Annotated in this window: 103 protein-coding genes (2 of these 103 cut by a window edge); 62 read left to right on the top strand and 41 right to left on the bottom strand. The window is 71.6% G+C overall.

What is annotated here, in order from left to right; genetic code table 11:
* On the bottom strand, positions 1-836 hold the 5' portion of the coding sequence (locus ACFQ9V_RS05090) for a LacI family DNA-binding transcriptional regulator (protein ID WP_382458079.1). Its footprint begins 202 nt before the window's first position; the window shows 836 of its 1,038 coding nt (coding positions 1-836); the start codon lies at positions 834-836; its stop codon lies off the left edge, out of view.
* A gap of 281 nt (positions 837-1,117) precedes the next feature.
* Here ACFQ9V_RS05090 and ACFQ9V_RS05085 point away from each other — a divergent pair, with 281 nt between their 5' ends.
* Genes ACFQ9V_RS05085 through ACFQ9V_RS05065 form a run of 5 tightly spaced genes read left to right on the top strand, consistent with a single transcriptional unit; the run spans position 1,118 to position 7,254 of the window.
* Positions 1,118-2,371: an extracellular solute-binding protein gene (locus ACFQ9V_RS05085; protein WP_382458078.1), complete on the top strand. Its 1,254-nt coding sequence runs from the start codon at positions 1,118-1,120 to the stop codon at positions 2,369-2,371.
* Between the two features lie 14 nt (positions 2,372-2,385).
* Positions 2,386-3,519 carry a carbohydrate ABC transporter permease gene (locus tag ACFQ9V_RS05080; RefSeq protein WP_382458077.1) on the top strand — a complete coding sequence of 378 codons (1,134 nt, stop codon included), beginning with the start codon at positions 2,386-2,388 and terminating at the stop codon, positions 3,517-3,519.
* Entirely contained in the window at positions 3,516-4,433 is a 918-nt protein-coding gene (locus ACFQ9V_RS05075; RefSeq protein WP_382458076.1) for a carbohydrate ABC transporter permease, read from the top strand. Before ACFQ9V_RS05080 ends, ACFQ9V_RS05075 begins: the two co-directional genes overlap by 4 nt.
* The gene (locus ACFQ9V_RS05070) at positions 4,430-5,263 is read left to right on the top strand and encodes a Type 1 glutamine amidotransferase-like domain-containing protein (protein WP_382458075.1); all 834 of its coding nucleotides are present in this window, start codon (positions 4,430-4,432) and stop codon (positions 5,261-5,263) included. The genes ACFQ9V_RS05075 and ACFQ9V_RS05070 overlap by 4 nt, the downstream gene beginning before the upstream one ends.
* Positions 5,260-7,254, top strand: a complete 1,995-nt coding sequence (locus ACFQ9V_RS05065) for a glycogen debranching N-terminal domain-containing protein (protein WP_382458074.1) — start codon at positions 5,260-5,262, stop codon at positions 7,252-7,254. Before ACFQ9V_RS05070 ends, ACFQ9V_RS05065 begins: the two co-directional genes overlap by 4 nt.
* A 69-nt stretch (positions 7,255-7,323) precedes the next feature.
* On the opposite strand, the gene ACFQ9V_RS05060 is transcribed toward ACFQ9V_RS05065, so the two are convergent.
* Positions 7,324-8,385, bottom strand: coding sequence for an NAD(P)-binding domain-containing protein (locus ACFQ9V_RS05060; RefSeq protein WP_382458073.1), 1,062 nt, complete (start codon positions 8,383-8,385; stop codon positions 7,324-7,326).
* Positions 8,386-8,535: 150 nt separating this feature from the next.
* On the opposite strand from ACFQ9V_RS05060, the gene ACFQ9V_RS05055 reads away from it, so the two are divergent.
* Positions 8,536-8,781: a DUF3073 domain-containing protein gene (locus ACFQ9V_RS05055; RefSeq protein ID WP_382458072.1), complete on the top strand. Its 246-nt coding sequence runs from the start codon at positions 8,536-8,538 to the stop codon at positions 8,779-8,781.
* Positions 8,782-8,860: 79 nt separating this feature from the next.
* Here ACFQ9V_RS05055 and ACFQ9V_RS05050 read toward each other — a convergent pair whose 3' ends face one another.
* The 9 genes from ACFQ9V_RS05050 to ACFQ9V_RS05010 form a co-directional block, all read right to left on the bottom strand.
* Positions 8,861-9,469 (bottom strand): response regulator, encoded by a 609-nt coding sequence (locus ACFQ9V_RS05050; RefSeq protein WP_382458071.1) that lies wholly within the window; start codon positions 9,467-9,469, stop codon positions 8,861-8,863.
* Positions 9,466-10,611 carry a sensor histidine kinase gene (locus ACFQ9V_RS05045; RefSeq protein ID WP_382458070.1) on the bottom strand — a complete coding sequence of 382 codons (1,146 nt, stop codon included), beginning with the start codon at positions 10,609-10,611 and terminating at the stop codon, positions 9,466-9,468. The genes ACFQ9V_RS05050 and ACFQ9V_RS05045 overlap by 4 nt, the downstream gene beginning before the upstream one ends.
* Before the next feature lie 39 nt (positions 10,612-10,650).
* Positions 10,651-11,394 (bottom strand): ABC transporter permease, encoded by a 744-nt coding sequence (locus ACFQ9V_RS05040; RefSeq protein WP_370054998.1) that lies wholly within the window; start codon positions 11,392-11,394, stop codon positions 10,651-10,653.
* Entirely contained in the window at positions 11,391-12,344 is a 954-nt protein-coding gene (locus ACFQ9V_RS05035; RefSeq protein WP_382458069.1) for an ABC transporter ATP-binding protein, read from the bottom strand. Before ACFQ9V_RS05035 ends, ACFQ9V_RS05040 begins: the two co-directional genes overlap by 4 nt.
* A gap of 86 nt (positions 12,345-12,430) precedes the next feature.
* A complete protein-coding gene (locus ACFQ9V_RS05030; RefSeq protein ID WP_382458068.1) occupies positions 12,431-13,687 on the bottom strand; it encodes a Calx-beta domain-containing protein in 1,257 nt (418 codons plus the stop codon).
* Positions 13,688-13,876: 189 nt separating this feature from the next.
* Entirely contained in the window at positions 13,877-14,998 is a 1,122-nt protein-coding gene (gene purM / locus ACFQ9V_RS05025) for a phosphoribosylformylglycinamidine cyclo-ligase (RefSeq protein ID WP_382458067.1), read from the bottom strand.
* 38 nt (positions 14,999-15,036) lie between these two features.
* Positions 15,037-16,623, bottom strand: a complete 1,587-nt coding sequence (gene purF, locus ACFQ9V_RS05020; protein ID WP_382458066.1) for an amidophosphoribosyltransferase — start codon at positions 16,621-16,623, stop codon at positions 15,037-15,039.
* A 32-nt stretch (positions 16,624-16,655) separates the two neighbouring features.
* The gene (locus ACFQ9V_RS05015; RefSeq protein WP_382458065.1) at positions 16,656-17,165 is read right to left on the bottom strand and encodes a hypothetical protein; all 510 of its coding nucleotides are present in this window, start codon (positions 17,163-17,165) and stop codon (positions 16,656-16,658) included.
* Positions 17,166-17,239: 74 nt separating this feature from the next.
* A complete protein-coding gene (locus ACFQ9V_RS05010) occupies positions 17,240-17,596 on the bottom strand; it encodes a sterol carrier family protein (RefSeq protein WP_382458064.1) in 357 nt (118 codons plus the stop codon).
* 115 nt (positions 17,597-17,711) lie between these two features.
* Between ACFQ9V_RS05010 and purD the strand changes: the two genes are divergently transcribed.
* Entirely contained in the window at positions 17,712-18,974 is a 1,263-nt protein-coding gene (gene purD, locus ACFQ9V_RS05005) for a phosphoribosylamine--glycine ligase (RefSeq protein ID WP_382458063.1), read from the top strand.
* Positions 18,975-19,063: 89 nt separating this feature from the next.
* Here the strand turns inward: purD and ACFQ9V_RS05000 are convergent, their stop codons facing one another.
* The gene (locus tag ACFQ9V_RS05000) at positions 19,064-20,308 is read right to left on the bottom strand and encodes an FAD-binding protein (protein ID WP_382458062.1); all 1,245 of its coding nucleotides are present in this window, start codon (positions 20,306-20,308) and stop codon (positions 19,064-19,066) included.
* Positions 20,309-20,476: 168 nt separating this feature from the next.
* On the opposite strand from ACFQ9V_RS05000, the gene ACFQ9V_RS04995 reads away from it, so the two are divergent.
* Entirely contained in the window at positions 20,477-20,944 is a 468-nt protein-coding gene (locus ACFQ9V_RS04995; protein ID WP_382458061.1) for a DUF6325 family protein, read from the top strand.
* 18 nt (positions 20,945-20,962) lie between these two features.
* Positions 20,963-21,301, top strand: a complete 339-nt coding sequence (locus ACFQ9V_RS04990; protein ID WP_382458060.1) for an SHOCT domain-containing protein — start codon at positions 20,963-20,965, stop codon at positions 21,299-21,301.
* A 120-nt stretch (positions 21,302-21,421) separates the two neighbouring features.
* On the opposite strand, the gene ACFQ9V_RS04985 is transcribed toward ACFQ9V_RS04990, so the two are convergent.
* Positions 21,422-21,901 (bottom strand): MarR family winged helix-turn-helix transcriptional regulator, encoded by a 480-nt coding sequence (locus ACFQ9V_RS04985; RefSeq protein WP_382458059.1) that lies wholly within the window; start codon positions 21,899-21,901, stop codon positions 21,422-21,424.
* Positions 21,902-21,955: 54 nt separating this feature from the next.
* Here ACFQ9V_RS04985 and ACFQ9V_RS04980 point away from each other — a divergent pair, with 54 nt between their 5' ends.
* Genes ACFQ9V_RS04980 through ACFQ9V_RS04970 form a run of 3 tightly spaced genes read left to right on the top strand, consistent with a single transcriptional unit; the run spans position 21,956 to position 24,375 of the window.
* Positions 21,956-22,681: a hypothetical protein gene (locus ACFQ9V_RS04980; RefSeq protein WP_382458058.1), complete on the top strand. Its 726-nt coding sequence runs from the start codon at positions 21,956-21,958 to the stop codon at positions 22,679-22,681.
* The gene (locus ACFQ9V_RS04975; RefSeq protein ID WP_382458057.1) at positions 22,678-23,445 is read left to right on the top strand and encodes an SDR family NAD(P)-dependent oxidoreductase; all 768 of its coding nucleotides are present in this window, start codon (positions 22,678-22,680) and stop codon (positions 23,443-23,445) included. The genes ACFQ9V_RS04980 and ACFQ9V_RS04975 overlap by 4 nt, the downstream gene beginning before the upstream one ends.
* 27 nt (positions 23,446-23,472) lie before the next feature.
* Positions 23,473-24,375: a phosphoribosylaminoimidazolesuccinocarboxamide synthase gene (locus ACFQ9V_RS04970; RefSeq protein WP_382458056.1), complete on the top strand. Its 903-nt coding sequence runs from the start codon at positions 23,473-23,475 to the stop codon at positions 24,373-24,375.
* A gap of 14 nt (positions 24,376-24,389) precedes the next feature.
* Here ACFQ9V_RS04970 and ACFQ9V_RS04965 read toward each other — a convergent pair whose 3' ends face one another.
* Complete coding sequence (locus ACFQ9V_RS04965) at positions 24,390-26,288, bottom strand: heavy metal translocating P-type ATPase (RefSeq protein WP_382458055.1); 1,899 nt, start codon at positions 26,286-26,288, stop codon at positions 24,390-24,392.
* A gap of 143 nt (positions 26,289-26,431) precedes the next feature.
* Here ACFQ9V_RS04965 and ACFQ9V_RS04960 point away from each other — a divergent pair, with 143 nt between their 5' ends.
* Both ACFQ9V_RS04960 and ACFQ9V_RS04955 read left to right on the top strand, forming a co-directional pair.
* Positions 26,432-27,130: an RraA family protein gene (locus ACFQ9V_RS04960; protein WP_382458054.1), complete on the top strand. Its 699-nt coding sequence runs from the start codon at positions 26,432-26,434 to the stop codon at positions 27,128-27,130.
* Positions 27,131-27,163: 33 nt separating this feature from the next.
* Positions 27,164-28,078 carry a VOC family protein gene (locus tag ACFQ9V_RS04955; RefSeq protein ID WP_382458053.1) on the top strand — a complete coding sequence of 305 codons (915 nt, stop codon included), beginning with the start codon at positions 27,164-27,166 and terminating at the stop codon, positions 28,076-28,078.
* A 107-nt stretch (positions 28,079-28,185) separates the two neighbouring features.
* Here the strand turns inward: ACFQ9V_RS04955 and ACFQ9V_RS04950 are convergent, their stop codons facing one another.
* Together ACFQ9V_RS04950 and ACFQ9V_RS04945 are read right to left on the bottom strand one after the other, a co-directional pair.
* Positions 28,186-29,901: a DHA2 family efflux MFS transporter permease subunit gene (locus ACFQ9V_RS04950; protein WP_382458052.1), complete on the bottom strand. Its 1,716-nt coding sequence runs from the start codon at positions 29,899-29,901 to the stop codon at positions 28,186-28,188.
* A gap of 13 nt (positions 29,902-29,914) precedes the next feature.
* Entirely contained in the window at positions 29,915-30,496 is a 582-nt protein-coding gene (locus tag ACFQ9V_RS04945; protein WP_382458051.1) for a PadR family transcriptional regulator, read from the bottom strand.
* 301 nt (positions 30,497-30,797) lie between these two features.
* On the opposite strand from ACFQ9V_RS04945, the gene ACFQ9V_RS04940 reads away from it, so the two are divergent.
* Positions 30,798-31,106, top strand: a complete 309-nt coding sequence (locus tag ACFQ9V_RS04940) for a hypothetical protein (protein ID WP_382458050.1) — start codon at positions 30,798-30,800, stop codon at positions 31,104-31,106.
* A gap of 37 nt (positions 31,107-31,143) precedes the next feature.
* Positions 31,144-31,677 (top strand): MarR family winged helix-turn-helix transcriptional regulator, encoded by a 534-nt coding sequence (locus tag ACFQ9V_RS04935; RefSeq protein ID WP_382458049.1) that lies wholly within the window; start codon positions 31,144-31,146, stop codon positions 31,675-31,677.
* Between the two features lie 15 nt (positions 31,678-31,692).
* Here the strand turns inward: ACFQ9V_RS04935 and ACFQ9V_RS04930 are convergent, their stop codons facing one another.
* The 3 genes from ACFQ9V_RS04930 to ACFQ9V_RS04920 form a co-directional block, all read right to left on the bottom strand.
* Positions 31,693-32,304 carry a uracil-DNA glycosylase gene (locus ACFQ9V_RS04930; RefSeq protein ID WP_382458048.1) on the bottom strand — a complete coding sequence of 204 codons (612 nt, stop codon included), beginning with the start codon at positions 32,302-32,304 and terminating at the stop codon, positions 31,693-31,695.
* 37 nt (positions 32,305-32,341) lie between these two features.
* Complete coding sequence (locus ACFQ9V_RS04925) at positions 32,342-32,983, bottom strand: TIGR00645 family protein (RefSeq protein WP_382458047.1); 642 nt, start codon at positions 32,981-32,983, stop codon at positions 32,342-32,344.
* Between the two features lie 1,431 nt (positions 32,984-34,414).
* A complete protein-coding gene (locus ACFQ9V_RS04920; protein WP_382458046.1) occupies positions 34,415-35,104 on the bottom strand; it encodes an FAD-dependent oxidoreductase in 690 nt (229 codons plus the stop codon).
* Between the two features lie 269 nt (positions 35,105-35,373).
* Here ACFQ9V_RS04920 and ACFQ9V_RS04915 point away from each other — a divergent pair, with 269 nt between their 5' ends.
* The 7 genes from ACFQ9V_RS04915 (at position 35,374) to purQ (ending at position 42,780) form a co-directional block, all read left to right on the top strand.
* The gene (locus ACFQ9V_RS04915) at positions 35,374-37,581 is read left to right on the top strand and encodes a cell wall-binding repeat-containing protein (protein WP_382458045.1); all 2,208 of its coding nucleotides are present in this window, start codon (positions 35,374-35,376) and stop codon (positions 37,579-37,581) included.
* An 88-nt stretch (positions 37,582-37,669) separates the two neighbouring features.
* Positions 37,670-38,530, top strand: coding sequence for a tryptophan 2,3-dioxygenase (kynA, locus tag ACFQ9V_RS04910; RefSeq protein WP_382458044.1), 861 nt, complete (start codon positions 37,670-37,672; stop codon positions 38,528-38,530).
* Positions 38,527-39,582, top strand: a complete 1,056-nt coding sequence (locus ACFQ9V_RS04905; protein ID WP_382458043.1) for a hypothetical protein — start codon at positions 38,527-38,529, stop codon at positions 39,580-39,582. The genes kynA and ACFQ9V_RS04905 overlap by 4 nt, the downstream gene beginning before the upstream one ends.
* The gene (locus tag ACFQ9V_RS04900) at positions 39,579-40,913 is read left to right on the top strand and encodes a kynureninase (RefSeq protein ID WP_382458042.1); all 1,335 of its coding nucleotides are present in this window, start codon (positions 39,579-39,581) and stop codon (positions 40,911-40,913) included. Before ACFQ9V_RS04905 ends, ACFQ9V_RS04900 begins: the two co-directional genes overlap by 4 nt.
* The gene (locus ACFQ9V_RS04895) at positions 40,910-41,782 is read left to right on the top strand and encodes a PaaX family transcriptional regulator C-terminal domain-containing protein (protein WP_382458041.1); all 873 of its coding nucleotides are present in this window, start codon (positions 40,910-40,912) and stop codon (positions 41,780-41,782) included. Before ACFQ9V_RS04900 ends, ACFQ9V_RS04895 begins: the two co-directional genes overlap by 4 nt.
* Positions 41,783-41,824: 42 nt before the next feature.
* Complete coding sequence (purS, locus tag ACFQ9V_RS04890) at positions 41,825-42,082, top strand: phosphoribosylformylglycinamidine synthase subunit PurS (RefSeq protein ID WP_382458040.1); 258 nt, start codon at positions 41,825-41,827, stop codon at positions 42,080-42,082.
* Entirely contained in the window at positions 42,082-42,780 is a 699-nt protein-coding gene (gene purQ, locus ACFQ9V_RS04885; RefSeq protein WP_382458039.1) for a phosphoribosylformylglycinamidine synthase subunit PurQ, read from the top strand. The genes purS and purQ overlap by 1 nt, the downstream gene beginning before the upstream one ends.
* An 80-nt stretch (positions 42,781-42,860) precedes the next feature.
* On the opposite strand, the gene ACFQ9V_RS04880 is transcribed toward purQ, so the two are convergent.
* Entirely contained in the window at positions 42,861-43,664 is an 804-nt protein-coding gene (locus tag ACFQ9V_RS04880; protein WP_382458182.1) for a helix-turn-helix transcriptional regulator, read from the bottom strand.
* 68 nt (positions 43,665-43,732) lie between these two features.
* Between ACFQ9V_RS04880 and ilvD the strand changes: the two genes are divergently transcribed.
* A complete protein-coding gene (gene ilvD / locus ACFQ9V_RS04875) occupies positions 43,733-45,598 on the top strand; it encodes a dihydroxy-acid dehydratase (RefSeq protein ID WP_382458038.1) in 1,866 nt (621 codons plus the stop codon).
* Positions 45,599-45,675: 77 nt separating this feature from the next.
* On the opposite strand, the gene ACFQ9V_RS04870 is transcribed toward ilvD, so the two are convergent.
* Positions 45,676-46,062, bottom strand: coding sequence for a TfoX/Sxy family protein (locus ACFQ9V_RS04870; RefSeq protein ID WP_382458037.1), 387 nt, complete (start codon positions 46,060-46,062; stop codon positions 45,676-45,678).
* A gap of 139 nt (positions 46,063-46,201) precedes the next feature.
* Here ACFQ9V_RS04870 and purL point away from each other — a divergent pair, with 139 nt between their 5' ends.
* Positions 46,202-48,520: a phosphoribosylformylglycinamidine synthase subunit PurL gene (gene purL, locus ACFQ9V_RS04865; RefSeq protein WP_382458036.1), complete on the top strand. Its 2,319-nt coding sequence runs from the start codon at positions 46,202-46,204 to the stop codon at positions 48,518-48,520.
* Positions 48,521-48,589: 69 nt separating this feature from the next.
* Here purL and ACFQ9V_RS04860 read toward each other — a convergent pair whose 3' ends face one another.
* Together ACFQ9V_RS04860 and ACFQ9V_RS04855 are read right to left on the bottom strand one after the other, a co-directional pair.
* Positions 48,590-49,495, bottom strand: a complete 906-nt coding sequence (locus tag ACFQ9V_RS04860; protein ID WP_382458035.1) for a DMT family transporter — start codon at positions 49,493-49,495, stop codon at positions 48,590-48,592.
* A gap of 56 nt (positions 49,496-49,551) precedes the next feature.
* Positions 49,552-51,672, bottom strand: coding sequence for a transglycosylase domain-containing protein (locus ACFQ9V_RS04855; protein ID WP_382458034.1), 2,121 nt, complete (start codon positions 51,670-51,672; stop codon positions 49,552-49,554).
* A gap of 190 nt (positions 51,673-51,862) precedes the next feature.
* Between ACFQ9V_RS04855 and ACFQ9V_RS04850 the strand changes: the two genes are divergently transcribed.
* From ACFQ9V_RS04850 to ACFQ9V_RS04835, 4 genes are all read left to right on the top strand, one after another.
* On the top strand, positions 51,863-53,050 hold the full coding sequence (locus ACFQ9V_RS04850; protein WP_382458033.1) for an LLM class flavin-dependent oxidoreductase: 1,188 nt from the start codon (positions 51,863-51,865) through the stop codon (positions 53,048-53,050).
* 34 nt (positions 53,051-53,084) lie between these two features.
* Positions 53,085-53,780 carry a CE1759 family FMN reductase gene (locus tag ACFQ9V_RS04845; RefSeq protein ID WP_382458032.1) on the top strand — a complete coding sequence of 232 codons (696 nt, stop codon included), beginning with the start codon at positions 53,085-53,087 and terminating at the stop codon, positions 53,778-53,780.
* A 65-nt stretch (positions 53,781-53,845) separates the two neighbouring features.
* A complete protein-coding gene (locus tag ACFQ9V_RS04840) occupies positions 53,846-55,261 on the top strand; it encodes a DUF2252 domain-containing protein (protein ID WP_382458031.1) in 1,416 nt (471 codons plus the stop codon).
* A 76-nt stretch (positions 55,262-55,337) separates the two neighbouring features.
* A complete protein-coding gene (locus ACFQ9V_RS04835) occupies positions 55,338-56,816 on the top strand; it encodes a glycosyltransferase (RefSeq protein ID WP_382458181.1) in 1,479 nt (492 codons plus the stop codon).
* 24 nt (positions 56,817-56,840) lie between these two features.
* Here ACFQ9V_RS04835 and ACFQ9V_RS04830 read toward each other — a convergent pair whose 3' ends face one another.
* On the bottom strand, positions 56,841-57,260 hold the full coding sequence (locus ACFQ9V_RS04830) for an organic hydroperoxide resistance protein (RefSeq protein ID WP_382458030.1): 420 nt from the start codon (positions 57,258-57,260) through the stop codon (positions 56,841-56,843).
* Positions 57,261-57,346: 86 nt separating this feature from the next.
* Between ACFQ9V_RS04830 and ACFQ9V_RS04825 the strand changes: the two genes are divergently transcribed.
* Positions 57,347-57,640: a hypothetical protein gene (locus tag ACFQ9V_RS04825; protein WP_382458029.1), complete on the top strand. Its 294-nt coding sequence runs from the start codon at positions 57,347-57,349 to the stop codon at positions 57,638-57,640.
* Between the two features lie 19 nt (positions 57,641-57,659).
* Here the strand turns inward: ACFQ9V_RS04825 and ACFQ9V_RS04820 are convergent, their stop codons facing one another.
* Both ACFQ9V_RS04820 and ACFQ9V_RS04815 read right to left on the bottom strand, forming a co-directional pair.
* Positions 57,660-58,583, bottom strand: a complete 924-nt coding sequence (locus ACFQ9V_RS04820; RefSeq protein WP_382458028.1) for an SDR family NAD(P)-dependent oxidoreductase — start codon at positions 58,581-58,583, stop codon at positions 57,660-57,662.
* A gap of 4 nt (positions 58,584-58,587) precedes the next feature.
* Complete coding sequence (locus ACFQ9V_RS04815) at positions 58,588-58,902, bottom strand: chorismate mutase (protein WP_370055044.1); 315 nt, start codon at positions 58,900-58,902, stop codon at positions 58,588-58,590.
* 81 nt (positions 58,903-58,983) lie between these two features.
* On the opposite strand from ACFQ9V_RS04815, the gene ACFQ9V_RS04810 reads away from it, so the two are divergent.
* Entirely contained in the window at positions 58,984-60,267 is a 1,284-nt protein-coding gene (locus ACFQ9V_RS04810) for a GNAT family N-acetyltransferase (protein WP_382458027.1), read from the top strand.
* 131 nt (positions 60,268-60,398) lie between these two features.
* Entirely contained in the window at positions 60,399-61,634 is a 1,236-nt protein-coding gene (locus ACFQ9V_RS04805; RefSeq protein ID WP_382458026.1) for a Fic family protein, read from the top strand.
* 13 nt (positions 61,635-61,647) lie between these two features.
* Here the strand turns inward: ACFQ9V_RS04805 and ACFQ9V_RS04800 are convergent, their stop codons facing one another.
* Positions 61,648-62,934: an adenylosuccinate synthase gene (locus ACFQ9V_RS04800; protein WP_382458025.1), complete on the bottom strand. Its 1,287-nt coding sequence runs from the start codon at positions 62,932-62,934 to the stop codon at positions 61,648-61,650.
* Positions 62,935-63,283: 349 nt separating this feature from the next.
* Between ACFQ9V_RS04800 and ACFQ9V_RS04795 the strand changes: the two genes are divergently transcribed.
* Genes ACFQ9V_RS04795 through ACFQ9V_RS04765 form a run of 7 tightly spaced genes read left to right on the top strand, consistent with a single transcriptional unit; the run spans position 63,284 to position 72,861 of the window.
* On the top strand, positions 63,284-66,244 hold the full coding sequence (locus tag ACFQ9V_RS04795; protein ID WP_382458024.1) for an MMPL family transporter: 2,961 nt from the start codon (positions 63,284-63,286) through the stop codon (positions 66,242-66,244).
* A 12-nt stretch (positions 66,245-66,256) separates the two neighbouring features.
* Positions 66,257-68,173: a YhgE/Pip domain-containing protein gene (locus tag ACFQ9V_RS04790; protein ID WP_382458023.1), complete on the top strand. Its 1,917-nt coding sequence runs from the start codon at positions 66,257-66,259 to the stop codon at positions 68,171-68,173.
* 45 nt (positions 68,174-68,218) lie between these two features.
* Complete coding sequence (locus ACFQ9V_RS04785) at positions 68,219-68,911, top strand: TetR/AcrR family transcriptional regulator (RefSeq protein ID WP_382458022.1); 693 nt, start codon at positions 68,219-68,221, stop codon at positions 68,909-68,911.
* On the top strand, positions 68,908-69,645 hold the full coding sequence (locus ACFQ9V_RS04780; protein WP_382458021.1) for a hypothetical protein: 738 nt from the start codon (positions 68,908-68,910) through the stop codon (positions 69,643-69,645). Before ACFQ9V_RS04785 ends, ACFQ9V_RS04780 begins: the two co-directional genes overlap by 4 nt.
* A 2-nt stretch (positions 69,646-69,647) precedes the next feature.
* Positions 69,648-71,543: a YhgE/Pip family protein gene (locus tag ACFQ9V_RS04775; RefSeq protein ID WP_382458180.1), complete on the top strand. Its 1,896-nt coding sequence runs from the start codon at positions 69,648-69,650 to the stop codon at positions 71,541-71,543.
* 59 nt (positions 71,544-71,602) lie between these two features.
* On the top strand, positions 71,603-72,448 hold the full coding sequence (locus ACFQ9V_RS04770; RefSeq protein WP_382458020.1) for a metallophosphoesterase family protein: 846 nt from the start codon (positions 71,603-71,605) through the stop codon (positions 72,446-72,448).
* On the top strand, positions 72,445-72,861 hold the full coding sequence (locus tag ACFQ9V_RS04765; RefSeq protein ID WP_382458019.1) for a DUF3052 family protein: 417 nt from the start codon (positions 72,445-72,447) through the stop codon (positions 72,859-72,861). Before ACFQ9V_RS04770 ends, ACFQ9V_RS04765 begins: the two co-directional genes overlap by 4 nt.
* Before the next feature lie 76 nt (positions 72,862-72,937).
* Here the strand turns inward: ACFQ9V_RS04765 and ACFQ9V_RS04760 are convergent, their stop codons facing one another.
* Positions 72,938-73,579 carry a TrmH family RNA methyltransferase gene (locus tag ACFQ9V_RS04760; RefSeq protein ID WP_382458179.1) on the bottom strand — a complete coding sequence of 214 codons (642 nt, stop codon included), beginning with the start codon at positions 73,577-73,579 and terminating at the stop codon, positions 72,938-72,940.
* A 125-nt stretch (positions 73,580-73,704) separates the two neighbouring features.
* On the opposite strand from ACFQ9V_RS04760, the gene ACFQ9V_RS04755 reads away from it, so the two are divergent.
* The gene (locus ACFQ9V_RS04755; RefSeq protein ID WP_382458018.1) at positions 73,705-74,505 is read left to right on the top strand and encodes an HAD-IIA family hydrolase; all 801 of its coding nucleotides are present in this window, start codon (positions 73,705-73,707) and stop codon (positions 74,503-74,505) included.
* Between the two features lie 13 nt (positions 74,506-74,518).
* Here ACFQ9V_RS04755 and ACFQ9V_RS04750 read toward each other — a convergent pair whose 3' ends face one another.
* Both ACFQ9V_RS04750 and pyrE read right to left on the bottom strand, forming a co-directional pair.
* Positions 74,519-77,455 (bottom strand): hypothetical protein, encoded by a 2,937-nt coding sequence (locus ACFQ9V_RS04750; RefSeq protein WP_382458017.1) that lies wholly within the window; start codon positions 77,453-77,455, stop codon positions 74,519-74,521.
* A gap of 344 nt (positions 77,456-77,799) precedes the next feature.
* Positions 77,800-78,348 (bottom strand): orotate phosphoribosyltransferase, encoded by a 549-nt coding sequence (gene pyrE, locus ACFQ9V_RS04745; RefSeq protein ID WP_370055060.1) that lies wholly within the window; start codon positions 78,346-78,348, stop codon positions 77,800-77,802.
* A 64-nt stretch (positions 78,349-78,412) separates the two neighbouring features.
* On the opposite strand from pyrE, the gene ACFQ9V_RS04740 reads away from it, so the two are divergent.
* Positions 78,413-79,258, top strand: a complete 846-nt coding sequence (locus tag ACFQ9V_RS04740; RefSeq protein ID WP_382458016.1) for an exodeoxyribonuclease III — start codon at positions 78,413-78,415, stop codon at positions 79,256-79,258.
* Positions 79,259-79,307: 49 nt separating this feature from the next.
* On the top strand, positions 79,308-79,769 hold the full coding sequence (locus ACFQ9V_RS04735) for a hypothetical protein (protein WP_382458015.1): 462 nt from the start codon (positions 79,308-79,310) through the stop codon (positions 79,767-79,769).
* Between the two features lie 42 nt (positions 79,770-79,811).
* Here the strand turns inward: ACFQ9V_RS04735 and ACFQ9V_RS04730 are convergent, their stop codons facing one another.
* On the bottom strand, positions 79,812-80,291 hold the full coding sequence (locus ACFQ9V_RS04730; RefSeq protein WP_382458014.1) for a hypothetical protein: 480 nt from the start codon (positions 80,289-80,291) through the stop codon (positions 79,812-79,814).
* 153 nt (positions 80,292-80,444) lie between these two features.
* On the opposite strand from ACFQ9V_RS04730, the gene ACFQ9V_RS04725 reads away from it, so the two are divergent.
* From ACFQ9V_RS04725 to ACFQ9V_RS04705, 5 genes are all read left to right on the top strand, one after another.
* Positions 80,445-81,299, top strand: a complete 855-nt coding sequence (locus tag ACFQ9V_RS04725; protein ID WP_382458013.1) for an ABC transporter ATP-binding protein — start codon at positions 80,445-80,447, stop codon at positions 81,297-81,299.
* Positions 81,300-81,400: 101 nt separating this feature from the next.
* Entirely contained in the window at positions 81,401-82,432 is a 1,032-nt protein-coding gene (locus ACFQ9V_RS04720) for an aliphatic sulfonate ABC transporter substrate-binding protein (protein WP_382458012.1), read from the top strand.
* Between the two features lie 7 nt (positions 82,433-82,439).
* Positions 82,440-83,360: an ABC transporter permease gene (locus ACFQ9V_RS04715; protein ID WP_382458011.1), complete on the top strand. Its 921-nt coding sequence runs from the start codon at positions 82,440-82,442 to the stop codon at positions 83,358-83,360.
* A 140-nt stretch (positions 83,361-83,500) separates the two neighbouring features.
* Positions 83,501-83,968: an SRPBCC family protein gene (locus tag ACFQ9V_RS04710; protein WP_382458010.1), complete on the top strand. Its 468-nt coding sequence runs from the start codon at positions 83,501-83,503 to the stop codon at positions 83,966-83,968.
* Positions 83,969-84,063: 95 nt separating this feature from the next.
* Entirely contained in the window at positions 84,064-85,074 is a 1,011-nt protein-coding gene (locus ACFQ9V_RS04705; protein ID WP_382458009.1) for a helix-turn-helix domain-containing protein, read from the top strand.
* Between the two features lie 3 nt (positions 85,075-85,077).
* On the opposite strand, the gene ACFQ9V_RS04700 is transcribed toward ACFQ9V_RS04705, so the two are convergent.
* The 3 genes from ACFQ9V_RS04700 to ACFQ9V_RS04690 all read right to left on the bottom strand — a co-directional run bounded on the left by ACFQ9V_RS04700 (position 85,078) and on the right by ACFQ9V_RS04690 (position 88,569).
* Positions 85,078-86,769 (bottom strand): DUF11 domain-containing protein, encoded by a 1,692-nt coding sequence (locus ACFQ9V_RS04700; RefSeq protein ID WP_382458008.1) that lies wholly within the window; start codon positions 86,767-86,769, stop codon positions 85,078-85,080.
* 131 nt (positions 86,770-86,900) lie between these two features.
* Positions 86,901-87,797, bottom strand: a complete 897-nt coding sequence (locus tag ACFQ9V_RS04695) for an SDR family NAD(P)-dependent oxidoreductase (RefSeq protein WP_382458007.1) — start codon at positions 87,795-87,797, stop codon at positions 86,901-86,903.
* A gap of 22 nt (positions 87,798-87,819) precedes the next feature.
* Positions 87,820-88,569 carry a DNA alkylation repair protein gene (locus ACFQ9V_RS04690; RefSeq protein ID WP_382458006.1) on the bottom strand — a complete coding sequence of 250 codons (750 nt, stop codon included), beginning with the start codon at positions 88,567-88,569 and terminating at the stop codon, positions 87,820-87,822.
* Positions 88,570-88,844: 275 nt separating this feature from the next.
* Here ACFQ9V_RS04690 and ACFQ9V_RS04685 point away from each other — a divergent pair, with 275 nt between their 5' ends.
* The 5 genes from ACFQ9V_RS04685 (at position 88,845) to ACFQ9V_RS04665 (ending at position 96,519) form a co-directional block, all read left to right on the top strand.
* Positions 88,845-90,290 carry a sigma-70 family RNA polymerase sigma factor gene (locus tag ACFQ9V_RS04685; protein WP_382458005.1) on the top strand — a complete coding sequence of 482 codons (1,446 nt, stop codon included), beginning with the start codon at positions 88,845-88,847 and terminating at the stop codon, positions 90,288-90,290.
* A gap of 79 nt (positions 90,291-90,369) precedes the next feature.
* Positions 90,370-93,453: an isopeptide-forming domain-containing fimbrial protein gene (locus tag ACFQ9V_RS04680; protein ID WP_382458004.1), complete on the top strand. Its 3,084-nt coding sequence runs from the start codon at positions 90,370-90,372 to the stop codon at positions 93,451-93,453.
* Positions 93,454-93,495: 42 nt separating this feature from the next.
* Complete coding sequence (locus ACFQ9V_RS04675) at positions 93,496-94,971, top strand: SpaH/EbpB family LPXTG-anchored major pilin (protein WP_382458003.1); 1,476 nt, start codon at positions 93,496-93,498, stop codon at positions 94,969-94,971.
* Positions 94,971-95,861 (top strand): class C sortase, encoded by an 891-nt coding sequence (locus ACFQ9V_RS04670; RefSeq protein WP_382458002.1) that lies wholly within the window; start codon positions 94,971-94,973, stop codon positions 95,859-95,861. Before ACFQ9V_RS04675 ends, ACFQ9V_RS04670 begins: the two co-directional genes overlap by 1 nt.
* A gap of 49 nt (positions 95,862-95,910) precedes the next feature.
* Positions 95,911-96,519, top strand: a complete 609-nt coding sequence (locus ACFQ9V_RS04665) for a class F sortase (protein WP_382458001.1) — start codon at positions 95,911-95,913, stop codon at positions 96,517-96,519.
* Here the strand turns inward: ACFQ9V_RS04665 and ACFQ9V_RS04660 are convergent.
* The gene (locus ACFQ9V_RS04660; protein ID WP_382458000.1) at positions 96,506-96,670 is read right to left on the bottom strand and encodes a hypothetical protein; all 165 of its coding nucleotides are present in this window, start codon (positions 96,668-96,670) and stop codon (positions 96,506-96,508) included. The genes ACFQ9V_RS04665 and ACFQ9V_RS04660 overlap by 14 nt on opposite strands.
* Before the next feature lie 194 nt (positions 96,671-96,864).
* On the opposite strand from ACFQ9V_RS04660, the gene ACFQ9V_RS04655 reads away from it, so the two are divergent.
* From ACFQ9V_RS04655 to ACFQ9V_RS04645, 3 genes are all read left to right on the top strand, one after another.
* Positions 96,865-98,310, top strand: a complete 1,446-nt coding sequence (locus ACFQ9V_RS04655; protein ID WP_382457999.1) for a DUF6421 family protein — start codon at positions 96,865-96,867, stop codon at positions 98,308-98,310.
* Positions 98,311-98,396: 86 nt separating this feature from the next.
* Complete coding sequence (locus ACFQ9V_RS04650; protein ID WP_382458178.1) at positions 98,397-99,032, top strand: SDR family NAD(P)-dependent oxidoreductase; 636 nt, start codon at positions 98,397-98,399, stop codon at positions 99,030-99,032.
* A 70-nt stretch (positions 99,033-99,102) separates the two neighbouring features.
* Positions 99,103-100,173, top strand: a complete 1,071-nt coding sequence (locus ACFQ9V_RS04645) for a threonine aldolase family protein (protein ID WP_382457998.1) — start codon at positions 99,103-99,105, stop codon at positions 100,171-100,173.
* Positions 100,174-100,389: 216 nt separating this feature from the next.
* Here ACFQ9V_RS04645 and ACFQ9V_RS04640 read toward each other — a convergent pair whose 3' ends face one another.
* The 4 genes from ACFQ9V_RS04640 to ACFQ9V_RS04625 are packed head-to-tail and all read right to left on the bottom strand — an operon-like array spanning position 100,390 to position 104,588.
* Positions 100,390-101,370 carry a glycoside hydrolase family 43 protein gene (locus ACFQ9V_RS04640; RefSeq protein ID WP_382457997.1) on the bottom strand — a complete coding sequence of 327 codons (981 nt, stop codon included), beginning with the start codon at positions 101,368-101,370 and terminating at the stop codon, positions 100,390-100,392.
* Positions 101,367-102,275 carry a carbohydrate ABC transporter permease gene (locus ACFQ9V_RS04635; RefSeq protein WP_382457996.1) on the bottom strand — a complete coding sequence of 303 codons (909 nt, stop codon included), beginning with the start codon at positions 102,273-102,275 and terminating at the stop codon, positions 101,367-101,369. The genes ACFQ9V_RS04640 and ACFQ9V_RS04635 overlap by 4 nt, the downstream gene beginning before the upstream one ends.
* Complete coding sequence (locus tag ACFQ9V_RS04630; protein ID WP_382457995.1) at positions 102,272-103,285, bottom strand: carbohydrate ABC transporter permease; 1,014 nt, start codon at positions 103,283-103,285, stop codon at positions 102,272-102,274. The genes ACFQ9V_RS04635 and ACFQ9V_RS04630 overlap by 4 nt, the downstream gene beginning before the upstream one ends.
* The gene (locus tag ACFQ9V_RS04625; protein WP_382457994.1) at positions 103,275-104,588 is read right to left on the bottom strand and encodes an ABC transporter substrate-binding protein; all 1,314 of its coding nucleotides are present in this window, start codon (positions 104,586-104,588) and stop codon (positions 103,275-103,277) included. The genes ACFQ9V_RS04630 and ACFQ9V_RS04625 overlap by 11 nt, the downstream gene beginning before the upstream one ends.
* 172 nt (positions 104,589-104,760) lie before the next feature.
* Here ACFQ9V_RS04625 and ACFQ9V_RS04620 point away from each other — a divergent pair, with 172 nt between their 5' ends.
* Genes ACFQ9V_RS04620 through ACFQ9V_RS04610 form a run of 3 tightly spaced genes read left to right on the top strand, consistent with a single transcriptional unit; the run spans position 104,761 to position 109,521 of the window.
* On the top strand, positions 104,761-105,771 hold the full coding sequence (locus ACFQ9V_RS04620; protein WP_382457993.1) for a LacI family DNA-binding transcriptional regulator: 1,011 nt from the start codon (positions 104,761-104,763) through the stop codon (positions 105,769-105,771).
* Positions 105,772-105,807: 36 nt separating this feature from the next.
* On the top strand, positions 105,808-107,625 hold the full coding sequence (locus tag ACFQ9V_RS04615; protein ID WP_382457992.1) for a glycoside hydrolase family 2 protein: 1,818 nt from the start codon (positions 105,808-105,810) through the stop codon (positions 107,623-107,625).
* A gap of 30 nt (positions 107,626-107,655) precedes the next feature.
* The gene (locus ACFQ9V_RS04610) at positions 107,656-109,521 is read left to right on the top strand and encodes a family 43 glycosylhydrolase (protein ID WP_382457991.1); all 1,866 of its coding nucleotides are present in this window, start codon (positions 107,656-107,658) and stop codon (positions 109,519-109,521) included.
* Between the two features lie 7 nt (positions 109,522-109,528).
* On the opposite strand, the gene ACFQ9V_RS04605 is transcribed toward ACFQ9V_RS04610, so the two are convergent.
* Entirely contained in the window at positions 109,529-110,284 is a 756-nt protein-coding gene (locus tag ACFQ9V_RS04605; RefSeq protein WP_382457990.1) for a GNAT family N-acetyltransferase, read from the bottom strand.
* A 54-nt stretch (positions 110,285-110,338) separates the two neighbouring features.
* On the opposite strand from ACFQ9V_RS04605, the gene ACFQ9V_RS04600 reads away from it, so the two are divergent.
* From ACFQ9V_RS04600 to ACFQ9V_RS04585, 4 genes are all read left to right on the top strand, one after another.
* Positions 110,339-110,665: a hypothetical protein gene (locus ACFQ9V_RS04600; RefSeq protein WP_382457989.1), complete on the top strand. Its 327-nt coding sequence runs from the start codon at positions 110,339-110,341 to the stop codon at positions 110,663-110,665.
* A gap of 65 nt (positions 110,666-110,730) precedes the next feature.
* On the top strand, positions 110,731-111,243 hold the full coding sequence (locus ACFQ9V_RS04595) for a hypothetical protein (protein ID WP_382457988.1): 513 nt from the start codon (positions 110,731-110,733) through the stop codon (positions 111,241-111,243).
* Positions 111,244-111,378: 135 nt separating this feature from the next.
* On the top strand, positions 111,379-112,371 hold the full coding sequence (locus ACFQ9V_RS04590) for a CorA family divalent cation transporter (RefSeq protein WP_382457987.1): 993 nt from the start codon (positions 111,379-111,381) through the stop codon (positions 112,369-112,371).
* Positions 112,372-112,500: 129 nt separating this feature from the next.
* A complete protein-coding gene (locus tag ACFQ9V_RS04585) occupies positions 112,501-113,091 on the top strand; it encodes a nitroreductase family protein (RefSeq protein ID WP_382457986.1) in 591 nt (196 codons plus the stop codon).
* A 74-nt stretch (positions 113,092-113,165) separates the two neighbouring features.
* Here the strand turns inward: ACFQ9V_RS04585 and ACFQ9V_RS04580 are convergent, their stop codons facing one another.
* A protein-coding gene (locus ACFQ9V_RS04580; protein ID WP_370055083.1) for a zinc-dependent alcohol dehydrogenase family protein crosses the window boundary here: on the bottom strand, positions 113,166-113,449 show its final stretch. It continues 766 nt past the right edge of the window; only the last 284 of its 1,050 coding nucleotides appear in the window; its start codon lies off the right edge, out of view — the gene reads right to left on this strand; the stop codon is at positions 113,166-113,168.

Below are 113,449 nucleotides of genomic sequence, written 5' to 3'. Positions count from 1 at the left end.
CCGATCACGGGGATGCTGCCACCTGTCGCGGTCAGGGCGCCGAGGGCGAGCGAGTCGGAGGCGCAGACGACGGCCTCCACGTCGGCACGGGCGGCGAGCGTCCGCATGGCCTCCGCGCCGAAGGTCACGCCGTCCTCGGAGGCCTCCTCCAGCGTCGCGAGCGTCGCGTCGTCGACGACCTGCGCCTCGCGCATCGCCTCCAGCCAGCCCGCCCGGCGGTCGTCGCCGGTGCCGGAGCCGGCCGGCCAGCCGAGGTAGCCGATCCGGCGGAGGCCTCGGGCGAGGAAGTGGTCCGTCGCCTCCCGCAGACCCGACCGGCCGTCCACGTCCACCCAGAGGTGCAGCGGGTCGGTCATGTCGTCGATGCCCCACGGGCGGCCGAACGTGACGAAGGACTGGCCGTGCTCGATCAGCCACTCAGTGCGCGGGTCGCCGTGGAACGTGGAGGTCAGCACGAACGCGTCCACGTCCGCGCCGTCAGAGAGCCGGCGGAACTGCTCGATCTCGTCCTCCGGGCCGTCCGCGGTGAACAGCAGGACGCGCAGGCCCTTGCGGTCGGCCTGCTCGGTGAGGGCGTGCAGGAAGCGGTCGAGCACGCTGCCCGAGATGCCGTCGCGGGTCATCGGGTCGAGCCGGATGCCGATGGTGGAGCTCTTCTGGGTGCGCAGCCGTCGGGCGGAGGCGTGCGGCCGGTAGCCGAGCGAGCGGATGGCCTCCTCGACGCGCTCGCGGGTCTCCGGGCGGACGATCGCCGGGGTGTTCAGCACGTTGGAGACGGTCTGCCGCGAGACGCCCGCGGCGTCGGCGACGTCGCTGACCGTCGGCTGTGCGCCCATGCTGCTCCTTCTCCGGCGCGCTCCCGGCAGGTCGGAGACGCCGTCTCAGACCTTACCGCTGCGCGTTCGCGCTGGCCCGCTGCCCCGCTTGACACGTCCCGAAGGCCGTGACTATGGTGACAGCGTCCCCGTTTGATCGTTCAAAATGCACTGTAGCATCATCGAATTTGATCGATCAAAGAGGAGCCCCCGGAACCGAGACCACAGCCATCCACCACTTCGGCGACCCCCACCGCGTGAGCCCGGCCGTTCGGGCACACTCACACCAAGGAGAGAAACACATGCGAAGAATCACATCCCGCTGGCTCGCGGGCGGCGCCGTCGCCGCCGCGGCCGCACTCGCCCTCACCGCCTGCGGCTCCGGCTTCGGCGGCAGCGGCAGCGGCAGCAGCGACACCGGCAAGCTGACCTCGTCGAACAAGGCGCTGACGGTCATGATCGGCTCGTCCGGCGACGCCGAGACGGCCGCGGTCAAGTCCGCCGTCGGCGACTGGACGAAGAGCTCGGGCACCAAGGCCAGCGTCGTGGCCGCGAGCGACCTCAACCAGCAGCTCTCGCAGGGCTTCGCGGCGAAGAAGCCGGCGGATGTGTTCTACCTCTCGACCGACGCGCTCGCCGGCTACGCCTCCAACGGCTCGCTGCTCGCATACGGCGACCAGCTCGCCAACAAGAGCGACTTCTACCCGAGCCTGGTCAAGTCCTTCACCTACAACGGCAAGTTCTACTGCGCGCCGAAGGACTTCTCCACGCTCCAGCTCGTCATCAACAAGGACATGTGGAGCGCCGCCGGCCTCACGGACAGCGACATCCCCAAGACCTGGGACCAGCTCCAGGCCGTCTCCAAGAAGCTCACCGGCAACGGCCACGTCGGCCTCGGCATCTCGGGTGAGTACGCTCGCATCGGCTCCTTCATGGTGCAGGCGGGCGGCAACCTGATGAACGACGACAGCACCAAGGCGACCGCGAACAGCGACGCCAACGTCAAGGCGCTCGACTTCGTCAAGACGATGCTCAACGCGGGCGACCTCAAGTACGCCAAGGACCTCGGCGCGGGCTGGGGCGGCGAGGCGTTCGGCAAGGGCCTGGCCGCGATGACCATCGAGGGCAACTGGATCACCGGCGCCATGAAGACCGACTACCCCAACATCAAGTACCAGGTCGCCGAGCTCCCGGCCGGCCCCGCCGGCAAGGGCACCCTCCAGTTCACCAACTGCTGGGGCATCGCCGCCGACAGCCCCAACCAGGCCGCAGCGCTCAAGCTCGTCGAGAAGCTGACCAGCAAGGGCGACCAGCTCGCCTTCTCCCAGGCGTTCGGCCCGATGCCGTCGATCAAGTCCGCCGCGAGCGAGTGGAAGTCGGCCAACCCCGACCTGGTGCCGTTCCTCAACGCCGCCGACTACGCCAAGGGCGTTCCGACCGCCAAGGGCGCGGCCGACGTCGTGACCGACCTCAACAGCAAGCTGGAGACGCTGGCCACGAGCGACCCGAAGACGATCCTCGACGCCACGCAGAAGAACCTCGAAGCGCTGAAGTAAGGATCCCAGACACCATGTCGCAAGCCACGAGTCGGTCTCGCCGTTCCGGAATCCGGCGCGGCGAGGCCGCCTCGGGGTGGTTGTTCACCGCCCCGGTCATCCTGCTGCTCGGCGTGTTCCTCGTCATCCCGGTGCTCATGGCGCTGTGGGTCAGCTTCTCCGACTGGGGAGGGCGCGGCAGCCCCTTCTCGTCCGACGTGAACTTCGTCGGGCTCAAGAACTACTCGACGCTGCTCGCCGGCGGCGGCCTCGCCGAGTCGGACTTCGGAACGGCGCTGAAGAACAACGCCTGGTACGTCGTCCTGGTCGTCCCGATCCAGACGGCCGTCGCCCTCTTCCTCGCGGTGCTCGTCAACCGCGCCATCCTCCGTGGGCGCGGCTTCTTCCGCACCGCCTTCTACTTCCCGTCGGTGACCAGCTCGGTCGCCATCACCGTGCTGTGGCTGTTCCTGTTCAGCACGTCGGGAGCGGTGAACAAGGTGCTCTCCTGGTTCGGCATCAACGGACCGAACTGGTTCAACGACCCGAGCGGCATCATCCACAACTTCCTCGGCCTCTTCGGCGTCACCACCGGCCCCGCCGCCCTCACCCAGAACACGCTGCTCGGCGTCTCCTGGTGGGACTGGCTGGGCGGGCCGTCCGTCGCGATGACGGCCTACATGATCATGGCCGTGTTCACCACGAGCGGCACCTTCATGCTGCTCTTCATCGCCGCACTGCAGAACCTCGGCGGCGACATCACCGAGGCCGCCATGATGGACGGCGCCAACGGCTGGCAGCGGTTCTGGCGCATCACGCTCCCGCAACTGCGCCCCACGCTCTTCACCGTCCTGACCCTCGGCCTGATCGGCTGCTGGCAGGTCTTCGACCAGATCTACACCGGCAGCAAGGGCGCGCCGAGCAAGACCACGCTGACCCCGGCGTACCTCTCGTACCAGACCTCGTTCACCAATCAGGAGTGGGGTCAGGGCGCCGCGATCGCGTTCATCCTGTTCATCATCATCGTGCTGTTCACGATCTTCCAGCGCTGGGTGCTGCGAGAGCGCCCGGTGTCCAAGCGGCGCATGAGGCCGTACGACGCGATGGTCATCGCGGCGACCGCGCCGAGCAACTCGTCCGGCTCCGGCCTGAAGGGAGGCCAGGCATGACCGCCACCACGTCCACCGTCTCACCCGCCACCACGACATCGCCTGGCGCCTCGGCTCCGCGCCCGGTGCGCCGGCGCCGCCGCACGACCGGCAGCATCGCCGCCACGTCCGTCAGCTACGCGATCCTCGCCGTGCTCGCAGTCGTGTACATCATGCCGTTCCTCATCCAGCTCGCGACCTCGTTCAAGACCGACGCGGACGCGTCGGCCAACCCGGTCTCCCTCATCCCTCAGGTGTGGACGACGGCGGCGTACACCAAACTGTTCCTCAACTCGGACTTCCCGCTCTGGTTCATGAACTCGGCGATCGTGACCGTCGTCGTGACCCTCGGCCGCGTGTTCTTCAACTCGCTCGCCGGCTACGCCCTCGCGCGGCTGCACTTCCGGGGCCGCGGATTCGTGTTCGCCGGGCTGGTCGCGGTCATGTCGGTCCCGATGGTCGTGCTGCTCATCCCGAAGTTCCTGGTGATCAACCAGCTCGGCATGTACGACTCGTACACCGGCATGATCCTGCCGCTGCTCACCGATGCGGCCGGCGTCTTCATCATGAAGGGCTTCTTCGAGTCGATCCCCGCGAGCGTCGAGGAGCAGGCGCGTATCGACGGCGCAGGCACCTTCCGGGTGTTCTGGTCGATCGTGCTGCCGATGGCGCGGCCCGCGCTCATCACGATCATCATCCTGTCCTTCCAGGGGTCGTGGAACGAGCTCGCGCACTTCATCGTCTCGACGCAGGACCCGGCCCTCACCACCCTGACCAAGGGCGTCGCGGGGCTCGCGAGCGGACAGCTCAGCCAGGGCAGCCAGTACCCGCTCAAGCTCGCCGCCGCGGCGATCATGACCATCCCGGTCGCCGTGCTGTTCTTCATCTTCCAGCGCCGCATCATGAACTCCAGCGACGGAGCGGTGAAGGAGTGACGGCCATCGCACCGACCATCCTGGCCACCTGCGGAGGTCTGGTCGCCGGAGACTGGACGGACTCCCGCTACGGTCCGCTCCTCCAGCACGCGATCGAGCTGGCGCAGGTCGTCGGACGCCGGCCGAGAGTCGCCCACATCAACACGGCGGGCGGCGACCAGCGGCACGTCGAGGGCGCCGAGCTGGAGGCCGCGCGACTCGCGGGCGTCGAGGCCAGCCACGTCCGGTTCTTCCCGCACCCGAACACCCCGGACCTGCGCGAGCACATCCTCGCCCAGGACGTCGTGTGGGTCAGCGGAGGGAGTCTGCTCAACCTGCTGGCCGTCTGGCGCGCGCACGGGCTCGACGAGATCCTGACCGAGGCCTGGCAGCGCGGCGTCGTGCTCGCCGGCGGCTCGGCAGGCGGGCTGTGCTGGCACGAGGGCGGAACGACGGCCTCCCGCGGCCCGGACATCTCCGCGCTGGCGGATGGGCTCGGACTGGTGCCGGGGTCGCTCGCGGTGCACTACGACTCCGACCCGCGCCGCCGGCCGGCGCATCAGGCGGCGGTCGCCTCCGGCGAACTGCCCGGCGGGTACGCGCTCGAGGAGGGCACCGGCCTGGTCTACCAGGGCTGGACGCTGGTCGACGTCGTCTCCGAACGGGAGGGCGCGGCCGTCTGGCGCGTGCAGGGCACGGACCCCGGTGGACGGGGCGGCGTGACCGAGACGCGGATCGAGCCCCGCGTGCTCCCCGGCCTGACGACAGCCGGCCCGGCGCAATCCCCCAACACATTTACATCCCCATCCCCATCCACATCCCCGATCGAGGAGGCGCGAACGCCCCGATGACCCAGCCGCTCCAACCCCTGCTGCACGACAGCGTCGTGGTGCTCACCGCGCCCAGCCAAGCCTGGTCCGCCGCGGACGGCACCATCGACGGCGGCGGGATCCACGGGTTCTTCCACTCCGATCTCCGGGTGCTCGACCGCATCCTCCTGACCGTCGGCGGCGACCTGCCCGAGCACATCGCCACGGCCGGCCCCGACGCGGCGAGCGCCGTCTTCACCTCGCTCGCCCGCCGGATCGACGATGCCACGGCCGACCCGCGCGTCCGGCTGGACCGCACCCGCACCGTCGTGGCGGGCAGCCTGCGGGAGCGGATCGTCCTGCGCAACGCCCTCCGCACTCCCCTCACGACGACGGTCGAGGTCTCCGTCCGCGGCGACTTCACGCCCATGCAGACGGTCAAGGCCGGGCTGACGGGCGCGGAGCACGCCGTGTCGGCCGAATCCGTCGAGGAGGGCGTCGTCTTCCGCTCGGGGCCCGTGACCGCACGGTTGATCGCGCCCGGCGCGCGCGTCACGGCCGACGGCCAGGACGCCGTTCTCGCCTGGGACGTCGAGGTGCCGGCCCACGGCTCTGTCACCCTCGACTGGACCATCGACGTCGACGACCCGACCGCCGTCGTCGCGGGCGCCTCCCCGTCGGCCGAGTGGGCCGCGTTCCGCGCCACCACCGGCGACTCCCGCCTCGCGTCCTGGCTCGACCGGGCGCTCGCCGACCTCCAGTCGCTGCGGATGTCCACCACCTCGCGACCAGACGACACGTTCCTCGCCGCCGGCGCCCCCTGGTTCTTCACGCTGTTCGGCCGCGACTCGCTGTGGACCGCGCGCCTGCTGCTGCCGCTCGGCACCGACATCGCCGCCTCCACGCTCCGCGTGCTGGCGCACTTCCAGGGCACCGAGACCATCGGAGAGAGCGCCGAGCAGCCCGGCAAGATCATGCACGAGCTGCGTCCGGCCACGCTCACCATCCCGGGTGAGGACGTCGTGCTGCCGCCGCTCTACTACGGCACGGTCGACGCGACCGCGCTCTGGATCGGTCTCCTCCACGACGCGTGGAAGTGGGGCCTGCCCGACGACCAGGTGCGCGAGCTGCTCCCCGCGATGCAGGCGGCGCTCGCCTGGATGCGCGACCACGGCGACAGCGACGGCGACGGCTTCCTGGAGTACGTGGACACCACCGGTCACGGCCTCGCCAACCAGGGCTGGAAGGACTCGGGAGACTCCATCCAATGGAAGGACGGCACCCTCGCGGACGGCCCGATCGCGCTCTGCGAGGTCCAGGGCTACGCCTACGAGGCCGCGGTCGGAGGCGCCGAACTGCTCGATGCGTTCGGCCTGGACGGCGCGGACGAGTGGCGCGACTGGGCCGCGCAGCTCAAGAGCCGCTTCGCCGAGTCGTTCTGGATCGACGACCCGGCCGGCTCCTACCCCGCCGTCGCGCTCGACGCCGCCAAGCGGAAGGTCGACACCGTCACCAGCAACATCGGCCACCTGCTCGGCACCGGCATCCTCACCCCGGAGCAGTCGACCATGATCGCCCACCGGCTGGCGTCGCCGGAGCTGTCGTCCGGCTACGGCCTGCGCACCATGTCGACGGACTCGGGCGGCTACTGGCCGCTCAGCTACCACGGCGGCTCGGTCTGGGCGCACGACACCGCGATCGCGATCGTGGGACTGTCGCGCGACGGCCACACCGCGGAGGCCGACCTCCTCGGTGACGGCCTGCTGGCCGCGGCGGACGGCTTCGGCTACCGGATGCCCGAGCTCCACTCGGGCGACTCCGCCGAGCTGACCAGCGCGCCGATCCCCTACCCGGCCGCCTGCCGCCCGCAGGCCTGGTCGGCGGCTGCGGCGGTCGCGGTCCTCTCGGCCCGCCTCGGCCTCCGCGCCGACGCCCAGACGGGCTCGCTCGACGTGCACCCCACGCCCGGCGCAGGCGCCATCCGCGTGAGCGGCCTGCGCTTCGCCGGCACCCCCCGCGACCTGGAGGTCTGACCCCCGCGGATTCGTGCCGAATGTGGCGTTTGCCGCGGCGATAAGCCACATTCGGCACGAATCTGGGGCCTAGATCTGCGCCATGATCTGGCGGGCGATGACGCGGCCGGCGCGGTTCGCGCCGATCGTGCTCGCCTGCGGGCCGTAGCCGGCGAGGAAGATCCGCGAGTCATGCCACGACGCACCGGACGCCACCGTGAGGCCACCGGACTTCTCGCGCAGCTTCAGGGGCGCGAGGTGCCTGAGCTCCGGGCGGAAGCCGGTCGCCCAGACGATCGCGTCCGCCTTCGTCGTCGAGCCGTCCGCCCAGACGACGCGGTCGGGCTCGATGCGGGAGAACATCTCCCGCTCCACGAGCAGCCCGCGGTCGATCCCGGCCGCGACGCGGCGCGTACGCGGCACGCCGGTTCCGCTCACGATGCTGGGCAGCGCCTGGCCGGCGCGGGCCGCCGCGTCCTGGGCGGAGACCGCGGCCACGCCGCCCTCGATCGTCAGCTCCGACTCGTTGCGGAAATCCACCGGGCGGCGGGTCGCCCAGGTCAGGCTCTCGGCGACGCCCTCCAGCTCCAGCAGGAAGCCGATCGCGCTCGTGCCGCCGCCGACCACCACGACCGACTTCCCGGCGAGCTCCTGCGCCGACACGTACGTCGACGTGTGCACGTGACGCCCGGCGAAGTCGTTCATCCCCGGATACCACGGGATGAACGGCGCACCCCAGGTGCCGGACGCGTTCACGACGACCCGGGTGCGCGTCTCGCCGCGGTCGTGGGCGACGACCAGGTCCGCTCCGCGGTCGAACACGCGTGAGACCGTCACCGGACGCTGCACCTGGAGGCCGTAGTGCTCCTCGTAGCGGCGGTAGTAGCCGGCGACGATGTCCTTGGCCGGGAGGGCGCGGTCCGCGGTCTCGAAGCTGAGACCCAGCTCCGCCATTCCCGGGAGGTCGTTCACGTGGTGGGCGCTGCCGAGGCGCAGCGCGTCCCACCTGTGCTGCCAGGCGCCGCCGGTGCCGGGGCCGCGATCGAGGATCACGAAATCCTGGCCGGGGACCAGTTCGAACCGGCGCAGGTAGTAGGCGACCGCCAGCCCGGCCTGGCCGGCGCCGACGATCACCACCTGGGTGTCGGTCATGCCACTGATCACGCGCTCATTCCATCATCCGACGCTGTGCGGGAACTCGGGGTCCACGAGGGTCACCATGCTAAACTCGATGCTAGTTTTCACTGTTTCTACTGGATCCCCGGGTGCCATTCCCCGGGCATGACCAAAAGGGGGTCACGCATGGGGCGCGGCCGTCAAAAGGCAAAGCACACCAAGATCGCTCGTCAGTTGAAGTCGTTCAGTCCGAACGTCAACTACGACGCGCTCGAGCGTGAGCTCACCGGACATTCCCACCACGACGACGAGCACAACTACGACGCGTGGGCCGACTACAACCCGGATGGCGACGACGACACCCCAGGGTACGACGACGCCGACGAAGACGAGTACGAGGACAGCGAGTCCGAGACGCCGAAGCGCGCCTGAGCGCGCCAGCGTCATCCCCGCGATCACCCGAGCGGGCGGCGTGAACCGCTGACGAACCTCCGACCGCACACCCGTGCGCTCAGAGCCACCCTTGCCGCGTCGCGATCGCGACCGCCTCGGATCGGTTGCGCGCGCCCGTCTTGCCGATCGCGCTCGACAGGTGGTTGCGCACGGTCCCGTCGCTGAGGTGGAGGCGGCGCGCGATGTCGGTGATCGTCCCGCCCTGGCCCGCCACCGCGAGCACCTCGGCCTCCCGCACCGTGAGCGGCGAAGCCCCGGAGGCCAGCGACTCGGCGGCGAGCGCGGGGTCGACGACGCGCAACCCGGAGGCGACACGGCGGACGGCGTCGGCGAGCTGTCCGGAGGGCGTGTCCTTCACGATGAACCCCGCGGCCCCGGCCTCCATCGCCCGCCGCAGGTAGCCGGGGCGGCCGAACGTCGTCACGATCAGCGAGCGGCACGACGGCAGGTCGCGCGCGAGCTGCGCGGCGACCTGGATGCCGTCGAGCCCCGGCATCTCCACGTCGAGCAGTGCGACGTCGACGGCGGAGGTGCGCGCGGCGTCGAGCACCTCGTCGCCGCGGCCGACCTGCGCGACGACCTGCAGGTCGGTCTCGAGGTCGAGGAGGGCGGCGAGGGCGCCGCGGACGAGGGCCTGGTCGTCGGCGAGCAGCAGTCGGATGGTCACGCGGCCAGCCTCCTCACCGTCAGCAGCGTCCCGCCGCGCGGCCCGGCCTCCACCGTCACCGCGGCGCCGAACTCCCGCGCCCGGTCGGTCAGTCCCGCGATCCCGGACCCGCGCACGAGCTCGCGCCGCTCCGCCCCGAACGGGGCCGGCCCGCGGCCGTCGTCCTCGATGCGCAGGGCGTACGGCTCGACCGTCACCCAGCAGTTGCGGGAGCCGGAGTGCCGGATCACGTTCGTCACGCCCTCCCGCAGCACCCAGCCGAACAGCTCGCGCAGCTCGGGCGCGACGTCCTCGCCGTTGCGCGGCAGGTGCGCCTGGATGTCGGCGGCCGCCAGCCCCGCCTGCGCGGCGGCGAGCTCCGTGGACAGGCTCATCTCGCGGTAGCCGGCGACGGCGGCGCGCAGGTCGGCGAGGGCGGAGCGGGTGAGGCGTTCGATGTCGGCGAGCTCGTCCTCGGCGCGACGCGGGTCGACGGGGATCAGCCGGCGTGCGAGCTCCGACTTCACCGTCACCACGGTCAGCGAGTGGCCGAGGACGTCGTGCATGTCGCGCGAGAACCGGGCGCGCTCCTCCACCACCGCGAGCCTGGCGATCTCGCCCTGCGCGTTCCGCAGCCGGCGGAGGGTGTCGATCTGGCGGGCGAACGCGCTCATCATGATGCCGATCGAGACCGTGATCAGGGCGATGAACCAGGCGTCCGCGAAGGTGCCGGAGAGCAGGAACACGACGACCTGCACGGCCCCGAGGGCGCCGATGATCGTGTTCGCGACCCAGGTTCGGGCGATCGACATGCCGGCGACGCACGCGACGTAGACCCAGGTCCAGAGCGTGTCGATGCCGATGAACGGGAGGAGGGTCAGCGTGAGCGCGAAGTACGCCAGCACGCCGATCAGCCGGGTGCGCTCGCCCTCCCACCACAGGATGGGCGGGAGGGCGAGGAACCCCACGTAGACGAGCGCGAGCAGCGCGGTCGCGACGACCTTGGTGCCCACGGCGCCGGAGGATGTCCACAGGCTCACGATCACGGAGATCTGGTAGAGCAGGCCGATCACCGCTCCGGGGTACCAGCGGAAGGCGGAGCGGTGCGTCAGCCGCGCCCACACGCCGGTGGGGCGGTACTCCTCGACGTCGCTGGTGAACACGTCCCTAACCCTAGCCAGCCGGAGCCCGTCGCCCGCGGCTCAGCCGCGCGCCGCGTCGCGCCGGTAGCGCCACACGATCAGCGCGCCGAGGGCGAGCGTCCACGCGGTCAGCACGAGCGCGGGCGTGAGGGCGTCGCCGCTCTGCAGCGCGCCGAGCTGCCCGACCCGGTTGAGCCAGTACGACGGCACGGCCTGCGCGACATTCGCGACCCAGGCGGGGAAGATCTGCAGCGGGATCCACAGTCCGCCCAGCACGGCCATCCCCATGAACACGGCCATGAACAGCGGCTGCGCGAACTCCGGCTTGGCGAACTGGCCGATCAGGATTCCGAGCAGGGCGAACGGCACGACGCCGGCCCAGATCGCCAGGCAGGCGAGCATCCAGCTCATCGCCGGGAGGTCCGGGTGGTAGAGCGCGATCGACACCCCGACGATGATCACGATGCTGAGCAGCGCGAGCGCCAGGGCCGCGACCAGCTTGGAGATCAGGTAGCCGGTGCCGGTGAGCGGGGTGACCCGGAGCTGGCGGTTCCAGCCGAGCGAGCGCTCGGTGACGATGTTGAACGCCTGCGACAGGGCGGCCATCATGCCGCCGTACGCGGAGACCTGGATGGTCGTGACGACGATCCACGGGAGGTGGGTGACGGCGTCGACCTGCCCGCGGCCTCCGAACGTGCCGCCGAAGGCCAGAAGCATGACGAGCGGGACGGCGAGGGTGAAGATCATGGCGCGCATGTTCTTGAGCTGGCGGAGGGACTCGCGGCCCAGGTAGGCGATGCTCATCGGAGGGCTCCTTCGGAGAGAGGGGTCGTGGTCGGCGCGCTCGCGTCGTCCCGCGACTCGGTGAGGGCGAGGAACGCGTCGTCCATCGTGTGCGCGGTGACCTCGATGTCGTGGAGGTCGTCGTGCGCGGCGAGGAGGGCGCGGAGCGTGGCGTCGGAGTCGTCGCTGACGATCGTGAGGCGTCCGTTGCGCTGGTCGACCGAGCGGACGCCGGGGAGGGCCCCGAGCCCGGCGGCGACCTCCGGGGTCCAGGCGAAGCCGGCGGTGGCGGCGATCCGGCGCCCGGACACGACGGCCTTCACCTCGGCGGGAGTGCCGTCGGCGACCACCCGGCCGCGGGCGAGCATGACGATCCGGTCGGCGTAGGCGTCGGCCTCGTCGAGGTAGTGCGTCGCGAAGACGACGGTGCGGCCCTGGTCGGTGAACTCCCGCATCGAGAGCCAGAAGGTGCGCCGGGCCTCCACGTCCATCGCCGCGGTCGGCTCGTCCAGGAACAACAGGTCCGGGTTCGACACGACGGCGACGGCGAACCGCGCGCGCTGCATCTGGCCGCCGGACAGCTTGGAGACGCGCTGCTTGGCGATCTCGGTGCAGCGGGCGCGCTCGAGGGCTTCGGCGACGCTGAGCGGATGCCGGTGAGCCGACGCGACGAGCGCCACGGACTCCGCGACGGTGAGGGTGGGGAGCAGCGCGCCGCCCTGCAGCATCGCGCCGACCCTGCCCTCCCGGATCGCCGCGCGCGGGTCGCCGCCGAACAGCTCGGCGGTGCCGGCGGTCGGGCGCGCGAGGCCGAGCGCGAGGTCGATGGTGGTCGACTTGCCTGCGCCGTTGGGGCCGAGGAGGGCGATGACCTCCCCGGCCCGCACGGTGAGGTCGACGCCGTCGACGGCGGTGAGCGACCCGAAGGTCTTGCGGAGGCCGCTGAGGCGGATTGCTGGTGAGGTGTTCACCATCCCAGAGTGCCGGGTGGGCGGCGGGGCCGCGCAGGGGGCGCGTCAGGGATTCGGGGTGACGTTTGTCATGGGCCCGGTCTGCGTCAGAGCAGCCCGTCGCGGGAGCGCGTCGACCGGACGAGGCCGATGACGCCCGCGATCCCTCCGATCGTGATCAGGCCGGCGCCGAGGAGGAGCAGGAGGTCCTGGCCGACCGGCGCGCTCACGACCGGCGTGTGCGCGGTCGGGTCGCCCTGCGGAAGCGCGGAGGCCGCAGCCGCCGAGTCGCCGCCTCCCGCGGCGACCGACGCCGGGGCCGCGGCCGGGACCGCCGGCAGCGACACCATCGCGACGGCAGCGCTGACGTCCGCCGTCGCGCGCTGCAGCACGACGAAGAACACGGAGGCCGGCGAGCCGGGCGTGCGGGCGGGCAGGCTCACCGTGGTGGTCGCGTCCGTCTGGCCGGCGGCGAGCGCGAGGGTGCCGGAGGCGGCCACGTAGTCGGGCCCGGCGTGCGCGGTGCCGTCGACCGTCGCGAAGTCCACCGTGACCGGGGCGGAGGCGCCCGCGCGGGTCACGTGGACGGTGACGGACGTGCTGCCCGTGACGACGCTGTCGGCCGCGACCGCGAGTGCACCGGACGCGGCCGTGACGGTCACGGGCGCGGTGGCCGTCGCCGGGCGAAGGGTGGACCCGCTCGCGGGAGTGAAGGTCGCGGTGATCGTGTGCGCGCCGGCGGTCGGGGCGGTCAGGTCGGCGCGCGCGACACCGCCCACGCCGACGGGCGCGGTCGTGGAGGCCACCCCGTCGACCGCGAAGGCGACGGTCCCGGCCTCCGGCGGCCCGAGCAGGAACCGGGTGACGGTCGCCGACACGGCGATGGCGCCGGAGGTCGCCGCCGGTGCGCTGAGCACGATCGCGGTGGCGTCGGTGCACGCCGGGGCGGAGGCGTCGATGGTGACCGACCGGCCGCCCAGCGTCCAGGTCAGCGACGGCTCGGCCGCGGCATCCACCGTCAGCAGCCACTCGCCGTGGTGCTCGCCCGGCAGGAAGGTCGACGGCTGCCCGCGGTCGGCGGCGCCCGGCGACAGGTCGTCGACGCCGGAGCCGGGGGTCACGGTGACCGGGGTGGAGGCCGACGAGCGGTGACCGAGGACCACGGTGCGCGAGGTCACGGCGCCCAGCGGGGCGTCCTGCACGCAGTCGACGAGCGGGGTGAGTGCGTCGGACGCGGCTGTGGGTGTCGGAGTCGGCGTGGGGGTCGGTGTCGGGCTCGCGAACGCCGGCGCCCCCGCGACCGCCACGGCGACGAGCGCCGCCCCCAGCGCGCACGCCAAGCGGAGGCTGGCATGGGGGGTCACAGCCGCCACTCTAGCGGGAGGCCGCGACCGCCCGCGCGTCCACGAACGGGTCACGTCGCGGGCCGTCGCGAACGGAGGAGATCAGGCGCCCGGAGGTGCCGGATAACAGTTAGCGGAGGAGATCAGCCTGCTGTGGAGGGCGAAGTCCTCCGTTAGCCACGCGGAGGTCGCGGCTCAGCCGGGGGCGGCTCAGCCCGCGTAGGCGCCGACCAGGCGGACGGCGCCGCCGTCGACGCCCTTGGCGCCCTGCTCGAAGCCGGCCAGGTCGCGGGCGGCAGTGGACACCACGCCGGCGCGCCAGGTGGGGATCCCGTCCGCGGTGAGCGCCGCGGCGATCGCGTCCGCGGCCTCCGGGGCCACGACGGCGAACATCCCGATGCCGAGGTTCCAGGTGCCCTCCGACGACTCCAGGGAGCTGCCGGCCAGGTCGCTCAGCACGCGGAACACCGGGCTCGGCGACCAGGTCGAGCGGTCGACCTCCACCCACGAGCCGACCGGGAGGACACGCGCCAGGTTCGCGGCGATGCCGCCTCCTGTCACGTGGCTGAGCGAGTGGACGGCGCCTGTGAACCTGGAGCTCTCGAGCACGCGCAGCAGCGGCGACGTGTAGAGGCGCGTCGGCTCCAGGAGGGCCTCGCCCACGGTGCCGCCGAAGTCGTCCAGCTTGTCGGTGAAGGCGATGCCGCGCTGCGCGAGGATGTGCCGCACGAGCGAGAAGCCGTTCGAGTGGATGCCGGACGACGCCAGCGCCAGCACCACGTCGCCGTCGCGGACGCGCTCGGCGCCCAGCAGCTCCTCGGCCTCCACCGCGCCGACCGCGGCGCCCGCGACGTCGTAGTCGTCCGGGCCGAGCAGGCCGGGGTGCTCGGCGGTCTCGCCGCCGACCAGCGCCGTGCATGTCGCCTCGCAGGCGCGGGCGATCCCGGCGACGATCGCCGCGATCCGCTCGGGGACGACCTTGCCGCACGCGATGTAGTCGGTCATGAACAGCGGACGCGCGCCCACCACGACGATGTCGTCCACGACCATCCCGACCAGGTCCTGGCCGATGGTGTCGTGCTTGTCGAGCGCCTGCGCGATCGCGACCTTGGTGCCGACGCCGTCGGTGGAGGTCGCGAGCAGCGGACGGCGGTAGACCTTCAGCGCCGACACGTCGAACATGCCCGCGAAGCCGCCGACCCCGCCCAGCACCTGCGGGCCCTGCGTGCGCGCGACCGCGGCCTTCATCAGCTCGACGGCGCGGTCGCCGGCGGCGGTGTCGACACCGGCGGCGGCGTAGGAGGACGACGAGGATGCGGTGGGCTCAGTCACTGCTCCATCGTATCCGGGGCGACGGGCCCGCTCGCGCCCTACTCCTGGCGCCCCGGGTCGCCGTACGCGATCAGGCGCTCGTACTCCGAGTCGGGCCCGGGCTCGCAGCCGTCGCTCGACTCGTCGGCGCCGTCGTCGGTGTCCGCGACGGTCGCCGCGCGCTCCTCCGGACGCTCCAGGAGGTTCTTGCCCAGGTGGTGCGCGTCCGGCAGCTCGATCGGGTACACGCCCGTGAAGCACGCGGTGCAGAGGCGCTCGCGCGGCTGCTCGGTGGCGGCGATCATGCCGTCCTCCGACAGGTAGCCGAGCGAGTCGGCGCCGATGGACTGTCGGACCTCGTCCACGCCGAGGCCGGTCGCGATGAGCTCCGCGCGCGAGGCGAAGTCGATGCCGTAGAAGCACGGCCAGGTGATGGGCGGGCTGGAGATGCGCACGTGCACCTCGGCCGCTCCGGCCTCCCGCAGCATCGAGACGAGCGCGCGCTGCGTGTTTCCGCGCACGATCGAGTCGTCGACCACCACGAGCCGCTTGCCCTTGATGACCTCCTTGAGCGGGTTCAGCTTGAGCTTGATGCCGCGCTGGCGGATGGTCTGCGACGGCTGGATGAACGTGCGGCCGACGTAGGAGTTCTTGACCAGGCCCTGACCGAACGGGATGCCGGACGCCTGCGCGTAGCCGATCGCCGCAGGCGTTCCTGACTCGGGCGTCGGGATGACGAGGTCGGCCTCCACCTCGTGCTCGCGGGCGAGCCGGCGGCCCATCTCGACGCGCGCCTCGTAGACGCCGCGGCCCGCGATGGTGGTGTCCGGCCGGGCGAGGTAGACGTACTCGAAGACGCAGCCGGCGCGCTTCTCGGCGGCGAAGCGCTGCGTGCGGAGGCCGTTCTCGTCGATCACGATCAGCTCGCCGGGCTCCACCTCGCGAACGAAGCTCGCGCCGACGATGTCGAGCGCCGCGGTCTCGGAGGCGACCACCCAGCCGCGCTCCAGCCGGCCGAGCACCAGCGGGCGGACGCCCTGCGGGTCGCGCGCCGCGTACAGGGTGTGCTCGTCCATGAAGACCAGGCAGTAGGCGCCGCGCAGCCTCGGCAGGACCTCCAGGGCGGTGGCCTCCAGCGTGTGGTCGAGGTCGCCGGTGAGCAGCGCGGTGACCACAGCGGTGTCGGTCGTGTTGCCGCGGGACAGCTCGCCGTCGAGCTGCGGGTAGCGGTCGTGCACGAGCTGCATGAGCTCGGCGGTGTTGGTCAGGTTGCCGTTGTGGCCGAGCGCGACGGTGCCGCTGGAGGTGCGGCCGAGCGTAGGCTGCGCGTTCTGCCAGCTGGAGGCGCCGGTGGTGGAGTAGCGCGTGTGGCCGACGGCGATGTGGCCGGTCAGCGAGTTGAGCGCGTTCTCGTTGAAGACCTGGGAGACGAGGCCCATGTCCTTGTAGATGAGGATCTTGTTGCCGTCGCTCGTCGCGATGCCCGCGGACTCCTGCCCGCGATGCTGCAGGGCGTAGAGGCCGAAGTAGCTGAGCTTGGCGACCTCCTCGCCGGGCGCCCACACCCCGAAGACACCGCAGGCGTCCTGCGGGCCCTTCTCGCCTGGCAGAAGATCATGACTCAGGCGACCGTCGCCTCCGGCCACAGCGGGCCCCTTTCGTCAGGGTGTCGGGATGTTCAGCTGTCGACGGACGGGCGGGAGCCGTTGCCCCGTGAGTCGTCCGGTCGTGGACCCGGCTCCGCGTCGCGCTCGGTGTAGAGCTCGGCGCCGGCGTCGGGAAGGCGCACGTCGATTCTATCCGCCTGGACGGTGCGTGCCCGGCGGGAGACCGCGCGGTCGATCAGGAGGGCGACCAGCGCGCCGACGGCGACGCCGATCGTCGCGCAGATCGCCAGCAGGAAGCCGAAGACCTGGCCGCGGTCGTAGGTGGGGTTCGCGGGGAACGCGAAGGTGAGGATGAGCGCGATGACGGCGAAGACGATGGCGCCGGTGAGCATGAAGCGGAAGTACCGCGGCGAGCGGTGGACGCGCACCTCGGCCTCGGTGACGGTGGCGTCGACCTCCGGGTCGGGGGCCGGCGCGGCGTCGGGGGCCGGCGCGGCGTCGGGGGCGGGCTGCCCGGGTTCGGCGGCGTCGGCGGCGTGCGCCTCTTCGGGCACGGCGGACTCCTCCGGGTTCGAGCTCATGCCTCCATTCTCTCGCACCGCACCTGAGCGGACGCCCACTGCTGAGCGGGCTGTGGAGCGGGGTCCGGTCGCTGTCAGAAGCGGAGCGGGAGGAGGCCCTCCAGGGTCGCCCGCTGGCCGGACGCGTGCACGGAGCCGGACGCGATCCCGGCATCCCAGGCGAGGCTCCCGGAGGCCAGGGCCAGCCACGTCGCGGCGTCGGTCTCGATCACGTTCGGAGGGGTGCCGCGGGTGTGCCGCGGGCCCGGGATGCACTGCACGGCGCCGAACGGCGGCACCCGCACCTCCACGGTGTTGCCCGGCGCCCGCTCGGCCAGGAGCTGGAGCAGATAGCGCACCGCCGTCGCCGTCGTGTTGCGGTCGGCGCCCTCCGCGAGCGCACCGCGCACCGCCGCGCCGCCGACCTCGTCGGTGATCTTCGCTCGTGCCATGCCCTCCATCCTCCCCCATCCGTCGTTTCCGGAGTTGTGTACGCAACACGCCGCACCAGGGCGTGCACAACTCCGGAATCGATGGCTTGTCGACGCGCCCTCTAGCATGGGTCGCGTGAAGATTCTGGTCCTCGGTTCCGGTGCCCGCGAGCACGCCATCATCACCGCGCTCCTGGCCGAGGAGGCCGGGCACGCGATCGTCGCGGCCCCCGGCAACGCCGGCATCGCCGCCGACGTCCCCGTCGAGACCGGCCTCGACCCGCTGGACGGCGCCGCGGTCGCGGAGTACGCGATCGAGAACGGCATCGAGCTCGTCGTCATCGGCCCGGAGGCTCCCCTGGTCGCCGGTGTCGCCGACCCGCTGCGCACGCGCGGCATCCCGGTGTTCGGCCCCGGCCGCGCGGCGGCGCAGCTGGAGGGCTCCAAGACCTTCGCCAAGCGGATCATGGAGGAGGCCGGCGTCCCGACCGGCCGCGCCGCCCAAGCGAGCACCCTCGCCGAGGCCGAGCGCGCGCTCGACGAGTTCGGCGCGCCCTACGTCGTGAAGGCCGACGGGCTGGCCGCGGGCAAGGGCGTCATCGTCACCTCCGATCGCGCAGCGGCCGTCGACCATGCGCGCCACTACCTCGCGCAGGGCGGCGTCCTGATCGAGGAGTTCCTCGACGGTGAGGAGGTGTCGCTGTTCCTCGTCAGCGACGGCCACACCGTCCTCCCGCTGAGCCCGGCGCAGGACTACAAGCGCCTCCTCGACGGCGACGCCGGCCCGAACACCGGAGGGATGGGCGCGTACTCGCCGCTCCCCTGGCTGCCCGAGAACTTCGTGGACGAGGTCATCGAGACCGTCGCCCTCCCGACCGTCCGTCAGCTCGCGGCCGAGCAGACGCCGTTCATCGGCCTCCTCTACTGCGGGCTGATCGTGACGTCGAAGGGCATCCGCGTGATCGAGTTCAACGCGCGCTTCGGCGACCCGGAGACGCAGGTCGTGCTGCCGCGGCTGGTGACGCCGCTGTCGTCGCTGCTCTACGCGGCGGCGACCGGCGAGCTGTCCGGGATGCCGCGCCCCGAGTTCGCGCTCGACACCGCGGTGACCGTGGTGCTCGCGAGCGAGGGCTACCCGGAGGCGCCGCAGACCGGCCGGCCGATCACCGGGCTGGACGAGGCGGCGCAGGTCCCGGAGGTCACCATCGCCCACGCCGCGACCGCGCTGGACGCCGACACGGGCGCGCTGCTGGCGACCGGGGGCCGCGTGCTCTCCGTCGTTGCGCGCGGCACCACCTTCGACGAGGCCCGCGAGCGCGCCTACGACGCGGTCGCCCGCATCCACCTCCCCGGCGCGCAGTACCGCACCGACATCGCCGCCCGCGTCGCCCGCTCCTGAGCGAGCCGCGCCGCTATCCCTTCCGGAGTTATGTACGCAACGCGCCGGTGATGGGCGTACACAACTCCGGAATTGTTGGATGCGGGGGGCTACGCGAGGAGGCGGGTGAGGAAGGGGTTGGTGAAGCGGGAGTCGGGGTCTAGGGAGGCGGCGAGGGCGCGGAAAGCGTCGAGGCGCGGGTACAGGGCGGGGACGACGCCGTCGACGTCGAGGTACAGCTTGCCCCAGTGCGGGCGGGCGCCGAGCGGGAGCAGGGCGGCCTCCAGCGCCGGCAGCACGGCCTCCACGCCGGCCTGGTCGCGGAACCACGTGAAGTGGAGGCCGACCACGTCCGTGCCGTACGCGCTCGACAACCACAGGTCGTCGGCCGTGACCGTGCGGATCTCGCTGATCTGCAGCAGCGGCGCGATCACCGGGCCGAGCTCGCGCACCGCCTGGATGGCCTCCACCGCCCGCGCCCGCGGCACCAGGTACTCGGACTGGATCTCCTCGCCGTTGGACGGCGTGAACTCGAAGCGGAAGTGCGCGAGACGCTCGCTCCACGGGCCGGCCACGCCCAGCTGCTCGGTCGTGTTGCGGACGTCCATCGCCGCGATCATGTGCCGCGGCTCGGTGAGGGCGGGCGCGCCGAAGAAGTCGTCGCCGATCGGCGTGGCGGCGCCGTCCAGCTCCTTCAGCCAGGCGAGCGAGACGGCGTCCTCGTCCCAGGTCGTGAAGAGGGAGACGCTGTACGCCGCAGAGGTGACGTCGTCGAGCCGCGAGGTCACGGCCTCCCACGGGACGCCGCCGAACAGACGCTGCCGCACGTCGAAGGTCGGCCGGATGTCGAGCACGACCTCCGTCACCACCCCGAGAGCGCCGAGCGAGACCGCCGCGCCCTCGAAGCCGGCGTCGCCGCGCGCGAAGTCGACGAGCTCACCCGAACCGGTGAGGATGCGGAGCGCGGCGACCGCGGTCGACAGGTTGCCGTTGCGGTCGCCCGAGCCGTGCGTCGCCGTCGCGATCGCACCGGCGACGGAGATGTGCGGCAACGAGGCGAGGTTGTGCAGCGCCCAGCCCGCGGCCTGGAGCTCGCGGGCGAGGTCGCCGTACCGCACGCCTCCGCCCACGGTCACGGTGCGCGTCTCCGCGTCGATGCGGATGTCCGCCGGGAGGCCGGCCGTGCTGACCAGGACGCCGTCGGTGTCGGCCAGGTCGTTGAACGAGTGCCTGCTGCCGAGCGCCCGCACCGAGGTCGCGCCAGCCACGACCTCGCGGAGCTCCTCCACGCTGGTCGGGCGCGCGATCCGCTGCGCTCGGTACTCGTGGTTTCCTGCCCAGTTCTTCTCGCTCACCAGGGTCCCTTCTCGACGTCGACGCGGTGTCCGCAGGGTCCCAGTCTAGGGATGTGACCGTGCACATTTCGCGCCTCCCCGCGGCCGGAAATCGGTCATTGCCGGGCTGAGTGGGCCTGTGTATCGTCTGCCGTGAAAGCGGGACCTGCCTGCTGACGGAGGCGTGAGATGGCTGAATTCGAGTACGGCCCGGCGGAGTTCATCGTCGCCCAGTTCGACAACGACAGACCGTCGCCCGGGGTGGTCCAGGCCATCCTCGACCTGGTGGAGAGCGGCACGGTCCGCCTGCTCGACCTGCTGTTCGTGATGCGTCACGCCGACGGCGGGATCGAGATCGTGGAGCTGGAGGAGATCGGCGACGAGATCGGGATGGCCGACATCACCCTGGACGCCGGCGGCCTCGCGGGCGGGGAGGACGTGGACTCGATCGCCGAGCTGATCGAGCCGGGCTCGACCGGCGCGATCCTGGTCATCGAGCACCTCTGGGCGAAGGACCTCGCCAGCAAGTTCTTCCAGGCGGGCGGTCTGGTGGTCCACAGCGAGCGCATCCCGGCGCCGGTCGTCAACGCGGTCGTGGCCGGGGAGTTCGAGGACTACGCGGAGTCCGACGCCGATGTCGAGACGGTCGAGAGCTGAGAGCTGAGGAGTGGGGACATGCCTTTAGGACGAATGGGACGCCCGGGACTGATCGGGATGGCGGCCCGTACGGCCGTCGTGGCCGGGACGGCGACGGCCGTGTCCGGCAACGTGCAGCGGCGGCAGGCGCAGCGCCAGCAGAACCAGTACGAGCAGCAGGCGTACGAGCAGGAGCAGCAGCAGGCGCAGATGCAGCAGGCGGCGCAGGACGCGGCCGCGCAGCAGCAGGCCGCAGCGCCGGCGGCTCCTCCCGCCGACGACATGATGGCGAAGATCCAGCAGCTCGCCACCCTGCACTCGCAGGGGATCCTGTCGGACGAGGAGTTCAGCGCGGCCAAAGCCAAACTCCTGGCCTGACCACGCAACCGCAGCACGCCGCAACCGCCGAGTACGCAGATAATCCGCGTACTCGGCGGGCGGTTTTCGCCTGACTATTCGCGTACTCGACGGGTTGCTCGGGGGGCGGGGGTCCGAGGGTTAGCGGCGGAAGCCGGGGTGGCCGTCGGGCGGGACGGTGGAGGCGGCGGCGAGTTTGGCGAGCAGCGTTGCGAGGGCGACCTGCTCGTCGTCGTCGAGGGGGGACAGCAGGTCGTCCTGGTGCGCCTCGGCGACCTCCCTCAGCCGCGCGAGCATCCGCTCGCCCTCGGGCGCGAGGGTGAGCACGTTGTTGCGGCGGTCGCCCTCGCTGCGCTCGCGGACGACGAACCCCTTCGCCTCGAGCTCGTCCACCAGCGCGACCAGCCGGCTCGGGAGCGTCCCGAGCTGCTCGGCGAGCTCGCGCTGGCTGAGCCCCTGACGCCGCCCGAGCACCCGGATCGCGCCGGCCTCCCGTGGCGTGAGGCCCAGGGTCGCGACGCGCTCGGCGAAACGGTCGGCGGCGTCCGCTCCGATCTGGGCGAGCAGGAACGCCGTGCGCGGCGGGGCGCCGCGGCGGGCGCGCTGGGGGATGGACGTCACAGAAACCAGAATAGCGCTTGCGCGTAACGATTACACAGTGTAATCATTTCAACTATGAACGATATCCAGCCGACTCCCCGTCGTCGCCGACCGGACGGCCCGCCCCTGGGCATCCTCGCGGTCGTCCACGCCGGTCTGTTCCTGCTCGCGCTGATCGTCGGATTCGTGCTGTCCGGCGCCGGGGCGTTCCTCTCGCCGTTCGCCGGCGCGGACGCGGTCGCCGCGCACGCCCACGCCGATTGGGCTGCCATCCGCGTCGGCGCGATGCTGCAGTTCGGCTCCGCCGTGCCCCTCGGCATCTACGCCGCCACCGCGTTCGCCCGCCTCCAGCGTCTGGGTGTGCGCGTCCCCGGCCCGGCGATCGGCTTCACGGGCGGCCTCACCGCCTCGATCCTGCTGATGGTGTCGGCGTTCGGCACGTACCTGCTGAGCCGTCCCGATTTGACGTCGGACCCGCGCCTGGCCCTCACGTTCTCGTTCCTGGCGTTCGTCTCCGGGGGCGTCGGCTACGTCGTCGGCCTCGGTCTGCTGATCGCCGGGATGGCGGTGCCGGGTGTCATCCTCGGCCTGCTCCCGCGCTGGCTGGCGTGGGCGGGCCTGGTGGTGGCGGCGCTCTCGGAGCTGTCCTTCCTGTCCCTGGCCGTGGAGCCGCTGCAGTTCCTGATCCCGATCGGGCGCTTCGCGGGGATCGCGTGGCTGATCGCGGCAGGGTTCCTACTGCCGCTGGATCGGCGCGAGGTGCGGGATCGGGCGGGGACGCGCGAGGAGGTGCGGCCATGAGCCAGACATCCCACGACTACCAGCCACCTCGCGTCGCGTTCGTCCTCGGCGCGAACGGGGCCATCGGCAACGCGATCTGCCGGGCGCTCGGCGCGGACGGCCTCCTCATCGCCCCGGCCGCACGGGACGCGGACGCGCTGCGCGCTCTCCAGGACGAGCTCGTCGCGTCCGGAGTCGCCTGCCCGCGGACCTTCCCGCTCGACGCCACCGACGACGGCGCGCTCGAGTCCGCCGTCGCCGAGGCGGCCGGGCTCGGCGACGGGCTGGCGGTCGCCGTCAACAATGTCGGCCGCGGCCACATGCCGACCCCGCTCGCGGACATGCCCGCGGGCGTGTTCGACCAGCTCGTCGCGGTGAACTTCCGCACGGTGGCCGTCGCGATGCGCGCCGAGGTGCTGGCGCTGCGGGCGTCCGCCGGGCCGCGCGCCATCGTGAACATCACCTCCACTGCCGGGACCCGCGGCGCCCCCGGGATGTCGGCGTACGCAGCGGCGAAGCACGCGGTGATCGGCCTGACCCTGACGACGGCGCTCGACGAGGCGCGGTCGGGCATCCGGGTGAACGCGGTCGCGCCCGGCCCGATCATGTCCGGTGGCAACCTCCGCCTGGACGACGCGACGCGCGAGCGGATCGGCGGCTACGTCCCGGTGGGCCGGATGGGCACCCCGGAGGAGGTCGCCGCGGCGGTCGCGTGGCTCGCGTCGCCTGCCGCGTCGTACGTGACGGGAGACGTGCTCGCCGTCGACGGCGGCCGCACGATCTGACGACGGCGCGACCCCTACGATGGACGGGTGAGCGAACTGGCAGGCTGGAAGCACGTCTACTCCGGGAAGGTCCGCGACCTCTACGTCCCCGAGGGGGCCGACGGGCTGGACGACACGTCCGCCGTCCTCGTGGTGGCCTCCGACCGGGTGAGTGCGTTCGACCACGTGCTCGAGCCCGGCATCCCGGGCAAGGGCGAGCTGCTCACCACGCTGAGCCTGTGGTGGTTCGACCGCCTGGGCAGCGTCCCGAACCACCTCATCCCGGACCACGCGCTGGAGGGCGACCGCGTCGTCGAGCGGATCCCGGCCGAGGTCGCGGGCCGCGCGATGCTCGTGAAGCCGCTCGACATGTTCCCGATCGAGTGCGTCGTCCGGGGCTACCTGACCGGCAGCGGCTGGGCCGAGTACCAGACGACGCAGAGCGTCTGCGGCGTCCCGCTCCCGGCTGGGCTCACGGACGGCGACCGGCTGCCGGAGCCGATCTACACGCCCGCGTGGAAGGCGCCGCTCGGCGCGCACGACGAGAACATCAGCTTCGAGCGCACGGTCGAGCTGGTCGGCCCGGAGGTCGCGGAGGAGCTCCGCCGGCTGTCGCTGGACGTGTACGCGCGCGGCGCGGCCATCGCCGAGGAGCATGGCGTCATCATCGCGGACACGAAGTTCGAGTTCGGCGCCGACCGCGCCACCGGTGAGATCACGCTCGCGGACGAGGTGCTCACCAGCGACTCCAGCCGTTACTGGGACGCCAGCGTGTTCGCCACGGCCGCGAACCCGTCCGAGCGGATGGCCAGCTTCGACAAGCAGATCGTCCGCGACTGGCTCGCCTCCAACTGGGACAAGCAGGGCACCCCGCCCGAGCTCCCCGCCGAGGTGGTGGAGCGCACGGCCGCCCGGTACCGGGAACTGCTGGAGCGGCTGACCGGGAGGTAGGCGCAGGCTTCGCGCTAGCTCGACCTCCGCGCTCCGCTCTCCGGCACCCGCGGCCCTGCCCGCGGCTCCGCCGCAGCCTCGCGCGCGTCGAGCCGGCCGCCGATCGCCCTCAGTGCGGCGAGGATGGTCGCCACGTCGACCAGCTCCTGGATGAGCGCGCCCGCCGTCGCCGGGATGAACCCGAACGCCGCGATCAGCATCAGTACGACCGACACCGCGATCCCGAGCCAGATGCTCTGGAGGGCGATGCGCACGGTGTCCGTGCCGATCCGCACGGCGCGGGCGACGCCGTGGATGTCGTCCACGAGGATCACCGCGTCTGCCGACTCGCTCGCCGCGGTCGCGCCCTTGGCGCCCATCGCGATCCCGACGTCTGCTGCGGCGAGCACGGGGGCGTCGTTCACACCGTCGCCGACCATGATCACGGGCCGCTCGGCGACGCCGGCGACCTCGGCGACCTTGTCGGCCGGCAGGCACTCCGCACGGACGCGCGTGATGCCGAGCTCCCCGGCGATGTGCTCCGCGGTCTCCCGGGCGTCTCCGGTGAGCATCATCGTGTTCGTGACGCCGAGCGCGGACAGCTCTCGGAGTGTGGCCGCGGCGTTCGACCGGAGCCGGTCGCTCGCGAGCAGCGCGCCGGCGAACCGTCCGCCGATCGCGACGTAGACCGCCAGCTCGCCCGGCGCGATCGGAGTGCGCACCGCGTCGGGCGCGTGCGCGGCGACGAATGCGAACTTGCCGACCACGACCTCCCTTCCGTCGATGTCCGCCACGACGCCGTTGGTCGCGGCCTCCTGCGCGGAGGCGGCCTCGCGCAGCTCCAGCCCGCGCTCCCGAGCGGCGTGGATGAACGACGCCGCAAGCACGTGGGACGAGTACTGCTCGGCGCTGGCCACCGCGGCCAGCAGCTCGTCCGCGTCGAGCGGCGGCTGCGGGCGCACGTCGCTGAGGGCGGGGGCGCCGTAGGTGAGCGTGCCCGTCTTATCGAACACGGCCGTGCGCGCCCTCGCGAGCTGCTCCAGCACGCCGCCGGATTTGACGATGATGCTGTTGCGCGCGCCCCGGCTCATCCCGCCGATGAATGCGACAGGGGCCGCGATGAGCAGCGGGCACGGCGTCGCCAGCACGAGCACCTCGGCGAACCTCACCGGGTCACTGCTCAGCCACCAGGCGATCGCGCCGAGCGCCAGTGAGAACACGGTGAACGGCACCGCGTAGCGGTCCGCGAGCCGGACCACGGGCGCCTTGCTCTCCGCCGCCTGCGCGACCAGGGCGACGATCTGCTGGTACTGCGAGGACGCGGCCGTGGATGTCGCCCGCAGCTCCACCGCCTCCTGCCCGTTCACCGACCCGCTCAGCACCTCGTCGCCCGCCGTCTTCTCGACCGGGATGCTCTCCCCCGTGATCGAGGCCTGGTCGAACGCCGCCTTGGCGGAGAGCAGGACGCCGTCGACCGGGACGATCTCCGACGGCCGGACGAGCAGCGCATCGCCCACCTCCACCTGGTCGACCGGCACCTCCCGATAGCCGCCGTCGACCACCAGATGCGCCAACTGCGGCGCGCGCGTGAGCAGGGCGTCGAGCTCGCGTTTCGCCCGGCGGTTGGCGTAGTCCTCGAGCGCGTCGCCGCCGGTCAGCATGAGCACGACGATCAGCGCGGCCACGAACTCGCCGACCAGCACCGTGGCGACGATCGCCGTGATGGCCAGGATGTCGAGACCGAACCGGCCGTGCGCCATCGCGCGGACCATCCCCACCGCCTGCCACACGGCGACGGCGAGCGCGTAGACGCTGAACAGCCACTGCACCAGCCAGCCGGCGCCCGCGAGCGCCAGCACGACGCCCACCACGCCGACGCCCAGCGTCATCGTCACGACCCAGTACCGGCGGCCCAGCCGCGCCATCCGTCTCATCGCACCTCCCGGAACCATCCTTGGGCAGCGGGTCTCGTCGGAGAAGACCCGACCTGGATCCGTGGAGAAGTCGCGCGAGCGGTGGGGCTGTGGAGGACAGTCGCATTCCCCCACGTACATGGGCGTGGCGGTAGCGTCACGACATGGCAACCACCGGTACCGACGCTCATCCGCTCCCCACCGCCGCGGTCGCCGACGCCGCCGTCCGCCTCGGAATCCCCGTCGCCGCGGCCCCGGTCGCGCTCCTCCCGCTGCTCCCCGGCCGCCCCTTCCACGGCCCCGCCGCACCCGTCACCCACCTCGGCAGCGTCGACGTGCTCCTGGAGACCATCGACGACGCCCCTCCCGGCGCCGTGCTCGTCGTCGACAACGGCGGCAGGCGCGACGAGGCCTGCGTCGGCGACCTGATGCTGCTGGAGGCGCGGGAGGCGGGCCTCAACGGCGCCGTGGTCTGGGGCCTGCATCGTGACACCGCGCAGCTCCGGGAGATCGGCCTCCCGCTGTTCAGCCTCGGCGCGAACCCGTTCGGCCCGCGCCGGGTCCCGCCCGCCGGGGCGGCGATGCGCAGCGCCATGCTCGACGGTGTCGCCGTCACGCCGGGCGACTGGATCGTCGCCGACGACGACGGCGTCCTCGTTATCGGCGCCGACCGCCGCGACGAGCTCCTCGCCGAAGCGCGGCGCATCCAGACGGTGGAGGGCGCGCAGTCCGAGCGGATGCGGGCCGGGACGTCGCTGCGCGCCCAGCTCGACTTCACCCGCTATCGCGAGCTCCAGAACACCGATCCGACGCTCACCCTCCGCCGCTACCTGGCCGAGACCGGCGGCGCGATCGAGACCTGAAATACGCGCGGCCCCTCACGCGTTGCACTCCCCATGCCCGAACTGCTTCCCTCCGACTCCGCGATGGGTGCGGTGACCCTCCGGGTCGCCGACCTCGACGCCATGACCGCCTACTACCGCGACGCCGTCACGCTCTCCGTGCTGGCCGCCGAGGGAGGCCGCGTCATCCTCGGCCGCGGCGCGACGCCGTCGGTGATCCTGGAGCACGCGCCCGAGCTGAAGCACGCCTCCCCCGGTGAGGCCGGACTGTTCCACACCGCGATCGTGTTCGACAGCCAGGAGGCCCTTGCCGCCGCGGTCTATTCGATCGCGCGCCGCGCCCCCGGCACGTTCACCGGAAGCGCCGACCACCTGGTCTCGCAGGCCTTCTACTTCACCGACCCGGAGGGCAATGGCGTCGAGCTGTACTGGGACCGCGACCGCAGCCTGTGGAGCTGGACGCACGGGCAGGTGGAGATGGACACGCTCTACCTCGACCCGAACGCGTTCCTCCGCGAGCACCTCAGCGACCGGGGCGCGGCGCTGGCCGAGCTGCCGACGCTGGACGGCTCGACCGCGGACGACCCGCGCTTCGGCGACGCGGTGGTCGGCCACGTGCACCTGTCGGTCGGGGACGTCGCCTCGGCCCGCGCGTTCTACGTCGACCGGCTCGGCTTCGAGGCCACGGCCTCCCTCGGCTCGTCGGCCCTGTTCGTGTCGGCGGGCGGCTACCACCATCACATGGCGATGAACACCTGGAACAGCCGCGGCGCCGGCGTGCGGCGGCTCGCGCTCGGGCTCGGCGAGGTGCAGCTCCGCCTGCCTGGCGCGGACGACGTGGGCGCGCTGACGGAGCGGATGCGGCACTACAGCGTGCCGACGCGGGACGACGGGCGGTCGGTGTCGTTCGACGACCCGTGGGCGAACGTCGTGCGGGTGGTCGCGGAGGCATCGACAGCACAGGCGTAGGCAGCGGAGGAGCCCGCGGACGACACGCGAACCTTAAGCAGTGAACGGAGGACTCCCCGGCCGGGTGGGCCGGGGAGTCCTCCGTTGTTCACGTGACGCGGGCGCGACTAGTCCGTCGCGGGGGCGGCGTGGATGCCGTGGTGCTCCTCCCCGTCACCGCGCGTGCCGGCCGCCGGCTCGGCGGCGTGCGCGCCGTGCCGCGCCACATCCACCGGGCCGGAGCCCGCGTGAGCGCCGTGCGCGGCCGCTGCGGACTCCGCGACGCCGACAGGCTCCCCGGCGACCGCACCGGCAGGCGCACCGGCCGCTTCACCCGCGGCGCCCTGACCGCCTGCGGCCCTGGGGCCCCACGCGGGCGGCTTCGGCTTCGCCCACCACACGACGATGAGCGCGCCGAGGAAGGCGACCGCCGCGGGCAGCAGCAGCGCCTCCGACATCGCCTGGGTGAACCCGGCGTGCAGGAAGCTCGGCAGCTCCGTCCCCGCGGTCGCGGTCGGCGCCGCGCCGCTCGGGGCCTTCGGCAGGTCGGCGGCGAGGCGGCCGGTGATGAGCGCGGAGATGGAGGCGCTTCCGAGCACGGCGCCGATCTGGCGCGTCGTGTTGAAGACGCCCGAGCCGGCTCCGGCCTGGTTGATCGGGAGGTTGCGGGTGGTGACGGCCGAGATCGGCCCCCAGACGCCCGACATCGCGATGCCCATCAGCGCGCTCGGGATGAGCAGCCACCAGATGCTCACATCCGGGGTCAGCATCCGCGAGTAGAGGAACAGCGACAGCGAGAACAGCACCAGCCCGGGCGTCGCGATGAGCTTGGGGTTGATCCTGTCGATCAGCTTGCCCATCACCGGGGCGAGCACGCCGGAGAACACCGCGGTCGGTGCGAGCATCAGCGCCGACTGGGTCGGGGTGAGGCCGCGCACGGTCTGGAAGTAGAACACCAGCGGGAGCGCCATGCAGGTGACGGCGAAGCCGACCGTGGTGATCGCGCCGTTGGACAGCGAGAAGTTTCGGTCGCGGAACAGCGGGAGCGGCAGCAGCGGCTCCTTCTTGTTGAGCGCCTGCCAGACCACGAACGCGATCAGGACGACGATGCCGGAGATGATGAGTCCCCAGACCGAGAACGGGCCGTCCCCGATGACACCCCAGTTGTAGGTGCCGCCCTCCTGGATGCCGAACACCAGCAGGAACATGCCGACCGCGGAGAGCACGACGCCGAGGATGTCGAACGCGTGCGTGTGCGTCGGGAGCTTCGGGACGAGCCGCATCGCGAGGATGAACGCCACGACGCCGACCGGGACGTTGATGAAGAAGATCCACTCCCAGCCGAGCCAGTCGACCAGCACACCGCCGAGCAGCGGGCCGATCAGCGTCGCGACGCCGGCGACGGCGCCCCACAGGCCCATGGCCGCACCGCGGCGGTCGGGCGGGAAGATCCGGGTGATGACAGCCATCGTCTGCGGGGTCATCAGCGAGGCGCCGAGGCCCTGGACGACGCGGGCGGTGATCAGCATCGTAATGCCGCCACCGGCCATGACGCCGGAGAATCCGCACCAGGCCGAAGCCAGGGTGAAGATGACGAGGCCGATCAGATACATGTTCTTGGGGCCGAAGCGGTCGCCGAGGCGCCCGGTGATCAGCAGCGGGACGGCGTACGCGAGCAGGTAGGCGCTGGTGACCCAGATGACCGCGTTGTAGTCCGTACCGAGGTTGAGGCCCTTCATGATCGACGGGTTGGCGACCGACACGATGGTGGTGTCGATCAGGATCATGAAGAACCCGATGACGAGCGCCCAGAGGGCGGGCCACGGCTTCAGTTGGCGTTCCATGTGATTCTTTCTCTCAGTGCGTTTTCTCCTCGTCCCAGGAGATGGCTCCTGAGGCGAGGTCGTCGATGAGGGCTTCGAGGGCGGCGGCTTCCGCCTCCGCCGTCGTGCGCAGGTACCGCACGTCGAGCCAGTACTTCTCGGGCAGCCCCTTCGCGCGGACCCGGTGGATTCCGTCGTCGAGGAGGGCGATGTCGGCGCGCATGAGGCCGACGCGGTTGCGGAGGAGGTCGATCACGGTCTCGAGCGGGAGGTTGTGCGCCTCGCCGAGGCCGAGCGGGAACTCCGGGAACTCGTTGACCGGGGTCGCGATGATGTCCGCGACGCGTTCGCCGAGCGCCTGGGTGCCCTCCTCCGTGATCTCGTAGGTGGTGCGCTCCGGGCGGTTGCCCTCGCGCTCGGTGCCGGTCGCGCGCACCAGCCCCTGCCGGGCCAGACGATCGACCGTGTGGTAGAGCGAGCCCGGCCGCACCTTGACGAGCCGGTCCTCCGAGCGCAGCACGAGCGTCTGATACATCTCGTACGGGTGCGTCGGCCCCTCGGCGAGCAGCGCGAGCGCTGCGACGGCGAGCGGGGTGAGGGTCGGGGAGTGCGGCATGGTTTCTCGAGCAGGCGCTTTCGATGGATGGATGATCGGATGGGATTATTCCAAGTGGAATAGTACGCCAGGGGCATTTTCGCCGTCAAGCGCCAGGAGGTCGGTACTTGTCACGATCCGCTGCTTAGTGACCGGACGGCAATGGTCGGATGTAACTAGGTGGACTAGCTAACCAGCCTCCCGGGCGGATCATTGCCATCCCCATAGCAAAGAAAAAAAGTTCCGAAAGCTGGATAGCTAGTTGATCTAGCTAGCGCTATGATCGTTCCACGCTCACACGCCCGAGCGGAAGGAGACGATGATGGGCGCTCTGATCTACGACGGCCAGTCGTTCGAGTTCGACGACCGCGCGCTCGCGCACCTGCAGGCCGTCATCACCATGAAGCTGCGCAGGAGGGAGCCGTTCCTGCTGTCCTGGAACCCGGACGCGGCCGAGCCGATCGGCCGTCACGCGCTCTGGATCGACAACGCCATCCCGCTCCGCTACGAGTTCGCGTCCCCCACCGCCGAGCGGCTCGACGACCGGTGGCTGAACGCGCTCGCCGACCAGACGTCGCGCCCGAGCGGCCTCTTCTTCTCCCCGCAGCCGGCCGAAGCCGTCGCGGTCTGACGCGGTTCCGCCGGTGCGCAGGAATATCATCGAGATCATGGCGACGGGCAGACCCGATTCCACTCCTCCCGCGTCCGGACGCCCGGATGCGGACCGTAGGCGCGCCCTCGAGGTCCTGGAAGGCCTCCGGAGCTACCTGGTCGCCGAGTCGGCGATGCAGCGCCGCTCCGAGAAGAGCATGAACCTCACGGTCAACGACATCTCGGCGCTCCGCTACCTGTTGCGCGCCCGGGAGCGCGGCATCGCCGTCGGCCCCAAGGAGCTCGGCGACTACCTCGGCATCCAGAGCTCGTCCATCACCGTGCTGCTCGACCGGCTGGAGAAGGCCGGTCACATCCGCCGCGAGCCCAGCCCGTTCGACCGCCGCGCGCTGATCATCGTGCCGGCGGTCCCCATCGACGAGATCCACCGCGCGATCCTCGGCGACGTCCGGGAGGAGCTGGTCGACGTGGCCGCGGCGCTGGACGACGACGAGTCCCGCACGGTCATCCGGTTCCTCGACAGGCTCCGCGACGCGATCGACAACATCGGCGACGTGACGTCGCAGGGGCCCAAGCGGCCGAGTCGCTGAGGCGGACCGCCGAGCTCAGAGCTGCAGTGCCCGGTTCAGCCCGATGAGCTGCTCGGCGAACAGTCCCGCGCCGCCCTGCGCGGGATGCCGGATCGCCGGCGCCTCCAGACCCGCCGTCGCGATCGCGCCCTGCGCCTTCCTGCCCACCGCGACGACCGTCTCGATCTCCAGCGCACGGATCAGCTCCAGCGCGACCGGCGCCCCGGCGCGCACCTCGGCGGGCCGTGGCGTGCGGTTGCTGTGCGGCGTGCCCGCGACGAACGGATGCAGCGGGTAGACCGGCCACGACAGCGGCAGCGGGCCGCACCAGTCCTTCAGCGTCGCCCAGACGACCCGGCTGGAGGCCTCCCACGGCGCCTGCGGATGCTCGGGCAGCTCCAGCCCGGGCACCACCCCGGCCTCGGCCTCCCGCGCCGACACGAACGGGACGCCGGTCACCGTCATCCCCCGCCAGCCCGGCGCCTCGCCCAGCAGCAGGACCGACGCGTGCGGCATGGCGAAGTACCGCCGCAGGTTGCGCTCGCGCCGCCGGCCCTCCGGATCGTCGCCGTACAGCGCCTCGGCGTCGCTCGGCTCGGGAAGCGCGCGCAGCAACGCGAAGAAGCGGGCGAACGGGTCGGCGGCCATTCCCCTACGATGCCACGCCCACGCCGAGGCGCGGAGGTCAGCGCTCGGCGTGCACCCGCGGCTTCGACATCCGGTCGATGGCGGCGAGGACGACCGCAGAGGCGATGAACACGCAGTGGATGACCACCTGCCAGAACACGCCGAGCGACGTGTACCGCTCGCCGTCGATCGACCCGCCGTTCGAGGCGCCGAGGTCGCCGACCGCGATGAAGGTCTTCAGCAGGTGGATGGAGGAGATGCCGATGATCGCCATCGCCAGCTTCACCTTGAGCACGTTGGCGTTGACGTGCGACAGCCATTCCGGCTGGTCGGGATGGCCCTTCACGTTGACGCGGGAGACGAACGTCTCGTAGCCGCCGATGATGACCATGATCAGCAGGTTCGCGATCATCACGACGTCGATCAGCCCGAGGACGGCGAGCATGACGTACGCCTCGTCGACGTGGCTCGGGTCGGAGACGACCTTCTCGGTGAGGTGCCAGAGCTCCACGACGAAGACGTAGACGTAGACCGCCTGGGCGACGATGAGCCCGAGGTAGAGCGGCGCCTGCAGCCAGCGGCTCGAGAAGATCAGGGCGCTGATGGCGCGGCTGGGCGCACGGGGAGGCGGCGAGGCAGGCGGGCGCTGAGGTGCAGGCGCGTGCTGGGCGGCGGTCGGGGCGACGGGGGTCTCGATCACGGGGTCCTCACGGTCGGGCGGCTCCCAGAATAGACAGCTGTAGATGTGAGAACGCTCAGGATTCTACGGCGACATCGGCTCCGAGGACGAGCACGCGGTCTCAGGTCCCGACTACTGCAAATGTCGCGCCGAACTCGGTCAGGGCCGGTATTGGCACGCAATCGCATCGCCCCGGCACGGCAATCGACCGCGACCACAACCGCCACGTCGCCTCGGGCCCTAACTTCATCAGGGCCCAGGGGTCTACCCCCGGTTCGCAACACAGGGAACGGAGGCATGCGCATGGACGAGACCTACAACGAGGTCGTTTCGGAGATGAGCAACCCGCAGGGCTTCGTGGCCTCACTCTTCGCTGGGTGGAACCACGGCGCCGCGATGTTCTGATCGAGCACCACTTCACGGGAGGGGTCGCTCGCGCCGAGCGGCCCTCCCCTGCACTGAACGACGGATAGATGACCGATCCAACTACACGACGCGTCGCGGAGACTCTCGCAGCAGCATCCGCACGCTCTCACACTGCCGCCCACCCACGATTCCCGGCCGTGATGGCCCATGTCGCGTTGGACGGAAATGCGTTCCTCCTCGCCGCCCGCCGCGATCACGCACCGCTGACGGACCTGCGCCTTCGGCGCGATCTGAGTTCCCGTATCATGCTCGAACTTAACATCGACGCTTTGCTGCAGCACCAGCCAGCACTCCGATCCACGCTTATCGAGATTCTCACTGATTCGCCCCACCTGGATCTGGTCTGTCACACCATGCTCGACCGCCTCCGCCGGACATCGTCAGTGCGGCCGGATCGCCCACGCCGCTTTACCACCGACCTGTCGGAGTACGTCACCATGCTGAAGTACGTCAACGCGTTCGGGAGCTGGGAAGACGCGCTCGACGTCGCCCAGGCGGTCTACGCGAGTCGAAGGCCGGACGCGGAGTCGCACGCTGAGAGCATGACGTACGCACTGGCCGCGACGGTCCTCGGGCTGTGCGGTGAGGCGACGTTCAGCGACGACCTATTCACCCGCGCCTTGACGACGATGACCGATCCGATCGAGATGACCTTCGCCGGTCTGCGTTGGGCATCCCTCCGAGCAAAGCGACAAGGTCAGCTAGACGGCGCGGAGAGCGTGATCGAGAGGCTCGAACAGGAGCTCGCGAATTCACCCGTGACCGACGGGGACAGGGCCCTCGGTTACGGGATGCTCGCGAACTTCCGGGGATTGATCGCCATCCGCCGACGGCGCGCGCGGACGGCCGAGGATTCCGTGATGCGCGCGATCGGCTATTTCGAAGAGGCGGATCGCCTCCGTACCGAGAGCGACCGGGTCGGCACGGAGGAAGCTCGGCGATACGAGTGGATGGCGAGACTCAACCTCATTCAGCTTGATATATTTACTCAAACATTCGGCCGGGCGATCGCACGCTTGTCTGCACTCATCGACTTCTCGCGCGGTCGAAGTCGGCCTCCACGAGCAGCATGTCGAGCCCGCAGCGCTGGATGCCGTGCGCCTCCGCGATGCCGGGGAACAGCCGGTCGACCTCGTGATCGACGGCCACCACGACGGCGTCGGCGGACACCCGCCCGCGCGACGTGTGCACCCGGCCGGTCTCGACGCCGGTGACGGTGGTCTGCCAGAAGAAGTCGACGCCGTGCGCGTCGAGCCAGCGCGCGATCGCCGGTGCGGCCTCCCGCGGGTCGACCTGGAGATCGGCGGGGAAGAACGCGCCCCCGACCGCGACGCCGTCGGCGACGGGGACACGGTCTCGCACATCGGCGGGGGTCAGCATCCGCACGTCGTGGCCGCCGCGCGTGGCGCGGAACTCCTCGAGCACGGCCAGCTCGTCCTGCGCCTGCGCGACGACGACGGTGCCGGCCTCGCCGAGCCAGAATCCGGCCTCCACGGCGAGGGTCAGCCAGAGCTCGCGGCCGAGCTCGGCGTACGCCCTCGCCTCGCCTTCCTGGCCGGTGATGCACAGGTGGCCGAAGCCGCGCACCGAGGATCCCTCCACGCTGGAAGCCCTGTCCACCACGGCCACGGTCAGCCCGCGCCGGAGCGCCGCCACGGCGTGCCCCAGCCCGACGATGCCACCACCGACGATCGCGAGGTCGTAGTGCCTGCCCATTCACGTCTCCCGTCCGCAGGAAGTCCCGCGACGACGGTAGAAGCCGGCGACGACGGTGGCGGCAACTCCGGGTAGCCGGGCGGTGAACGCGCGGTTGCCGATCGGCGACTCGTGAGAGTTCTGACAGACTCGCCCGGCGCTCCCCACGCCGTCGCTAGGATCTGGTCTGCCCCGACCGGAACCCGAGCGCGGGTGCCGGCGCCGACGCTCGTCCCGACTTCGTGCGCTGCGCACGATCCTGTGCCTCGGGTGGAGTCGGGGGGAGACCTATGCGTGGAGTGCCGGACGGCCGGACGACGAGGCGGTTCCGCGCGGGGGCGGGGGCGGTCGCGATCGCTGCTGCTGCCGCCGTGTTCGTGACGGGCCTGGCGGCGCCGTCGCAGGCGGTGCCTGCGACGCCCTCCACTGCCGCGGATCACTCGATCGCGCTGCCGGGGGCCGCGGCGCTCATGGGGACCGGTCCTGCCACTGACGCGTCCGGCGACGTCTGGATGCTCGTCACCACCGGCGTCGAGGAGGTCCGCCCCGACGGCACCCTGGTGAACTTCCCGACCACTGCCGGCCGCGTGGCCCAGGGTGGGATCACCGTCGACACTGCAGGCGACGCCTGGTACGTCGACAACGAAAACCCTGGCGCCTCGTACGTCAGCGAGGTCACCGCCGCGGGCGTGGTGCACGACTATCCGGACCCCCTCGGCCCCGCGACGCTCGTCAGCGGCCCGGATGGCACCGTCTGGCTGCTCGGCCGACTGGGCGGCACGTTCGGCGGCGGTGTCGTGCGATACACCTCGTCGGGCACTGTGACCCAGTTCTCCACGCCGCAGGTGGTGTCGCACGCGTTCCTGCCGGACGGCACACTGTGGTTCGGCGGCGACACGACGGTCGGGTGGATCACCCCGACCCAGACCAGCACCACGATCGGTAGCGTCACGGTGCCCAGCACCGTCCAGGGCATGGTGGTGGACGCGAGCGGCACCGTGTGGTTCGACGAGCAGGGCGCGATCGGAGCGGTCGCGCCCGACCACTCGGTCTCGAGCTACCCCGTCCCGGGCGGCAAGACCCCGACGGCGTTGGTCCTCGGCTCCGACGGGGATCCGTGGTTCACGGACACGGGAAGCCTCCTGGTCGCGGGCACAGCGCCGCTGGAGTACACGGTCCGCACGGGAGGCGTCCTCGCCTCTGTGTCGTTCGGCCTCGGCAACTACGCCACGGTCGACACGCCGTTCGTGGGTCCGGACGGACGGCTGTGGCTGACGGCGCACGAGCAGGGTCAGACGACCGGAACCTCCCCTGTTGACCTGCTACGGATCGCCACCGACGGAACGGTCACGCGCACGTCGGAGCCCGGCGACTACTCGCTGATGCTCCGCACCTCGCCGAACGGGACGGTCTGGTTCCAGACGTCCAACTACGGGTTCGCACCGGCACCCGCACTGACGGGCGTCATCGCCGCGGACGGCAGCATGCAGACCCTGGCGAGCCAGTCGGGCCAGGAGTTCGGGACGGTCTTCGACTCGGCCGGACGGGCGTGGGGCTACGACCCCTCGACGAACATGCTGCACGAGTACTGGCCGGTCGCGACCACGCGCGTGTCCGCGTCCGACCGCTTCGCGACGTCGGTCGCCGTCGCGCAGCGCGAATACCCGAACACGGCCCCGACCGTGGTCGTCGCCTCCGGCATGAACTTCCCGGACGGCCTGTCGGCCGGACCGGTCGCCGCCGCGGACGGCGGTCCGCTGCTGCTGACCGGACCGACGACGCTCCCGCAGGCCGTCTCCGCCGAGATCACGCACCTCGCGCCGACCAAGATCCTGGTGATCGGCGGCCCCGCCGCCGTCTCCGACGATGTGGTGGCGCAGTTGAACGCGATCGCCCCGGTGACCCGGCTCTCCGGCGCCGACCGGTACGCGACGTCGCGCGCGCTCGTGTCCTCCGCCTTCGGCGGCGGTGCGTCCACGGTCTACGTGGCGACCGGCGCGAACTTCCCCGACGCCCTCTCGGCCGGCGGCGCCGCGGGCTCGCAGGGCGCCCCGCTGCTCCTGGTCGACGGCACGGAGTCGACGCTCGACGACGCGACGGCGCAGCTCCTCCAGAGCCTGCATGTGCAGCACATCGAGCTCGTCGGCGGAACCAGCGCGGTGTCGCCGGGCGTCGCCGCGGGACTCGGCGCGATCGCCCCGGTGGCGCGGCTGTCTGGCGCAGACCGCTACTCGACGGCCGTCGCGGTGAACCAGCAGGCGTACGCGGGCGCCCCGGCCGGCGCGTCGGTGCTCATCGCGACCGGATCGAGCTTCCCCGACGCGCTCTCCGCGTCCGCGTGGGCCGCTGCCGCGAAGTCCCCGCTCTACGTGGCGGCACCGGGATGCGTGCCGCAGCCGGTGCTGGGCGCGATCGGGACGATGCAGGCCGGCGGCGTCAGCGTGGTCGGCGGCCCGAGCGCTCTCAGCGACGGCGTCCTCCACCTGACGGGCTGCTGATCGCGACAGGCCACTGATCGCGACAGGCCACTGACCAGGGGGTCAGTGGCCTGTTGCACTTCTGTGACGATCGGCGCAGAATCGCAACATGACGTCGAACCAGAACACGCGCGAGTTCGATCCGGACATCGTCACGGACTTCCGCGAGCGCATGTCGTACGGGTCGTATCTCGACCTCGCCACCCTGCTCAGTGCCCAGAAACCGGTGAGCGTGCCGGAGCATCACGACGAGCTGCTGTTCATCATCCAGCACCAGACCACCGAGCTGTGGCTGAAGCTCGTGCTGCACGAGCTGGAGTCGGCGCGCGACCTGCTGCGCGCCGACGAACTTCAGCCGGCGCTCAAGCGGATCGCGCGCGTCAAGCACATCCAGAAGACGCTGACGGAGCAGTGGTCGGTGCTGGCGACGCTCACGCCCACCGAGTACGCCCAGTTCCGCGGCTTCCTCGGCAACTCGTCGGGGTTCCAGTCGTACCAGTACCGCGCGGTGGAGTTCGTGCTCGGCAACAAGAACCGGCGGATGCTGTCGGTCTTCCGCGACGACCCCGGCGCGCTCGCACTGCTCACCGAACTGCTGGAGGCGCCGAGCGTATACGACGAGTTCCTGCGCTACCTGGCGCGTGCAGGGCACGCCGTGCCGCAGGCGGTGCTCGACCGGGACGTCACGGAGGCCCACGTGTTCAGCCCGGAGCTGGTCCCGGTGTTCCGCGACATCTACGAGCACGCCTCGGAGCACTGGAGCGAGTACGAGGCCTGCGAAGAGTTCGTCGACCTGGAGGACAACTTCCAGCTCTGGCGCTTCCGCCACCTCAAGACCGTGCAGCGCACCATCGGCATGAAGACCGGCACCGGGGGCTCCACCGGCGTCAGCTTCCTGCAGAAGGCGCTCGACCTGACGTTCTTCCCCGAGCTGTTCGCCGTGCGGACGGAGATCGGGGCGCCGGAGTGAGCGACGCCCGCTCGCAGGCCAGCGCCATCCAGGTGGACGCCGTCTGGAGCGGCGCGGGGTTCGACGGCCCGGCGGCGTTCCGCGTCGACGGCGAGCGCCTCCTGCCCGCGGCCGCCGACGCCGGCCCGCCCCTCCCACTGGGCGGCACCCTCTTCGCGTCGCTGACCGACCACCACACGCACCTCGGCCTCGCCGACCCGGCCGCACTCTTCGCCGCCGGCATCACGCACGCGGTCGACCTCGGCTGGATCCCGGGCGTCGCGGCCTCCTGGACGGCCGACCTCCCGGACCGACCGGCGGTCGCGATCGCGGGCGCGCTGATCACCGCCCCGGGCGGCTACCCGGTGGCGTCCGGATGGGCTCCGGAGGGCGCTGCGGCGGAGGTCGGCGGCCCGCGCGAAGCGGCGGAAGCGGTGCGGAGACAGATCATGATGGGAGCCTCCCGCATCAAGGTCGCCCTCAACAGCGACGCGGGCGAAACCGTGGACAACCCGACGCTGGCCGCGGTTGTGGAGGAATCCCACGCCGCCGGGCTCCCCGTCGTCGCGCACGTGCAGGGCCCGGGCCAGGCCGCCCGCGCGGTCGCGGCCGGTGTCGACCAGCTCGCGCACACCCCCTTCACCGAACGGCTCGACGACGCGCTCCTCGCGGAGTCCGTCCGCCGTGGGATGACGTGGATCAGCACCCTCGACATCCACGGCTGGGGCACCCCGACCGAGCACTACCGCATCGCCGTCGACAACCTCCGCCGGTTCGCCGGCGCCGGCGGACGGGTGCTGTACGGCACCGACCTCGGCAACGGCGACCTCCCCGTCGGCGTGAACGCACGCGAGCTCGCCGCGCTGCAGGAGGCCGGGCTGACCGGCGACGCGCTCGTGCGCACGATCGCGGGCGGGCCGACGCCCTCCCTCGGCCCCCGCGTCGCCTGGACCCCCACCCCGCCTCCCGCCGACGACCGCGACCTGCCCAGTTGGCTCGCCACCGCCCGCGGCGTTCGCGTCCCCGGCCTCCTCACCCTCACCTCCCGACCGCTTGGACAGGACACCCCATGACCGACATCCCCGACGACCTGTTCGCCTACGACCCGCTCGACGACGAGGTCGCGGCAGCCGACGCCGACACCCTCGCCGGCGATCCCCTCGCCGCCGCCCGCGCGCTCGACGAGGCCGACCCGCTCGCCCCGTACCGCGATCGGTTCGTGGGCGTCGCGCCCGCCGGCGCCGACCTCGGCACAGCCTCCCCCGTCGTCGCGTACTTCGACGGCAACTCCCTCGGGCGGCCCGTGCGCGCAAGCGTCGAGCGCATCCAGCGGTTCCTCGTGGACGGCTGGGGCGGCCGGCTGATCCGCGGCTGGGACGAGGAGTGGATGGAGCTGCCGTTCCGCATCGGCGACACGCTCGGCGAGACCGCGCTCGGCGCCGCGGCCGGGCAGGCCTTCATCGGCGACTCCACGACCGTGCTCCTCTACAAGCTGGCGCGCGCCGCCGTCGACTCCCTGCCCGAGCGCAGCGAGATCGTCCTCGACACCGACAACTTCCCGACCGACCGCTACGTGCTCGACGGCATCGCCCGCGAGCGCGGACTGACACTGGTCTGGATCGAGGCGGACACCGAGTCCGGCGTGACTCCCGAGCAGGTCGCGGCGGCGGTCGGACCGCGCACGGCGCTCGTCGTGCTCAGCCACGTCGCGTACCGCTCGGGGTTCCTCGCCGACGCACGCACGATCACGCGCATCGTCCACGACGCGGGAGCGCTCGTGCTGTGGGACCTCTGCCACTCCGCCGGCTCCGTGCCCGTCGAGCTCGACGAGTGGGACGCCGACCTGGCCGTCGGCTGCACCTACAAGTACTTGAACGGCGGCCCGGGATCGCCCGCGTTCGGCTACGTGAGCGGCCGCCTCCAGCGCCGGCTCGTGCAGCCGATCCAGGGCTGGATGGGCGTGCGCGACGTGTTCCTGATGGGGCCGGAGTACCAGCCGGCCGACGGCCTCCGCCGCTTCATCTCCGGCACGCCGCCGATCGTGGGGATGCTCGCCCTGCAGGACACGGTCGCGATGATCGGGGAGTGCGGGATCGACGCGGTGCGCGCGAAGTCGGTCGCGCTCACGACGTTCGCCGTGCGGCTCGCCGACACCTGGCTGACGCCGCTCGGCGTCACCCTCGCGAGCCCGCGCGACCCGTCGCAGCGCGGTGGGCACGTCACCCTCAGTCACCCGGCGATGCGGGAGGTCACGGCGCGGCTGTGGGAGCGCGACGTCATCCCCGACTACCGCGACCCGGACGGCCTCCGCATCGGGCTGTCGCCGCTGAGCACGAGCTTCGAGGAGGTCGCGCTGGGGCTGGCGGCGGTGCGGGATGTGCTGGGCGAGCTGATCACGGAATGAGCGGCCCGGTGGAGGTGCGGGAGCTGGTGGAGGTGCGGGAGGTGCGGGAGGACCTCGAAGCCAGCAGCGGCTCCGCCACCGCCATGCTCCGCACGGTCGTCGGCAGCACCCTGCGGCCGCTCGGCGGCTGGATGAGCGCCGCAGGAGCGGTGGAGCTGATGGCCGCGCTCGGCGTCCCCGCGGCGACCGCGCGCTCCAGCCTGGCGCGACTGTGCGCGCGGGGCGTGCTGGTCCGCGAGCCGCGGGACGGGGTCGCCGGCTACGCGCTCGACCCGGCCGCGGTGCCGATGCTGGAGCGCGGGGACGCGCGCATCTTCGGCGAGCGCGCCGCGCCGGCCTCCTGGTGCCTGGTGTCCTTCTCGTTCCCCGAGCACCAGCGCTCGCAGCGCCACCGGCTGCGGCGGACCCTCGCCGCGCTCGGCTGCGGGACGGTCGCCGACGGACTGTGGATCGGGCCCGACGCCCTGGAGTCCGAACTCGCGGAGGTCGCGCACGCCTTCGGCGCCGACCTGTTCACCGGCGCGCACCCCGGCACGCCCTCCACCCCCGACCTCCCGTCCGCCCTCGCGCGCTGGTACGACCTCCCCACCATCCGCACCCTCCACGAGGCCTTCCTCGACCGCTTCCAGGCCGCGCCGACCCCGGCCGACGACCGCGACGCCTTCGCCCTGTGGATCCGCCTCCTCGACGAGTGGCGCGTCATCCCGTACCGCGACCCCGGCCTCCCCGCCGCCGCCCTGCCCGCCGACTGGCCGGGCGCCGCCTCCGCCGCCCTGTTCGCGCGCCTCCACGCCGCGCTCGCCGGCCGCGCGCTCGCCTTCGCCGCAGGGACCGCCCGCGCGGACCGAGGGACCTCCGCCCCACGGTAGAATCGCTGTGCCCGGATGCGCGAGTGGAGCGGAGATCACCCTTTGTCGACGATCGTTGTGGAAGTCATGCCCAAGGCTGAGCTGCTCGACCCGCAGGGCAAGGCCGTCGCCGGCGCCCTCGGGCGCATCGGCAAGGGCCAGTTCTCGGGAGTCCGCGTCGGCAAGCGGTTCGAGCTGACCGTCGACGGCCCGATCGACGACGCCACGCGCGCCGCGGTCGAGGAGATCGCCACCGAGATCCTCTCCAACTCGGTCATCGAGGACGTGGTGGGCATCCACTACCCCGGCGAGGACGCCTGATGCGCATCGGCGTCATCACCTTCCCCGGCTCGCTGGACGACCGGGACGCGCTGCGCGCCGTCCGCATCGCCGGCGCCGAGCCGGTCGCGCTCTGGCACGGCGACCACGACCTCCAGGGAGTCGACGCGCTCGTCCTCCCCGGCGGGTTCAGCTACGGCGACTACCTGCGCTGCGGCGCCATCGCCTCCCTCTCACCGATCATGACCGAGGTCGTGGACGCGGCGGCCAAGGGGATGCCCGTGCTCGGCATCTGCAACGGCTTCCAGATGCTCGCCGAGGCGCACCTCGTCGCGGGCGGCCTCATCCGCAACGACCACGGCAACTTCATCCGCCGCGACCAGCACCTGGTGGTCGAGAACGCAGACACCCCGTGGACCAACGGCTTCGAGCAGGGCCAGGAGATCGTCATCCCGCTGAAGAACGGCGAGGGCGGCTTCATCGCCTCGGCCGAAGAGCTGAAGCGGCTGGAGGGCGAGGGCCTGGTCGTCTTCCGCTACGCCGGCGTGAACCCCAACGGCTCGCTGGACGACATCGCGGGCGTCCGCAACGAGCGCGGCAACGTGGTCGGCCTGATGCCGCACCCCGAGCACGCGGTCGAGGCGGGCTTCGGCCCCGACACCGCCGTCGCCATGCGCTCCGGCATCGACGGCCTCACCTTCTTCACCAGCGTCATCCGCTCCACCCTCGTAGACGCGTAGCGCCCCGCCGCAATCTCTTCCGGACTTCTGTACGCGACACGCCGTGTTACGGCGTACACAACTCCGGAATTGATGGATGGTCAGGCGAGCGCGGTGTAGACGACCAGGCGGAGGTCGGGGTGGTCGGTGGGGGTGAGTTGGTGGTGCTCGAGGGTGACGGCGCCGCGGCGCGGGTGGCGGAAGCGGCGCTCGCGTGACGCGAAGCCGCGGATGTCGTAGCGCTCCCACGCGGCGCGGAACGCGGGGCTGGCCTCCCGCAGCCGCTCGACCAACGCGCGCACGGCCGGATCGCCGGCGCGCGTGCCCGTCTCGGCGCGGAACTCGGCCAGGAAGCGGGCGCTCGTCTCCTCCCAGTCGGGCAGCAGCTCGCGCACCGCGGGATCGGTGAAGACCAGCCAGAGCAGGTTGCGGTCCTCGCGCGCCACCCGCGCGACATTCGGGTACAGGTCGGCGTACGCCGCGTTCCACCCGGCGATGCCCCAGTCGGGCGCGAGGGCGAACGCCGGGTTCGCGCCGAGCGCGTCGAGCAGGCGCTGGACGTGCGCGGGCGCGTCCTCCACCGGACGGGACGGCACGAGCGACGGGAGGCCGAAGCCCGCGAGCGACAGCAGGTACTCGTGCTCGGGCGGCGTGAGCCGGAGCGTGCGGGCGACGGCGTCGAGCACCGAGCGGGACGGGTTGATCTGCCTGCCCTGCTCCAGCCAGGTGTACCAGGTGACGCTCACGCCGGACAGGTAGGCGACCTCCTCGCGGCGCAGCCCCAGGTCGCGCGAGCGTCCGACCGGCGGGAGGCCGTACTCGGCGCGCGGGGCCTGCTCGCGGCGGCTGCGCAGGAAGCGTCCCAGCTCGCCGCGGCGGTCGTCCTGTTCGGTCACGCCGTCGATACTAGTGCTGCCACTACTAGTAGTGACGCCGTCTTCCGGCCGCAGCGCACCGCCCGCACGATGGGAGCATGCCAGTTCTCCGCTCCCGCACTGTCACCCACGGCCGCAACATGGCCGGCGCCCGCGCACTGCTGCGCGCCGCCGGCGTCGCCCGCGAGGACTTCGGCAAGCCGATCGTCGCCGTCGCGAACAGCTTCACCGAGTTCGTCCCCGGCCACACCCACCTGCAGCCGGTCGGCCGCATCGTTTCGCAGGCCGTGCAGGCCGCGGGCGGCATCCCCCGCGAGTTCAACACGATCGCGGTGGACGACGGGATCGCGATGGGCCACGGCGGGATGCTGTACTCGCTGCCCTCGCGCGAGCTGATCGCCGACTCCGTCGAGTACATGGTGAACGCCCACTGCGCCGACGCACTCGTCTGCGTCTCCAACTGCGACAAGATCACCCCGGGGATGCTGCTGGCCGCGCTGCGCCTGAACATCCCGACCGTGTTCGTCTCGGGCGGCCCGATGGAGGGCGGCCGCACAGTGCTCGTGGACGGCACCGTCCGCAAGCTCGACCTCATCTCCGCGATGGCCGACTCCGCGAACGACGCGGTGTCCGACGAGGACCTGCTGCGGGTCGAGGAGGCCGCGTGCCCGACCTGCGGCTCGTGCTCGGGCATGTTCACCGCGAACTCGATGAACTTCCTGGTGGAGGCGCTCGGCCTCGGCCTCCCGGGCAACGGCTCCACCCTCGCGACTCACACCGCCCGCCGCGCGCTCTACGAGAAGGCGGGCACGACGGCCGTCGAGCTCGCGCACCGCTACTACGACGGCGAGGACGCGTCCGTGCTCCCCTGCTCGATCGCGACCAGGGAGGCCTTCGGCAACGCGATGGCGCTCGACATCGCGATGGGCGGCTCGACCAATACGATCCTGCATCTGCTCGCGGCCGCCCGCGAAGGCGGGATCGACTACGACCTCGGCGACATCGACCGGCTCTCCCGCCGCGTGCCCTGCCTCAGCAAGGTCGCGCCCAACGGTGCGGCGCTGGTGGAGGACGTGCACCGGGCGGGCGGCGTGCCCGCGCTGCTCGGCGAGCTCGACCGCGCCGGCCTGCTCGACCGCGGGGTGCACAGCATCCACGCGGCGTCGCTGGAGGCGTGGCTGGCGGACTGGGACATCCGCGGCGGCTCGGCAACGGCCGAGGCGATCGAGCTCTTCCACGCCGCCCCCGGCGGGGTGCGGTCGGCGCAGGCGTCGTCGCAGTCGGAGCGGTGGGAGTCGCTGGACACCGACGGTGCGACCGGCGTGATCCGGGATGTCGCCCACGCCCACTCGGCGAACGGCGGCCTCGCCATTCTGCGCGGCAACCTCGCGCCGGACGGCTCCGTGGTGAAGACCGCGGGCGTGGACCCGAGCATCCTGGTCTTCTCCGGCCCGGCCGTGGTGGTCGAGTCGCAGGAGGAGGCGGTGGACGCCATCCTGACCAAGCGCGTGCAGGCCGGCGACGTGGTGGTCGTGCGTTACGAGGGCCCGCGCGGCGGTCCGGGGATGCAGGAGATGCTGTACCCGACGTCGTTCCTGAAGGGCCGCGGCCTCGGGGCGAAGTGCGCGCTCATCACGGACGGCCGGTTCTCCGGCGGGACGTCCGGCCTGTCGATCGGGCACGTCTCGCCCGAGGCGGCGGCCGGCGGCGCGATCGCGCTGGTGGAGGACGGCGACATCATCACGATCGACGTCGCCGCGCGCAGCATCCGGCTGGAGGTCTCCGACGCCGAGCTCGACGCGCGCCGGGAGGCGCTGGCCGCGGGCCGCGGATTCCGTCCGGTCGACCGCGAGCGGCCGGTGTCGGCGGCGCTGCGGGCGTATGCCGCAATGACGCTGTCCGCGGACCAGGGCGCGGCCCGCGACGTCGACCAGCTCACCCGCGCGGCGGTCCCGACCGCCTAGCCGCCGCTCGCCGAAGGGCACGTAAACGCCCCTAAAACGCGCTTTTAGGGGCGTTTACGTGCCCTTCGAGCTTCCGCTTACGGCTTGGGGGCGCGGGGCTTGGGGGTCTTGCGCGGCTTCTTCTCCTTGGGCGGCATCCGGCCGACCTGCTCCAGGGCGACGCCGATCCACTCGCGGAGGCGGTCGGGGTCGTCGCGCCAGGCGTCGGGGAGCGACACGTAGCCGCCCATCGGGCGCTCGGCCGGCCCGTACGGCCCGGTTCCGTCGATCGCCTGCAGCTTCTCGCGCACGGCCTCGTCGGGCACGCGCACCCCGACGCTCTCGCCGAACAGCCCGGCGAACATGTTGCCGTTCACGAACGCGCCCAGGTTGGCGAACATCGGCTTGACCTCGACGCCGGGAGCGTCCGGCACCACCGAGCGGAACAGCTCCATCGTCTCCTGCGACGGTCGTGGGATCTGCATGGCTGGGCCCTTCGTCCGGCTGCGGGATGTGTACAACTGCACCTCTCCACATCCTCCCACTGGCCCGGGACAGTGCGCCCCTGCGCGCCGGTAGACTGGCATCCATCCCCCGCCACCGCCAGCAGCCTGGAGTGCCCGCGTGACCGACACCACCGTCCAGCATGTCGTCGACACCGTCGCGAACGCCGCCGCGACTCCGGAGAAGGAGCAGCCGTTCGCGGCGCTCGGCCTCAAGGAGGACGAGTACGCGCAGATCCGGGAGATCCTGGGCCGCCGCCCCACCTCCGGCGAGCTGGCGATGTACTCGGTGATGTGGTCGGAGCACTGCTCGTACAAGTCGTCCAAGATCTACCTGCGCCAGTTCGGCCAGAAGGTGACGCCGGCGATGAAGAAGAACCTCATGGTCGGCATGGGCGAGAACGCGGGCGTCGTGGACGTCGGCGAGGGCTGGGCGGTCACCTTCAAGGTGGAGTCGCACAACCACCCGTCGTACATCGAGCCGTTCCAGGGCGCGGCGACCGGCGTCGGCGGCATCGTGCGCGACATCATCTCGATGGGCGCGCGCCCGGTCGCGGTCATGGACCAGCTCCGCTTCGGCCGCATCGACGACCCGGACACCGCACGCGTGGTCCACGGCGTCGTCTCAGGCATCTCGTTCTACGGCAACTGCCTCGGCCTGCCGAACATCGGCGGCGAGACCTACTTCGACTCCGTGTACCAGGGCAACCCGCTGGTCAACGCGCTCTCGGTCGGCGTGCTGCGCCACGAGGACCTCCACCTCGCCAACGCGTCCGGCGCGGGCAACAAGGTCGTCCTGTTCGGCGCCCGCACCGGCGGCGACGGCATCGGCGGCGCGAGCATCCTGGCCTCCGACACGTTCTCCGAGGGCGGCCCGACCAAGCGCCCGGCGGTGCAGGTCGGCGACCCGTTCGCCGAGAAGGTGCTCATCGAGTGCTGCCTGGAGCTGTTCCGCGACAAGCTCGTGGAGGGCATCCAGGACCTCGGCGCCGCGGGCATCTCGTGCGCGACCAGCGAGCTCGCCTCCAACGGCGACGGCGGCATGTTCGTCGAGCTCGACAAGGTCCTGCTGCGCGATCCCACGCTCACGGCGGAGGAGATCCTCATGTCCGAGAGCCAGGAGCGCATGATGGCGGTCGTCAAGCCCGAGCTGCTCGACGCCTTCCTCGCCGTGACCGCCAAGTGGGATGTCGAGACCAGCGTGCTGGGCGAGGTCACCGAGACCGGCCGCCTCGTCATCAACTGGAAGGGCGAGGAGATCGTCAACGTCGACCCGCGCACGGTCGCGGTCGACGGACCGGTGTACGAGCGCCCGGTCGCCTACCCGACCTGGATCGACGCCCTCCAGGCCGACACCGCCGCCGTCCTGGCGCGCCCGGCCACCGGCGACGAGCTGCGCGAGCAGGTGCTCGCCCTCCTCGGCAGCGCCAACCTGGCCGACAAGAGCTGGATCACCGACCAGTACGACTACTTCGTGGGCGGCAACACCGCCCTCTCCTTCCCGGACGACTCCGGCATGGTCCGCGTCGACGAGGAGAGCGGCCTCGGCTTCGCCATCGCGACCGACGCCAACGGCCGGTACTGCCAGCTCGACCCCAAGCAGGGCGCCAAGCTGGCGCTCGCGGAGGCTTACCGCAACGTGGCGGCCTCCGGGGCCGTGCCCGCCGCGGTCACCGACTGCCTCAACTTCGGCAGCCCGGAGAACCCCGAGGTGATGTGGCAGTTCTCGCAGGCGGTGGAGGGCCTCTCGGACGCCTGCCTGGAGCTGGAGATCCCGGTCACCGGCGGCAACGTGTCGTTCTACAACCAGACCGGCGACACCCCCATCTTCCCGACCCCGGTCGTCGGCGTGCTCGGCGTGATCGACGACGTCGCCCGCCGCATCCCGGCCGGCTGGCAGGACGAGGGCGAGAACATCTACCTGCTCGGCATCACGCGCGAGGAGCTCGACGGCTCCGCGTGGGCCGGCACGATCCACGGCCACCTCGGCGGCCTCCCGCCCGCGGTCGACCTCGCGGCGGAGCGCACCCTGGCCGAGACGCTGCACGCGGCCTCGGTCGAGGGTCTCGTCTCGGCGGCGCACGACCTCGCGGACGGCGGCCTCGCGCAGGCACTGGCCGAGAGCGTGATGCGCTTCGGCGTCGGCGCGCGCGTCTGGCTCGGCGAGCTGCAGGAGCGCGACGGCGTGGACGCCGCGACCGCGCTGTTCAGCGAGTCCACCGCCCGCGTCATCGTCTCGGTGCCGCGCGAGGACGACGTGAAGTTCCGCGGGCTCTGCGAGGGACGCGGCGTGCCGCTGCTCCGCATCGGCGTCACCGACGCCGAGGTCGGCGCCCAGCCGGTGCTCGAGGTGCAGGACCTCTTCACCGTGGGCCTGGAGGAGCTGCGCGGCGTGCACCGCTCCACGCTCCCCGAGCACTTCGGCCCCACGGTCGCGTAGCCACGATCCAACTGACAGAACACGCCGCCTCGGCTTGGCCCGAGGCGGCGTGTTCTGTCAGTTCGTTCGTCAGTCGGCGACGAGGGCGGCCTGGCGGCGGGTGAAGAGGCGCACGCGCTGCTGCGTCAGCAGGATGCCGCAGAGCACGACCGCGGCACCGACCGGCTCATTCCAGCTCAGGTGCTCGCCGAGGACGAGGATGCCGAGCGCGACGCCGACCACCGGCGTCACGTAGGTCACACCGGAGGTCGCGGTCGGGCCCCAGGCGCGCAGCACGTTCATGTTCCAGATGTAGACGACGCCCGTGCCGAGCGCGCCCAGCGCCAGCAGGCTGAGCAGCACCGGCCAGCTGAACACGATCGGCGACAGCGCCACGACCGGCGTCAGCAGCAGCATGATCACGGCTGCGATGCCGATGTTGAGGAACGCGACGGACGTCGCCGGGATGTCCCGGTGGCTGATGAACCTCCGGATGTACCCGAAGCTGAAGCCGTAGCAGGTGACCGCGCCGAGGCACGCGAGTTGCCCCCACACGCTGCCGGACAGCGCCTCGATCGTCCACGGACCGACCACGACGACCACTCCGACGACGCCCACGAGCACGCCGAGCACCTGGTCCCTGTTGAGCTTCTCGACCCGGAACGCGGCGGTCGCGAGGATCGCGGTCGTGATCGGGGTGACGGCGTTGTAGATGCTGGCGAGGCTGGAGGACACGTACTGCTCCGCCCACGCGAACAGCAGGTACGGCACCACGCAGTAGGTGACCGCCACGACCGCGAAGTGCAGGTAGACGATCGGCTGCTTCGGGAGCCTGCTGCGCGTGACGAGCAGGATGATCCCGAGCGTCAGCGCCCCGAACACGAGCCGCGCCCACGCCACCTGCCCGAACGAGACGCCCTCCAGCGCCACCTTCATGAACAGGAAGCTGGCGCCCCAGACGAGACCCATCGCGACGAACTGCAGAGCGACCTTCACTCGTTGAGGCTACCGCCCGCCACCGACGCCGACTGGCGGAAAACGGACGCGGCGGCTCAGTCGCGCACCGGTCGCGCCGAGGCGTCGGGCAGCGGTCCGCCGGGGAAGACCGCGTTCGCGGCCGTCATGTACTGCTTCCAGACCCGGTGCCGGAGCTGGTCGGCCTGAATACCGCCGATCTTCGACCGCCGCAAGGACACGTCGCCGGTCACGTTGCCGACCCACACCGCGGTGGTCAGCCGGGTCGTGGACCCCACGAACCAGGTGTCCTTCTCGGAGTCCGTCGTGCCGGTCTTGCCGAACACCGGGACGCCGTCGTTCGGGTTCGACGCGGATCCCGTGCCGCCGCGCGTCACGCCCTGCAGCGCGGACGCCATGCTCGCCGCGATCTCCGGGGCCACGGCCTCCGTGCACGCGCTCGCCGGCACCGGGACCTCGGCGCCGTCCGGCCCGACGATCCGGTCGATCGCGATCGGTGCGCAGTACACGCCCTCGTCGGCGATCGCGGCGAACGCCGCCGCCATCCGCACCGGCGCGACCTCATTCGTGCCGAGGACGTCGGAGACATAGGAGGTCAGCGGCTTGCCGTCGGCGCGCTTCACGCCGAAGGCCTCCGCCGTCTTGCGGATCTCGCACTGGTCGAGCTTCTGCGCCATCGAGAAGTAGGCGCCGTTCACCGAGCCGGCGGTCGCCGCCCGCACCGAGATGTTCCCCGGGCGCGCGCCGCTGTCGTTCTTCGGGGAGTACGTGCCGGTGCCCGATCCCTGGCAGCTGTCCTTGAAGGAGGACAGGGTGAGCGCGCGCGGGTCGCCGTTGACGACGTCGTTCAGCGAGTGCCCGTTCTTCAGCCACTCCGCCAGGGTGAAGACCTTGTACGTGGAGCCGGCTTGGAAGCCGTTCGACCCTCCGTAGTCGGAGTCGGTGCTGTAGTTGACGGCGGTGTTCTCCGGCGAGGTCTCGTCCGGGTCGGCGTTGAACGCCTTGTTCTGCGCCATCGCGAGGATGCGGCCGGTGCCCGGCTCGACCGTGACCAGCGACGAGCCGAGGTCGAGGACGTCGGTCGCGCGCGGCACGTAGGCGTCGACGGCCGCGACGGCGGACGCCTGGAGGTCGAGGTCGAGGGTCGTGTAGATGTCGTAGCCGCCCCTGGTCAGCGCGCTGTAGTGGGAGTCGGTCGGGTCGGGGAGGACGTTCTCGTTCTCGATCACGCGCTGCACGTAGTCGCAGAAGAAGCCGGCGCCGAGCGCGTTCGCGGTGACGCAGCCGGTCGACGGCGGCGTGATGTTCGGCTCGATCGGCGTGGCCACCGCCTCGTCGTGCTGCGTCCGGGTGATCTTCTTCGCCTCCAGCATCGCGGCGAGGACGTCGTTGTCACGGCGGAACTTGTTGTCGCCGATGTTGTCCGGGTCGTCGATCCGGAAGTCGTTGGGTGCGTTCACGGTCGCCACGAGCGAGGCGGCCTGGGCGAGCGTGAGGTCGGCCGCGGTCACGCCGAAGTAGTACTCGGCAGCGGCCTCGATGCCGTAGACGGACCCGCCGAAGTGCGCGATGTTGAGGTAGCCGAGCATGATCTGGTCTTTGGGGAGCGCCTTCTCGAGCCCGATGGCGAGGCGCATCTCCCGGAGCTTCCTGTCCATGCTGGTCTTGGTGGCCTCCGTGTAGGCGGCCGTGCGCGCGTCCTTGTCGCGGATCGCCTCCGCGCGCTGCACCAGGACGTTCTTGACGTACTGCATCGTGATCGTCGACGCGCCCGAGTCCACCTTGCCGGACGACGCGTTTCCGATCGCCGCGCGCAGCGCCGACGGGATATCGACGCCGCCGTGCGTGTAGAAGCGCGGGTCCTCCGTGGAGGTGAGCGCGTCCTTGACGTACGGGGAGATGGCCTCCCACGCCACGTTCTTGCGGTTCTGCTCGTAGACCGACGCCAGGAGCACCGGCTCGCCTGCACGGTTCTTCGCATAGAAGTCCGACGTCTGCGCCAGCGCGTCGGGTGTCAGCGCCTCCGGCAGCGTCTCGAAGAGGTGGACGCCGCTCCCGGTCGCGACGCCCGCCACGGCCACCACCGGCGCCACCATCGCGCTGATCAGGACCCCCGACGTGACGCTCAGTGCGACGAAACCGGCTGCAGCCGCCACGCGACCGCGCGGCTGGTTCGAGTTGTGATTCTGTTCCCCCATAACGCCTCAGCCTGCCGTACCCGGCTGAGAGAAGCCTGATGTGTGATATACGCACCGCCTGACGTCGATGGTCCTGGCTCGCCGTCCGCCCGATGCGCCATGCTGGTGCCACCGGCCGGGAATACTTCCAGCTCGACGCCGTTATATGCGTTTGCATAGATACGGCGAGAACGAACCTGAGGAGCCAGCAATGCAGTACGGAATCTTCTCCGTCAGCGACATCACCCGCGACCCGGTCTCCGGCGAGACCCCGAGCGAGGCGGAGCGCATCGACGCGATCGTGAAGATCGCCACGCACGCGGAGGAGGTCGGGCTGGACGTCTTCGCGATCGGAGAGCACCACAACCCGCCGTTCTTCTCCTCGTCGCCCACCACCCTGCTCGCGCACATCGCCGCCCTCACCGAGCGGCTGATCGTGACGACCTCCACGACCCTCATCACCACGAACGACCCGGTGCGCCTCGCCGAGGAGTACGCGATGCTGCAGCACCTGTCGAAGGGCCGCATGGACCTGATGCTCGGCCGCGGCAACACTGGGCCGGTGTACCCGTGGTTCGGCCAGGACATCCGCCAGAGCCTCCCGCTCGCGCTCGAGAACTACAACCTGCTGCATCGGCTGTGGCACGAGGACGTCGTGGACTGGGAGGGCAAGTTCCGCACCCCCCTGCAGGGCTTCACCTCCACCCCGCGCCCGCTCGACGACGTGCCGCCCTTCGTCTGGCACGGCAGCATCCGCACCCCCGAGATCGCCGAGCAGGCCGCGTTCTACGGCAACGGCTTCTTCGCCAACAACATCTTCTGGCCGAAAGAGCACTACCAGCGCCTGATCGCCTTCTACCGCGAGCGCTTCGAGCACTACGGCCACGGAACCGCCAAGCAGGCGATCGTCGGCCTCGGCGGCCAGGCGTACATCGGCAAGACCTCCCAGCAGGCCAAGAGCGAGTTCCGCCCGTACTTCAACGAGGCCCCGGTCTACGGCAACGGCCCGACGATGGAGGAGTTCACCGAGGCGACCCCGCTGACGGTGGGCAGCCCGCAGGAGGTCATCGACAAGACGCTGACCTTCCGCGAGTGGGCGGGCGACTACCAGCGCCAGCTCTTCCTGATGGACCACGCCGGCCTGCCGCTGAAGACGGTGCTGAAGCAGCTCGACCTGCTCGGTGAGGAGGTCATCCCGGTGCTCCGCAAGGAGACCGAGGCCCGCAAGGACCCGTCGACGCCCGACGCCCCGACCCACGCGTCGCTCGTCGCGGCCAAGTACGGCGACGCCGCGCCGCGCCAGCCGCGCCCGAACGCCAACCGCGGCGACAACGTGACCGGCGCCTCGCCCTACCAGGACTCGGCCGACGAGTTCCAGGCGGACTACCCGGCACTCTGAGCGCCTGGCGCACCGACCCCGAGAGAAGGACACCATGACCAGCACCGACCAGCGCCCGTTCCGGGTGGTCGTCGTCAACGCGGGCGTCAGCGACCCGTCGTCCACCAAGATGCTCGCCGACCGCCTCGCCCTGAGGGTGGAGGCCGCCGCCCAGCGCGACGGCCACACGGTCGAGACGCAGAACCTCGACCTGCGGGAGCTGCTCCCCGAGTTGTCCGGCGCGCTCGCGTCCGGCCACCTCGGCCCGCGCTTCACCGCGGCCATCGAGGCGCTCGCGGCGGCGGACGGCATCATCGCGACAGCGCCGGTCTACAAGGCCGGCCCGAGCGGGCTGTTCAGCTCGTTCTTCCAGGTGCTCGACAACGACCTCCTGATCGCGAAGCCGGTCATCCTCGGCGCGACCGCCGGGACGGCCAGGCACGCGCTGGTCGTCGACGAGCAGATGCGCTCGATGTTCGCCTACCTGCGGACGATGACGGCGCCCACCTCGGTGTTCGCGTCGACGGAGGACTGGCAGGACAACTCCCTCGGCAAGCGCATCGACCGCGCGGCCCGCGAGCTGGTGGTCTTGATGGAGACCGGCGTGGAGGCGCGCATCAAGGACACCTCCTGGAACAGCTACCAGCACGAGTACGGCTCGGCCGGCGGGAACGAGCTGGGGATCGACCTGGGCTCGGATCTGATGCGGCTCGCAGCAGGCGGGACGCTCGGAGGCCCGGCCCGAAGCTGACACGGCGGTGGTCGCTCCTCCCCTCTAGGCTTGTGCCACCCACGACCGATGGGAGGGGCGCCGCCGTGACTGCCGTAGAGGGTCATCTCCGTTTCGATCACGACGCTCTCCGGAGCGCAGCCGACCTCTACCAGGCCGGCAAGGACGCCCGGTCGCGCGTGCCGCGCGGCGTCCACAGCGAGTACTCGCCCGCCACCGACCGCGACCCGGTCGGCATCCTCAAGCGGCAGCACGAGCACCGCGTCTCCGAGCTGATCCCCCTGCGGCTGGAGCGGATGACCGCCAACCCGTTCGCCTTCTACCGGGGATCGGCCGCCATCCAGGCGGCCGACCTCGCCGGCGCACCGCGGACCGGCGCCGACGTGACGATCTGCGGGGATGCGCATGTCGCCAACTTCGGGATCTATGCGTCACCGGAGCGCACTCTCGTCTTCGACCTCAACGACTTCGACGAGTCCGCCTACGGCCCATGGGAGTGGGACCTGAAGCGCTTCCTCACCAGCGTCGTGCTGGCGGCGCGCCAGCGCGGCTTCGACGAGTCGAAGGTCAGGGCCGTCACGCGGGAGGCCGCCGCCGCCTATCGCTCCGCCCTGCGGCAGATGACCGGGCTCGGCGTCCTGGAGCGCTACTACCTCCGCGCCGATGTCAGCAGGGGGCGGCGTGCCTCCTCATCGCAGCGGGTGATCGACCGCGCGGTCGAGGCGGCGGCCCGGCGCACCTCCGCACGGGTCGCGCGCAAGATCATGCGTCGTGCGGAGGACGGCGCGATGACGATCGTCGAGGACCCGCCCGTGCTCGCCCATGTCCCGGACGCCGCGGAGCAGAACGTGCTCGAGATCATCCGCGCCTACCTCGAAACGGTCCCCGCGGACATCGCCGTCCTGCTGTCGCAGTACGTCGCGACGGATGCGGCGCGCCGCGTCGTCGGCGTCGGGAGTGTGGGAACGCGCTGCTACATCATCGTCCTCACCGGGCCGGCCGGTGAGCCGCTGGTGCTCCAGGTGAAGGAGGCGACCGAGTCCGTCGCGGTCGAGTTCGGCGGCGCGACGGCCGGACGTGCCCCGGCGTTCGACGACCGCGCGCACCGCGACGAGCACGGTCATCGCGTCGTCGCCAACCAGAGGGTCCTTCAAGCGGTCAGCGACCCGTTCCTCGGGTACGTGAACACCGGCGGCCATGCGTACTACGTCAGGCAGTTCCGCGATCAGAACGTGTCCATCGAGACCGAGACGCTCGGCTTCCGGCCGTTCGCCGACTACATCGACGCGTGCAGCACCGTGCTCGCACGTGCCCACGCGCAGTCCCCCGCCGCATCGTTCATCGCCGGCTACCTCGGCAGCGGTGCGGCGTTCGACACGGCTGTGGTGGAGTGGGCCTTCGCGTACGCCGACCAGGCCCACGCGGACTACCTGACGGTGCGCCAGGCGGTCGAGGACGGCGAGTTCGCCGGGCCTACTGCCGCCGACCCCGTTCAGGCATAGACACCGGGGGCCGGTGGGGCAGAACCGCCGGGTATCCTGATCGGAGACGAAGGGGAGCCGCGTGGACGTGCTGGGCGTGCTGGAGTGGATCGGCGTCGTGGTGTGCCTGATCCTGGCGTTGACCGGGCTCATCCCGGTGATCGCGGCCGCGGCGACGTTCGTCGTCATCCCGTTCCATGCCTGGATCAACCACTACAAGAAGGCCGCGCCCTACCTGCCGCGCGTCGCCATCGTCGTCCCCGCCTGGAACGAGGGCGCCGTGATCGGCACCTCCATCGACCGGTTGATGAGCCTCGACTACCCCAAGGAGGCGCTGCGGATCTACGTGGTGGATGATGCGAGCACCGACGACACCCCCGTCGTCGTGCGCGCCCGCGCCGAGCAGTATCCGGGCAGCGTGTTCCTGCTGCGCCGGGACCAGGGCGGCCAGGGCAAGGCGCACACACTCAACCACGGCATCGAGCGCATCCTCGCCGAGGACTGGATGGAGGCGCTCCTCATCATGGACGCCGACGTCATCTACCTGCCCGACTCGCTGCGCCGGATGACCCGGCACCTGGCCGATCCCGAGGTCGGCGCGGTCTCGGCGTACATCCGCGAGGGCAGCCGCGACCGCAACTACCTCACCAAGTTCGTCAGCGTGGAGTACGTCCTCTCGCAGCCCGCCGCGCGGCGCGCGCAGAACGTGCTCGGCGCCCAGGCCTGCCTCGCCGGCGGTGCGCAGCTGCACACCCGTGAGAACCTGCTGGCCATCGGCGGCCGGGTGGACACCTCCACCCTCGCCGAGGACACGATCACGACCTTCGAGACGCAGCTCCACGGCAAGAAAGTCGTGTTCGAGCCGCACGCGCACGTCCTGGCCGAGGAGCCGCGCGCGGTCGACGCGCTCTGGAAGCAGCGGCTGCGCTGGGCGCGCGGCAACGTCTCGGTCACGGCGCGCTACACCAAGGTCTGGTTCCGCCCGTCGAAGCTCCACCACCTCGGCGCGTGGACGTTCGGCATCGTCTGGTTCAGCCTGTGGCTGCTCCCGCTGATCATGATCACCTCGGCGATCGGGCTCGCCGGGCTGCTCTTCCTGCAGAACGAGCTGGCCGCGAACGTGTTCCGCGTCCTCTGGATCTCGGCGGCGCTCGCCTACCTGTTCGTGCTCATCCTCGGCTCGCTCACGGACGCGAAGACGAGTCGCAAGGAGCTCGGCCACATCCTGCTGTTCCCCGGCATCATCAACATGGTCGTGATGATCACGGCACTGTTCCCGCCGATCACCCTGGTCTGGCTGCCCGGCCTGTTCGGGATCACGCTGAGCGCCGAGGCGCTGTTCATCCTGACGCTCGCCATCTACATCTGGATCCCGTTCTCGATGGTCGTCGCCTGGCTCGCGCGGCGGTCCGAGCGCACCCGCGCGGGGCGCTGGCTGGCGCCGACGCTCATCTACCTGGCGGGATACGGGTCGCTGCTCTGCGCGATCACGTTCGACTCCTACCTCAAGGAGCTGGCGGGAGCCGAGGCACGCTGGGACAAGACCGAGAAGGTCGGGCGGGTCGCGGCGAGCTGACCCCGCGCCCGGATCGACGCGCGGTCAGTCGACCAGCGTCAGCTTGACCGGAACGTTGCCGCGCGTCGCGTTGGAGTACGGGCAGACGTGGTGCGCCTTCTCCATCGTCTCCTCCGCCGTCTCCCGGCCGAGACGCGGGATGTAGACGTCCAGCTCGACGGTGAGGCCGTAGCCGCCCGCGCCGTTGTCACCGATGCCCACGCTCGCCGAGACGGCGGAGTCGGAGGTGTCCAGCTTGTGCGCGCGGCCCACCGCGTGGATGGCGCTCAGGAAGCACGCCGCGAAGCCTGCGGCGAAGAGCTGCTCGGGGTTGGTGCCCTCGCCCGAGCCGCCGAGCTCGCGCGGCGGGCGGGTGTCCAGGTCGAGCAGGTCGTCCTCGCTGCGGACGTGGCCGTCGCGACCGCCTCCGGAGGCGTGCGCGATGGCGGTGTAGGCGATGTCCATGAGCACAGCCCAGTCGACGGGACTGAGCGTCCGCTGAGAGCGCGCCCAGGATCCTGATGTACATGGATCCGGTAGCGTTGCGTGCGATGAGAGTGCACGGCCTGACGCAGACCACCGAGACCCGCGACCTGACCGCCGAGGCGGACGACGCCGAGACCGCACGCGCGCTCGTGAAGGAGCAGGTGCCGGACGGGTTCGAGCTGCTGCGGGTGCACAACGCGATGCCCCGCGGCGGTCGTGTGATCGCGACCGCGGTCATCCGGGAGTCGGCGACGAAGCGCATCGAGGCCGACGGGGCCGACTATCCGGCCGCCCGCGACGCGCTGCGCGCCAAGGTGCCGGAGGGGCAGCGACTGCTCTCCATCGTCGTCGACGACTGAGGCGCGAACGGTCCGCGCATCAGCGGACCGTGAACTCCTGACCCGACGCGGCCTCCAGCAGCGGCCACAGTCGTGCCCCGGCGCGCGGAGACCGTGACGACCGCGTCGCCCGCCCGCTCGCCGGCGCGCCCTTCGTGAGCCCGGCCGGCCCGAGATAGCCGTCGGCGGTCAGCGTCGGGTCGAGCACGGCCCGCACCGGGACCCACGCGCCGTGGTCCTTGCCCTGCGTCCACGCCGCCTGGAGGTTGTCGGCGAACCGCTTGGCACGGCTCGGCTGGTTGACCCCGTGGACGCCTGGCGTGCGTCCTGAGGTCGAGTAGCCGGGATGGACGACCAGGCTCGTCACCCCGCTGCCCGCGGCGCGGAGCCTGCGCTCCAGCTCGAAACCGAACACCTGCGCGGCGATCTTCGAGCCCGAGTACGCGCGCCAGGAGGTGTACGACCGTTCGAGCTGGAGGTCGTCCAGCCGGAGCGTCCCCAGCCGGCTCGCGAGCGACCCGAGCGAGACGATCCGCGCGCCCTCGCTGCGCTCCAGGGCCGGCAACGCGCGCGCGACGAGACGGAAGTGGCCGAGCACGTTGGTGGAGAGGACCAGCTCGTTGCCGTAGCGGTCGGTGCGGCGCTCGCGCGGCGGGTGCACCATCCCCGCGTTGAGCACGAGGGCGTCCACCCGCTCGCGTTCGAGCAGGGCGTCGGCGAGCGCGTCGACGGAGGCGCGGTCCGTCACGTCGAGCGGCGTCGCCTCGACCCTGGCTCCGCGGACCCGCCGGCGGATCGCCGCGACGGCGGCCTCCGCGCGCTCCTGGTCCCGGCAGGCGAGCACCACCCGGGCGCCGGCCCTGGCGAGCTGCTCACCCGTGAAGTAGCCCACGCCGGCGTTGCCGCCGGTGATGACGACAGTCCGGTCGTGGGCGTCGGGGAGCTCCGCGGGGTCCCAGGTCACCGCCCTAGCGGCCGTTCTCGGAGGCGATGCGCTCGTGGTGGTGGATGACCTCCGCCACGATGAAGTTGAGGAACTTCTCCGCGAACGCGGGATCGAGGTGGCTCTCCTCGGCGAGCACCCTGAGGCGCTGGATCTGCTCGCGCTCGCGGTCGGGGTCGGCGGGCGGGAGGCCGTGCTCGGCCTTCAGAGCGCCGACCTGCTGGGTGAACTTGAACCGCTCGGCGAGCATGTGGATGACGGCCGCGTCGATGTTGTCGATGCTCTGCCGGATGCTCCGCAGCCGCTCCAGCGCCTGCACGGTCGACTCGTTCTCAGCCATGCTCCGACCCTACCGGGCGGAGGGTTGCGCGGACGACGACGGTCCTATTCCCCCGTCGCACCGCCCCGATACGGTGGATGCATGACCCAGACGCACCTCACCGCACCCCTGGACGAGCGCTCGACGGCCGACCTGGCGGAGGCCGGCCTCCGGCTCGCCCTGGTCGACCCGGCGGACACCGCCGCTCTCGACGCGTGGATCGTGGCGGACATGCGCGGCTTCCACGGGCGCCGGCCGTCCGCGGAGGTCCTGGAGGAGGCGCGGACGAGCTTCGGCGGGCGGCGCACGACCGCCGTCTACGACGAGGGCGTGAGCACGCCGGTCGGCACGGTCAACTCGTGGGTCGCACCGCTCACCGTCCCGGGCGGCGGCAGCCTGGACTCCTGGGCGATCAGCTCAGTCACGGTCGCGCCGACGCACCGCCGCCGGGGCGTCGCGACCGCGCTGCTCGGGGCGGAGCTGCGGACGGCGCACGCGCTCGGCGTCCCCGCCGCGATCCTCACCGTCTCGGAGTCCACGATCTACGGCCGGTGGGGCTTCGGGCCTGCGACCTTCGTGACCGGCTGGAGCGTGGACGCCAAGCGGGTCCGCTGGACCGGCGCCCCGACCCCTGGCCGGCTTTCGTTCACCACGCCGGACGAGTACCGCGAGACCGGCCGCGCCGTCCTCGCCGCGGCCATGACCTCCCGCCACGGCGAGATCGGCCTCGAACCGTACCTGGCAGACCGCCTCCTCGGCCCGCTGAAGGGCGACGACGACGCGGCGCGGTACCTCCTGGTGCGCTACGACTCCCCGGACGGGCGGCCGGAGGGCTTCGTCAGCTACGTGGTGCGCGGGGGTGAGGAGGACTTCTCCCGTCACGTCGTGGAGGTGAACTACCTGGCGGCCGCGACCGACGCCGCGCTCACCGCCCTCTGGCGCTACCTCCTCGAACTGGACCTCGTCGCCGAGGTGAAGGCCTGGACGCGCGGCGTGGACGAGCCGGTGCAGCTGCTCGTGCAGGACATCCGCGGCGCCCGCATCACGAGCGTCCAGGACCACCTCTGGGTGCGCATCCTCGACGTCCCGGCGACGCTCACCGCCCGCCGCTACGAGAGCGACGGCGACCTCGTGCTGGAGGTGACCGATGGGCTCGGCTTCGCCGCCGGGCGCTACCGGCTGATCGTGGAGGACGGCGAGGCGCGCGTGGAGTCGACCGCCGAGGCCCCGGACGTCACCCTGCCGGTCGAGGCGCTCGGCAGCGTCTACCTCGGGCACGACCTGGCGCGCGGGCTGGCGCTGGCGGGACGCCTCCACGGGGATGCGGAGGCGCTCGACCGGCTGTTCCGGACGGCGGTTCCGCCCCGGCTCAGTACGTGGTTCTGAGGGGTGGAGGGCGGAATAGTGGGTCGGTTATTCCGGGTTGTGGGGTGAAAACCGGAATAAGGACTCGCTTATTCCGGGTTGTGGTGCTTGAATCGGAATAAGGGAGGCGCTATTCCGGATTGGGGGCCGCCATGAGCGATGCGAGCGATTGGGCTCCGCACGGTCTCGAGACCGTTCCGTGGCGAAGCAGGAGCGGACGCGGCTCGCGCGCAGACCGGACCCTCGCGTCCGTCGATGCGACCATCCCGCCGTTCATCGCCGACCGGGTGTACGCCGGTGACCCGTCCGTCCAGGTCGCGCAGGAGTCCGCCATCCGCGCCCTCGCCGCGCTCGACGCCGACACCGGCCCGGGAGCCGGCGCGATCTCCGCGTTCCTGATCCGCACCGAGTCGATCGCCTCCTCCAAGATCGAGCACATCGAGGCCACACCGGAGGACTTCGCCCGCGCGCTCGCCGGCGTGCGGGCGAACACGAGCGCCACCGCGATGGTCTCGGCGTCGCGCGCCATCACGCGGATGGTCACCGAAGCCGGAACCACGGGACGGATCACGCTCGAGTCGATGCTCGACGCACACCGGACACTGCTCGCCGACGATCCGAGCGAGGCGCACTACGCCGGCCGGGTCCGCGACATGCAGAACTGGATCGGCGGCAGCGACTTCTCGCCGATCGGCGCCGATCACGTCCCACCCATCCCTGAGCGCGTCCTCCCGCTTCTCCACGACCTCCTCGCCTTCGCCAACCGCGACGACATCCCCGTCATCGGGCAGGCCGCGATCGCCCACGCGCAGTTCGAGTCGATCCACCCGTTCACCGACGGAAACGGGCGCATCGGCCGCGCCCTGATCGGTGCGATCTATCGGCGCCGGGGGATGACGTCCATCACGACGCCGCCGATCGCCTCTGCTCTCGCCGCCGACCAGGACGGCTACTTCGACCTCCTGACCGAGTACCGCCGCGGGGTGGCGACGCCGATCGTCCGCGAGCTGGCCGACGCCACCAGGATCGCGGCGGAGGAGGCGCTGGAGTCCGTGCGCGTCATCCGCGCGCTCCCCGGCGAGTGGGCGGCAGCGCTCTCCCCCCGTCCAGGCAGCGCCCTGGCGGCGATCGTCGACGGCCTGCTCGACACCCCGGTGTTCGACGCCGAGTCGGTCGAGGCCCGGATCGGGCGTTCGACGTCCGCGACCTACGAGGCGCTCGAGCGGGTGGAGAACGCCGGGATCACGCTCCGCATCACGAACCGCCAGCGCAACCGCGTCTGGGCCGTCACCACCATCATCGACGAGCTCGGATCGCTCGACTGGCGGATCGCCGCGCGGGCACGCCGCCGAAGCGACCCGGAGCTCCAGGCGCTGCTCGGCGCCTGACCGAACGGCGCTCCTAGTCCACCAGGTCGTGCCGCACGACGATCTCGTCGCGGGCCGGGCCGACGCCGATCGCCGAGATGCGGGCGCCGGAGATGGCCTCCAGGGCGAGCACGTAGTCCTGCGCGTTCTTCGGGAGATCGTCGAACGTGCGGGCGCCGCTGATGTCCTCAGTCCACCCGGGGAACTCCTCGTAGATCGGCGTTGCGTGGTGGAAGTCGGTCTGCGAGGACGGGACCTCGTCGTGGCGCACGCCGTCGACGTCGTAGGCGACGCAGACCGGGATGCGCTCGATGCCGGTGAGGGTGTCGAGCTTGGTGAGGACGAAGTCCGTGACGCCGTTGATGCGGGCCGTGTAGCGCGCGACGGGCGCGTCGTACCAGCCGGTGCGGCGCGGCCGGCCGGTGGTGGTGCCGAACTCGAAGCCGCGCTCGCGGAGGAACTCGCCCCACTCGTCGAACAGCTCGGTCGGGAACGGGCCCGCGCCGACGCGCGTCGTGTACGCCTTCACGATGCCGATGACGCGGTCGATGCGGTTCGGGCCGATGCCCGAGCCGGTCGCGGCGCCGCCGGACGTCGAGCTGGAGGAGGTGACGAACGGGTAGGTGCCGTGGTCGACGTCCAGCATGGTGGCCTGGCCGCCCTCGAAGAGCACGTACTTGCCGTCCTCCAGCGCCTGGTGCAGCAGCAGGGAGGAGTCGACCACCATCGGGCGCAGGCGCTCGGCGTAGCTCAGCAGCTCCTCGACCACCTCGTCCACGCCGATGGCGCGGCGGTTGTAGACCTTCACCAGCAGGTGGTTCTTCTGGTCGAGGGCGCCCTCCACCTTCTGCCGCAGGATGTTCTCGTCGAAGAGGTCCTGGATGCGGATGCCGACCCGGTTGATCTTGTCGGCGTAGGTCGGCCCGATGCCGCGGCCGGTCGTGCCGATCTGGCGCTTGCCGAGGAAGCGCTCCGTCACCTTGTCGATGGTGCGGTGGTACTGCGTGATCACGTGCGCGTTGGAGCTGACCTTGAGGCGGGACACGTCGACTCCGCGCGCGATCAGCCCGTCGAGCTCCTGGAACAGCACCTCGAGGTCCACGACGACGCCGTTGGCGATGACGGGCGTGACGCCCTCGGTCAGGATGCCGGACGGCAGCAGGTGCAGCGCGTACTTCTCGTTGCCGACGACGACCGTGTGGCCGGCGTTGTTGCCGCCGTTGAACTTGACGACGTAGTCGATGCGGCTGCCGAGCAGGTCGGTGGCTTTGCCTTTGCCTTCGTCGCCCCACTGGGCGCCGATGATCACGATCGCGGGCACGTTTCGTCCTCTCGATTGTCGGGAGTGCGTCGGCGCCTCGCGGACGACCGTCGCACTCGATCCTATCGCGACGGGTTTCAGGGGCCGCCGAGGGGCACGTAAACGCCCTCAACCCCCCGGGTTTTTGGGGGGTGGGTGGCCCCCCGGCGGGGAGAGGCAGGGGGAGAGGGGGCGTTTGGGGGGGGGGTGGGGAGGGCTACAATTTCGCCCGGGTTTTCGGGGCCCGCGGTGGGCCACCAAACCCCCAAACACCCGGTGTTTTAGGGGCGTTTGCGTGCCCCTCGGCGGGATCTCGGCAGGAGAAGACGGGCATTGTCGGGGAGCTGAGGGAAGCTCTACATTGGCCCCGATGTCGTCGCTCCTGTACCTGCTGGGCCGCGCCGCCTTCCGGGCGCGCAGACGCGTGCTGGTCATCTGGCTCGCTGCGCTCGTGCTGCTGCTCGGAGGCGCGGCGCTCCTGAGCAACGGGACCGACAACACCTTCAGCATCCCCGGCACCGAGTCGCAGGAGGCGCAGGACGCGCTCGCCCGCACCTTCCCGCAGGTCAGCGGCACCTCCGCGCAGCTCGTCGCGGTCGCGCCGAAGGGGACGGACGTGCACGATCCGGCGTTCCAGTCCGCGGTGGAGTCGTCGGCGGCGGCGATCGCGAAGATCCCGCAGGTCACGTCCGCGGCCTCCCCGTACAGCGGGCCGTCGACGGGCAACATCGCCGCGGACGGGTCGGCCGTCATCGTGCCCGTCCAGCTCTCTGTCGCGCAGACCGCGGTGCTGCCGTCGACATCCGCGGCGATCCAGAAGGCGGGCAGCGACCTGGAGGCCGCGCTCCCGAAAGGGTCGCAGGTCGCGGTCGGCGGCCAGCTCTTCTCGCAGACGGTCGCCGGGATCAGCGTCACGGAGCTGCTCGGGATCGTCGTCGCCTTCGCGGTGCTGATCGCCACGTTCGCGTCGGTGATCGCGGCGAGCCTCCCGCTCATCACGGCGCTGCTCGGAGCCGGGCTCTCGCTGTCGCTGATCTTCGCGGCGACGCACTGGTTGACCATCGCCTCGACGACGCCGCTGCTGGCGCTCATGCTCGGACTGGCGGTCGGGATCGACTACGCGCTGTTCATCATCTCCCGGCACCAGGAGCAGCTCAAACACGGGATGACGCCGGAGGAGTCCGCCGCGCGCGCCGTCGCGACGGGCGGGTCGGCGGTGGTGTTCGCGGCGGTCACGGTGATCATCGCGCTGGTGGGGCTGAGCGTGGCGGGGATCCCGTTCCTCACGACGATGGGGGTGGCGGCGGCGCTCGCGGTGACGATCGCGGTGCTGATCTCGATGACGTTGACGCCGGCTCTGCTCGGGTTCGCGGGGATGCGGGTGGTGCCGAAGGGGTATCGAGTGGAGCCCGCGGCGAAAGGCGCGGCCGAGGAGGCGAGCGCGGAAGGCGATAGCGCCGAGGGGACGGGTGACGCGCTCGACGCCGACGCCGACGCCGACGCCGACGATGCACTCAGTGATGACGCACCACCGGATGAGGCGCCACCGCCACCGCCACCTCCACCACCACCGCCTCCCAAGCCCGTCACCCACCCCGTCGCCGGCTTCTGGGTGCGCCTGGTCACGCGCATCCCGATCCTGACCGTGGTGCTCGTCGTCGTCCTGCTCGGCCTGATCGCCCTCCCGGCGGCCACCCTGCGGCTCGCGCTCCCCGACGCCGGTTCGCTCGACGAGCACGAGCCCGCCCGGATCGCCTACGACCTGATCGGCGAGCACTTCGGCCCGGGCTACAACGGCCCGCTCATCGCCACCGGCTCCGTCATCGGCAGCACCGATCCGGTCGGGCTGATGAACGATCTGGGCGCGGAGCTGAAGACGGTTCCGGGGGTCGCGGCGGTCCCGCTCTCCACCCCGAACGAGCCCGGGGACACGGGCATCGCGCAGGTGGTCCCGACCGGCGCTCCCGATTCCGCAGCGACGCAGGAGCTCGTGGCGAAGCTCCGGTCGATGCACGACCACTTCCAGCGCGAGTACGGGATCGACCTCTCCATCACCGGATACACGGCCGCGGGGATCGACATCTCCGCCCGGCTCGGCGGGGCGCTGCTGCCGTTCGCCCTCCTCGTCGTCGGGCTGTCGCTCGTGCTGCTGGCGATCGTGTTCCGGTCGATCGTGGTGCCCGTGACGGCCGCGCTCGGTTACCTGCTCAGCATCGGCGCGGCCTTCGGCGTGACCAGCCTGGTGTTCATGAGCGGCTGGCTCGCGGGGCTGCTGGGGGTCGCGCACATCGGCTCGGTGATCAGCTTCATGCCGATCATCGTGATGGGCGTGCTGTTCGGGCTGGCGATGGACTACGAGGTGTTCCTGGCGAGCCGGATGCGGGAGGAGCACATCCTCGGCGCAGACACGAAGGACTCCGTGCACAAGGGCTTCCAGGGGTCGGCGAAGGTGGTCACAGCCGCGGCGGTCATCATGTTCGCGGTGTTCGCGGCGTTCATCCCCGGCGGTGACGCGCAGATCCAGCCGATCGCGCTCGGCCTCGCGGTCGGGGTCGCGGTGGACGCGTTCGTCGTGCGGATGACGCTCATCCCGGCCGTGCTGGTGCTGTTCGGGAGGGCGACCTGGTGGATGCCGCGCTCGTGGGACCGCGCGCTGCCGGTGCTCGACATCGAGGGCGAGGGCGTGCAAGCGGAGCTCGACGCGGCCGGGTGGCCCGAGCCGGGAACGGTCTACGCGCTGGCGGCGGACGGCGCCCGAGCCGGAGGGTCGGGTGCGCTCGACGCGCTGGTCCCGCCGGGCGGGGCGATCGTGGTCACCGGGCCGGGGCACACGGCACTCGCGCTGGCGATCGCGGGACGCGCGCCGCTGACGGCGGGACGGATGAAGGTGGACGGGCTGCTCCTGCCGGTGCGGCGGTCGTCGGTGCGGGCGCGGGCCGGGGTCGCGCGGCTGGACCGGGCGGCGGACCCGGTCGCGGCGGTGCGGGATGCGTCGGAGGGCCGGCCGGCGGTGGTCGTGGTGGATGGGGCGGAGACCGTGGTCGGGGAGGCGCGGCGCCGGCTCGCGGTGGAGTTGCAGCGGGTGGCGGACGCGGGGGCCGCGGTGGTGCTGGCGGCGACGGCGCCGGAGGGGGTCGCGGACGTGCTGCCCGTCGAGGCCCGCGGCGGCCATTCTCCCGATGCAGTCGCGCCAGACGACGAAGCGCCCTCCACACACCCCGACCCCGCCCATCCCCGCCACGCCCAGCCCAAGGCCGAGCCCCAGCCCCAGTCCCCCACCCCCGACGAGCGCGGCGACGACGCCACGCTCGACTCGCACCTTCCCTCCTGACGGGAGCGCACCATGACCGATCCATCCGCCGGCCGGGCGCCGTTCGGCGCGCGCGCCGGAACCGAGCGCACGCGCGTGATCACGCTGGTCGGGCTCGCCCTCGCGCCGTTACTGGTTGTAGCCGTGCTCGGCTGGGGGCTGTTCTCGCCCGTCCAGCACCTCGACCGGGTGACCGCAGCCGTGGTCAACGACGACACCCCGGTGACCCAGAACGGCAAGACCATCCCGCTCGGGCGGCAGTTCGCCGGGTCGCTCATCGCGGGAACCTCCACGGTCTCCGCCTCCGGGAGCACGAGCCCGACCGAGGCGCCGCCGTCCACCGACTCCACGAACTTCACCTGGGTGCTGACCAACGACAAGGACGCGGCCTCCGGGCTGGCGAGCGGTCAGTACGCGGCGGTGCTCACCATCCCGTCGTCGTTCTCGGCGGACGCGACCTCGATCGGGGGCGCCGCGGCGAGCGCGAAGCAGGCGAAGGTGACCGTGCAGACCAGTCCGGCGTCGGCGCTGGTCGACCCCGCCCTGTCCGCGGCGGTCACGCAGGCGGCGACGGCCGCGCTCGACCGGCAGCTCACCATCCAGTACCTCCAGAACGTGTACGCGGGCTTCAACACGATCGACCAGCAGATCGGGTCGGCGGCATCGGGTGCGGCCTCCCTCTCATCCGGTGCGGCCACGCTGGCGCAGGGCACGCAGTCGCTGGCGAGCGGGGCCGCCACCCTCGCGTCCGGCACCCAGTCGCTGGATGCGGGCGCCCAGTCGCTCTCAGCGGGGCTCGACACCCTGAGCGCCAAGACCCAGCCGCTGCCGGCGCAGACGCAGCAGCTCGCGGCAGGGTCCGCGGCGCTCGCGGGCGCGGCGGACCAGGCGTCGGCGGGTGTGGGCTCCGCGACGAACCAGTTCGCACAGGTGGTCGCGCAGCTCTGCGCGACGGGTCCGGCTGTCCTGTGCACGCGGGCGACGGCCGCCCTCGGCACGCTGCAGCAGGCGAACAGCGGGGTGTCGGCCTTCGCCCAGGGCTCGAACGCGGTCGCCTCCGGCAATGCGGCCCTGGCGGGTGCGATGCCCGCGGTCGTCGGCGGGATCGACGCCTCGGCGTCGGGCGCGTCGCAGGTCGCCTCCGGCGCCGCGCAGACGGCCTCCGGCGCGGCGTCGGTGAGCTCGGGCGCCGCGTCCGCCGCGACCGGCGCGAACCAGACGGCGCAGGGCGCGGCCCAGCTCGCCTCCGGCCTGGCGCAGGCGACCCAGTCCATCCCGACCTACAGCGACAGCGACATGACGACGCTGTCCGCAGTCGCCGCGCAGCCGGTGGTCGCGGTCCAGAAGGCTCCGCCGACGGGAGTCGGGACGCTGCCCCTCTATGCGGTCCTCGCGCTCTGGCTCGGCGGGATGGCGACCGCGCTCGGCCGGCGGGCCGTGCCGTCCCGGATGCTGCTCACGACGACACCCTCTGCGTGGATCGCACTGCGGTCGTCCGGGATCGTGGCGCTGATCGGGGCGGCGCAGGGCGTCGTGGTCGCGGGCGCCGTGCAGTTCGGGCTCGGACTGCGGCCGGACGTGTGGCTCGGTTTCGCGCTGGCGGCGGCCTTCGTCGGGGCGGTGTTCGGCGTGCTCAACCAGGCGCTGGCGGCGGCGTTCGGGGGTGTCGGCCGCCTGGTGGCCCTGGTCGTGGGGATCGTGGCGCTGACCGCGGGGCTGTCGTCTACCGTGCCGGCGGCGCTGACGTCGCTCGCGGCCTCCCTGCCGACCGCGCCGGCGCTCGCGATGCTGCGCGCGGCGGCGAACGGGGACGTGGGTGGGGCGTTCGGCGCGTCCGGGCCGCTGCTCGTCTACGCGGTCGGGGCACTCGCGCTGACGCTGGCGGCCGTCGCGGCGCGGCGCAGCGTGCGGGTGCCGAGGGTCGCGGGAGGGAGGGCGGTCGCGGCCTGATCGCTTAAGTTGCACACTAGTGTGCAAGAAGAGTACGATCGTCGTATGCCCACCACCTCTCCGCCCGACCCCGGCGCGCCCACCCGCGCGCCACGCCGCGACGCGGCCGCGAACCGGGAGGCCCTCCTGGTCGCCGCCGCGGCCGCCCTCAACGAGGACATCGACGCCTCCCTCGAGGCCATCGCCGCCCGTGCGGGGCTCAGCCGACGCGCGGTCTACGGCCACTTCGCCAACCGCGACGAGCTGCTGATCGACGTCTTCACGCGCGGCGCCGCCCGCCTGGCCGCGCTGCTCGACCCGGTGTCGCATCCCGACGCCCGGGTCGAGATCGCGCTGTTCGGCGCGACGCTCTGGGACGAGGTGGAGCACATCCGGGTCAGCGCCGCCCTCGCCGTGCGCGGGCCGCACCGGGAGCTGGTCGGCAGCGCGCTCGACCCGGCCCGCGAGCGGCTGCGCGAGACGGTAAGCCGCGGGATGGCGGACGGCACCATCCGCGCCGACTTGGACGGGGAGACGGTGACGCGGCTCATCGAGCACGCGGCCGTGTCCGTGCTGGACGAGGCGACGCGTGCGAAGCTCTCCGACCGCGACGGGCACCGGCTCGTCATCCTGGCCGCGCTGTCCGCCGCCGGGATGGGCTGGCGGGAGGCCGGAGAACTGCTGGCCGGGACGCCGGAGCTGGCGTTCGACGCCGTGCAGGGGACGGCGCAGACCACCACGGAGGGGACCACCCGATGAAGATCACCCTCGACTCCGTCGCCAAGGGCCCGCGCGACGCCGCCCTCCCCGCGACCTCCGTCACCTTCGAGACCGGCCGGGCCACGCTGTCCCGCGCCGAGACAGAGCAGCGGCCGACCGTGCTCGGACTGATCGCGTCCGGGCGGATGCGACCCGACTCCGGAACGGTCACGATCGACGGCCGCGCCGACTTCGGCGCCCTGCGCCGGCGCATCGCGCTGGTCGACGCCCCCGACGTCTGCGAGCCCGCCCCCGACGTGACCGCGGCCGGGATCGTCGCCGAGGAGCTGATGTTCGCCGGCCTCGCCTCCCACCCGCTCGCCGTGCGCCGCCGGCTGGCCGAGCTGGGCGCCGCCGAGTACGCGCGCTATGCGATCGGGACCGTCCCGCCGACCGTGCGCATCCGCCTCCTCACCGAGCTGGCGCTGCTGCGGACGGGCGTGGAGGGCGTCGTGATCGTCTCCCCCGACCGCCACGGCGGCGACCCCGTGGAGTGGTGGCGGTTCGCGCGCGAGCTCGCCGGGCGCGGCATCGCGGTGCTCGTCGTCGCGGGCGACGCCTCCGCCGCGGCCATCGCGGCGTCCGCGCTCGTGTCGCGGCAGTTCACCGGCGACGCCGCTGGCTACGCAGCCGCCGACGCCGAACCTCAGACCTTTGACGAAGACCCCGGCCGGGACGACACCGATGAACTCCCCGACCTGATCGAGACCGAGCCGTCCGTGGAGAACGCATGAAGATCCGCATCCCCCAGATGATCGCGGCGGAGTTCCGCCGCCTGACCGCCAGCCCGATGTCCATCGTCGCCCTCATCGCGCTGATGTGCGTCCCGGTGCTCTACGGCGGCCTCTACCTCTGGGCCAACCAGAACCCGTACGCGAACCTCGACCGCATCCCGGCGGCGATCGTCGTGGACGACACCGGCACGACCGTCGACGGCAAGACGGTGAACTACGGCAGCCAGGTCGCCGACCAGCTCATCGCGGACGGCTCGTTCCAGTGGCACCGGGTCGCCTCCGGCTCGGCGGCGACGGGAGTGGACGACTCGAAGTACGACTTCAGCATCACCTTCCCGTCCGACTTCTCTGCGGCGCTCGCCTCGGCCTCCGGCACCACGCCGCAGCGCGCGATCGTCACGCTGACGACCAACGACACCAACAGCTACCTCGCGTCGACGATCGGGACGCAGGCCGCCGAGAAGATCCGCACCTCCATCGTCAAGCAGGTGAACCAGGAGGCCGCCCAGCGGTTCCTGCTCGGCCTCGCCGATATCCGCTCCAGCCTGGTGACCGCGCAGGACGGTGCCGCCCAGCTCGTGGACGGCAGCGCGAGCGCTCAGAGCGGCGCCTCGCAGCTCGCCGACGGGACCGCCCAGCTCGCCGGGGGCTCGCAGACGCTCGCGAGCAAGCTCGGCGACCTCTCCTCCGGGGCGGCGCAGGTGCGCGACGGCGCGGCGCAGGTCAGCGCGGGCGCCGCGAAGGTCTCGGCGGGCAACGACCAGCTCGCGGCGAAGGCGACCCAAGCCGGCCAGGCCGCGGCGCAGCTCGCGGTCCAGGCGCCCGCCGCGGGGCAGCAACTCATCGCCCAGCTCCAGGCGTCGCACGTCGACCCGGCCGTGATCGCGCAAGTGGAGGCCGGCCTCAGCGGCATCGACCAGAAGGTCCAGGCCGGCAACACCCAGATCCAATCGGCCGTCGGCCAGGTGAACCAGCTCGCCGCGGGCTCCGACCAGGTCGCGGCGGGGGCGGCGCAGGTGTCGTCCGGGGCGTCGCAGGTGGCCGACGGGGCGTCCCAGGCGCAGGCCGGCGCCGCTCAGCTCGCGAGCGGCGCCTCCGCGGCGGCGACCGGCTCGGCGCAGCTCCGGGACGGGCTCACGACTCTGCACGACGGCACGACCCAGCTCCACGACGGACTCACGAAGGGCGTCGCGCAGATCCCGGACAACTCCCCCGCCCTGCAGAAGAAGCAGGCGACCACGATCGCCGACCCGGTGAACCTGAAGAACGACTCGGTCACCTCGGCCGGAACCTACGGCGCGGGCCTGGCGCCGTTCTTCGTCGCGCTCGCGGGCTGGATCGGCATCTACGCGCTGTTCCTGATCATCAAGCCGGTGTCCCGGCGGGCGATCACCGCCCTCCACTCGCCGGTGAAGATCACGCTCGCGGGCTGGCTCACGCCGGGCCTGCTCGGCGCGGTCCAGATGATCGGGCTGTTCGCGATCGTCTCGGGAGCGCTCGGCTTCGGCATCCACAACCCGCTCGGGATGTTCGGGATGATGGCGTTGGCGTCGGTGACGTTCGCGGCGATCATCCTCGCGCTCAACGTCTGGCTGGGCAGTGTCGGGCAGTTCCTCGGGCTCGTCCTCATGGTGCTGCAGCTCGTCACCGCGGGAGGCACGTTCCCGTGGCAGACACTGCCCGGGCCGCTCGCGGCGCTCCACCACGTGCTGCCGATGTCGTATGCCGTGGACGGCATACGCCAGCTCATGTACGGCGGCAACCCCGCGACGGCGTGGGCGGACGCGAGCGTGCTCGCGGTGTGGATGCTGGTCGCGCTGCTGGTGTCGGCGATCGGGGTGACGCGGATGACGCACTTCCGGACGCTGCGGGACCTGCGGCCGTCGCTGATCGGCTGAGGCGCGCCGCGGCGGGGCGCCTGCGCGAGGCGTCGGCGCCCGGCGCTAGGGTGGGCGGCGTGACCGACCGACTCCGGATCCTCCACCTCAGCGACACCCACCTCTACGGCGACGGCCGTCTCCAGTACGGGCTGGTCGACACGCGCGCCGCGCTCGACCGCGTGCTCGCTCGCGCCGGCGAGCTGGAGGCCGTCGACCTGGTGGTGGTGTCCGGCGACCTGTCCGACGACGGGAGCGCGGCGTCGTATCGGCTGCTGCGGGGGCGGCTCGAGCCGTGGGCCGCTGAGCGCGGAGCGGCGGTCGCCTACGCGATGGGGAACCACGACCTCCCTGACGCCTTCGAGCAGGTGCTCGGGGAGCGCGAACGGGTCTTCTCTGTCCAAGGCTTCCGGGTGGTGACCGTCGACACGACCGTCGCCCGGGCCGGGTACGGACTCGTCGGCGAGGAGCGGCTCGCGCGGCTTCGGAGGGTTCTCGCCGAGCCGAGCGCGAACGGGACGGTCGTGGTGCTGCACCATCCGCCGGTCCCGCCGACGACGGGGCTGTTCGAGACGCTGCGGCTGATCGACCCCGACCCGCTTCTCGACCTCTGCTCGACGGGGGATGTGCGGCTGATCCTGGTCGGCCACTACCATCACGCGCTCGTCACCTCGGCGGGCGTCGGCGGCATCCCGGTGGTCGTGGCGCCGGCCGTCGCCAACACGACGGACGTGCTCTGGCCGCCGCCGCGGGAGCGCGCCGAGCGCGGGGCCGGGTTCGCGCTGGTGGAGCTGTCCGGCGACGGCACGGTACGTGCCCAGTTCGTGCGCGCGCCCGCCGCCGGTGACGGCGAGACGGTCTATGACCTCGACGCGGATGCGATCGCGCGGATCGCGGCCGACGCCGGCTGGAAGGGCGAGGCATGAGCGGCGGCGCGGGCTACTCGGGGACGCCGCTCTGGAAGAAGCTCGGGCTCAAGCCGGGGATGCGCGCGCAGCTCCTGCACGCCGACCCGGGCTGGGCGGTGCCCGTGGAGGACGGGCCGGTGGACGTGGAGTGGCTCGCGGAGGGCTCCGCCGAGCCGGCTGGGCTGATCGTCGCGTTCTACCGGGAGGCGGCCGACTACGTCGCCGAGCTCGACGCGCTGGCGCCGCGCATCCACCCGGCCGGGATGATCTGGGCGGCCTGGCCGCGGAAGGCTGCCGGCCACGTCAGCGACATCGACGAGAACCTCATCCGCGACACCGCGCTCGCCCGCGGCCTCGTGGACGTCAAAGTCGCCGCGATCTCCACCGACTGGTCCGCCCTCAAACTCGTCCACCGCCGCACCAACCGCTGACCCCCGCAATCTCTCCCGGAGTTGTGTACGCTCCGGCCCGGCGTGTTGCGTGCACAACTCCGGAACTGATGGGTGGTCAGGCGAAGGGGACGTGCTGGAGGACCCAGGCGTGCATGGCGACGGCGGCCGCGGCCGACGCGTTGATGGAGCGGGTGGAGCCGAACTGGGAGATCTCGACCACGACGTCGGCGGCCTCCAGGGCGGCGTCGGACAGGCCGGGGCCCTCCTGACCGAACAGCAGTACGCACTCGCGCGGCAGCGCGTACGTCTCGATCAGCACCGAGCCCGGCACGTTGTCGACGGCCACGATCGGGAGGCCGGTCTCCCGCGCCCAGCCGACGAACGCCGCCACGTCGTCGTGGTGGACGACGTGCTGGTAGCGGTCGGTGACCATCGCGCCGCGCTTGTTCCAGCGGCGCCGGCCGATGATGTGCACCGTGTCCGCCGCGAACGCGTTGGCGCTGCGCACGATCGAGCCGATGTTCATGTCGTGCTGCCAGTTCTCGATCGCCACATGGAACGGGTGCCGGTGCTCGTCCAGGTCGGCGACCACGGCCTCCATCCGCCAGTAGCGGTAGCGGTCGATCACGTTGCGGGTGTCGCCGTGACGCAGCAGCTCGGGGTCGTAGCGGTCGTCGTCCGGCCACTCGCCGGGCCAGGGGCCGACGCCGTGCGTGGTCAGCTCGGCGGACGGCGGCAGGTCGCCGGGCTGCGGCATCTCGGGACTCACCGACTCAGCGTAACGGGAGCAGCATCGCGGGGTCCCTTCAGGGGCCGGAAACCCTCCCGCAACCCCCGGGCAATATGCTGGGGACGTCACTTCACCATCGGAAGGGGTCCTGCGTGGCGCGACGCGACGAGATCGAATGCTGGCTGACCGACATGGACGGCGTCCTCGTCCACGAGAACTCCGCGCTCCCCGGAGCGTCCGCGCTGATCCAGCAGTGGCGCGACCAGGGCACGCCCTTCCTGGTGCTCACCAACAACTCGATCTACACCCCGCGCGACCTCGCGGCCCGGCTGCGCGCCTCCGGCCTCGACGTGCCGGAGGAGTCGATCTGGACCTCCGCGCTGGCGACGGCCGACTTCCTGAAGTCGCAGAAGCCGGGAGGCAGCGCCTACGTCATCGGCGAGGCCGGGCTCACGACCGCCCTGCACGAGGCGGGCTTCATCATGACCGACACGAACCCGGACTACGTGGTCGTCGGCGAGACCCGCAGCTACTCGTTCGACGCGATCACGAAGGCCGTCCGCCTGATCGGCGCCGGGGCACGCTTCATCGCGACCAACCCGGACGCCACCGGCCCCAGCGCCGAGGGTCCGCTTCCGGCGACGGGCGCGGTTACGGCGATGATCACCAAGGCGACCGGCGGCATGGAGCCGTACGTGGTGGGCAAGCCCAACCCGATGATGTTCCGCTCGGCGCTCAACCGCATCGGCGCGCACTCCGAGAACACCGCGATGATCGGCGACCGGATGGACACGGACGTCGTCGCGGGCATCGAGGCCGGCCTCCACACGATCCTGGTGCTGACCGGGATCAGCGACCAGGCCGAGATCGACCGCTACCCGTTCCGTCCGGACGAGATCCTGTCCGGGGTGAAGGAGCTGGTCGAGGCCGTTCCGGTCGAGACGGACCTCTGAGTCCGCGCGCCGGTCAGCCGGTCGGGCCCGGTCCCGCCACCGAGGACGTCAACGGCTGGCCGCTGGAGCGGTTCGCGAAGCAGTAGTAGGACCGCTGTCCGCTCGTCCACTGCGCCTCGGTCGCCGGGAACGCGCCCTGGACCTGGAGGTCGGGGTACGCGGCGGCGGCGCTCAGGTCGACCACACCTGAGGCCGTGCACAGCGTGTTGATCTGCTGCGCGAGCGCGTCGGCGCCCGGGTAGGGCGCTGCCGGGTCGGCGGAGACGAGGTTCGTGTAGACGAGCTGCGCGGAGTGCGCGGCCGTGCAGTCCACGACGGTGAAGGTCTCCGCCCACGGGTTCGTGTACGGCTGGACGCACTCGCCGCCGCCGAGCGTGTTCCACGCGTGGGTGCCGGGCCCGACCGCCGCCGCGGGCTTCGGGCTGACCGTGGGGGTCGGCGTGGGCGTCGGCGTCGGGGTCCTCGACGGTGTCGTGGACGACGAGGCCTTCGGGGCGGCGGCGGACGCGCCGAACAGCGACGGGAGGCGCGTGCCGAGCGCGAACAGGCCGACCAGGACGAGCAGGACCGCGAGGACGCCGAGGATGAGGAAGAGGCGGCGGTTGGTGGGCGGGTGCGCGGAGGACGGCGGGGCGGGGGGTGTGGAGGTTGGAGGTGCGGGGGTGGTGGAGGTGGTGGGGGAGATCCAGGGGGCCGGGGTGGCAGCGGCGGCCGAATCGGCTGCCGACGCCGGCTGCGCGTCACTGGGTGGCGGAGTCGTGTCGCGGGCTGCCGCGGCGGCGTCGAACGCGACGGTCGGCGTGTCCAAGGCGTCGAAGGCCACGGTCGGGGTCAGAAGGGCGTCGAATCCGCCCGTCCCGGAGCCGACCTGCGGACCCTCCAGCCCGGCCGACGGCTCGTCGAACGCGAACCCTGCGGAGTCCTCCGACTCGGGGGTGGCGTGATGGGCTGCGGCTTCGTGCCGCGGGAGCGCGTCGGACTCCGGCTGAGCGTCCTGCTCCTGCTCGGCCGCGAGCTCGGGGAAGAGGATGGCGTCGATCCCCAGGGCGGCCGCGGGGAGCAGCGGTTCGGCGCCCGGCGTCGGCGCCTGGTCGGCCTGCAGCGGGGGCTCGCCTGATGGAACTGCCGCGCCGTGCCCGACCGGCTCGGCGGATGACGGCTCGACGCGCGCGGTGGGCTCGCCGAAGGGCGCCTGATCGACTGGCGCCGGCAGACCCTGGCCGGCTTCGGCGGCCGGGCGCTGGGCGTGATCGGCCTCCTCGTCGTGGGAGTCGTCGGGCTCCTCGCCGATGCCGAAGTCACCGAAGAGCGCGGCGATGCCGTCCTGCTCCTCGTCCGGCTCGTGGGCGGCGTCAGACGCGGGAAGGTCGGTCGCCCGCTCCGGTGTCGAGTCGGCGAGCGGCGCAAAGACATCCGGTCCGGCAGCGGAGGCCGCGGCGAGCGCCTCCGCGTCGAACGGACTGGTCGCGGGAGACGGCGGCGCGCCGAGGACCGCCTCGGTCTGGGCGGCCCCGTCGAACGCGGCCGGCGCGACGCCCGGTTCACTGAGGGGAGTCGGAGTCGGAGCGGCATCGTGGCCGTCGCCGGCACCTCCGACCGCCGACCACGCTGCTGCCTGCGCCTCCGCCGCGGCCCGCGCTGCCGCGGCCTGCTCCTCGGCGCGGGCACGCTGGTAGGCCTCCGCCTGTGCCTGGGCTTCGGCTCTTGCCTGCGCCTGCGCCTCAGCTTGCGCCTGGGCCTCCGCCTGGGCTTCGGCCTGGGCCTGGGCTTCGGCCTGGGCCTGCGCTATCGCCTGCGCCTGGGCATCGGCTTTGGCCTGCTCCTCCGCTTGGGCTCCCTCATCGGCGTCAGCCTGCGCCTGGGCGTCGGCTTCGGCCTGGAGTGCGTCCTTGCGGGTCAGCGGGGCGGCCTGGATCGGGATGATCCCCGTGGTGTCCCCGAGCAGCGGACGCGGAGCGGGACGCTCCTCCTCGAACATCCCGAGCAGCGCCGCCAGCCCGTGGCCCTCGACGGGGCCGGTCGGAGTGGGGTCGGACACTGCGGGCTCGGTGGTGGCGGGCTCGGCAGCGGTCGGCTCGAACGCTGCAGGCTCGGACACTGCGGGTCCGGGGGCCACAACCTCAGAGGCCTCGGTTTCGGGCGCGGTGGGCTCGTGGGTGGCGAAGCCGGGAACCGCCTGATCGGCTGTGGTCGGCTCCAGAACCTCATCGGGGCCGGAGAAGCGGTCGCCGACCTCCGGAGGCTGCGGCATGCGCAGCGCGGCCACGAAGCCGCTCGGCTCGAACGGCTGGGTCGGCGGCGCGACAGCGGGCGGGGCCGGCTCGGTCGGCGCGGCAGCGGGCGGGGCCGGCGTGGTCGGCGCGGCAGCGGGCGGGGCCGGCGCGGTCGGCGCGGCGGGCGGCTCCTGCAGCGGGGCCGACGCCTCCTGCGGCGTCAGCGCGGCGGGCGACCCCGACAGCACGTCCGACGCCTCCTGCGGCGTCAGCGCGGCGCGAGAATCCCGCACCGGGGCCGGCGACTCCTCGAACGTCGGCGCAGGCGCGGCGCTCGGCTCCGACATCGAGTCCGGCACGGGTAGAGCAACAGTCGGCTCGTCGCCGGACTCCGGGGCGACGGGAAGAACCGCCGTCGGCTGCGAGGGCGTCGGCTCGACGAAGTTGGAGCGGCGGACGGGAGGAACGTCGTCCTGGGCGTCCGGGGCCTCGGCGTTCGCCTCGCCGAGCAGGGATGGCGCGTCAGGCTCCGGGCTCTCGCGGGACGTCAGGTTCCAGGTGAAGCCCGGGGCGGTCGGGGCGATGGGCGTCGCGTCCGGCAGGGCGGCGGCGCTCTCGTCGGCCGTGGGCTCGGGAGCGTCCGGCTCGCGGAGGAGGTCCTCGAACGCGGACGAGGGCGCGGGAACCGAAGGGACAGGTGCCGAAGGAACGGGAGCGGCAGGCTCAACCGCTGCCACAGACTCGTCAGGAGTGGGACTCGCCGAAGCGAGAGGCCAGAGCGGCGCGGAACCGGCGGGCTCGGTCGGAGCAGCATCGGCAGGCGCAGCAGGCTCCGCCGGAGACTCGGGCGAAGCCGGGGAAGCGGGGAACTCCGGCGCAGCATCCGCGGACGAAGCCGGCTCCTCCGGCTCAGACCCCGCGGCCCCACGCGGCGCACCTGTCGAACCCGGCGCCGGCGGCCGCGTCAACGGCCGCCCGCCGCTGAGCTGAGCGAGGAACCACTCCGAGCTCCCCACCTCCGGCTCGGACGGCTGCTCCGGCTCCGGCTGCTCCCCCGCCGGGGGTTCGCGGTGTTCCGCCACTACGCCAGCCCCAGATCCTCGAGGCCGATGGCGGCGAAGTACGGGTAGCCGGCCGACTCGATGACCTCGCGCGCGCCCGTGTTGCGGTCGACGACCACGGCGACGCCAGCGATCTCGGCGCCGACCTTCTGCAGGGCCTCGATGGCCTTCAGCGGGGAGCCTCCGGTGGTGGACGTGTCCTCCAGGACGATCACGCGCTTGCCCTCGAGGTCCGGGCCCTCGACCTGCTTGCCGCGGCCGTGGTCCTTCGGCTCCTTGCGGACGACGAACGCGTCGTACGCGAGGCCGCGGGCGGCGCCCTGGTGCAGGATCGCGGCGGCGACCGGGTCGGCGCCCATCGTCATCCCGCCGACCGCGACCACGTCCGGCACCTCCGCGATCAGGTCGATCATGACCTGGCCGATCAGCGGCGCGACCCGGTGGTCGAGGCTCACCTTGCGGAGGTCCACGTAGTAGGTGGCCTTCTTGCCGCTGGTCAGCGTGAAGTCGCCGTGGAAGACCGCCTCGGCGGAGATGAAGTCGATGAGCTGCTGTCGTGCGTCCGTCACGTCTGACATTCTACGGTTAACCCGTTCCGGCAAGGGGGTCGGCGGTCCCCGATACGATCGGGGCATGCGCGTCGCCACCTGGAATGTGAACTCCATCCGCACCCGAGTCGCACGGGTGGTGGACTGGATGGTCCGGGAGGACGTGGACGTCCTGGCCATGCAGGAGATCAAATGCAAGCCGGAGCAGTTCCCGTACGAGGCGTTCGAGGCGGCCGGTTACGAAGTCGTCCTGCACGGCCTCAACCAGTGGAACGGCGTCGCGATCGCCGCCCGGCTGCCGATCGAGGACGTCGAGATCGGCTTCCCCGACATGCCCGGGTTCCTGAAGGACCACGACGGCCCCGACCTCCCGAAGGAGGCCCGCGCGATCGGCGCGACGGTCGACGGGGTGCGACTGTGGAGCCTGTACGTCCCGAACGGCCGCTCGCTCGACGACCCGCACTACGTCTACAAGCTGGACTGGCTCGCCGCCCTCGCGGCGGACACGCAGCGTTGGCTGACCGAGAACCCCGGCGAGCAGCTCGCGCTGATGGGCGACTGGAACGTCGCGCCGCTCGACTCCGACGTCGGCGACCCGAGCCTGGTCCCCGGCGCCTCCACGCACATCTCGCCGCCCGAGCGCACCGCGTTCGCCGCGTTCGAGAAGGCCGGCCTGACGGACGTCGTTCGGCCGATCGTGCCGGACGGCTACACGTACTGGGACTACAAGCAGCTGCGCTTCCCGCGCAACGAGGGGCTGCGGATCGACTTCATCCTCGGCTCGACGGCGTTCGCCGACCGGGTGACGAACGCGAGCATCCACCGCAACGAGCGCAAGGGCGACGCCCCGAGCGACCACGTGCCTGTGCTGGTCGACCTGGCGGAGGCCGCGACGGGGGAGGACGACGACGACCGGCCGATGATCTGGTGACCTCGCCGCGCTGATTGCGCCGCGTGCCGCTTCGCGGTATCCCGGACTCATGCGCACCGAGCCGCCACGCCCCCAGGCCATCGCCCTCCTCGTCGCCTTCGGCGTGCAGTTCGCGCTGGGGATGCTGCTCAACCTGTTCGTGGAGCTCCCGAAGACCCATCCAGGCAGCACCGGAGGCGAATACTTCTCGCGATCGTTCACCAGCCTCGGCTGGGCGCTCAGCGGCGGCGCCGGCCCGGCGCTCCTCGTCCACGCATGGCTCGCCCTCCTGCTCGCGCTCGGGACGCTGGCTCTGTTCGTTCGTTGCGTGGCGGGACGCGTTCGCGGCTGGCGCTGGCTCACCGGCGTCGCGGCCCTCTTCACCGTGGGCGCGTTCTTCAACGGGATGAGCTTCGTGGACTACGGGGAGGACTTCAGCTCGGCGATCATGGCGGGGTGCTGGCTGATCGCGGTGTCGTTGCTGGTGACGGCGGTCGTGCGGCGGGGGCGGGAGGTTGTGGTCAGCGCGTGAGAGCGCGCGACGATGCAAGGAGCGTGTGGTGACCGCTGATGTCTAGAAGAGCGTGACCTTCACGATCGTCACCGGCCCACCGCTGATCGCCACCGGGCCTGTGGTCTTGGGTCCTGTGATCGTGGCGTTGCCGGACTTCCATTGCAGTTGCCTGGTGCGGATTCCGTTGGTGTAGGTGCTGACGCCGCCGACGCTGACAGCCATACTGCCCGTGCCCTGATACCCGCGGTACGGGCTCGAGTACAAGCACATGTCGGTGGTGGTGCAGCCCGGGCCGATGATGCTGACGCCTCGGCCCTGGATGTTGGGGCGCGTGCCTACGACCGCGCCTGTCTCCGCATCCACGACGGTCACCGTGTCGAAGCGGGGCGCGAGTCTTGGGAACGACGGCAGTTGCTGGTCCCGCGGCACCTCGTGAATGCCGCCCTCGTCCGCGCTCGCAGCCGGCGCGGCGACGAGCAGGCCGCCGAGAGCGAGTGCAGCAGCTCCGGCTGCAGCGGTGAAAATGCGCTTCGTCTTCATCGGTGGGTCCCTTCGTAGGTATAAAATTTTCGATGTCAGACGACAATTTCACAGATATGGCGGCCTGCGCAAACCCTCCTCCCCGAACTTCCGTTACGCCGCGTTGCACCCCGCCAGCGCCCGCTGGGCCGCTGTCGATAGCGTCGAAGCGCCATGCCTTCCACCACACCCGCGTCCGCGTTCTCCGTCGACTTCGTCGGGGTCGGGCGGGCGTTCGCGGGGCCTCGGCGGCGCGGGATCGCGCCCAGCGCGAGGACCGTGCTGCGGGACGTCTCGCTGAGCGTGACAGCCGGGGAGGTCGTCGCGATCCTCGGCGCCAGCGGCTGCGGCAAGTCGACGCTCCTGCGCATCGCGGGCGGGCTCGACTCGCCCACGGCCGGGGCGGCGCGGATCGACGGGTCGCCCGTCGCGGGGATCGACGGGCGGTGCGCGGTCGGGTTCCAGGAGCCACGGCTGCTGCCGTGGCGGTCGCTCGCCGACAACGTCGCACTCGGGCTGCCGCGCGGGCTCGACCGGACAGAGCGGCGCGAGCAGGTCGGGAGGCTGCTCGAGCTCGTGGGGCTGGAGGCGTCCGCCTCGCTGCGGCCGCGGGAGGTGTCCGGGGGGATGGCGCAGCGCGCCTCCCTCGCGCGGGCGCTGGCCCGCAACCCGGGAGTGCTGCTGCTGGACGAGCCGTTCGGGGCGCTCGACGCGCTCACGCGGCTGCGGATGCAGGACCTGCTCCTCGACGTCCACGCCGCGAATCCCGCCACCATCCTCCTCGTCACGCACGACGTGGACGAGGCCCTCCAGCTCGCCGACCGCGTCATCCTGCTGGGCCGCGAGGACGGCCGTGACGGCGCGACCATCCGTCGCGTCGTCACGGTCCCCGGCTCACGGCCGCGCGACCGGGGCTCCGCGGCGCTCGCCGAGCTCCGGGCCGAGCTGCTCGATGGGCTCGGGATCGACCGGCACGGGAGGGCGCTCGACGACCTTCAGTCCTCCACAATTCCGGTCTTCCCCTACTAGTCCACAGATTCACCGGATCGCGCCCGGCCCGCCTGCGCATCCGGGAGGCTCGAACCACAGCACGAGCCACCAGGCATCACCAGACACGAGAGGCACCCAGCATGCACCGCAGACCCACGATCGTCACCGCCGTCACCGCCCTCGCCGCCGCGGCCGCCCTCCTGCTCTCCGGGTGCGTCGCCGGGGAGGGCGCGGCCTCCGGCTCCACCGCCGGGGTCACGAAGGGCGGGACGCTCAACATCGACTTCGCGACCTACAACCCGCTCAGCCTGGTCATCAAGAAGGAGGGCTGGCTCGAGAAGGCGCTCACGAAGCAGGACATCACGGTCAACTGGGTACAGTCGGCGGGGTCCAACAAGGCCAACGAGGCGCTCCGCTCGGGCGCGATCGACGTCGGGTCCACCGCGGGCTCCGCCGCGCTGCTCGCACGCACCAACGGGTCCGCGATCAAGACGATCGACATCTTCTCGCAGCCCGAGTGGTCGGCGCTCGTGGTCGGCCCGAACTCCCCGATCACCTCGGTGAAGGAGCTCAAGGGCAAGCAGATCGCGGCGACCAAGGGCACCGACCCCTACTTTTTCCTGCTGCAGGCGCTGGAGGCCAACGGGCTGTCGGCGAGCGACGTCACCATCCAGAACCTCCAGCACGCCGACGGCTGGGCGGCGCTGCAGAACGGCTCGGTGCAGGCGTGGAGCGGGCTCGACCCGATCATGGCGAACGCCCAGAAGTCCGGGGCGAAGCTGCTCTACCGGAACGTGAAGTTCAACACGTACGGGTTCCTCAACGCGACGGAGTCCTTCCTCACCTCGAAGCCGGACGTCGCGCAGACCGTGGTGAACACCTACGAGTACGCGCGCGCCTGGGCGCTGAAGCACCCGGACGAGACGGCGAAGATCCTCGCGGACGTCGCCGGGATCGACCAGGCGGTGGCGACCACGGTCATCACCGAGCGCACCAACCTCGGCGTCTCGAACATCCCCGGCCCGGCACAGCTCGCGGTGCTGAAGAAGGTCGGCCCGATCTTCGTGGAGTCCGGCGACGTGCGCACGCAGTCCGACATTGACACGGCGCTCGGCAGCCTCCTAAACCCGACCTTCGCCAAGAAGGCCGACCCGAGCGCGATCGGGGGCTGAGCGCGGGATGAGCTACCAGAACGCGCCGGATGGCGACGGCCCGCTGATCGTGGTCGGTGGACCGGGCGGGGGCGGCACCTCCGTCGCGCGCCAAACGCCGAGGGAAGCCGCGCCGAGGGAAGCCGCGCCGCGCGAGGCCTCGCCGCGGGAGGCCTCGCCGCGCACGCCGTTCCTCTCGCGCCGCTCGGTGCGGGTGCTCGGCGGCGCGCTGATCCCGGTCGTGCTGCTCCTCACCTGGCAGCTCGCCTCGACGTCCGGTGCGTTCTCCTCCGCCCAGCTCCCCACGCCCGCGATGGTCGTGCAGGCCGGCGTCGACCTCGCGCAGCGCGGCCTGCTCGGCCTCTACATCGCGATCTCGACGCAGCGCGTCCTCATCGGCTTCGCGTTCGGCGCGGCGCTCGGGCTGCTGTTCGGCGCGATCGTCGGGCTGTCTCGTCTGGGCGACACCCTGTTCAGCCCGACGCTCGGCGCGATCAGGGCGGTGCCGTCGCTCGCGTGGGTGCCCCTGCTGATCCTGTGGTTCAGGATCGGCGAGGACTCCAAGATCATCCTCATCGCGATCGGCGCGTTCTTCCCGGTCTACACGACCGTCGCCGCCGCCCTCCGGCACGTCGACCGGCAGCTCGTGGAGGCCGGGCGCGCGTTCGGGCTCGGCGGGGTGCGGCTGTTCACGACCGTGCAGCTGCCGTCGGTGCTGCCGTCGGTGGTGTCGGGACTGCGGCTCGCGCTCGCCCAGGCGTGGCTGTTCCTCGTCGCCGCGGAGTTGATCGCCTCCTCGATGGGGCTCGGCTTCCTGCTCAGCGACTCGCAGAACAACGGCCGCACCGACCGGCTCTTCCTCGCGATCATCCTGCTCGCGATCCTCGGCAAGCTGACCGACTCGCTGGTCGGACTGTTCGAGCGGTGGGCGAGCCGCCGCTGGGCGTGACGCCCCGCTGGGCCTGACACTCCGCTGGGCCTGACGCCCTCTCCCACCATCCCGGGTGACTGTCGAGCCCCTCGCCTGCTTCGGCGACCCCGCCTAGCGTCGTCGCCGAATCCGCACGCATCGAGGAAAGGAATCGGCCCATGACCGCAGTGACCGAGAGCATCGACGTGAACGTCCCCGTCACCACCGCCTACAACCAGTGGACCCAGTTCGAGAGCTTCCCGCAGTTCCTCGACCAGGTGGAGGACATCCGCCAGGTCGACGCCACCACGAACCACTGGCGCGTGAAGATCGGCGGCGCGACCCGGGAGTTCGACACCGTCATCACCGAGCAGCACCCGGACGAGCGGGTGGCCTGGAAGAGCGTGGCGGGCGACGTCGTCCACGCGGGCGTCGTCACGTTCCACCACCTCGCCGCGGACAGCACGCGCGTCACCGTGCAGTTCGACTGGCAGCCCGGCGACGCGCTGGAGAAGGTCGGCGCAGCGCTCGGCGTGGACGACCACGCCGTCAAGAAGGACCTGCGCAACTTCAAGGAGTTCATCGAGGCGCAGCCCGCGGAGACGGGCGCCTGGCGCGAGGACGTCGACCGCGGAGGCCGCGCCTGACCCTGCACGCCTCTGCTACATTCTCACCCCAGGAATGTCATATCTCACGGTGAGTGCTCGCCGGGAGACAGGGAACGAGAGAACGGGCCGTCACCATGAAGCCTGGGGAGCAGCCGCCGGATCGGAGATTCGCGCGGCTGCTCCTGAACTACGACGACACGCGCCGCAGGTTCAGCGAAACGACGGTCCCGCTGCTCTGCACGACCACGGAGTCGCAGACCTTCCGCACGGCCGTGAGCGGCGCGATCGTCGGCGGCATCGTGCTCAACGCCATCAGCGGCTCGCGGCACACGGTCGAGCAGCCCCACCAGCAGGGCGGGAGCGAGACCGGGGCCAACACGATGATCCACATCCAGCTCACCGGGGAGAGCACGCTGGAGCAGGACGGCCGTGCTGCCGTGGTGCGGGCCGGCGACATCACCGCGTACACCGCCGCTCGCCCCTTCCTGCTCGACCACGGCGGGGAGAGCCTCATCGTGCGGATCCCGCACCGCGCGCTGCCCGTGCCCGCGAGCACGGTCGACGAGGTGGTGGCGGTGCGGTTCGAACGGGAGCGTCCCCTCGTCGGCATCGTCCACCCGCTCGCCGCGCAGCTCGGCCGCACCGCTCACCGTCTGGAGGGCGGCGCGGGCCGGCGCCTGGTCGAGAGCGCGGTCGGGATGCTCGGCGCCGTCGTGGTGGAGGCGCTGCAGGATCGCGAGACCGGCACGATGGGGTCCCAGCTCGACGAGGTCATCGAGTACATCGAGGTGAACCTCTCCCGGCCCGACCTCACGGTGGCGGAGATCGCGAGCGCCAACTTCATGTCCGTGCGCAAGCTCCACGCGCTCTTCGGGGAGCACGACAGCACCGTCGCCGCCTGGGTGCGGTCGCGGCGCCTGGACCGCTGCCGGAGCGACCTGGCCGACTCGGAGTTCGGCGCCCTCCGGATCGGCGAGGTCGCTGCGCGCTGGGGGTTCAAGGACGCGGCGCACTTCAGCCGGCTCTTCACCGGCCGGTACGCCACATCGCCCCGTGAGTTCCGGGCCTCCGTCGCGGGCGTCGCGGCGCGCGGGCGAGTAGCGGGACCGCGCGCGACCCCGCCACTCGTTGCTGTGCCGCTCTAGCGGCTACGTCCGGCTCGACCTGCGCTTCATCGCCTGCCCGAGCGCGAGGCAGCCGCTCGTCACCAGCAGCACGACGGCGAGCGCCGCCGGCTTCCACGCGTTCGTGAGCGCGTCGCCGGTCGTCGCGAGGACCCCCGCCGGGGCGGCGTTCGAGCTCGCCGGGGTCACGCCCTCCTCGTCGACCGTCCCGGGGTCGAGGGGCGCGACCACGATGTCGGTGTCGTCGTCCGCGCAGACGGCCCCGGTCACCGGGTCGTCCTCGCAGACGCCCTCCGAGGTGATGGACGCGGTGTTCACGATCGACGCGCCGTGCTCGACGTCGGCTCGGACGTTCGCCGAGACGACGATCTCGCGCCGCTCCCCCACGGCAAGCTCGCCGAGTTCCCACACGAGCGTCGAACCGGACGACGCCGCACTCGGCGCGACCGAGGACTCCACGAAGTCCAGGTGCTCGGGGAGCTGGTCGACCACGACCACGTCCGGCGCGGGGATTTCCCCGACGTTGGCCGCTACGAGCACGTAGTCGAGGCGCTCGCCCGCGGTCACGACCGTCCGGCCGTCGTCCTTGGCGATCGACACGGCGGACAGCGTCAGCGGGTCCTGCGGCGGCGGGCCGACCGGCCTGGGGTCCTCGGCGAACGGGACCTCGAAGGAGGCCGCGAACAGGTTGGAGAGCACCGTCTTGATCTGATCGTTCGCCGCGCGGACCCCGCTGCCGAGCGGCGACCCGCCGCCCAGGGCGTGCGTGAAGGTCTTCCGGAAGCCGAGCGTCACCGGCTTGTCGAGCCGCTTCTTCTTCGTGACGCGGATGCTGCCGTCTGCCGAGGTCGTCGCCCCGAGGTAGTCGTCGTAACCGGGCGTGGAGGTGGCGGGGTCGACCTCCAGGGTGAAACCGCGGAGGGCGTCGGCGTCGGTGAGGGTGACCCGGTCGGCGAACGTGATGGGATCGGACGCGAAGTCCGGGGTCGCCTCGAAGCGGGCGAGCAGCGCGTCGAGCTCGGCGTGGAGCGCGGGCAGGTCGACGGGCTCGACCGACACCGTGACCCCGCCGGGCCCGATGGTCCGCCGGTCCACGGAGAAGTCGCCGCGCTCCAGATACGGCAGGGGCTCGAGGAGGTTGTCCTTGGCGAACAGGTACCAGGCCTCGACCTGCGCCGCGAGCATGACCTCCGACGCCTCCCCGGTGCCGAACGTCAGCGGCCGGCTGCCGTCGGTGGCGATGGAGAGGCCGCGCTCCCGCGCCAGCTGGAGGCCCGCGTTGAGGACCCGCGAGATGCGGACAGCGGTCTGCGGCGGAACCACGGTCGCGAGGTCGAAGTACTCGGACCCGTCCGGCACCTGGTAGTCGACGTGCAGGATGTCGATGCAGACCAGGATGCTGTCCGGCCGGTACGTCCCGGTCGCCGGGTCCACACCCAGGAAGTAGTACGGGATGCCCCAGACGGGCGCTCCGCTTGCCAGCCTCAGCTTCGGGGTGTGCAGCCCCTCGTGCGCCTTCTCGATCCGGTCGACGTCGAGGTCGACGCGGCGGTAGGTCGCCCCGAGGAGGGTGTCGGTCGCCTCCCAATGGAGGCCGGAGAAGTCGCGTGGGGCGGCCTCCGCGCGGGGCGCCGACGCGGTGAGGGCGCCGAGTCCGACGCCGAGCGCGACCACGAACGCCAGGGCCGACCCGATCCGTGTTCCGATCCGTTTCATGATGCGTTGCCTTTCGAACGAACGGGCCCGGTTTCGGCCCGCGCATCCAGGCTCGGCGACAGGAGCGGCTCGGCGGCGCGCGGCTGCACGGATATCCAGGTCCGGTCGTGAGACCGGCACGGATCGTCACGTCAGCGGCCGGTGAACTCGTCCATCGAGCTGTAGACGCCGAACAGGCGCCCGACGGCGTCCCAGGCGCGAGTGGGGAGGACGCCCTTCAGCGTCTTCGCGAGACCCACCGACCACGGCAGCAGCAGGACCGGCTTGCCCGCGAGCATCGCCCGCCAGACCCGGTCGACCACGTACTCCGGGGTGAGGATGGGGGTGAGCAGAGGCCCGCGGGCGCCCTCGAACATCCCGGTGTCGATGTAGCTCGGCGCGACGGTCGTCACCTTGACGTGGCCGTAGCCCTCCTGCTCCAGTTCGAGGCGGAGGCTGTCGCTCCAGTTGATGACGGCGGACTTGCTCGCCGCGTAGACGCTCATGCGCGGGTTGGCCAGGGTGCCGGCCGCGGAGGCGATGTTGACGATGCGCGCCTCGCGGGCGCTGGCGATCATCCCCGGCAGGAACTCCCGCGTCGTGTACATCGGCGCCAACGCGTTGACCTGCATGGTCGCGCGGGTGTCGTCGCCGTTGTCGTGCTCCCAGAAGAACTTGCCGCGGACGATGCCGGCGTTGTTGACGAGCACGTCCACGCCGTCGAGCTCCTTGCGCACCGACTGCGCGGCCTGGGCGATCCCGCCCAGCTCGCGGAGGTCGACCACGTACGGGTGGATGCGCGTCCCGGAGGCCGAGCCTCCGGCGCCCGAGCTCGGCGAACCGGCAGGCGCTCCCCAGGCCGTGACCGTGCGGCCCGCGAGAACCTCGGCGCGCAGCCGATCGGTGAGCCGGGTGAGGCCGGCCTCGTCGCGATCCCACAGCACGACGTCGCGGGCGCCCTCCCGGACCGCGCGCTCCGCATACAGGAGGCCCATCCCGGACGCCGCGCCGGTGATCAGGACCCGTGCGCCTCGAACCGTTCTCGCCATTGGTCCATCATCTCAGGCCCCCTCAGCTCCGGCGAGGCGCGGCCCGATACGCGGCCCTCGTCTCGGCGTCGAGATGCTCGGTCGCGTACGCGAGCATCGTGCGCGGCATCCGGCCGGCGTGCTCGTCGAGGAAGCCGGTGAGCAGCGCGCGGTCGACCCGCTTGCCGGTCTCGCGCAGCATCCAGCCGACCGCCTTGTGCATGAGGTCCTCCGGGTCGTCCAGCAGGCGCGCGGCGAGCTCCAGCGTCGTGGAGGCGTCGCCCGCCTTGAGGAACGCGAAGGTGGAGAGCACGGCGACCCGGCGCTCCCACAGCACGGGACTGGCGGCGAGCTCGTCCAGCAGCCCGCGCGGGCGGTCGAGGAGGAACTCGCCGAGCACGTACTCGGCGGAGGCGTCCACGAGGTCCCAGTTGTTCACACGTCCGTCGCGCACGGCCTGGAGGTAGAAGGCGGCCAGCCGCTCGCGCTCGGCGTCGTCGCGGGTGCGGACGCCGCTCGCCCGGGCGAAGGCGGCGTTCAGGACGATGAGCCCGGCCAGCCGGTGCTCGTGGACCGGGCTGTCCAGCAGCGCGCGGACCTCCAGGAGCGGCAGGCCGGCGAAGCGCTTCGCGACCGCGCGGGTCTGCGGCACGCGCACGCCGAGGAAGACGTCGCCCTCCCCGTACTCGCCGGGGCCGGTCTTGAAGAAGCGCTGCAGGAAGACGGCGTCGGCCGGGTCGGCCACCGCGGCCAGCGCCTCCCTGACGGCGCCGGCGGTCTGCTCCGGAGTCACGTGAGCACTCTAGGGGTTTGCGGCGAGGGCGGCGGGTTCGCGGGGTGCCCGGCCTTTCCCGAATGCACCGGCACCCCGCGAGCAGCCTCCCCTCGAGCTGCACCGGTCGGCACGAGTGACGTACCGGCATGTGAGAGAGCGGGCCTCCGGGAATCCATGACGCGGCGGAGGGGTGAAAACCCGCGCGACGGGATTCGTCATGGAACCGGCGTCCGGCGCTCTCTCTGACACGGCCGTCTCCCGGCGACGCCGACCAGTCCCGATCCGGAGAGCCCGTGACCCGTCTCGCTGCCCGCAAGGATGCCATCGATGCCCTGTCCGACAGTCAGCTCGTCGACCGCACCCGCGGAGGGGATCAGCGCGCCTACGCCGAGCTGTGGCAGCGGCACTATCGCGCGGGCGTGACCGTCGCGCGCTCGTACACGACCGCCTTCGACCCGGACGACCTGGTGTCGGAGGCGTTCACCCGGATGTTCGCGGCGATCGCCGACGGCGGCGGCCCCACCAGCGGCTTCCGGCCCTACCTGTTCACCGTGATCCGGAACACCGCGGCGAGCTGGGGTCGCCGGGCGGCGCACGAGATCGCGATCGAGCACGCCGAGGAGATCGAGGACCTGCGGTTCACGGAGGCGAACCGGCTCGATGAGCTGGACCGCTCGCTGGCGGCCACCGCCTTCCGCGCCCTGCCGCCGCGGTGGCAGGAGGTGCTCTGGCACACGGAGGTCGAGGGCCTGCCGCCGCGGGAGGTCGCACCGCTGCTCGGGATGAGCGCGAACTCGGTGGCGGCGCTGGCGGTCCGGGCCAGGGAGGGGCTGCGCACCGCCTGGATCCAGGCCCACCTCGCAACGGTGCCGGAGGGTTCAGAGCACCACTGGGCGATCGAGCACCTCGGCATCGGCCTGCGCAAGCGGCTGGCGGCGAGCGTGCAGCGGCGCCTGGACGCGCACCTCGAAGAGTGCGCGGACTGCCGCGTCGCCGCCGTGGAGGCCGCCGAGGCGAACAGGCACATCGGGTTCGTCCTCCTCCCGCTCGCGGCGGGCGTCGGGGGCGCCGTGGCGTACGCGAGCGGTGCGCGGGAGGGCGAGGCGGCCCCGGCGAGCGCGGCGGAACCGGCGACCGGGGTGGGATGGCGGGCGTGGGGGCCGAGGGGCGTCGTGGCCGGGGCGGCCGTCGTCGCGGCGACCTCGATCGTGGCGACCTCGATCGTGGCCGTCTCGCTCGGGGTCGCGCCACGCGAGACGGTGTCGGCGCCGGTGGCGGATCTCGCGAGGCCGTCGGCGACGGCCGCGCCCGGAGTCCCTGCCGTGGGTTCCGAGGGGAGGCCTGCTCCGGCGCCCACGCCCGTCGCCCCTCCGGCGTCGGTGCCGGAGCCGGTTCCGCACCCGACCGCCGATCACTCGGCCGATGGCGCCACCGCTGCGCAGGCGGCTCCCGGCGCGGTCCTCGCGCCGACCGCGCCGCCGACGCAGGCTCCCATGTCGACGCCGACGCCGATCCCGCATCCGACTCCGTCACCAACTCCGAGCCCGACACCAAATCCGACGTCGACGCCGACCCCGGTTCCGACTCCGACATCAACCCCGACTCCGACACCAATCCCCACGCCCACCGCGCCTTCCCCACCAGCCGGCCGCGCGCCCGCACACACCCACACCCACGGGCACGGTCAGCGAACTCACAGGACCGGCAGCGTCACGCCGAGAGGTGAAATCGCTCCTTAACTTCAGAACCAGTCGCGATCACCCGATCCGCGCCCTGCTGGTCCGCACCCGAAGACCCGAGCCCTCGGAGGACCCCGACGTGCCTGCGCCCACCCTGCCCTCCGCACGCGCAGCCGCGCGCCGGCTCGCCGCAGTCGTCTCCGCCCTCCTCATCTGCGCGGTCGCCCTGGTCGCGGGCGGGCCGGCGCTCGGCGCGGGCGGCTCCGCGAGCCTCTCGGTGACGATCACGCCCGCGACCACGCCGATCCCGGCCGGCGCGACCGCGCAGTGGACCGTGAACTACCAGTGCTCGTCGGTCGACCCGTCGGTCACCTCCTGCGCGAACGCGGTGATCGCCGTCAACGTCGACGCGCTCTCGCCGCAGGGCCACCCGATCACCTGCGCGGTGGGCGGCTCGACAGCGAACGGCGACTTCAACGCCACGTCCACCGGTTTCATCGGCTCCGGCGCCGGCAAGAGCATCCCGGTCGGCGCGTCCGGTCAGCTGACCTTCGCGTGCAAGACGGCCGCCGGCACCACGCCGGACCAGTCGACGCTCGCGGCCACGGCGACGTTCAGCTCCGACTCGGCCGGCGCACCGGCAACGGCCACGGCGGCGCCGATCGTGATCACGGCGAAGCCCGTCCTGAACGTCACCAAGGTCCTGGAGGGCGACTCGGTCCTCGACGGGATCACGGCGTACCAGATCTCGGGAACCTTCAACGACTTCATCCTGGCCAACGGGGACTGGAACACGACCAATCCGACCCTGGTGGACACCCTCCCCGCGGGGGCGGTCTTCGTCAGCGCCACCAACGGCGGCGTGTACGACCCGGCGACCAACACGGTCACCTGGCCGTCCAGTTCCGCGGCCAACAACTCCACCATCGGCGCCACCGTCGACGTGACCTATCCCTCCAGTGCCTTCGGCCCGACCAGCACGGTGACCAACACGGCGAAGCTCACGGCGACGACCGTCACCGACCCGACCACCGTGTCGGCGACCGCGAGCGTCTCGCACACCTTTGCGAACGCCTCGGCCGGGTCCGGCCTCTTCACCAAGTCCGTGTCCCCGAACGTCGCGGCCACGAGCGCGATCTTCAAGACGGCCGACTACAACTGGAACCTCGAGGTCAGGAACACCGGCCAGGTCCCGATCGGCGGCACGCTCTACGACTATCCGCCGTGCGACAGCGCACCGCTGAGCGACTCGCTCCCGCAGGACTGCCGAACCCCCGGCTTCACGGTCACGGAGTTCGACCGAGTCCCGTCCGGGTCGGTGTTCACCTTCTTCCTCGCCGACGGCACGACCCAGGCCGTGACGAAGTCCACGGACGGGACCGTTCCGTACGTCGTCCCCGCCGGCTGGATGATCGCGGGCTACTCGATCGTGCTGCCGCCGTACGCCGTCAATCCGGGGACGACGCTCTACATCAACGTGGACGGTCACCTGACCGCGGGCGACGGCTACGTGCCGATGACGCAGACCAACTGCGCTCAGTGGTCGATCACGAACGCGCCGCCGACGCCGATGGCCACCCTCGGCGACACGGACAAGTCGTGCGCCGTGGCGTACTTCACGAACGCTGCCGCGTCGCTGCTGATCCGCAAGTCGTACACCGGCGGCCCGAACGCCCTGCTCTCGGGTCAGGTCGCGCCGTGGAGCCTCCTCGTCTCCAACACCGGGGTCGCCGGCGACCCGCACTACCTCGACGCCCCGGTGCACATCACCGACACGCTTCCGGCCGGTGTGAGCTACGTGCCGGGCAGCGCGGTCGTGACCAGCGCCTCCGGGGCCTACACCTACGATCCCGCCTACACGACGGCCGGCCTGACGGTGACGCAGAGCGGGCAGACACTGACGTTCTCCTTCCTGCCCACAGCGATCCTGAACCGGCAGCAGGCCTTCACGATCCAGTTCTCCACGGTCGTGAACCCCGGTGTGGGAGCCACGACGCAGACCAACACCGCCAGCGTCTGGGACGACGCGGACCCGACGTGGGCGCCGACCCCGAGCAATGGCACGATTTCGGCCGCGTCCTTCGCGACCGGGACCTCGGCGCAGGCCGGCGCCCAGAAGGAGGTCAAGGGCCAGTTCGACAGCCGGTTCCTGTTCTCGGTCCCCGGCTCGCCCGCCGTCGGCACCTCTCCGGACGGGGGAACCTCCCAGTGGCGACTGAACATCGGCTCGCTCGGCTCGACGCCGATCAGCGACCTGGTGGTCTACGACGTGCTCCCCTCCGTCGGTGACACCGGGGTGTCGGGAGGCCAGAGCGGCGTGGCCCGCGGCTCCCAGTTCCAGCCGGCGCTCGCGGGCGCGCTGACGCTCCCGGCGGGGGTGACGGCGACGTACTCCCTCAGCACGAACCCGTGCCGCCCCGAGGTCTACCCGAACCAGCCCGTGGGGTGCGGCCCGACCTGGCTGACCGCCGCCCAAGTAACCGACTGGACGCAGGTGCGCGCCGTCCGCATCGACGCCTCGGCGCTGACCTTCCAGCCGGGCCAGACGGTGGAGGTCGACTACGCGATGAACCTTCCGGCGTCGGCCGCCCCCGGTCAGGTCGCCTGGAACTCGCTCGCGTACGCGGCCTCCAGCCCGAACGGTCCGCTGCTGCCGGCCGAGCCGGTGAAAGTCGGCATCCGGGTCGCGACGCCACCGGCCGTCATGATCACGAAGACCGACGCCGCGGGGAACCACGCGCCGACCGCCGGCACCGCGGTGACGCTCGACGCGACGAAGACGACCGGCCTGACCTTCACGGTGACGAACACCGGAGGCGAGCCGCTGCAGAACGTCACGGTGAGCGACGCGATCATCGCCGGCTCGGCGACGGTCACCGGGCTGAGCTGCGCCTTCCCGGACGGATCGACCGGCACGCAGTGGGCCGGTCCGCTGGCCGTCGGCGCGACCGTCCACTGCACCGCGACGCTGAGCGCGCTCGGCTTCAACGCCGTCCACGCCGACGACGCGACCGTGACCGGCACCGGTGCGTTCACCGGAGCGCCCGTCACCGCCGACGACCAGTACCACGCGCAGACGCCGGGCGCTCCGGCGATCGTCCTGCCGCTCACCGGAGGCCTCGGCACCGATGTCATCGCCTTCGCGGCGACCGGGACGTTCGCGGTGGCGGCGGCGCTGGCCGCGTGGCAGCTCCGGCGCCGGATCCGCAGGCTCCCGCGCTGAACGCGGCGGGCCCCTCCCACCCGTACACAGAACAGGAAACCCATGACCCTCACGAGAAGACTCACCGCCGCGATCGGCGTCGGCGCCCTCGCCCTGCTGGGGGCGGCGGCGTTCGCCGGGCCTGCGAACGCGGACACGACCGGCGGCAACGCGCCGGCGGGCCCGTACACCCTGACGATCACGAAACTCCAGAATCCCCCCGGTGGCGGAACCCCCACCGACGGCACCGTCCAAACGAACGGCCTCACGCCGATCCCCGGCGTGGTGTTCAGCGTCGCGCCGGTCACCGGCGTCGACCTCACGACGCCCGCGGGCTGGACCACCGCTGCCGGCCTGGCGGTGAACAGCGCGGGCCAAGTCGTCGGCGGTGGCTCCACCTACACGACCGGCGCCGCGACCGCGTTGCCGGCCACGGGCGGCTCCGGTGTCACCTCGTACACGACCTCCACGCCGGCCGTCTACGAGGTCACCGAGACGAGCGCCCCGGCCGGCACGGAGCTCGGCGCGCCGTTCCTGGTGTCGCTGCCGCTGCCGCAGGGCGGGAACTGGCTGACGAACGTGTTCGTGTACCCGAAGAACACGGTGCAGGGCGCCCCCGTCAAGTCGGTCGACGACACGGGCGTCTACGGCGTGGGCGCCGCGTCGCTCAACTGGAGCGTGGCGTCCACCGTCCCGAACCAGGTGGCGGGGGACGCGTTCACCCAGTACTCGCTGACCGACCCGCTGGACGCCCGGCTGACACCGCCGGCTCCGGCGATGGTGACGGTGTCCCTGGCCTCCTCGACCGGCGCGGCGATCACGCTGCCGGCGGCGGACTACACCGTCGGCGTGTCCGGACAGACCGTGACGGTGGACTTCACCGCCTCCGGGCTCGCCCTGCTCACGGCGAACCCGGGCGCGGTCGTCACCGCGACGATCCCGACCGTGGTCGGCGCGGTCGGCAGCGGGACGATCCGGAACATCGCGGACCAGACCATCTCGACTCAGACGGGCACGAGCGTCACCACGCCCTCCAACCCGGTCCAGGACACCTGGGGCGACGTGAGCCTCCACAAGGTCGACCCGAACGGGAAGGCGCTCGCGGGCGCGCAGTTCCAGGTGTTCACCTCCGCGTCGGACGCGCAGACCCTGACGAACCCGGTCGCGGTGAACGGAGCCACCACCTTCACCTCCGACGCCTCGGGCGCCGTCGCGATCGACGGCCTCAAGGCGCAGAACGACGGCGTCGGCGCGGACCTGACCTACTACCTGGTGGAGACGCAGGCCCCGGCCGGGTACACGATCGCGCCCGCGTTCGCGCAGGCGGCCGGCGGGTACGCGCAGACGGTGGCCCCCGGCGCCGCCAACCCGACCGTGACGGTCACCGACCCGCAGGCGCCGCCGATCGCACTGCCGCTGACGGGCTCCACCGGAACGACGGTCTTCGTCGTCGGCGGGCTCGCCCTGGCGGCCCTCGCGGTCGCCGTGGCCGTGCTCGTGATCCGTCGCCGCGCCCGTGAGGAGAGGCCGGCCGCGTGATGTCCCCGCAGCACGGGAGGGCCGCCACCGGGAGACGATGGCGGCTCTCCGCCCTGTCGGTGGCGGTCACCATGCTGTGCCTCCTGGGCGTGAGCGTCGCGCTCTACCCGGCGACCGCGAGCTGGTTCAGCGCCGAGCAGGAGGCCGCCCGGATCGCGCAGTACGGCGACGCGGTGACGGCCATCGGACCCGCCAGCCGCTTGCACGCGCTGAAGGAGGCCGCGGCGTACAACTCCGCGCTCACCGGCGGCGGCGCGGTGAAGGCGAACGAGCGCGTGCCCGTCGGCACCGCCGCCGCGCTGCCGCCGGGCTTCGACTACGACCGGCTCCTGGCCGCGAACGCATACGGCCTCATGGGGCGCATCGTCATCCCGTCCATCGGCGCGGACCTCCCGATCTACCACGGCACCAGCGACGCGACCCTCGCGGAGGGCGTCGGCCACCTCGAGGGCACGTCCCTCCCGATCGGCGGCCCCGGCACGCACGCCGTGCTCGCCGGTCATCGCGGGCTCGTCTCGGCGACGCTGTTCACGAACCTCGACCGGGTGCGCGGCGGCGACACCTTCACGATCTACGTCTTCGGCGAGACGCTCACCTACCGCGTCTCGGACATCGCGGTCGTCGACCCGGACCAGACCAAGACGCTCGACCCGGTGGCGGGGAAGGACCTCGTCACCCTGGTGACCTGCACGCCGCTCGGGATCAACAGCCAGCGGATCCTCGTGACGGGCGAGCGGGTGACGCCGACCCCGGAGGCCGCCGTGACGCGCGGGCACGAGCCGGCAGCCGGGCCCGGGTTACCCTGGTGGGCCGGCGGGTTCGCGGCCGCGGTGGTCGCGGGCGCCGGCTACCTCTGGTGGTCGGGCCGGTCCCGGGTGCGCCGTGGGTAGGCGGACGGCCGCCGCGGCACGCCGTCGCCGGCCCGGTCCGGTGCGGCTCGTGATCGCCCTCCTGCTGTGCGCCGTGGCGGTCGTCGCGGGCGGCGTCGCCGTGTCGGCGTACCTCGGCGGGAGCGAGCCCACCGACATGCGCGGGAACCCCGTCGACCTCCCGGCGCCGTCGCGAGCCGTGCAGCAGAGGACGAACGCCGTCGCCCAGGTCGCCGGGATGACCCTGCGGGTGCCGTCCGCCGGGCTCACCGTGCGGCTCGGCGAGCTGAACGAGGTGGACGGCGTGATCGACCCGCCGGGATTCTCCTCCGCCTACCTGGTGCGAAACTACGGCACGCAGCTCGACCGCGCCGGTCTCGGGACGGTCTTCGTGGTGATGCACTCGTGCCGCGGCGGAGCGGTGTGCCCCGGAAACTACCTGACCGATCTGACGGCGGGGACCGCGTCGGTCGCGGTAGGCGCCGACGTCTACGTCGGCGGCCTCCACTACCGGGTGGCGGGCTCGGAGACGGTCTACAAACCGGACGTCCACGCCGACGCCGCACTCTGGGCGGACGTCCCTGGACGGCTGGTGCTGCTGACCTGCCTCCAGACGCCCGCCCAGACCGCGTCCATCGACAATCTGGTCGTCACGGCTCAGCTCGTCACGACGCGGTGACTCCCGGAGCGCTGAACCGCGCCACCCACTCGGCGTAGGTGTGGTCCTCCCCGATGGGGCAGTCGCAGGAGATGAGGATCCACTCGCCGGAGCGGGAGGCGAGCATGCGCTCGACGTGCGGGATGGCGACGGAGTTCGTGCGTGCGGTCATGTTCAAGAGACCCGCACGCGCGCCGGCCATGACGCTGCGGCGTTTTCATGCGCGATCAGCAACCTGCGCGCAGCTTTCCGTCGAAACTGTCAAGAAATCGCCCGGACTTCGCAGTTAGGCTCGGATCGGAGCGCCGAATCGGCGCTCCGTCGAAGTGCCGCGAGCGCGGCCGATCGCACGACGGGAGGTTCGTCATGTCTCAATTCGTCCCGCAGTTCACTGCAGGAGCCATTGTCGGGGAGCCCGAGGTCGTCGAGGACGCCCGCTCCGTCCGCGAGGTCGCGACGCATCCCGCGTGGCTGCGGCTCAAGGAGGCGGCGACCGCCCTCCAGGCGCTGCAGGTCAAGGACGGCTCGGTCGAGCAGGAGTCCGACAAGCCGGCCGCCGCCGAGCTCACGGCGACGATCGTCGGCTCCATCGCGCAGCTCGCCACGTTCTTCCCGCACGACGCGGCCTATCTCGCCGCTCTGCAGCGCGACTTCGGCCGCTGGGCGGACGAGGGCTTCGGCGTGCCCGACTTCCTCGACGCGCTGAACGCGTTCCAGCCGCAGCAGCACCGCGTCGACGGCCTCGGCCACCTCGTGGTGTTCCCGATGTACACGCAGAACGGCAGCACGAACCGCCTCGTGGAGGCCGTGCTGGTCGAGGTCATCTGGCCCGAGTTCATCGCGGCGCTGGAGGCGGGCGACTACGGCAACAAGCTGTTCGTCGCGCTGCGCTTCGTGGACTTCACGCCCGGTTACGACACCAACTCGGCCGTGCTGTTCCCCGAGACGGTCGCGATGCGCGAGATCCCGTCGTTCACGTGGGGTGCGATCTTCCAGGACCGGGAGGCCGCCCGCTACCGCCGGGTCGTGCGCGCAGCCGCCGAGATCACCAAGCTCGACCTCCCGGCGGATGCCGCCCTCATGCTGGAGGACCAGCGGCTGACGGAGGAGACCTTCGTGATGTGGGACATCATCCACGACCGCTCCCACATGCGCGGCGACCTGCCCTTCGACCCGTTCATGATCAAGCAGCGGATGCCGTTCTTCCTCTACTCCCTGGAAGAACTGCGCTGCGACCTGACCGCGTTCCGCGAGTCCGTGCGGTTGGAGCGTGAGCTCGGCGCCCTTCCGGAGTCGGAGCTGTCGGAGCCGCAGAAGCAGATCCGCGACCACGCGAAACTGGTGCAGTACGCGGTGATCTTCGACCGGATCTTCCGGTTCGCGATCACCGGCAGCCGGATCCGCAACTACGACGGCCTCGGCGGGCAACTCCTCTTCGCCTGGCTGCACCAGCACGATGTCCTGCACTGGACCGACACCCAGCTCACCATCGACTGGGAGAACGTCCCCGACGTAGTCGTGGCCCTCTCGGACCGGATCAATGACCTCTACTGGAGGTCGATCGACCGGCCCAAGGTGGCGCACTGGCTCGCCGCGTACGAGATGCTCACCGAGACGCTGACCCCGAACCCGGCCTCGGCCTGGGCGCGCGGGCTCCCGGACGAGACCCTCGCGGGGCCGCCGAAGGGCTACACCGACGCTGTGCTGGATGACGAGTTCCCGCTGTCCATGTTCTACGAGGCGCTCAACAAGAAGATGGCCACCGTCATCGAATCCACCTCCGGCATCACCGGAACGACGGACGAGGCGTGACGGATCAGCACGGTTCGACGCCGGCGCGGTTCTCACCCGAAGGGACCGCGCCGGCGCCGGCGACAGGCGTCTCCGGGCGGCTCGTACTGATCGCCGGCGCGACCAGCGCGTCCGGCGAGGCGGTGGCGCGCGCGCTCACGGCGGCGGGCGCGACGGTGCTCGCGGTCGGCACCCGGCAGGAGTCGCTGGCGGCGCTGGCGGAGGCCGTCCCCGGCGTCGACACCCGGGTCTGCGACCTGGCCGACCGCGATGCGGTGGCCGAGCTGGCGATGCGCATCCACCTCAAGTTCGGCCGGGTCGACGGCCTGGTGCACCTGGTCGGCGGCTGGCGCGGCGGTGGCGGCATCGCCGGGCAGAGCGACGCGGACTGGGACTTCCTGGACCGCGGCTTCCAGACCCTGCGGAACACCACGCGCGTCTTCTACGACGATCTGGTGGCCTCCCCCGCCGGGCGGCTGGCCGTCGTGTCCTCCACGGCGGTCGACAAGCCATACGCGGGCGGCGCGAACTACGCGGCGGCCAAGGCGGCGGCCGACACGTGGACGCGCGCCGTCGCCCAGGGTCTCAGCAAGGAAGCGCCGCAGTCTGCGGCCGTCGTCTTCGTCGTCAAAACCCTCGCCGGCCTCGAGGCGCAACTCGCCGACGACGTCGTGCGCCTCTGGCGCACCGACGCCCCCACCCTCAACGGCACCCGCATCGCGCTCGACATTCGTGCCGAATAGTGGCTTTCGCGCGGCGAAAGGCGACATTCGGCACGAATTCGACCGCGCTCAGCGAATCTAGGATGGAACAGTGACGCTACAACTCCATGACCTCAACCTGCGCGGCTTCGCGTCGGACAACTACGCGGGCGTGCACCCGGAGATCCTCGACGCGATCGCCGCCGCCAACAACGGGCACCAGATCTCCTACGGCGAGGACGTCTACACCGAGCGCCTCCGCGAGGTGTTCGCCGAGCACTTCGGCGAGGGCGTGCAGGTCTTCCCGGTGTTCAACGGCACCGGCGCGAACGTGACCGGGCTGCAGTCGATGGTGCCGCGCTGGGGCGCCGTGATCTGCGCCAAGACCGCGCACATCAACACCGACGAGGCCGGCGCGCCCGAGAAGGTCGGCGGCCTCAAGCTGCTGCCGGTCGAGACCCCCGACGGCAAGCTGACCCCGGAGCTCATCGACCGGGAGGCCTGGGGCTGGGGCGACGAGCACCGCGCGCAGCCGCTGGTCGTGTCGATCACCCAGACCACCGAGCTCGGCACCGCGTACAGCGTCGAGGAGATCCGCGCGATCGCCGACCACGTGCACGCGCGCGGCATGAAGCTGCACATGGATGGCGCCCGCATCTCCAACGCGGCCGCCACCCTGGGCGTGCCATTCACGGAGTTCACCACCGACGCCGGCGTCGACGTGCTCAGCTTCGGCGGCACCAAGAACGGGATGCTGTACGGCGAGGCCGTCGTCGTCCTCAACCCGGCCGCGTCCGAGGGGCTGATCTACCTGCGCAAGCTCAACATGCAGCTCGCCTCGAAGATGCGGTTCATCTCCGCGCAGCTCATCGCGCTGCTGCACGACGACCTCTACCTGCGCTCGGCGTCGCACGCCAACGCGATGGCCACGCGGCTGCGCGGCGCGCTGGAGGCGGGGATCGCGGACGGCAGCATCAAGGGCGTCGGGTTCAGCCAGGCCACCGAGGCGAACGGCGTCTTCGCCACCCTCCCGGCCGGCGTCGCGGACCGGCTGCGGCAGCACTTCCGGTTCTACGACTGGGATGCGGCCCGGCACGAGGTGCGCTGGATGTGCTCCTTCGACACCACAGAGCAGGACATCGACGACTTCGTCGCGGCCCTGGTCGTCGAACTGGCGGCCTGACCGGCCCGACCCCCACTTTTGGGGACAGGCCGGGGTACAAAGATGTCCTCCATTTGGCCGACACATTTGATAGTCTCTAAGAGTCGACGGAGGAACCCGAATAATCCTCCAGCGATAACCCCGAAACGCATGCCGGGCTGTGTGGAGTAACCCTAGTATCCACACCGCCCGGCATCGTGGGTTAACGGTGTCGTATCAGCCGAACCTCATGAAACGTCAGGTCGCGGGGACCGGCACGCCGCCGCGCCAGGTCACCCGGACGACGTGGAGACCGCGGTAGACGGTCGCGTCATCCCAGGAGTGGAACAGCATCCAGTCCGTGCCCTTGAAGGTCACCAGGTCGGCGCCGCCGGGACCGAGGTAGCGGCCGCCGCTGCTCTTCGTCGACAGGATCGGGCCGTCGTGCTTCGTGTACGGACCGAGGAGGCTCGGCGCGGTGGCCGCGCCGGTCGCGTAGGCGTCGCCGCCGTAGTCGTTCGCCGAGTAGAGCAGCACGTAGGAGCCCGCGTGCTCCACGATCACGGGCGCCTCGACGAGATGGCCCTCCCACGGCTCGGTCTGCCTGATGAGCCTCGTCGCCGCGCCGACCAGCGCCGTTCCGTCGGCGGAGAGCCGCTGCACGTGGATCCAGGTGTCGAGCCCGCAGCAGTTGCCGTCGTTCTTCCACACCAGGTACCGCGTGCCGTCGTCCTCCGTGTACACGCTCGCGTCGATCGCGCCGCCCTCGTCGACCGGGCAGACCAGCGGTGTGGCGGCCGGCGACGTGAACGGACCGGCCGGGTCGGTCGCGAACGCTGCGCCGACGCACTGCCGTCCGCTGGCCGTGTCGGTCGCGGTGAAGTAGAGCGCGTAGCGCCCGCCCGCCAGCGCCGCCGGCCCGGGAGCCCAGGTCTTGCCCGGCGTCGCCCAGGACGGCAGCTCCGGGAGGGCGTCCGCGTCGCTCAGCGCCCAGTGCCGCATGTCGGCGGTCGACGCGAGCTGCACGTTCATCCCCGGTGCGTTCGTCGCGTATGCGTAGACGCGATCGCCGACCACGAGGGCGCCGGGATCCGGGAAGTCGCGGTCGAGCTGGAACGCGGCGGTCCTGGGCGTCGGGCTCGGAGCGGCGGCGCCCGCCGCGCATCCCGTCAGCGCACCGAGGGCCACCGCGACGGCGAGCGCCGAGGCCGCCGCCGTGCCGGCCTGCCTGCGGTTCACCCCTTGACCCCGCTGGTCGCGACGCTCTCCACGATCTGCTTCTGCGCGAAGAAGAACAGGATGAGCACCGGGACCGATGCGACGACCGCGCCCGCCATCACGATGGCGAAGTGCGTCGAGTAGGCGCCCTGGAGCTGCGAAAGCCCGGGCTGCAGCGTCAGGTTCTCCGGGCTCAGCAGCACGTACACCGGCCAGAGGAAGTCGTTCCAGTTGGCGAGGAAGCTCAGCACCGCAAGTGTCGCCAGCGCCGGCCGCGCCAGCGGGATCACGATCTGCAGGAAGATGCGGAGGTCGCCCGCGCCGTCGATCCGCGCGGCCTCCTCGATCTCCTGGGGCAGCCCGACGAAGAACTGCCGCAGGAAGAACACCCCGAACGCGCTCGCCGCCCCCGGGATGGTGATCGCCCAGATGGAGTCGAGCCAGCCCAGGTTCTGCACGATGAGGTAGTTCGGGATCAGGAAGATGACCGGGGGCACCAGCAGGGTCGCCACGATCAGCCCGAAGACGATGCGCTTGCCCACGAACTCCAGCCGAGCGAGCGCGTACGCGGCGAGCGAGGCGGTGACCAGGATGATCGCCGATTGGAGCGCCGCGGCGGCGAGGCTGTTGAGGAACCAGCGGAACACCGGCTGCTGCCCGTTCGCGATGGTCGCGTAGGCGTCGAACGCGAACGGGTTCGGCAGCGCCGAGTACGGGTTGCGGATGGCGTCGCCGTCCGTCTTGAACGACGTCAGCAGGATCCACACCAGCGGCAGGATCACGATGAGCGCGAGCACGATGAGGACCGCGTAGAGCACGCTCTTGCGGAGCGCCTGCTTCGGGGTCTGCTTGCGCCGCGCCGGGATGCGCCTGGGCTGCTCCGCTTCCGCGCCGGGCTGTCCGGGCCGGGAGGTGACGGTCGTCATGAGGCGCTCTTCTCTGCCCGCTCCCGCTGGAGGCGGAAGTTGACGATGCTGATGATGGCGAGGAACGCGAACAGCACGTAGCTCATGGCCGACGCGGCCGCCATGTTGTTCTGCGACAGGCCCTGGTCGGCGATGTACATGATCGCCGTGCGGGTCGCGTTGCCCGGGCCGCCCTTGGTGAGCAGGAACGACTGGCCGAACATGTTCGCGCTGGCCAGGATCGTGATGGTCACCACGAAGGTCATGACCTGCCGGAGGCCGGGGAGGGTGACGCTGACGAACTGCCGGAACGCGCCGGCCCCGTCGAGCGCGGCTGCCTCGTAGAGGTCGGGGCTGATCCCCTTGAGCCCGGCGAGGATGATGACGGTGTTGAAGCCCATCGTCCACCAGACGGTGACGCCGACCAGGGTGATCCAGGCCCACGGCACGTCGACCGTCCAAGGGAGGTTGTCGGGCAGCCCGAACATCCCGAGCACGTGGTTGACGATGCCCGACTGCGTGTCGAGCAGGTACTTCCAGATCACGCCGATGACGGCGACGCCCAGCACGTACGGCGCGAAGAAGATCGCGCGGAAGAACGAGCCCGCGCGGATGCGCTGGTTCAGCAGCACGGCGACCAGCAGCGGCACCAGGAGCAGGAAGGGCACGCTCGCGACGGTGAAGATGCCGGTGGCGAGCATGGACTGCCAGAAGTCGCCGGAGGTCGCGCTGCCCGGCGTGAACAGCTCGATGTAGTTCTTGAGCCCGACGAACGACTGCGTCGCGCGGAACGGGCTCCAGTTGGTGAGGCTGATCCACAGGCCGAAGACGGCGGGCGCCAGCACGAACACCAGGAACAGCACCAGGAACGGCGCGAGGAAGAGGTAGGCGACGCCCGTGCGACGACGGGTGCCCGGCCGCCCGGCCGCAGCGCGTGCGGGCCGGGTCGACCGGGCGGACCGCGCCGAGCCGCGCGGGCGGGGCGCCCCGGTCTCCCGGGGCGCCACCAGCGAGTCGGTGTCAGTTGCCATAGGTGTCTTTGTTCTGCTTGATCAGCGCGTCCGCCTTGGCTGCGGCGTCGTCGAGCGCCTGCTGCGGGCTCTTCTTGCCGGTGATCGCCTCGTTCACCGCGGTGGTGATCGTGGCCTCCACGCTGGTGATGCCCGGGGCCGTGGCCTCGTAGTGCGCGTAGGGCAGCTCGTCGAGGAACGGCTTCAGGGCCGGGTAGTCCTTGACCAGCGTCGGGTTGTCGCGCACCGAGTTCTTGGCGGGCAGCTCACCGGTCTTGGCCCAGCCTGCGGAGTTGTCGTTCATCCACTTGACGAAGGTCGCGGCCGCCGCGGTCTTGTTCTTGTCCTGCCCCTTGTTGTTCATGAACATCCAGTGGGTGGAGCTCGACCAGACCGCCTTCTGGGTGCCGATCTGCGGCACCGCGACGGCCTGCCAGTTCAGCTTGCCGAACGCGGTGTTCGTGGTCTGCCAGACGCCGTTCCAGTTGAACGCGGTCTTGCCGGCGATGAGGGCGTTGATGTTGCCGTCCTGGGCGACGTTCGCGGGGCTGTGGCCGTTCTTGATGAGGTCGGTCATCCAGGTCAGCGCCTTGACGCCGGCGTCGGAGTTGAAGGTCGCCTTGGTGACCGGCTTGTCGAACAGGTCGCCGCCGTACTGCCAGAGCAGGCTCTCGAACTCGAACGTGCCGGTGAACACGTAGCCGTCCACCCACTCGCCCTGCACGCCCGCCGTCTTGAGCTTGGCGAGGGCCGCCTCGTAGGAGGTCTTGTCGGCCGGGATCGAGCTCGGGTCGACGCCGGCCTTCTGGAGGACGTCCTTGTTCACGTAGAGCCCGAGCGGCGTCACGCTCCACGGCACCGCGTACTGGGCGCCGTTGTACTTGCCCGCGTCCATCAGTCCGGCCGGGAAGTCGCTCGCCGAGTAGCCGAGGGACTTGACGATCGAGTCGGCCTTCAGCACGAGACCCTGGGCCGCGTAGGTGGCGATGTCGTCGCCGTGGCCGACCGCGACGTCCGGACCCTTGCCGGCCTTGACCGCGAGCGGCATCTTCTGGCCGATGTCCGACCACTGCATCGGGACGTCCTTGACGACGATGTTCTTGTGCTCGGAGTTGAACTTGTCGATGAGCTTCGGCACGAGGACGGGGGCGGCGCCGCCGGTCCAGCCGTTCCAGAAGCTGATGGTCACCTTCGGGCCGGTGTAGTCGCCCGAGGAGACCTCGGAGCCGCCGGAACCCGAGTTGCTTCCGCACGCCGTGAGCGCGAGGCCGAGCCCCACCGTGACGGCGGCTGCGACCGCGCGCACCGCGAATCGCTTCTTCATGTGATCTCTCCCTTGAGTGCTCCCCGCAGCCGCTGAGACGCGGCGGTCTGCTCGAGGAGGGCCGATGGTGTTCCTGCATTTTTACAGCGCTAGATATTTGCTGTCAAGCGGTCGCGGATTTCCTCCGACGGTACACTCGTGCTCACCAGTGCCACGCCAGACAGGAGCCGACATGGCCGTTCGCTTGCAGGATGTCGCGGAGTACGCGGGCGTCTCGATGAAGACCGTCTCCAACGTCGTGCGCGACTATCCGCACGTCAGCGCCAAGATGCGCGAGCGTGTGCAGAAGGCCATCGACGAGCTCGGCTACCGGCCGAACGTCATGGGCCGCCGCCTCGCGACCGGGCGCACGGGACTGCTCGCCCTGGCCTTCGCCGACGTGCGCATCCCCTACTTCGCCGAGCTCGCCCGCGTCATCGCCGACGCGGCGGAGGAGCGCGGCTACCGCGTGCTGCTGGAGCAGACCGAGGGCACGCTGGACGGCGAGCGCGCGGTCGTCTCGGCCAGCGAGTCGGGCCTGGTCGACGGGATGCTGTTCCAGCCGAACCTGATGAACTCGACCGAGCTGGCGCAGAACCGTGCGGACATCCCGCTCGTCGTGCTGGGCGAGAACGCGGCGCCGCTCACCGTCGACCAGCTCATGGTGGACAACGTGGCGGCGGCGCGCACGGCGACGGCGCACGTGATCGCGCACGGCCGGCGCCGGATCGGCTTCGTCGGCCACGAGGCCGGCGGCCTGACCAGGACCTCCACCCTGCGCATCGCGGGCTACCAGCAGGCGCTCGAGGAGGCCGGGATCACGCCGGACCCGAGCCTGCTGATCTCGACGACGGCCATCAGCGCGTCGAGCGCGGTCGACGCCGTGGGGGCGGCACTCGACGCCGGGCTGAAGTTCGACGGGCTGGTCTGCCGCGACGACCTCGCCGCGATCGGCGCGCTGCGCGCCCTCCAGGAGCGGGGCGTGCGGGCGCCGGAGGACGTGGTGGTGACCGGCTGGGACGACATCCCGATGACCAGGGTCACGTACCCGTCGCTGACCTCCATCGCCCCTGACTTGCCTGCGCTGGCGTCCCGCGCGATGGACATGCTGCTGGAGCGCATCGGCGGCTACGAGGGCATGGGGCGGCACGAGCTGGTGCCGTACACCCTCGTGACCCGGGAGAGCGCTCCCGCGGTTTTCTGACTTTACAGCGCTGGATAGTTGCGCCATGCTTGGGGCGTGCTCGACTCCATCTCCACCAGACACCGCTCGTCCGGCGACGCCCTGCGCGCCAGCGACCAGGACGGCAGCCACCCGCGTCCGCAGCTGATCCGCCCCGCCTGGCTCGACCTCGGCGGCGCCTGGACCTTCGCCTTCGACGACGACGACCGCGGCCACGCCGAGCACTGGGAGCGCCGCGGCGAACTGCCAGGACGCATCATGGTTCCGTATCCGGCGGAGTCGCCGGCCTCGGGGGTCGGCGACACCGGCTTCCACCCGGTCGTCTGGTACGCGCGCCGCATCGCGGTGGACGACCTCCCCGACGGTGAGCGGACGCTGCTGCACTTCGGCGCCGTCGACTACCGGTGCGAGGTCTGGATCGACGGGCGGCTGGCGGGGCGCCACGAGGGGGGCCAGACCCCGTTCACGTTCGACATCACCGACCTGATCGAGGGCGACGAGCTCACGATCACCGTCCGCGCCGAGGACGACCCGTTCGATGTCTCCCAGCCGCGCGGCAAGCAGGACTGGCGCGAGCGCCCGCACTCGATCTGGTACCACCGGACCACCGGGATCTGGCAGCCGGTCTGGCTGGAGCGCGTCCCCGCCCTCCATGTGACCCAGGTGCACTGGAGCAGCGACATCCACCGCGGCATCGTGACCGCCGACCTCCGCTTCGCCCAGCGCCTCCCCGAGGGATCGCGCGTGCGGCTGGAGCTGGCTCACGGCGAGCAGTCGCTGGCGTCGGTGGAGGTCGTCGTCTCCGGCACGCGCGCCGAACTGGTCGTCCCGGTCGCCCGCCAGCAGAACGGCCAGGCCTACGAGGAGCTGCTGTGGTCACCGCAGCGCCCGACGCTGATCGACGCCACCATCGCGGTGACGGCGGGCGGCGCGGCCGGCGACGTCGTGCGCTCCTACCTCGGCCTGCGCTCGATCGCGGTCGAGAACGGGCAGTACCTGCTCAACGACCGTCCGCTGTATCTGCGGTCGGTGCTCAACCAGGGCTACTGGCCGCAGTCGCACTCGGCGGCCCCCGACTCGGAGGGGTTGCGCCGCGAGGCCGAGCTGATCCTCGAGCTGGGCTTCAACGCAGCCCGGCTGCACCAGAAGTACGAGGACCCGCGCTTCCTGTACTGGGCCGACCGGCTCGGCCTCCTGATCTGGGCCGAGGCGCCGGCCGCCTACGCCTTCGACGCCGACGCGGTCGAACGGACGATGGCCGAGTGGATCACCATCCTCGACCGCGACAGGTCGCATCCATCGATCGTGACCTGGGTGCCGCTCAACGAGAGCTGGGGCGTGCAGCACCTCGCGCACGACAAGCGGATGGTCGCCTACGCCAAGGCGCTCGTGCACACCACCAAGACGCTCGACCCGACCCGTCCCGTAGTGTCCAACGACGGCTGGGAGCACGTGGAGTCGGACATCCTGAGCATCCACGACTACGACGCCGACCCCGACGCCGTGCGCGAGCGCTACCGTTCGCGCGAGCACATCCTCGGCTCGTCGCACACCTTCCCCGGGCGACGGCTCGTGGTGGACGGCGCGCAGCGGCTGGACGTGCCGATCATGCTCACCGAGTTCGGCGGCATCTCGTATGTCGAGCGGCCGAGCGAGGACGCCTGGGGCTACTCGTCCGCCGCGACCCCCGACCAGTTCGCCGACCGGCTCGACGCGCTGTTCGACGCCGTGCGCGCCAGCGCAGGGCTCGCCGGCTTCTGCTACACCCAGCTCGCCGACACCGGCCAGGAGACCAACGGCCTCGTGTTCGAGGACCGGCGGCCGAAGGTCCCGCTCGCGCGCATCCGCCGGGCGGTGACCGGCCTGGAGGCCTGAAGCACCATCCATCCAGACGAAGGAGTCTTCATGCGCACCACCACGACCGTCGCGCTCGCGATCGCCGCCACCGTCGCACTGCTGCCGTTCGCCCCCGCGACTGCCGCGGAGCCGGGAGCGTCACCGGGAGGCCCGCCAGGGGTGTCGGCCTCCGCGCGCCCCACGACGCCGGGGAGCTACCGGAACCCGATGACGCTGCAGCTCCCCTCGGGTGAGACCGCGGCGAGCTGCGCCGACCCGTCCGTGGTCCACGGGGCCACGAACGGCGACTCGGACTGGTATCTGTACTGCACCACCGACGCGCTCAGCGCGACCGAGAAAGCCGCCGACGGTTCGCTCCTGATGCACAACGTCCCGATGTACCGGTCCGCCGACCTCACGCACTGGACCTACGCGGGCGACGCCTTCCCGCAGAAGCCTTCATGGCTCGGCGCGAACGGGTCGATGTGGGCGCCGGACGTCGTCTTCCGCAACGGCAGATACTACCTCTACTACGCGGCGTCCGACTCGGCGCTGCCCGGCGGCGGCTCTGCGGTCGGCGTCGCGACCAGCAGCAGCCCGACCGGGCCGTGGACCGACACCGGGAATCCGGTCGTCGCCCCGCAGGCCCACCCGTCGAACCCGGGCGCGCGCCGCTGGGAGTTCGACCCGGAGGTCATCACCACCGGCGGCAGCAGCTACCTCTACTTCGGCAGCTACTTCGGCGGCGTCTTCGCCCGCAAGCTCAGCGCCGACGGGCTGAGCTCCATCGCCTCCGCCGAGACGCCGATCGCGATCGACAACCGCTACGAGGGCACGAACATCGTGCAGCACGACGGCTGGTTCTACTTCCTCGGCTCGGCCACGAACTGCTGCGCGGGTCCGCTGACCGGCTACAGCGTGTTCGCCGCGCGGTCGCGGAGCCCGCTCGGGCCGTTCGTCGACCGGGACGGCGTGCCGATCCTCGCGAACCGCGTCGGCGGCACCCCCGTGCTCGCGCAGAACGGCAACCGCTGGGTCGGCGCAGGGCACACTGCCGTGGTCACCGACTTCGGCGGCCAGGACTGGATGGTGTACCACGCGATCGACAGGAACGACCCGTATTACGCGGGCGACGTCGGCTACACGAAGCGCCCGGTGCTCATCGACCCGCTCGACTGGCATGGCGGCTGGCCGACCGTGCGCGCCGGAGCCGGACCGTCCGACTCCGCCATACCCGGCCCGGCCGCACAACCCGGTCAGCGGACGGCCTACAAGCCGGCGTACGCTCCCGACCCGCGCCCCGGCCGCCCCGACCTGTCGCGCTCGACCGAGTTCGACGGGAGCGCGCTCGGCACGAACTGGAGCTGGGTGCGCCAGCCCGACCCGTCCACCTACGCGGTGAAGGGCGGGGCGCTGACGTGGCAGACGCAGGCGGCCGACCTCCAGCCTCCCGCCACCCCGCTCGCGTCGGTGCTCACCGAGTCGGCGCCCACCGGCGACTACGTCGCGGAGACGAAGGTCTCGATGAACACGCCGAACGACGGCAGCGTGCACAACTATGTGCAGGGCGGCCTCGTCGTCTACGGGGACGACGGCAACTACGTGCGGCTCACGTCGAACAGCATCTGGGACACCAGGCAGACCGAGTTCGGCAAGCACGTCTCCCCGGTGCCGGCCGGCTACCCGAGCTACGGGAACGGCGTCGTCGGACCGGTCGCGGACTGGACGTACCTGCGCATCGTGCACCGCGCCCAGCAGGGGACGGACACGTACACGGCGTACACCAGCGTCGACGGCCAGACGTGGGACCGCGGCGACACCTGGACGGCCGACCTGGGCGCGCATCCCCGGATCGGGCTGATCTCATTGGGCGGCGCGGGGTATGCCAGCAGCTTCGACTACGTGCACGTCAGCGCGCTGGCGGGTCAGCAGTAGGAGGGACTCAGCCGGAGCGCTCCGTCCAGTACGCGTACTGCGACGCGGGGCGGAAGCCCAGCCCGGAGTAGAGGGAGTGGGCGGCCGCGTTGTCCGCGAGCACCTGGAGCCACAAGTGCCGGACACCGCGGCCGCCCGCTGCGTCCGCGAGGGCCACGGCGAGCGCGCGGGCGAGGCCGCGGCGGCGGGCGGCCGGGAGGGTGGCGACCGCGTAGAGGCCGGCCCAGTCGCCGGCGAGGGCGAGGCGCGCGACGGCGTCGGGGGACCCGGAGGTGCCGGCCCAGGCGTAGAGGGCAGGGGCGGCGCTCAGGATTTTGGCGACGATGTCGCGCTCGGCGTCGCCGCCACGGCCGTCGACAGCCCACCAGGTGGCGAGCCAGTCGGGTGGCGGGGTGTCGGCGGTGGAGATGGGGGCGGAGGTGTCTCGGGCCCTCGCGGCCACCACCTCCGCCCGGTCGGCCACGAGGATGTCGGTGCGCGAGTGCTCCCGGTACTCCCGGGCCGCGAGTGCGGCCACCAGATCAGACGACGTCGCCGGGCTCACCTGGAACACCGCGGGCAGGCCGCGCTCCCGGTACCAGCGCTCGGCCCGCTCGATCGCGGCCTCCACGTCCGGCACCTCGCCGCAGGTCAGCACCGAGTTGGCGCGGTTGGTGACGCCGTCCGCGGCCCGCAGCGTCCAGCCTCCCAGCTCTTCGCGCTCCAGCGCCGGCCAGCCACGGTCGGCGAGGCGGTCGAGGTCGGCGGGCTCCGGCAGGCGCATCCGTCGAATGTATCCCGCTGCCGCCGCGCGCCGCGGAGGCGTACCGTGCCTCCCATGACCGACACGAAGGACGCCGCGCCCGCAGCCGGCGCCGAGCCGTTCCCCGCCGCGGAGATCGCCGGCCTCAAGGCCAAGACCGTGGCGCACGTCGTCCACTACCGCCGGAAGACCTACGTCACGCTGCCGTCCGAGGGGTACGCCCTCCTGAAGCGCGTGCGGACCCTGCTGCGCGACGGCACCACCGACCTCGTCCCGCTGGTGCACCGCGACGGCTTCGTGTGGCTGGCGATCGGCCCGAACATCCCGATCGCGGTGGACGAGGTGGAGACCGACACCGGCGAGAGCGAGAAGCACACCCTCAAGCGGCTCGGGCTTCGCTGACCGGCGGGCGTCGACCGGTCGATTGGACCTACTGCGGGCGCTGAGGCCGGGGCTATGCTGACGCCGTGAGCGCAGACGCCGGCTTCGCACCCCGCACCGCCCGACACGACGGAACGCGCACCCGGACGCGTCGCCGCGTCGCCGCCGCACTCGTCGGGGTGGCCGTGCTGGGCCTCCTGACCGGCTGCGACCTGCTGGCCCCGCAGGACACCACGTACATCCAGGAGACCGCGGACGGCGTGAACGGCGACATCGGGCCGATCTTCATCGGCAACGCGGTGCTGCTCACCGCGCAGGCGTCCTCCCCCGTCAGCCTGGTCGCAACCCTCGTCAACCAGGGCGACTCGAGCGAAGAGGTGCGCATCGTGACGACGGCCGGGTCCGAGACGGTGACGGTGAAGCCCTCCGAGTCGGTGCAGCTCGGCACCCCCGACGGCCAGACGGTCACCTTCGACGGCCTCGACGCGAAGCCGGGCGCGCTGGAGCCGGTGACGTTCCAGACCAGCACGATGACGGAGACGCTGAACGTGCCGGTGCTGGACGGCTCGCTGCCGCAGTACCAGGACCTGGTGCCCTGAGCGGCCCTGCGCCCGCGAATTACCACCCCAACTGGGGCGGCGCCGCACCCGTTTCCTGAGAACTCCATCACCTCCAACCGGCGATGACCCAGCGGGGAGGCCGTAGGTTGGAGCGTCAGCCAACGAGGAGGTCGCGTGTCGCAGCAGGTTCAGGAGGAGTCTCTCCAGCTTCGGGGGACGCTCTTCGACGGGGACGAGCGCACCGACGTCGGGTCGCTCGCCGAGCTCATGGACGAGCTGCAGACCTCGACCGGGTTCGGTTACCTCGAGATCCAGGACCCCGACCGGCTGCAGCTCGCCGAGCTCGCCGACCGGCTCGGCGCGCACGACCTCGTCCACCCGCCCGCGTCGGCCTCCGCCGGGCACATGCCGATGGTCGCCGGCGAGCACGTGCGCCTCTCCACTCACCGGGTGCAGCTCGAGGAGCCGACGTTCCAGCTCGTCGTCGCGGACCTCCACATCTACGTGCTGCCGCGGCTGCTGATCCTCGACCACGACGGCGACTTCGACTTCGAGCCGCTTCGGGCGCGCCTCGCCACCGAGAAGCGGCACCGTGACCAGGGCGTCGGCTGGCTGCTGTGGATCGTCCTCGACCAGCTGCTCGGCGAAGCCGGCGCGGCCCTCAACGCGCCGGACGACGAACTCGACGACATCGAGGACATCCTGCTCGCCCCCGGCGCGAAACCCGCCGTGATCCAGAACCGGGTGTACCAGCTCCGCAAGTCGGCCTCCCGCCTGCGCCGCTGCCTCCTTCCGCTGCGCGACGCGGTGGACGCCCTGCTGCGCCGCGAGGCGGACTGCGTCAGCACGGGGCTGTTCCCGCTGTTCCAGGGCCTCTACGACCGCGGCGTGCACCACGTCGAGTGGGCGGACTCGCTGCGCGACCTGGTCACGGCGCTGTCGGACACGCAGATCGCGATGGAGGGCAACCGGCTCAACGTGATCATGAAGAAGGTGACGAGCTGGGCGGCGATCATCGCGGTCCCCGCGGCGGTCACGGGCTTCTACGGGCAGAACCTCCCGTACCCGGGGTTCAACACGATGGGCGGTCTGTGGACGTCGACGCTGTTGATGGTCGTCGGGTGCGGCGGGCTCTACATGACGTTCAAGCGCAAGGACTGGCTGTAGGGGCCGCTCCCGGGTTCGGGGACACGTCACCGAATTCTGGAATACCTTCCCAGGTCGATGTGTTCACATGTTTATAGCTGGGCAATGGAGCCTCGTGATCCTGTTTCCACCCTCGAGGAGTCCCACCCCATGTCGCTGACCGACACCGTCACCCGTACCGCCGACACGTCCTTCCCGCTGCTGCCCGTGCTCGCCGAGCGCTGGAGCCCCCGCGCCTTCGACACCGAAGCCGCGATCGACGAGGACAAGCTGACCGCCGCCCTGGAGGCCGCCCGCTGGTCGCCGTCCGCCAACAACTCGCAGCCGTGGCGGTTCATCGTCGCGCGCCGCGGCAGCGAGGCGTTCGACGCCATCGTCGCCAACCTGATGGGCTTCAATCAGATGTGGGCCGGCGCCGCCGGGGCGCTCGTCGTCGCACTCGCCGAGGCCGTCGACGCCGAGGGCAACGAGCGCCGTTGGGCCACCTATGACGTCGGCCAGGCCGTCGCGCACTTCAGCGTCCAGGCCCACCACGACGGCCTCCACACCCACCAGATGGGCGGCTTCGACCCCGCCGGGATCCGCGCGGCGTTCGGCGTCGAGGAGCGGTTCGTGCCGGTCTCCGTCACCGCCGTCGGCATGCTCGGCGACGTGGACGCACTGCCCGAGCCGCTGCGCGAGCGCGAGCTCGCCCCGCGCACCCGCAACGCGCTGAACGACGTCCTCCTCGTCAACTCCTAGACATGCTCGAAGGGCACGTCGTTGTCACTTTCCGCATGGAAAAGTGACAACGACGTGCCCTTCGGCGTTCCAGGCTAGGGGCGGACGAGGGTTTTGATCGCGCGGCGCTCGTCCATCGCGGCGTAGGCTTCGGCGATCTCGGAGAGCGGCAGCTCGAGGTCGAAGACCTTGCCGGGCTCGATCGCGCCCGACCAGACGTCCTGCAGCAGCTCCTCCACGTAGTTGCGGACGGGAGCGACGCCGCCGTTCACGCCGACGTTCGTGTTGAAGAGGGTGCGGATGGGCAGCTCGGCGCCGCCGTTCGGGACGCCCACGTAGCCGACCATCCCGCCGGGACGGGCCGACCGGATGGCCTGGT

This window comes from Leifsonia sp. NPDC056665 (assembly GCF_042791795.1).
Classification (GTDB): Bacteria; Actinomycetota; Actinomycetes; order Actinomycetales; family Microbacteriaceae; genus Leifsonia.
This window is presented reverse-complemented; position numbering and strand designations above follow the sequence as displayed.

Excerpts from the sequence above, each read along its gene's own strand:
- ACFQ9V_RS05085 (WP_382458078.1), top strand. The coding sequence starts at position 1,118 with ATGCGAAGAATCACATCCCGCTGGCTCGCGGGCGGCGCCGTCGCCGCC.
- ACFQ9V_RS05080 (WP_382458077.1), top strand. The coding sequence starts at position 2,386 with ATGTCGCAAGCCACGAGTCGGTCTCGCCGTTCCGGAATCCGGCGCGGC.
- ACFQ9V_RS05075 (WP_382458076.1), top strand. The coding sequence starts at position 3,516 with ATGACCGCCACCACGTCCACCGTCTCACCCGCCACCACGACATCGCCT.
- ACFQ9V_RS05065 (WP_382458074.1), top strand. The coding sequence starts at position 5,260 with ATGACCCAGCCGCTCCAACCCCTGCTGCACGACAGCGTCGTGGTGCTC.
- ACFQ9V_RS05060 (WP_382458073.1), bottom strand. The coding sequence starts at position 8,385 with ATGACCGACACCCAGGTGGTGATCGTCGGCGCCGGCCAGGCCGGGCTG.
- ACFQ9V_RS05055 (WP_382458072.1), top strand. The coding sequence starts at position 8,536 with ATGGGGCGCGGCCGTCAAAAGGCAAAGCACACCAAGATCGCTCGTCAG.
- ACFQ9V_RS05040 (WP_370054998.1), bottom strand. The coding sequence starts at position 11,394 with ATGAGCATCGCCTACCTGGGCCGCGAGTCCCTCCGCCAGCTCAAGAAC.
- ACFQ9V_RS05015 (WP_382458065.1), bottom strand. The coding sequence starts at position 17,165 with ATGAGCTCGAACCCGGAGGAGTCCGCCGTGCCCGAAGAGGCGCACGCC.
- ACFQ9V_RS05010 (WP_382458064.1), bottom strand. The coding sequence starts at position 17,596 with ATGGCACGAGCGAAGATCACCGACGAGGTCGGCGGCGCGGCGGTGCGC.
- ACFQ9V_RS04995 (WP_382458061.1), top strand. The coding sequence starts at position 20,477 with ATGGCTGAATTCGAGTACGGCCCGGCGGAGTTCATCGTCGCCCAGTTC.
- ACFQ9V_RS04990 (WP_382458060.1), top strand. The coding sequence starts at position 20,963 with ATGCCTTTAGGACGAATGGGACGCCCGGGACTGATCGGGATGGCGGCC.
- ACFQ9V_RS04980 (WP_382458058.1), top strand. The coding sequence starts at position 21,956 with ATGAACGATATCCAGCCGACTCCCCGTCGTCGCCGACCGGACGGCCCG.
- ACFQ9V_RS04975 (WP_382458057.1), top strand. The coding sequence starts at position 22,678 with ATGAGCCAGACATCCCACGACTACCAGCCACCTCGCGTCGCGTTCGTC.
- ACFQ9V_RS04965 (WP_382458055.1), bottom strand. The coding sequence starts at position 26,288 with ATGAGACGGATGGCGCGGCTGGGCCGCCGGTACTGGGTCGTGACGATG.
- ACFQ9V_RS04960 (WP_382458054.1), top strand. The coding sequence starts at position 26,432 with ATGGCAACCACCGGTACCGACGCTCATCCGCTCCCCACCGCCGCGGTC.
- ACFQ9V_RS04955 (WP_382458053.1), top strand. The coding sequence starts at position 27,164 with ATGCCCGAACTGCTTCCCTCCGACTCCGCGATGGGTGCGGTGACCCTC.
- ACFQ9V_RS04950 (WP_382458052.1), bottom strand. The coding sequence starts at position 29,901 with ATGGAACGCCAACTGAAGCCGTGGCCCGCCCTCTGGGCGCTCGTCATC.
- ACFQ9V_RS04945 (WP_382458051.1), bottom strand. The coding sequence starts at position 30,496 with ATGCCGCACTCCCCGACCCTCACCCCGCTCGCCGTCGCAGCGCTCGCG.
- ACFQ9V_RS04940 (WP_382458050.1), top strand. The coding sequence starts at position 30,798 with ATGGGCGCTCTGATCTACGACGGCCAGTCGTTCGAGTTCGACGACCGC.
- ACFQ9V_RS04935 (WP_382458049.1), top strand. The coding sequence starts at position 31,144 with ATGGCGACGGGCAGACCCGATTCCACTCCTCCCGCGTCCGGACGCCCG.
- ACFQ9V_RS04930 (WP_382458048.1), bottom strand. The coding sequence starts at position 32,304 with ATGGCCGCCGACCCGTTCGCCCGCTTCTTCGCGTTGCTGCGCGCGCTT.
- ACFQ9V_RS04920 (WP_382458046.1), bottom strand. The coding sequence starts at position 35,104 with ATGGGCAGGCACTACGACCTCGCGATCGTCGGTGGTGGCATCGTCGGG.
- ACFQ9V_RS04915 (WP_382458045.1), top strand. The coding sequence starts at position 35,374 with ATGCGTGGAGTGCCGGACGGCCGGACGACGAGGCGGTTCCGCGCGGGG.
- kynA (WP_382458044.1), top strand. The coding sequence starts at position 37,670 with ATGACGTCGAACCAGAACACGCGCGAGTTCGATCCGGACATCGTCACG.
- ACFQ9V_RS04900 (WP_382458042.1), top strand. The coding sequence starts at position 39,579 with ATGACCGACATCCCCGACGACCTGTTCGCCTACGACCCGCTCGACGAC.
- ACFQ9V_RS04895 (WP_382458041.1), top strand. The coding sequence starts at position 40,910 with ATGAGCGGCCCGGTGGAGGTGCGGGAGCTGGTGGAGGTGCGGGAGGTG.
- purQ (WP_382458039.1), top strand. The coding sequence starts at position 42,082 with ATGCGCATCGGCGTCATCACCTTCCCCGGCTCGCTGGACGACCGGGAC.
- ilvD (WP_382458038.1), top strand. The coding sequence starts at position 43,733 with ATGCCAGTTCTCCGCTCCCGCACTGTCACCCACGGCCGCAACATGGCC.
- ACFQ9V_RS04870 (WP_382458037.1), bottom strand. The coding sequence starts at position 46,062 with ATGCAGATCCCACGACCGTCGCAGGAGACGATGGAGCTGTTCCGCTCG.
- ACFQ9V_RS04855 (WP_382458034.1), bottom strand. The coding sequence starts at position 51,672 with ATGGGGGAACAGAATCACAACTCGAACCAGCCGCGCGGTCGCGTGGCG.
- ACFQ9V_RS04850 (WP_382458033.1), top strand. The coding sequence starts at position 51,863 with ATGCAGTACGGAATCTTCTCCGTCAGCGACATCACCCGCGACCCGGTC.
- ACFQ9V_RS04845 (WP_382458032.1), top strand. The coding sequence starts at position 53,085 with ATGACCAGCACCGACCAGCGCCCGTTCCGGGTGGTCGTCGTCAACGCG.
- ACFQ9V_RS04830 (WP_382458030.1), bottom strand. The coding sequence starts at position 57,260 with ATGGACATCGCCTACACCGCCATCGCGCACGCCTCCGGAGGCGGTCGC.
- ACFQ9V_RS04825 (WP_382458029.1), top strand. The coding sequence starts at position 57,347 with ATGAGAGTGCACGGCCTGACGCAGACCACCGAGACCCGCGACCTGACC.
- ACFQ9V_RS04815 (WP_370055044.1), bottom strand. The coding sequence starts at position 58,902 with ATGGCTGAGAACGAGTCGACCGTGCAGGCGCTGGAGCGGCTGCGGAGC.
- ACFQ9V_RS04810 (WP_382458027.1), top strand. The coding sequence starts at position 58,984 with ATGACCCAGACGCACCTCACCGCACCCCTGGACGAGCGCTCGACGGCC.
- ACFQ9V_RS04805 (WP_382458026.1), top strand. The coding sequence starts at position 60,399 with ATGAGCGATGCGAGCGATTGGGCTCCGCACGGTCTCGAGACCGTTCCG.
- ACFQ9V_RS04795 (WP_382458024.1), top strand. The coding sequence starts at position 63,284 with ATGTCGTCGCTCCTGTACCTGCTGGGCCGCGCCGCCTTCCGGGCGCGC.
- ACFQ9V_RS04790 (WP_382458023.1), top strand. The coding sequence starts at position 66,257 with ATGACCGATCCATCCGCCGGCCGGGCGCCGTTCGGCGCGCGCGCCGGA.
- ACFQ9V_RS04785 (WP_382458022.1), top strand. The coding sequence starts at position 68,219 with ATGCCCACCACCTCTCCGCCCGACCCCGGCGCGCCCACCCGCGCGCCA.
- ACFQ9V_RS04780 (WP_382458021.1), top strand. The coding sequence starts at position 68,908 with ATGAAGATCACCCTCGACTCCGTCGCCAAGGGCCCGCGCGACGCCGCC.
- ACFQ9V_RS04765 (WP_382458019.1), top strand. The coding sequence starts at position 72,445 with ATGAGCGGCGGCGCGGGCTACTCGGGGACGCCGCTCTGGAAGAAGCTC.
- ACFQ9V_RS04760 (WP_382458179.1), bottom strand. The coding sequence starts at position 73,579 with ATGCCGCAGCCCGGCGACCTGCCGCCGTCCGCCGAGCTGACCACGCAC.
- ACFQ9V_RS04740 (WP_382458016.1), top strand. The coding sequence starts at position 78,413 with ATGCGCGTCGCCACCTGGAATGTGAACTCCATCCGCACCCGAGTCGCA.
- ACFQ9V_RS04735 (WP_382458015.1), top strand. The coding sequence starts at position 79,308 with ATGCGCACCGAGCCGCCACGCCCCCAGGCCATCGCCCTCCTCGTCGCC.
- ACFQ9V_RS04730 (WP_382458014.1), bottom strand. The coding sequence starts at position 80,291 with ATGAAGACGAAGCGCATTTTCACCGCTGCAGCCGGAGCTGCTGCACTC.
- ACFQ9V_RS04725 (WP_382458013.1), top strand. The coding sequence starts at position 80,445 with ATGCCTTCCACCACACCCGCGTCCGCGTTCTCCGTCGACTTCGTCGGG.
- ACFQ9V_RS04720 (WP_382458012.1), top strand. The coding sequence starts at position 81,401 with ATGCACCGCAGACCCACGATCGTCACCGCCGTCACCGCCCTCGCCGCC.
- ACFQ9V_RS04715 (WP_382458011.1), top strand. The coding sequence starts at position 82,440 with ATGAGCTACCAGAACGCGCCGGATGGCGACGGCCCGCTGATCGTGGTC.
- ACFQ9V_RS04710 (WP_382458010.1), top strand. The coding sequence starts at position 83,501 with ATGACCGCAGTGACCGAGAGCATCGACGTGAACGTCCCCGTCACCACC.
- ACFQ9V_RS04705 (WP_382458009.1), top strand. The coding sequence starts at position 84,064 with ATGAAGCCTGGGGAGCAGCCGCCGGATCGGAGATTCGCGCGGCTGCTC.
- ACFQ9V_RS04700 (WP_382458008.1), bottom strand. The coding sequence starts at position 86,769 with ATGAAACGGATCGGAACACGGATCGGGTCGGCCCTGGCGTTCGTGGTC.
- ACFQ9V_RS04695 (WP_382458007.1), bottom strand. The coding sequence starts at position 87,797 with ATGGCGAGAACGGTTCGAGGCGCACGGGTCCTGATCACCGGCGCGGCG.
- ACFQ9V_RS04675 (WP_382458003.1), top strand. The coding sequence starts at position 93,496 with ATGACCCTCACGAGAAGACTCACCGCCGCGATCGGCGTCGGCGCCCTC.
- ACFQ9V_RS04670 (WP_382458002.1), top strand. The coding sequence starts at position 94,971 with ATGTCCCCGCAGCACGGGAGGGCCGCCACCGGGAGACGATGGCGGCTC.
- ACFQ9V_RS04660 (WP_382458000.1), bottom strand. The coding sequence starts at position 96,670 with ATGACCGCACGCACGAACTCCGTCGCCATCCCGCACGTCGAGCGCATG.
- ACFQ9V_RS04655 (WP_382457999.1), top strand. The coding sequence starts at position 96,865 with ATGTCTCAATTCGTCCCGCAGTTCACTGCAGGAGCCATTGTCGGGGAG.
- ACFQ9V_RS04635 (WP_382457996.1), bottom strand. The coding sequence starts at position 102,275 with ATGACGACCGTCACCTCCCGGCCCGGACAGCCCGGCGCGGAAGCGGAG.
- ACFQ9V_RS04630 (WP_382457995.1), bottom strand. The coding sequence starts at position 103,285 with ATGGCAACTGACACCGACTCGCTGGTGGCGCCCCGGGAGACCGGGGCG.
- ACFQ9V_RS04625 (WP_382457994.1), bottom strand. The coding sequence starts at position 104,588 with ATGAAGAAGCGATTCGCGGTGCGCGCGGTCGCAGCCGCCGTCACGGTG.
- ACFQ9V_RS04620 (WP_382457993.1), top strand. The coding sequence starts at position 104,761 with ATGGCCGTTCGCTTGCAGGATGTCGCGGAGTACGCGGGCGTCTCGATG.
- ACFQ9V_RS04610 (WP_382457991.1), top strand. The coding sequence starts at position 107,656 with ATGCGCACCACCACGACCGTCGCGCTCGCGATCGCCGCCACCGTCGCA.
- ACFQ9V_RS04605 (WP_382457990.1), bottom strand. The coding sequence starts at position 110,284 with ATGCGCCTGCCGGAGCCCGCCGACCTCGACCGCCTCGCCGACCGTGGC.
- ACFQ9V_RS04600 (WP_382457989.1), top strand. The coding sequence starts at position 110,339 with ATGACCGACACGAAGGACGCCGCGCCCGCAGCCGGCGCCGAGCCGTTC.
- ACFQ9V_RS04585 (WP_382457986.1), top strand. The coding sequence starts at position 112,501 with ATGTCGCTGACCGACACCGTCACCCGTACCGCCGACACGTCCTTCCCG.